Source organism: Acidobacteriota bacterium (assembly GCA_016196065.1).
GTDB lineage: Bacteria > Acidobacteriota > Terriglobia > Terriglobales > Acidobacteriaceae > Acidiflorens.
This window is the reverse complement of record JACPYL010000025.1, coordinates 518,909-634,251: the sequence shown is the minus strand read 5'-3', so window position 1 is coordinate 634,251 and position 115,343 is coordinate 518,909. Positions and strand designations below refer to the sequence as shown.

Sequence of the window (115,343 nt, the reverse complement as noted above, 5' to 3'; positions counted from 1 at the left end):
GATTGGCAAGCCTAACAGGTGTAGGCGAGGATTCCAATTGTGGTGGGCCGCTGCCAGCCATTCCCACATGACCAAGAACTGAGAATTGAGAATCGGGAACTGGGAACTCGCTACTCAGCCGCTGTGCCGGATGTGCATCACGTCGCCATCCTTCACGATGTAATCCTTGCCTTCGAGCCGCAACGTTCCCTTGGCGCGGGCGTTGGCTTCCGAACCCGCTTCCAGTAACTGATCCCAGCGGATGGTCTCGGCTCGGATGAAGTGTTTCTCCAGGTCGGAGTGAATTGCTCCGGCGGCGTTTTGCGCACGCGTGTTGATCGGGATCGTCCAGGCGCGGCACTCGTCTTCTCCGGCGGTGAAAAATGACATCAGGCCGAGCAGGTGATAGCTGGTCCGGATCAGGCGCGACAGGCCGCTTTCCGTCAGACCGTAGCTGCCAAGAAATTCTGCCGCGTCTTCATCGGACATCTCCGACAGTTCGGCCTCAACTTTGCCGCAGATTGCCGTGCCTCCGGCATTGGGCCTCGCTGCGACTTCACTCAACTTGAACTTAGCCACCGCCGCTTCCAGATCCGTGCCGAGATGGGTGCTCTCGCCGATATTGAGCACGTAAAGGATGGGCTTCTCGCTCAGGAACATGAATCCACGGATGCGCTTCTTGTCTTCGCCGGTCATCTCCATTTCGCGCAGCGGCTTTTCCGTCTCGAGATGGGCCTTGGCTTTGATCAGCAACTCGTTTTCCCGTTCGAGCTCGGGAGTCTTCATCTTCTTCAAATCTTTTTCCAGGCGTTCGAGCCGTTTTTCAATCTGACCCAGATCGCTCACCATCAGATCGAATTCAACATTCTTGATGTCACGCAGCGGGTCGATGCCGCCGACGTGAGGAATCGTGTCGTCCTCGAATGCCCGTAGCACATGGATGAGCGCATCGACGCTGCGCAGGTGTGTGATATAGGACGTCTCTTTCAAAGCGTCCTGCCCGACCGCGCCTACGTCCACATATTCCACGGCCGCGTGTGTCAGCTTCTTGGGGTTGTAGAGTGCGGCCAGTTTGTCGAGGCGCTCGTCGGGAACTTTAGCGACGCCGACATGCGCTTCGCGCGGGTTCGAGTAGGCTTGCTCGGAGAGGTTCGCCTTGGTAAGAATGCGAAACAAAGATGTTTTGCCTACCTGTGGCAGGCCGATAATGCCAGTTTTCATGAAATCAGGTCTCAGGTGTTAGGTCTTAGGTCTCAGGGTACATATCAGAATAAATCATTGCCGCGGCAAGCTGAGGTTGCAGTCACGAGGAAGGCCAATTCACTCAGGATTTTCTTTGGGACCTTCGCCGCAAGGAACACGAAGAGCCTACTGCAATTTCTTCGCGGTCAGGAACAACGCGCCCAAACCCAGGAGAAATATTCCTTCTTCGAATTTCTCTGACCAGATGTGCAGGCGGTTAAACTCCAAGCGCAGCGGGCTGTCCACCGGGAGGTTGTCGATCACCACGGCCTGCTCCCTCAGAGCAAGCATCTTGGGAGTGATCGCAAATTGCGAAATCATCGTGAGCAACAACATCGTTACGATCAGCACGTGACGTCCTGCGAGTAGCCTTGTATGCCCCTCGGTCATCCGGTTGTAGATCGCCGAAGCGATCAGAAAAACAATTCCGGAAATGATGCCCATCCAGTGCAACGCGCCGAGGGAACGGCCGACAATTTCACCGGCGAGATGCCGTGTAGGCAGAAGTCCTGGAGAAAATACCGTGGGCGCAACCACAAATGCGAAGAAAATAAGCCCGCCCAGCCATACGACGAGAGCCAGCATCATCAAAAAACGCAGGAAAACCATAGGTCCTGATTATAGGGCCACGCCCGAGACCGCTTATCCACAGGGCGAACCAGCGCGGTCACTTACACCACACAGCATTGGAATTTATTTTCGTTCATCCCCCAGACACGCAGGGAGGAAGAAAGCTCGAATGACAGGTTCGCTGGCTCCCGCAGATGTGAACTTTGTAAATTTGAAGCTCGCTGTCTTTTGTGTGGAGTGCGAACTCCTCAGCGAGAACAACACGCCTCGATGTCTGGCCTGTGGAAGCGCCGCGGTTCTCAGTCTCTCGCGCGTCCTGGGTGGATCGATGCGCGGCCAGCAAACCGCCCATCTGATCGCGGACGCTGAACTGGACCGGTTGGTGCGCTCTCTGCTGTACACCGTGCCGCAAGTCCCAGTCGAGGTTCCAATCGGCGATGAAGTGGAATCGCTGACCGTCGGACTCTCCAATCGGCACCATATGCGGCTTCGCATGCCCGGACCGGCGGCGGTGCATCGCTTTGCGGGAATCTCCGATCATCATCCGCGGATCGATCCCGGCGAACTCGATCTTGAGCCCGGCATCAGCGTCATCGCGGAAAAAGCCCAGGCCATGACCGGCGCTTCCGGCGCTGCGATCGCCTTGCGCCGAGGCAACGAAATCATCTGCCGCGCCCGCACCGGCCGCACCGCTCCGGATATCGGATGCCGCCTGCAAACTGATCGCGGACTGTCGGCTGAATGCGTGCGTACCGGCGAAGTAATGTTGTGCCCCGATACGGAATTTAACCCGAGAGTGGATCTCGCCACCTGCCGTCATCTCGGCGTGCGTTCCATCCTAGTTGCACCTCTTCGCCACTACCGGCGGACGCTCGGCGTATTCGAAGTGCTCTCATCGATGCCGAACGCGTTCGATCAGAACGACGTCGCAACCATGCAATTTCTTTCCGGGATGATGGTGGCGGCAATTTCGAGGCTGTCGAGTCTGCAGCCGGGTGCCGAGAAGATCGCCGTCGGGGAGTAAAGCGGATGCGTCGCACTAACCACTAACCACTGTTCTACTACACCGGCACCGGCACGCTCTCCACAATCTCGCGGATGACCTGCTCGGCCTGTTCTGACTTCTTCAGTGTCGAAGCATAGAGAGAACTGACCACCACGCGGTGGGCCAGGATCGCGACTGCGAGCGGCTTGAAGTCTTCTGGAGTGCAGTAATCGCGGCCGTCGAGGAAGGCCATCGCCTGGGCGGCGTGGTAGAACATCTGCGATCCGCGCGGCGATACGCCCAATGAAAGATGATCGGACTCGCGCGTCTTGCGCACGATCGCGAGCGCATACGTGATGAGCGCTTCGTCCACGTGTACTTGACGGACGGCCTGCTGAATCTCAAGCACGTCGGCTGCATTGAGCACGGGGCGCAATTGTTCGAGTTTTGATGTGCCCGCCTCGGAGCGCAGGATTTCGCGCTCGGTGTCGCCCTCGGGATATCCCATGCGCACCCGCATCAGAAAACGGTCGAGTTGCGATTCCGGCAGGGGATAAGTCCCGTGGTGCTCGATCGGATTCTGCGTCGCGATCACGAGAAACGGTTGGGGCAGGGGATACGAAAAAGCGTCCATCGTAACTTGCCCTTCGTTCATCGCTTCGAGCAGTGCAGACTGCGTCTTGGGCGTGGTGCGATTGATTTCATCGGCCAGCAGCACGTTGGCAAAAACTGGCCCGCGTTTGAATTCGAATTTCTGTTCGATCGCAGAGTAAATCGAAATCCCCAGCACGTCGGACGGCAACATATCGCTGGTGAACTGGACGCGCTGAAAAGTGCAATCAATGGCCCGTGCAAGCGACTGTCCGAGCGTGGTCTTGCCAACTCCCGGAGCCCCTTCAATGAGCAGATGACCCTTGGCGAAAATCGAGACCAGGGCCAGGCGGAGAACCTCGTCCTGCCCGCGAATCACGCTGCGCAAAGCACGTTCCAGATCCGCCGCGCGGCGGGATGTCGCTACCATTGTTTGGGGAGCCATTGAGGCTGATTTTACTATGAGGGTGAGGGAAGGCGCGGTTACCAATGTCATTAGAACCAGTTCTCGGTCCCCGGTTCTCGGTTCTCAGTAAAGGCCCTCTGCCGGCGGCTTCGACGAGACCCACCGTAGAGTGGTTTTCACTGAGAACCGAGAACCGAGAACTGGGAACTGGGAACTGAGAACTCTTACTGAGTAAATTCCGCTGGCCGCCCCGTCAGCCGCTCGATGCGCTTGGCGGTCGGAGGATGGGTCGAGAACAGGCTGCCAAAATTCACTCCACCCAGGAATGGGGCGATGATGAACAGGTGCGCGGTCGACGCGGTCGCTGTCAGCGGCATGCGGCGAGAGTAGGCGTCGATCTTGGCCAGGGCGCTCGCCAGAGCGTACGGATTGCCCGTCCAATGCGCACCAGTCTCGTCAGCGGAATACTCACGCGAGCGTGAGACGGCGAGCTGAATCAGGCTGGCAGCGAGCGGAGCCAGGAAGATCATCAATAGCCCGGCCAGGCCTCCACCTCCGCGGCGTTCGTTGCGATCCCCGCCGTAACCGCCAAAAATCATTCCCCACTGCGCGATGTGGGCAAGGTAGGTGATTGCGCCCGCGATGGTGGCGGCGACCGAACTGATCAGGATGTCACGATTCCGAACGTGCCCCAGTTCGTGTGCCAGGACGCCTTCCAGTTCGTCATCGCTGAGCAATCCGAGGATTCCTTGCGTGACCGCGACCGACGCATGATTCGGATTGCGTCCCGTGGCGAAAGCGTTCGGAGAATCGTTCGGGATCAAGTAGACCTTGGGCATCGGCAAGCCGACTTTTTGCGCCAGCCGTTCCACAATGTTGTAGACGCGTGGCAATTGCTCGCGCGAGATCGGCTGCGCCCGGTACATCGCCAGTGCAATCTTGTCGGAGAAGAAGTACGAAACAAAATTCATGACGGCGGCAAAGATCAGCGCCATCAGCATGCCGCGTTGGCCGCCAAAAGCACGGCCCGCAAACATCAGCAACAGCGTCATTGCGGTCAAAAGAAATGCGGTTTTAAAGGTGTTACCCATAGACGAAGCCTCTTGCTGTATTAGATGCGGGCGGGCTGCCTTTGGATTGAGCGGCGGTTCGGGGGATCATAGGGATTGCAGACGTGAGTGCTTACAGCGCTGGCGGCGCGTCACCTCTGCAATCCGACCTCAGAACTCTGCCCTGTTCTCTAGCTCTGCCGCTTCACGGCGCGGTCGAGCGTTTGATCCAGCGCCGCTTTAGCTTTCTCGTATTCGGCAGGTGTGACTTTCCCTTGCCGCCGCTCCAGTTCAAGCTGGAACATTTCTTCCTTGAGCGCTTCGAGGAGCATGGTGGACTTCGCGGCAGGAGCGGTGGTCGCGACGGAATGCGTGGGCGCCGATACTGGCGATGGCATGGTCGGATCCGGGACGTAGGCTGGAGTTGCCGTGCCTGCTCCCGGCTGCCGCTTCATCACCATCCATGCGCCGCCGGCCAGAGCCAGCGCGAAGCCGATCAGGATGGGCCAGCGATATTGTTGTAACGCGTCGGGCGCGTCGATTGGCACGCCAAGTCCGCCGCCGGGCCGATTGTCGCGTCCTCCGCCCTGGCTTTGGCTCTGTGCGGACCCGGAAGCGGTTTGCGCCGGCGACTCAGAGATCGTTCCCGTCCCGCTGACCGTGAATCCCAGGGACTGCCCAGGCTGCGTTTGCTGCGCCACCTGTACTACCGTGTCCCCCTGGCTGGGATCTTGCATGGATTGGAATTGAGCCGGGTTCGCGGCCGTGAATTGCATCGATTTCGGAATCACCACCACCAGGTGCTGCGCCGGATATTGCGGCTTGGGATCGACCTTGAGCGATCCCGAATAGGCCATCGTGTACTCGACCTGAAACTGTGTTTCTCCGGGGCGGATAGGGAAGGCGATCGCGTAGCGATTCTTCTCCGATTGCGGAGTGGCTTCGGCGGCAATGGGCTGTCCGTTGGGAGCTTTTGCTTGCACCGACTCGATCTTCGCGCCCTCCGGCAGGAAGAACTCAAAGTTGTGGTCGTTCATCTGCGTCTTCGCCGGAACCGACCCGTTATTGACCGCAAACAAACGCTTGCCATGGAGTTCGTTGCCTTCGGCTTCGAAACGCAGTACGTCCGCGGTCATGCTCAGGTCGGCGATTTTGCGCGCCACGTCATAGACCTGGACTTCGACCGTGTTCGTACCCGGAGGCGCCATCTGGTGGTAGGTGACGTCCTGGTGAATGGCGCGGATCAGGTGCGGTCCGCCGCTATCGGTCAGCTTGAAACTGAATTTCCCGGCGCTGTCGGCCTTAGTCTTGGCAGCCACTTCCATGCCGTTCGAGAGGTTGATCAGGATTACCTCGTCGCCGGACGCGGGCTTGCCGGTGGTGCCGTTGGTGACCGTGCCAGACCAAGATTGTGCGGCCGCGAGAGATGCGATTGTCAGGAGCGCGAGAGCTACGAGGGACTTTGCGAATTTCGTCAAGTCCATTCCTTTCGATTCGGTGCATCAATTCTGGATACTTCAAATCTAGATATGAGACGGCATCGCCGCCGAGGCTTGTTCCAACCGCGCGATCTCCGCCATGATCGCCGCTGCTTCTTCTTCGAGCGAAGCGCGCATCGATTGATAGTCGGCGTCAGGGATCTTGCCGGCCTTCAATTCAAAATTCAGGTCGCGCAGGTTTTCGTAGACCGCTTCTTTGCGTTCGCGAAGGTAGATGAGCCGCGTCTTTTCCGGCCCGGCATAGACTTCGCCCGGATAGAAAAATACGTAGTAGATCGCGGCAGCGGTGACGGCAGCGCAGACGTAGAGAATCATAGGTCGGTCTCCTGTCGAGCCCGGCGCTTGAAATCATCCAGCTCGCCGCCGTGCGGAATCACGATGCCATCGGCCAGCGCGGGTGAAGGCTTGTTCTTCCACGCGCGCACCACCATGACGACAAACGTAATGCCCAAAGCTAAAGCGACGAAGGGCATGATCCATGCAACCTGATTGAATCCGGTAGCGGTCGGAGCGGCAATCACCGTCGGACCGTAGTTCTGGACGAAGCCTTGCAGGATCAGATCGTTATTGTCGCCGCGGTCCAGCGCCGCCAGCAATTCGTTGCGCATCTTGTCCGACGACTGGCAGCCCACGTGGTTGCACTCGAGGAGTACCTGTCCGCATCCGCATGTGCACATCATGCTGTGGCCCAGTTTGTTGAACCGGGCATCGTCGCCGGCGCCCATAAAGAGAAAGATCGCCAGGGTTACAACGGCAAGTTGCGCGATTCGCCGAATGAGTGATGAAGGTTTCATCTCAGTCACCCGCTCCTACCGTCGCAGGCGATCGTACTGGAACGGGCGCGGCCACGCGCACAGTCGACGCATTCGGCACCAGCGCGAGGATTGTCCCAAACACCATCACGATCAATCCCGTCCAGATCCACGGCACCATCGGGTTGACGTGCGCTTTGATAATCGGTCGCCCCGTCGTTTCGTTGATGCCTTCATAGACGAGGTACAGGTCGGTCACCAGCAGGAAGTCTTCCTTGAAGCTGGGATAAATTCTGGGTAGGGTCTGCGGCTGTCCGCTGGATTTGTAGAAGCGGCGCTCGGGATACATGGTCGTGATCTGCTTGCCGCCGCGGAACACGTTGATGATTGCCCACTCATTCCCGTAGTTGGGATTGTCGTCCTGCGTATAGGACTGGCAGACCAGCGTGTAAGGACCGATTAAAATCTTGTCGTTGAATCCCATCTCCTTCTCGACTTCCTTGTTGAAGGGAGTGCCGAGAATTCCGATCACCACCAGTGCCACGCCGAAATGCACCACATATCCGCCGTAGCGGCGGGTGTTGCGATGCCAGAGAGTAGCCATCGCGGAAAATAAATTCATATCGCTCTTGCCAGCGATGACCCTTCCTCCGCGAATGAACTCAGAGATGACCGTGAAGATCACCAGCATCGAGAGCACGGCCGCCATGGTTGCGTAGAAGAAGGAAGGATCTTCCCAGGGGCGAACGCCGAAGATAATCATCGCGACGCCGACTGCCACCGATCCAATCGCGGGAAGGAGAAAATTTCGTTTGAGACTGTCGACCGATGTTTTGCGCCATGCCAGCAGAGGGCCGACCGCAGTCAGCAGCAACAGTAACAACGCCACCGGAACCGCGACGCGATTGAAAAATGGCGCTCCGACCGTGACTTTATGGCCTTGCACCCACTCCGACAGGATCGGGAAAAACGTTCCCCAAAGCACCGTGAAGCAGGCCACCAGCAACAGCAGATTGTTAAATAGAAAGCTTGATTCGCGCGAGACCAGCGATTCCAGTTTGTGCTCGCTCTTCAAATGCGACTTGTTCTTCACGAAAAAGAACATGCAGGTGGCGAGGGTCAGGGCCATGAAGACAATGAACCAGTCGCCGATCGAGGACTGCGCGAACGCATGCACCGAACTGATGACGCCCGAGCGCGTCAGGAAAGTGCCGAGCAACGACAGCAGGAATGTGCCGAAAATCAGCCACATGTTCCAGACTTTCAGCATGCCGCGTTTTTCCTGCATCATCACCGAATGCAGAAAGGCGGTGCCGGTCAGCCAGGGCATGAGAGAGGCATTTTCCACTGGATCCCATCCCCAGTAACCGCCCCAGCCAAGCACGGCGTAGGCCCAGTGCGCGCCGAGAAAAACTCCGATCGTCAGGAAGCACCACGTCACCATGGTCCAGCGGCGCGTGATCTGAATCCACTTTTCGCCGGGATACTTCATGATCAGCGCACCCAGCGCGAACGCGAAGGGAACCGTGAATCCGACGTATCCGAGATACAGCATGGGAGGATGGATCACCATCTCCGGATACTGCAGCAGGGGATTCAATCCAGTGCCGTCCTGCGGGAGAGTGCCTTCGATAATGCCGAATGGGTGCGCCGCGAAATTCAGAATCAGCAGGAAGAAGACTTGCACTGCCGCAATCACGACGGAGGCGTGCGCGAACAGACGCTGGTCGGTCTTGTAGCGCAGGCGCAGGACGAATCCATATCCGGCTAAGAGCAGCGACCAGAACAGCAACGACCCTTCTTGTCCAGACCAGAGCACGGCGAACTTGTAAGCGCCCGGGAGGTCGCGATTGCTGTGATGGAAAATGTAGGCGATCGAGAAGTCGTCGCGAAACGCGGCCGTGACCAGAACAGTCGCTGCCAGCAGGACGGCGCCAAATGCGGCAATCCCAGCCCTGCGGGCGGTTTCACCCAGGCGCATCGATCCGGCGTCGCGGCCAAACAAAGCTACAAGACCGGCGAGGAATGAATACGAACTAAGCCCCAGCGCCAACAGGAGCGCAAAGCTTCCAATCTGAGACATTAGAGGGAACCCACGGGTATTTTTTCAGATAAGCGACCGTAACGCAATTGGTCAGGAGCGCGGAAGTGCATCGCTGTAAAGGATTTTGGACGATTCATGAGAGGGTATTCCTCGGTTACCTTCCAAATCCTCTGTGGTTAGGAAGTCCACGCTTTAACCACAGAGGCCGCAGCGATTACAGAAGAAAACTCGGCGCCGGACTTACTTCGATGATTCGAGTGGAAACGCTTTCTCTCGCCAGTCGCGGATTCCGCCGTCCATCGAGAGGACGTTGGTGTAACCCATTTTCTGCAGGTTGTCAGCGGCCAGCGCCGAGCGGAAACCGCCGCCGCAATAGAGCACCAGCGGGGTCGCGAGATCCGGATACTTGCCTTCGATGTCGCGTTCGATGATCCCTCTACCCAGGTGGACCGCCCCAGGCAGATGATCCTTGTCATATTCGTGATCTTCCCGGACGTCAACCAGAACAAATTTGTCGTGGCGATCAAGGCGCGCTTTGATCTCGTCGACATTGGTCTCGCGCACGCGCTGCTTCGCGTCTTCGACAATCTTCAAGAACCGTGGGGGATGTTGATGTGCCATGAGTGCGGCCTCCCTCCGCATCTTAGCAGCGAGGGAGCCTGAGTGGCTGTACGCCCGGCAATGATTTCTTGTGAAGTCTTGAGGCAACGGAATCCGGGATAACCCAAATCGGAGACTCCCTATTGCCTCAACCCGGTGGGACTGTGATAAAGATTGTTACGTCCGCCATGGCCCTCATCCTTCGTGAGTCTCGCATTCATTCCTGTGGTTGCTACACGACCGCTGCTATCCGTAAAGGCACTCTCGTCGTCGAGTACATCGGCGAACGCTTGAGCAACGAGCAGGCTGACGATCTTTATGATGACGTGCCCATGACGTATCTTTTCGGCCTTGATAGCGGGAAACACGTGGTCGATGGCTACGGAGTCGCCGCGTTTATCAACCATTCCTGTCAGCCCAATTGCGAGACCGACATCATTGCGGGACACGTTTGGATCATCGCTCTGCGCGACATCAAATCCGGAGAAGAGCTGACCTACGACTACTGCCTGTTTGACGGCGAAGACGATGCTCCGTGCTATTGCCGCATGCCAAGATGCCGGGGCAGCATGTACTCCGCGGCGCATCTGCGCAAGATCGCGAAGAAGCGCGCCAAGGTAGCCGCGGCTGCGGCCGCTGTCGCGTTGTAGAGAGCAGGATAGCGGTGCTCCGATGCTCGGCGAAGCGAATTCTTCCGCTCCAGCCGAGTGCTACAATTTGCTCTTCTCATCCCGAGTGATTGCAGGCAAACTCCATGGAACGCACCGCAAACCGCCTGGAAACTATCGTCGCCAAGGCCCTTCATTTGGCTCCCTCGCAAGAGAGTCCATTGCTTGCGTGGCCGGTAGCTTGCGGCAGTGCGGTCGCCGAACGGACACGAGCCATCGCATTTTCGGATGGAATTCTCTACGTAGAAGTGTCCGACCGGGGATGGCGTCAAGAATTGTCGTCGCTCGCCCCGCGCTACCTTGCGGTCGTCAATCGCTATTCCGCTTCGCCTGTGCGACGGATTGAATTTGTGGTTAAGAGTTAGAGAATCCCATTGACCTGCAGATCCCTCGCTTCGCTCGGGATGACAGATCGATAAAATAGATACCATGACGACAGCATCAGAGACGTCACAATGAAAGTTACCGACAAAGACGTTGCCTACGTGGCTGATCTGGCCAACCTGGAACTCACGGCCGACGAACGTACGCGGATGCTCCACGATCTGAACTCCATCCTGGAATACATCGACCGTCTGAGTGAACTGAATACGGAGGAGATCGCGCCCATGGCGCAGGTTGCCAGCAGCGTTGGTCCGCACGATACCCACGCCGGCCACGAGCGTCCCAGCAGCCCGATGCGCGAGGACGTCCGGTACGGTCTGCGCGATTCACTCCCGCATGAAACCGCTTTGAAGAACGCTCCCGAGACCGACGGCACGTTCTTTGAAGTTCCTAAAGTGATCGAGAGGTAGGACAACATGGAATTGACTCGAAGAAAAGCCTGTCTGTCGCTGGCACTGCTAAGCCAGGTATCGGCGTGGGCATCGCAATTGCCATCCTTGAAGTCGAAAACCTATCGCTTCGAAGATTTGGCGGTGCAGAAAGAAAAGGAAGCTGCGTACCGGGATATCCTCGAAGGCCGTACTCATACGGGCGACTACCTGGAAGCCCATGAGACAGTTCTCGAACCGAACGCCATGCCGCATCCGCCGCATCGCCATGCGGGCGAAGAACTGTTCGTGATCAGCTCCGGCACTCTGGAAGTGACGATCGCGGGAAAGCCGGCCACACTTGGCCCCGGATCAGCGTTTTTCATCGCGTCCAACGAGGAACACAGTATCCGCAATATCGGTAGCGGACCGGCGCAGTACTTTGGCATCACGCTCGGAGAAAAGGCGTAGATGCCGACCGTCCTTACCATTGATGGTATCCGCAACTCAATTGCGGAACGCAGTACGACTGCGACCGCTTTGGCGGAGGAATTCTATACAAGGATCAAGCAGGAAGACCCCGAGATTGGCGCTTTCCTTACGCTTTCAAAAGAGCGCGCGCATGTCCGGGCCGCCAAGATCGACCGCATCGCCGAAGCAGGGAATCCGTTGCCGCCACTCGCCGGTGTTCCCGTCGCAATCAAAGATGTGATGGTCACCCGCGACGTGCGCACTACGGCTGGCTCAAAGATCCTGGAAAAATTCATCCCCCCTTATGACTGCACGGCAGTCGCTCGCATGGAAGCGGCGGGAGCGGTCGTGCTCGGCAAGCTCAACTGCGACGAGTTCGCCATGGGATCGTCCAACGAAAATTCGGCCTATCATCCCGTGCATAATCCGCGTGATAAAAGTCGCGTGCCCGGAGGATCGTCTGGAGGATCGGCCGCCGCCGTTGCCGCAAGCATGGCCGTGGTCACGCTCGGCTCCGACACCGGAGGCTCCATCCGGCAGCCCGCATCTTTTTGCGGAGTCGTCGGACTCAAGCCAACCTACGGGCGCGTTTCGCGTTACGGATTGATTGCATTCGCCTCTTCTCTCGACCATATCGGGCCCTTCGCGAATACCGTGAAAGAAGCGGCGCTGGTTTTGCGCACCATCGCGGGGCGCGATCCCATGGATTCGACGTCCGCTGACGTACCGGTGCCTGACTATGTGGCGGAACTGGAAAAGCCGGTCAAAGGCCTGAAAGTTGGAATTGCCAAGGAATATTTTGGCGACGGACTCGATCCCGAAGTTCGCGTTGCGGTCGAGACTGCGATTCAAAAGCTGGCGGACATGGAATGTGAGATTGTCCCCATCTCGTTGCCGCACACTGAATACGCGGTTCCCACGTATTACATTGTCGCGACCGCGGAGGCGTCCTCGAACCTGGCACGCTACGACGGTGTCCGCTATGGATTCCGAACACACAACGCTCGCACGCTCTCCGACATGTATCGACAGACGCGTGACGGCGGATTCGGGATGGAAGTGAAGCGCCGCATCATGCTGGGCACATACGTCCTCAGCGCGGGCTACTACGATGCCTATTACTTGAAGGCGCAGAAGGTCCGCACGTTAATAACTCACGATTTCGACGAGGCGTTCAAGAAGGTTGACGTGATTGCCGCGCCTACCTGTCCAACGCCGGCGTTTCGGTTGGGAGAAAAAGTGAATGATCCGCTGGCAATGTATCTCGCCGACATCTATACGGTGACGGCGAACCTTGCGGGGATTCCCGGGATTTCGGTGCCGTGCGGAGAGAGTGGCGAAAAGCTGCCCATCGGATTGCAATTGTTCGGGAAGCACTTTGACGAGGCGACGTTGTTGCGTGTTGCTCACGCGTACGAACAAGCCCGCGGCCTGTTATGAATGATCTGTAGCGAAGCGCCCGGCGAAACTAGAAATCATTTCCGCCTCCACCGCACGCCTTCTTTCGTGTTCTCGACGATGATGCCGGCCGCCGTCAGTTCCGCCCGAAGTGTGTCGGAGACTTTGAAGTTGCGGCTCTTGCGAGCGGCTTCCATTTCGGCGATCTTCTGATTGACCTGATCGTCTGAAAGTTGCGTGGAGCCGGCGATGGCGAGCAATTCGGGACTCGCCTCCTGCTCTCGACCCACGCTCTTCGCCCAATCCAGGATGGCTCTCATTTTTTGTTGGTCATCATCTTGCAGGACGCTGAACACGCCATCAAATTTCTCGAGTGCCCCGAGCAATAGCGGAACATCATTTTTACGAACCTCGCCCGCTTCGAGGGCAGCATTTGCCTTCCGAACCATGTCAAAAATTGCAGCCTGTGCCTGCGCAGTATTCAGATCATCGTCCAGCGCGCCTTTGATTCTTTCGACCGTTTCACTCGCGAGTTGCGCCATTGCTGCATTCGCGTCGTCTTGAAGAGGAGCGCTGGTCAGGCGAAATCGAAAATTGCGCAACTTCTCGACCGAACTGGCCGCCGATTTCAGTCCTTCGAACGTGAAGTTCAGCTGGTTGCGATAGGGAACTGACGTGAGCAGCCATCGAATCGAAGACGGCTTGTGTCCCTTGAGCACAAGATCGCGAATTGTGAAAAAGTTTCCCAGGCTCTTCGACATCTTCTCGCCTTCGACGAGCAAGAAGCGTGCATGAAACCAGAAACGCGCAAACGGCTGGCAGGTGAGCGCCTCGGACTGAGCAATTTCATTTTCGTGATGCGGAAAAATCAAGTCTTCGCCGCCAGCGTGCAGATCGAAACTCGGCCCGAGTTCGCCCATCGACATCACGGAACATTCAATGTGCCACCCCGGACGTCCCGGTCCGATCGCCGTATCCCACGAAGCCTCGCCGGGTTTCGGAGCTTTCCATAGCGCGAAGTCACGGGCGCTGTCTTTTTCGTATTCGTCGACATCCACGCGCGCGCCGTCTTCCATCCCGGCAAAATCTTTTTTCGACAACTTTCCGTACTCGGGAAACTTCGCGATCCGGAAATAGTAAGAGCCGTCTTCCGTGCGATAGGCAATACCTTTTTCGACGAGTTTCCCAATGAACTCCGCCATCTGAGGAATGTGCTCCGTCGCTCGCACCAGCACCGGTCGCTCGATATTCAGGACATTGGAGTCTTCCAGAAAAGCCTGCTCGTATTTCGCCGTGTACTGCTGCACGGTCACGCCATCGCGCGCTGCGTTGCGGATGATTTTGTCATCAACATCGGTAATGTTCATCACGTAGCGGACGTCATACCCGCTCTGCCGCAGAAAACGGTACAGCAGATCGACAGCGATGAATGTCCGGAAGTTTCCGATGTGACCGTAGTCGTAAACCGTCGGCCCGCACGCATACATGCGGACCCGGTTGGGCTGCAATGGCTGGAATTCTTCGACCTTTGCGGAGAGTGTGTTGTAGAGGTGCAGTCCCATGGATGATTTCGCAGTTAGGTTATGAATCCATCATTTTAGGGGTTGCGTGAAAATGGGGCAAACGAGAGTCTCGGAGCGCTTTACGTCTTTGGCTCTGAGTGGTGTCCATGTTCTCGTAAGCGATGCTGCACCAGGAACGCATAGTGCACGGCGGACAGAATGGTGAACAAGAAAGTAGCTTTCAAGAAAGTCTTGCGCGCAATGTCCACCCACACCACCGGCATCACCAGGAGCAGCAGAGTAAAGAAGATTGCGGCTACCTGGGCAAAAGTGTTGGCCTTCCCGAAAATACTGGGACGAAAATCCTTTAGGCCGGCAATCATAAAGAGCACGCCACTGATCAGCAGAATCGAGATATCCCGGCTGAACACCACGACCGTATATTTCCACGGCACCAGTGCCCGGTATTCGATGGAAAGCACCAAAAACATGGTGCTCATCAAGAGCTTGTCGGCGATCGGGTCGAGATATTGGCCGAGTTGTGTTTGCTGATGAAGCGTGCGTGCCAGCAATCCATCGAGTCCATCACTGAGTCCTGCCAGGACAAAGAGCACCAGTGCCCACACAAAGTGATGGCCCACAAGATTGATCACGATGAATGGAAGGAAGATCATCCGCAAGAGCGTCAGCTGATTGGGCGCAGTCAGGATCTGGCGGATATTCATTCCCGGCCTTCCCCGAGATATCCACCGGTCAAAAGTGGAGCAGGATCCTGACCCGTCTGCTGCGCAAAGCGCTGGCTGAGCGAAAGAATGTTGCTCTCGGGCAAGTCCAGTTCCATGCGCTCGATGCGGTGCATGGGAAAGAAGATTACGCCGGACGTGAACGAATCGCCGCTCTTGATCGTCGAGATCAGATCGTCAAAAGAAATCAAATCCACGCCGCGGACGCTCAGCCCCTCGCCCGAAAGGCTGAGGATGGCCCCCCAAAATTTCTCCCGGGGAGTGTGCAATGTCACGATGACAATTGCGCCGGGGTTAAAGGGGCTGGTGGAGCGAGTTTCGGTTGACTGGATCATGGGTGGTGTTGATTGTCGTATTTGTGGGCAGGGAATTGCAAACGGTGTCAGTGGTCCCCATCATTCCGTACCGCCTTCAAATCAATCCCAACCTGCTCTGCCTTCTTGTACAGATGTGACCGCTCCAGTCCCAGCGCGCGTGCCGTGTTTGAGATCTGATTGTGATTGCGCTTGAGTTCCGCGAGGATAGTCTGCTTCTCGAATGAACGGACGCGGTCGGCGAGCGGCCCCGTGCCGCCTACGGTTGAATCGGAACTGGCCGCGGAGGCCGGCAATGCCAATTCCACGGTTTCCGCGGTTACTTCGTCAGAAGGCGCGAGCAGCATCAGGCGTTCGACGGCATTGCGCAATTCGCGAACGTTACCGGGCCAGGGATAGTCCTCCAGCGCTGCGATTGCGTCAGGCGCGAATTTTATCGGCTTCCATCCATTCGCGGCGCTGACTTGCCGCGCGAAGTGATCGACCAGCGTCGGGATATCTTCGCGGCGTTCGCGCAAGGGAGGGAGACGCAACGGAAACACGAATACGCGATGAAAGAGGTCCTGTCGAAACTTTCCATCGCGAAGGAGCTTCTCCAGATCGTGATGGGTGGCGACGATAACGCGCACATCGACCGCGATCGGGCGGTCTCCACCGATGCGTTCGACTTCGCCTTCTTCGAGCACGCGCAAAAGCTTGGCTTGCATGGCAAGCGGCATGTCGCCAATTTCGTCCAGGAAAATCGTGCCGTGTTGTGCCTGCTCGAATTTGCCCAGATGCCGTGCGCCTGCTCCGGTGAAGGATCCCTTTTCGTGTCCAAACAATTCTGACTCGATCAGTTCGGCAGGCACGGCAGCGCAATTCAACGTGACAAATGGGCCGCCTGATCGCGGGCTTCGCTCGTGGAGCGTGCGCGCGACCAGTTCCTTGCCGGTGCCCGTTTCCCCGAGAATGCAGATTCGAGTTTCGCTGGCAGCAACTTTTTCCACCTGTGCCATCACGCGACGCATGGTGTCGCCCTGCCAAACGATTTCGTGCTTGCCGAGGCGGTGCTGCAGATCGCGATTCTCGCGTTCCAATCGTCCAAGCTTCAAGGCATTGTCGACCGTCAGCAGGAGCTTCTCGGTGGAGATTGGCTTTTCGAGAAAGTCGAGCGCGCCCAGTCGCGTGGCTCGTACGGCCATCTCGATGTGCGCCTGTCCCGACATCATCACGACCGGTGTAGGAATGGCGTTCGCCTTCAACTCTTCGAGCAGAGTGAGGCCATCTTTTCCGGGCATGACGACGTCGGAGAGAATCAAGTCGAAGGCCTGTGTCTTGGCGAGCTCCAGTGCGCGGACGGCGTTATCGCAAACGGTAGCCTCGTGGCCTTCGAGACGAAATGCACGCGACAGGGAAGCCAGCGTGTTGGCTTCGTCATCAACAATCAACAAATGCGCTTTGTGGGCCACCGTTGCAACCTCGAGGGCAGAAGCCCCATTTCAACGCCTTCCAACTTTGATTCTGTCATCCCGAGCGAAGCGAGGGATCTGCAGTCCGCCGAAAAATGCAGATCCCTCGCTTCGCTCGGGATGACAGTTCTAAAAATAACTCATCCGCCGATCGCGGCTACTTCTCAGCGCGCTTCGCGCGGTAACTCGATGCGAAACGTTGTCCCTTTTTCTTTCGTGCTCTCGACGGAAATCTTGCCGCCGTGATCGCTGACCACGGACTGCACGATCGCCAGTCCTAATCCGGTGCCATGCTGCTTCGTCGTGTAATACGGAGTGAATAGACGCGCGCACTCTTCCTGGGTTAGTCCGGATCCGGTGTCGGAGACCGACAGTTCCACGTCATTCCCGGATGCCTTGGTCGCGACGGTAATTTCTCCACCTTGCGGCAGCGCGTCAATTGCATTCAAGACAAGATTCGACAACGCGCGATGCAGTAATTCCTGGTCGGCGGCGATCATTGGCAAATTCGGGTCGAGTTCCGTTCGCACCGAAATCTGGCTCTTTTCTTGTAGCTGCGCCTGAAACACTCGCAATACCGCGCGTACAACATCGTTGAGTTGCGTCGGCTTCCGGTGGGGTTGCGGCATCCGCGCAAATTCGCTGAAGCGTCCAATGATGGTTTTCAAATGGTCCACTTCGGCGAGCAAGGTCGCAGTGCTTTCGCGAAACACTTCCTCAAATAGCTCGGGCGCCTTCTCCTTTGCCCGGATCAGGTTCTCGACGGTCACTTGCAACGGGAACAGCGGATTCTTCAATTCATGCGCGAGTCGCCGCGCCAGTTCGCGCCATGCGGCCACGCGTTCGGCCTGCACGGTGCGTTCTTTTTGCTGCAGAAGATCCTCGGTCATGTGATTGAATGCGGCGGCCAGCTCGCCGAGTTCATCGCTCGATTCCACTTCGACTTTGGCGTAGAGGTCACCGGCCGCCACCCGCCGTGCTGCTTCGGCGAGCGACACCACTGGGCGTGTAATTCGTGCTGCGAACCACAAACTGGCTAACACGGCGACCAGAATCCCGATGCCGCCTACCAGGAGCGCCGCCGAAACGACCTGTCGCTGCAACTCGATCAAGGGACGCCGTGAGCTGCCCACCAGCAGCACGCCCATGATCTGTTCGTTCGGCCCGTTAAGCGGGATTGCGTGGACACTCTCCGCATCGGCGGAATCGGCAGTCCAATGAATCACACTCTGCGATTCTTTCCCCGAGCGCCGTACTTCTTCAATCAGTGGTGCAAATTTGTCGGCTCCCGATGCGGAACCATTCAGGTCGAGCAGCGACTTCGCATTCCAGTTCACGTCCAGATTCTGATAGAGCAGGACGCGCGTGCCGGAGGGAATGTCGAGAGTCGAAAGGAACCCCTGGTCGAGCCGCTCTCCACCGATGACGTACACCGGTTGCTCCCCAATCCTCGCCGCGCGCACGGCGAAGAGGCCAAGAGTCGATCCACTCGCCAGTTCCTCGCGCTTCAGAAACGCGCCCGCCGAACCGATTGCCGACGGAATTGCCGGCTCGGGATATCCAAACTTTGCCTGCCATTGCGCGGACGAAAGAATCGCGCCCTGATGGTCCACGATTTCCAGGAAGTCCAGATGGTGCGTTTCGGCAAGACGGGGGGCCTCGCTGACATAGCCACTGGAATCGGATGTGCCTCGGTTGATATCCAGGGCGATTCTTTGCACGGCTTCGCTGGCCGCGGCCGCTTCGACCTGGCGGACTACTTCTTTCCCGCGCCGCTGAAACTCAGAGCGAAACTGCCCGGCGACCGTGTTCGCCCGATCATTGTTCGCCCGATCGAACGAACTGCGCATGGTGCTCCACACGGACGCGGAAATCACGACCACGCAGAGCAAGACGGTCATCGCAAAAATCAGCAGGAGTTTCTTGCGGAAACTCATCGCGAGTCCGCCTCCAGCCAGACGTCAGAGAGATTCCATTCGCCGGTGCGGCTGGGCTGCCAATTGTGGACGCGTGTGGCCGCGGCGCTTGTGACCGGCAAATGAATCAGCGGGATGACGGTATGCGCATCGAGCAGCGAGTGTTCGGCGGAATAGAGATCGTCCACGGAACTGCCGTGGATGAGCGGTTGTGGCAAGCCGAGCCCGCGGGCTGCCTCCCGCATGGCAGTCGCCGGATAGGAGCTGGGGATTACGATGCGAAGCAAATTAATGTCGGGTACGCCCGAGAGCGATACCTGCAACGTGATGCCAGCTTCGCGTGCGTTCAACGCAATCCGTTCGGCAATCAGCTGCGCTTGCGGATCGCGCGGATCATAACTGAGGCTGAGCGACGGTTGACGCGAATCTGCGAGGACCACGCGGGCGCGCTGTACGTTGGCCTGTGCCGGAAATGCCGCTCCGTAACCGGTCATCCAGTTGGGAAGGATGCTCGCAGCAGGTTCTCCGGCGCCTTTCAGCAGCACAGACTGGATTGGCTTGCGATCAATTGCGAGTGCAACTGCTTCCCGAAGGCGAGCGTCCTGCGCTCTTGAATTTGCTGGGAACACCAAGGCCAGCAATTCCACCGGCAGAGAAGTACGGATGCGCTGCGCGCCACTGTTCAGTGCCGGTGGTTGCGGCATCGCTTCGACTACATCCGCCCGGCCGAGTTCAAATGCGAGCGATTGTTCACGAAGGGATCGCCCCAGTTCGATCTGAATCACGTCCACAAACGGACGACCTGCCCAACTCTCCTCGTTGGCGGTCAATTTCAGGGATTTCCCGGGCTGAAATTCTGCGATGCGAAACGCCCCCGTGCCGATGGGAAGTCCATTCGGGCCGCGCTTCACAATCGCGCTGTCGGGCAGTGCCAGTGCAGCCAGCAGCGATGATGATGGCGACTCGCTGTCGATGGTCAACAAGTCGCCGGATGCGTGAACGCTCCAATCCTTGTGGCGTTCGCCGAGTATTTGCGCGACGTCTGCTGAGGACGCCGGTGTGCCATCATGAAATTTCACTCCATGTCGCAGCGTGAACTGCACACGCTTTCCGTTCAAGTCGACTTGCCAGGAGAGCGCTAACTTGGGTTGCGTGCGGCCAACAATATCAATGTTCACCAGGTTGTCGGCGATCATCGCGAGAATGCGGGCGGAGTCCCAGTAGTCCGCGGACGAGCCCGTAGTATTCAGTTCCAGAGTGCTGGGCGCGGCTTGCATCATGACGCGCAGGGTTCCGCCGTAGCGTGGGTGGGTCTCTCCCGCCGCCACGTTCAGCAGACTAGCTGCCGCAAGCAATAGAAATGCGATACGCCTCATACCAGCCTGTATCTTCCTTCTTCACAATTGCAATCGCGCCATTGCCGCTCGCTTCGGGCCACAACGCAACGACGGGGCCGTCGAACTCCAGGGGTGCGCTGGCCGCTACCGGATCACGATCCGGGATCTCGAAAGCGCGCAGGCTATCCTGCGAGGGGCTCCCACTTTCGGACACCAGTAACTGCGTGCCGGTTCCACAGTTGGAATGAACGGCCGCTAGATCGCTCCCCCACTTCGCACCGCGGATCACTTGATCGGTCATGCCGTCGAGCATGTGGGTTGATCCGTCGACGCCAGCCAGAATCCACAACGTGTATCCGGAGCGGGGCAAGGCCGCTGACGAATAGAACGATGGGCCGTTACTGACTTTGCCGATGGTCGGAGAAAATGCGCCAGTAAAGAAATTTCGTGCGGGCGCGAAAAATGCGCGTCCGCTGCCTTCGTCCGCTGTCAGCGGCCAGGGTTCGTCGCTCTCCGAGCAAGTAAGAGCGAGTGGTGCGGCCAGGCTTGACCGGCAAACGATTCCCGGCAGGTAAACATCGAAAAGATGATCACGGCGAAGGAGCAGGCGTCCCCGCAGGTCGCGTGGGAAGATGCGCGAGTGCGTGATTGCGAGCGAAGTCTCTGACTCCCAGCGCCCGCTCTGTTGGCGGAAAACGCTGACCTGGCTGGCGTCGAGCACAAGCAGGCGAGCGCCGCCAGACATCTCCAACACAGCGGCGTCAAGGATTGGCTGCTCCTGCGCGATCAGGAAACTCTTTCTCACCGCGAGCGGCATGGAAGCGACTTGTCCGGAAGACGACTGGGGCCGTGGCGCTGCCACCAGCACAACTTTGCGCTCGTCGGCTCCGATCAGGATCTCGGCTGTCCAGACAAACTCGCGAACGCTTTCGGAGAGGGTGACCTGCACCGAGCCAATTGCCTCCTCCGGCTTGGCGGCGCGAACGCCGGCGACGCGCAACTCCGCTTCGAGTGCGCTGCGAATTTCATGTACGGATTTGTCATCGAGTGACGAGCGATTCGTGATCTCGAGAGCAACCGACCCTGGTCCTGTCGCAGCTGCAATCTTGTGCGCGAGTTGGCGTGCGGAGTCCCCGAGCACCGATGCCGAGGCGAAAGAAGGGAATACAGCGATCGCGAAGATGAGGGCAAGAATCAGAAAAAGAAGATAGAGGAACGATGCCAGCCAACTCATCCGCGGACTGCCTGACCAGCGACCGTGCATGTGTGGAATGGGCTGATTATAGCGCGTGGGCTCGGAGGAATCGTTCATGAGGTGGTCTCGAGTCGTATTGCGTCCGTCGTCGTTCGCTATTCGCCGATAGTCTATGGGCCGGATGCGAACAGCGAACGACGAACGGCGGTCTACGCTACTGTTTCTCTTCCCCCGCGTCTTCAGCCTGGCTAACGTGATTGGCGGTGTTCATCCCTCGTAAAACGTCATTGGTGAAAAAGAATTTTCCGTCGGCAGGCACCATCATGATCTGCAATTTGTCCGACAGACGTTCGGCAACGATCTTGTTAATCAGCAATGGATTCTGTTTCAGAACGACGCCTTCGTTCTTCATGCGTTCTGCGTCTGCGATCGCGGTGATCCGGATCCGTTCGGCTTCGGCTTGCGCCAGCAATTTGCGCCGCTCCATTTCCGCTTTGCTGTCGATGATCTTGGCTTCTCCCGCCGCCTCGGCGCCCTTTACGGTCGTTTCCTTGCGCGCTTCCGCTTCCAGTTTCGATTGTTCGATTTGCTTCTGCTTCAGAGGCAGCAAGTACTGCATCGCATCCGCTTCGCCCTTGGCCTGTAATACGCGCACCGCGGCTTCGCCTTCCGCGCCTTTGACTTGTTGTGCCTTGGTCGCTTCGGCATCGGCTTCTGCAATCTTGACTTGTTTCTGATGGATTTCCGTCTCGACTCCCATGCGATCGTTTTCTTGTTCCTTCAGTAAGAGTGACTCCAGTCCCTGCGCATACTCCTGCGGCAGTTGAATGTCGCGCAGCATGACTTCCTTCACGACGATCCCGTCAGCGGCCAGGCGTTTGCGAATCAGTTCCGACGCGCGCTGGCGAACTTCCTCCCTCTTGCTCGAAAACACTTCTCGGACCGTGTACGCCGGTACGAGTTCCCGCCACGCCGTCGCCACCACCGCCGGGACAATCTCTTTTTCCAACGGTTGTGGCAGGTTCGCCTGAATGAAGTCCAGATGCTTCGGATCAACCTGGTACCTCACGGTGATGGCGAGGCCAAGCGTCAGTCCTTCTTTGGCTTGCACATGGAGACCTTCACTTTTCGGGGCACCTTTCACAGTCGAGTCTTCACTGATCCCGGTGGTGAACAATTGATCGCGCGTGTTGAACAACTCGATGTGCTCGGCGAGAGGCGCAACGAAGTGCACGCCTGGATAGAGCGTTCCCGCGAGCGTTCCTTGCGTCAGGCTCACGCGGACGCCCGCCATCCCGCTCGGCACAAAAACGATAGCCGCCGAAACCAGCAGCGGCGCCCAGGCCAGCATGGCAAGAGCGATCGAAGTGCGCCACCGGACGAACGGTGTGACCGCGACCGGCGCGTCAGCCAGCGGCGCAAGCCGTGATCTCCGGTATGCCAACAGCAGTGACAGATCGTAAGTGAGAATTCCAGCGGCGATCGCGAACATCGTGATCCCCGCGCCTACCAGCAAGTACTTCAGCAACAGCATGGTCGTGCTCCTCTCAATTTTTTTGCCCAGGGTTGGAAGGTTCCGGGCGGCGGGCAAACACCACGCGGAAGATGCGTCCGAAAATGAGTTCTTCGATCAGAAGGGCGGCGGCGAACGAGAACATCAGCCCACCGACAACGACGAGGAATTGAAGAAGAGTTTCCATGAGAGCCTCCTTGCTTGCGCACTAATAAAAGCAAGCGTGGAGCCAGAGCTATCTACTTGTAAATAAGACGGTTACCTGGACGATTGAAACGAAAATCGTGTGCCTGGGAACGCGTGCGTGTCAGCGTTGACACAGGGGCCGTTGGTGCTGAGAAAGACGACTAGTGGAGGGAAATTTCGTTGGATAGGAGCTGCAGGGGTGTCGGTTCCTTCCCTGCATTGCAGATCGATCGCGTATCGAAGGAATTGAACGGGCGGGTCGGCTTCAGTTTCTTAGAAGCAACGCAGGCCTTCAGGTGCAAACGAGCGCGGATCTGGTGAGGGCCCTTACCTAGCAGCCACTCACAGCCGACGCAGCGCGGGTGTATGGACTCATCGTCAGGCGGGGGATAGACCACATCCAGCCCGAGAGATTCTAACCGAAACCTACGGACCCGACTCTCACCGCGCGAAAAGCGTTGCGCAAATCCGATGACGCTACAGAGTTGATACGAGACGTGACCAGGCGAATAGGGGAACGCTCTCCAGGTACCATCCGCCTGCTGAAAATCGATGTCAGGGACGATTTCTCCGCATCCTCCCGGACCCCACATCACAAGCGTTTCTGGACCATCCTTCCTGAGGGTGACGGTGAGCGGCACACAAGCTGGCGGCGGGTGTGTAGCTAAACAATTCTTGAATTCACTTGAGTCTGGAGGTTCAGCTGAATCCTGGCTAAGCGACAGCGTCAGTCCATGAAAGTAACCCGGTGGTTGCGGCTGGGCAACTGCGGGGGCTCTGTCTTGCCCAATACACAGACACTCCAGAACCATCGGGATCACAAGAAGTGTCAACACGAAGTTTCGTTTGGCACGTGCCATAAGCAACGGTCTATTGAAACTGCTATTTCCCGATCTGTGCCACCGGCGGTGACGACGCATCGGAGGGCACAATGATATTTTCCACCGACAATCGCCATTCTAGGCAAGTCTCAACCAATAATTCTACGGAGGGGAGGACCACTACGGTGTGACGCGGAGCACCGCGTAATATGCCATGCCCCCGGCGAATCCGGCTGAATCGGCTGTTTCCCCGGCCGGGAGCGCGCTATTGTGTACCTATGAGTTTTGGCCGCCCCAGAAAACTCCTTACCGAAGCAGAACTCTACGAGTACGCCGTGGGAGCGCTTGGCCGTCGCGCGCGTTCCGTCGCGGAACTGAAGCGTCTGCTGAGGAATCGAGTCGAGGCTGATACCGAGATCGGCAAGACGCTGGTCGAACTCATTATTGTCCGCTTGAAGGATCGCGGATACCTGAACGACGCGAAGTATGCCGCGGCGTACTCGTCCTTTCGCCGCGACAATGAAAAGTTTGGGAGTCGCCGCGTGATCACGGACCTGAAAATCAAGGGCGTCCACCCGGAAGTGATCGAGAAGGCGGTGGCATCAGCGTACGAGGATGTCAGCGAAGAGAAACTCGCTCGCGACTTCCTGCGCCGCAAGCGTTTTCAGAAACCGAAGGATCAAAAGCAGACAGCTCGCATCTACCGGCAGATGATGCGCGCAGGGTTTGGAACGAAGACGATCTTCCTCATTCTCAAGAATTGGGAGGTGGACGACGAAACCCTAACCGCTCTGGAAACTGAAACGATCGAAGGCGAATAGGAGCAATGTCAAAAGCTTGCCCGCATCAACTTGCATCCGCTCTCCCTATCCTTCATACTCGACCGATCCCAAGTTCAATCTCTGGAGGAACCATGAAATATCAACTCGCATTGGCCGTGCTCGCTCTTGCCGCGTTTGCTTATGGGCAGGACGCCGGCAGTGACATGAAAAAAGCCGGCTCTGAAATGAAAGACGCAGCCAAAGACACTGGCCACGCGACCAAGACCGCCGCGAAGAAAACCGGTCATGCCACCAAGAAGGCAGCCGAGAAGACTGCCGACGCCACCACTGACGCAGCAAAAGATACCGGCCACGCGACCGCCAAAGCTGCTGACAAGACAGAAGACGCTACCGAAGGCGCCGCCAAGAAAACCGGCCACTTCGTGAAGAAGGGCGCCAAGAAAACTGCCCATGCCACCAAGAAAGCAGCCGAGAAGACCGCCGACGCGGTGAAGTAAGACTCGCTGTAGGGGCTGTGGTGCTTACGAATTACCAGGGGTTCGGCCGGCATGCTGCTGGCGGATGAGATCTTCGACATCGGCGATCTTGTCTCCGAGCAGATGCATTTTGTGGGCGAGTCCCTGGATTTCCGCTTCCGCGCGCCGGTTGACGTCGTAGTCCAACTCGCCGCGCAGCCTGTCTTTCTTATCCTGCCGGTTCTGGCTCATCATGATGACGGGGGCCTGGATCGCCGCCAGCATCGATAAAAACAAATTCAGCAAGATGAACGGATAGGGGTCCCACGCCCGCCCGCGCAGCCCGATGTTGATGGCGGTATAGGTCAGCAGCACCACGGCGAAGGTCGTGATGAAAGTCCACGATCCGCCGAAGCTGGCGACCTTATCGGCGACGCGCTCACCCAGGGTTTCCTCTTCTTCGATGATCTCGTTCAGATTGCGCATGGCGCGCACCCGCACCAGTTGCTGCGCGGCGTGAAACTGTTTTCCCAGCACGGACAGCATGTCCATGCCGGCCAAAGGCTTGCGCTGCAGCAGCACGGAGATGTCTTCGCGATCCACCTCGATACAGATGGACTCCTCCAGCGCGTTGGCATTGGTCTGGTGTGGCGTCTGATCGAGCATGGAAGCGAAGCCGAAAAATTCCCCATGCACCGGCTCGTCCACGACAACTTCTTGGTGATCTTCGTCGACCGTGGTGACGCGCACCATGCCGGAAACCAGCACATAGGCCTGCCCACCGGAGTCGCCAATTTTCCAGATACGCTGGCGGGGAGCGAATGTCCGGACTTCAACCTGTCCGGCGAGGACCGCGGTCTCATCGTCGTCGAGTAAGGCAAAGAGCGGAACTTGTCTAAGAATTTCCGGATTGCAAGGCATGGTATTACTCTCCCCAAGAAAGCTTTGCGGACCAACGGAAGATCATAACCACGGAGGTCACAGAGTTCACGGAGAAAAGATTTAGAGTAGAGGATTTCCTCCGTGATCCTCCGTGTCCTCCGTGGTAAAAGCCTTTGGCTGCTGACGTGAATCGCTCGGACTCTCCCTTCTACAATCTGACGCCAAGCCTCTGACCTCGCTCCCAATCATTTAGAATTTAAGTTTCATGCTCACAGGCTCGCAAATCCGCCGCCGCTTTCTGGACTTCTTCATTCAGAAGGGACATCGCGAAGTCCATTCCTCGTCGCTCGTCCCGCAGAATGATCCCACTCTGCTCTTTACCAACGCGGGGATGAACCAGTTCAAAGACGTTTTCCTCGGCCTGGAAAAGCGCGACTACAACCGCGCCACGACTTCCCAGAAATGTGTGCGCGCCGGCGGCAAGCATAACGATCTCGAAAATGTTGGCTTCACCAACCGCCATCACACGTTTTTCGAGATGCTCGGCAATTTTTCTTTCGGCGACTACTTCAAGAAAGACGCCATCGCCTACGCCTGGGAACTGCTGAGGTCGCCTGAGTGGTTCAATATTCCGAAAGACAAGCTCTACGTCACGATCTTCAAAGGCGAGAACGGCGTCGAGCGCGACTCCGAAGCCTACGATTTGTGGCTCGGCCAGCAAGTCCCGAAAGATCGAATTTACGAGTTCGGTTCCAAAGACAACTTCTGGCAGATGGGCGACACCGGCCCTTGCGGCCCATGCAGCGAGATTCATTACGACATGGGCGTGGTCGCGTCCGATCAGGGACACAAGGCTTGCGAGTTCGGCTGCGACTGCGGGCGCTATGTCGAGATCTGGAATCTGGTGTTCATGCAATTCGACCGCGATGCTTCCGGGAAGCTGACGCCGCTGCCGAAGCCGTCGATTGATACGGGGATGGGGTTGGAGCGGGTGGCGTCGGTGTTGCAGGGTGTGATTTCGAATTACGAGACGGACCTGTTTACTCCCCTGATTGCTCGGGCAACGGCACTGGTCGGTGGCACTGCACATGTGGAGCCGGGTCTTCGACCCGGCGAGACGGGGCAGAGCCCCGTTCCCACATCGGCCGGCACCGCTTCGGCAGCTTCACTCCGGGTAATTGCAGACCACGCCCGCGCCGCAACGTTCTTGATCTCGGACGGAGTCATTCCACTGAATGAAGGCCGTGGATATGTCCTGCGAAAGATTATTCGCCGCGCCATCACTCACGGACGCTTGCTCGGCCAGACGAAGCCGTTTCTGCACGAGATGGTCTTCGCAGTGCGCGATTTGATGCAGGATGCATTTCCGGAATTGAAGGAATCGGCGGAGCGGGTATCGAAGGCCGTGCTGGCGGAAGAAACACGGTTTGCGCACACGCTTGACCTGGGATTAAGGAAGTTGGAGGACGACTTGAAAGAGGCCTTCACTACTCTCAAGCAACATATGCAGGGTAGTGTGGGAAAGGATGCGGCTGGCAGCGCATCGCCGATTTACCCAGGAGATCTCGCGTTTAAGTTATACGACACATTTGGCATGCCATTGGATTTCATCCAGGATGCATGCCGCGATCAAGGTGTGGTTTTCGATCAAGCAGGCTTTGACCGTGCGATGGAAGAGCAGAAGACTCGCGCTCGCGCCTCCTGGAAAGGCGCCGCCAAGCAGACTGCGAATCCGTCGTATCAGCAACTCCCGAAGTCCACCTTCGAAGGCTACCGCCAGACGCGCTCCGAGAACTGCGAAGTCCTCGCCATCATCAGAGACGGCCAGGGCGCTCAAGAACTGAAAACTGGCGACCAGGGCGAGATCATCCTCGACCACACGCCCTTCTATGCAGATTCTGGTGGACAAGTTGGCGACCGTGGATGGCTCTACTCCGATGATCACAATACTGTCGTCGCCGAAGTGACGGGTTGCTACTCTCCGATTCAGGGAGTGCGCGCGCACCAAGTCACTGCCAAGCAGTCGATCCGCGTAGGCCAAAAAGTCGACGCCGTCGTCAACACCGACATCCGCGAAGCGACGATGCGCAACCACACTGCCACGCATCTCCTCCACGCGGGACTAAGAGAAGTCCTCGGCAAGCACGTGAAGCAGGCCGGATCGCTGGTCGCGCCCAATCATTTGCGCTTCGACTTCTCGCACTTCACCGGGGTCGAAGACGTAGAGTTGCAGGACATCGAGGACATCATCAACAAAGAAGTTCTGCGCAACCTCAAGGTCGAGACCATCACCGACGTACCCATCGACGATGCCGTCAACAAGTACCACGCCATGGCGCTGTTCGGAGAAAAGTATGGCGACAAAGTTCGCGTAGTGAAAATCGGAGACTTCTCCACCGAACTCTGCGGCGGCACGCACACACTTGCGACCGGTGAGATTGGACTGATCAAGATTCTGAAAGAAGGCAGCGTGTCGTCGGGCGTGCGCAGGATTGAAGCCGTCACCGGCGAAGGCTCGCTGAAGCATTTCCGCAAGGATCATGCGCTCGAACATATCGTCGCGTCGTTGAGCAACAAAGAACACGATTCACCCGCCGCAGCCTTGCGCGGCGAAATCGATCGCCGCGATGCCGAGATCAAGCGCCTGACGCGCGATCTCGACCAGGCACGGATGAAGTCGGCATCGTCTTCAGCGGCTTCTGCTACCGACAACGTGAAGGAAGTTCGCGGCGTCAAAGTGCTGGCCCATCGCGTCGACAATCTGGAAAGAGCGCAGTTGCGAACGCTGGTCGATCAACTTCGCGACAAACTCGGATCCGGAGTCGTCGTCGTCGGCTCGGCCAGCAACGGCAGTGTGTCGTTGATCGCCGGAGTCACCAAAGATCTGACCAGCCGAGTGCAGGCAGGAAAAGTTGTCGGCGCGATCGCGGAAAAAGTCGGCGGCAAAGGTGGCGGGCGTCCCGACCTGGCCGAAGCCGGTGGCAAGAATCCGGAAGCGCTGGACTCCGCTCTAGCCGAGGTATACAAAGTCGTAGAGGCTTTACTGAAATAGGGTCGTTGGTCGTTCGTCTTTCGTCGTTAGCAAAGCATCTTCATTGCCAAGTAAAAAGGGCGAACGACGAATGACCAACGACTAAAGACCACCGACCAACGACCAACGACATTCACTATGGACGACCGCATTCATTTCATCGAGCACAAGGGCAAGAAGATCCTGCTGTGCGACTTCTCGCATGCCACCGCCCATCAGATGCAGCTTCTGCTGGAGCATCTGCGCATAACAGTTGCCCAGCACGGTCACGAGACAGTCGTCACTCTAGCTGATCTCACCGATGCTGAAATCGACCGCACAGTCGCGACCAGAATCAAGGAAGTGTTGACCCTGGATCGCCCCTTCGTCAAAAAGACAGCTTGGGTCGGCACCGAAAAAATCCCCCACGCCCTCATGGAAGGCTTTCACACCTTCTCGCAACGCAACATCGCAACGTTCAAAACGCGCGAAGAAGCGATGGACTGGCTGGCGACGGCCTGACTGCTTTGCTTCATCATTGACGGAGGCGCAAGATGATCATTTTCCGCGTCCTGTTGCTGATGGGTCTGATTCGCCTCTTGATCGAAACTCATAAACCTTTGCTGTGTTCCGGAATCTACGCAGCCATCGCAACCGGCATGGCATTGATCAGCGGGGACGGAATCGGTGCGCTTGCGACGGGCGGGATCGCGTTCTTGCTTTCCAGTGCCTACTTCTGGCTGCTGGATCGTTTTGAGGAAAGCATTCTCTTCTGGGTCATCATGGTCATTGGATTAGTCATCGGCCTGGTATGAGCAACGTGAAGTCGGCTTGCTTCAGCTTCGCCAGCGCAAAGTCACCCGTCCGCTGAGAGGATGCTGAAATTCTCCGCCATTTCTCTTAACGTCGAGCATGGCCTGCTTCAACCCGAAGTACCACTTGGCAGGACGGTCCGCATCGTCGATCAGCATCAAGTGGGGATTGTGTTTCAGTCCCTCGGATTGCTCTTCCATCGTCTTGCGATCCTGCTCGACGAATTTTGCGAACACGAACTTCAGCAGTTCCGGCGCAAATGGCACCCAGCGAAAAATATTCCACGCCGCGACTACATCGATGCGGCAATGGTTGCGCGTGATCGGTGTCACGGTGGTCACGCTTGAGAACCAGTACTTGCCGACGCGAATAATTTCCGAACGCATGTTCGGCAGGACGAAGTCGATCGTCGTTGTGACCGAGTCGCCGTCCGCATACCACCGCAGAAGCTTGTAAGGAGCGCTGTTCGAGCTGGGCGTGTGCGCGCTCATGCGGAATCCGTAGGGAATCGGCTCAAAGTTCTTCTGTTTTTCGTGGATCGAACTCTGTGTGCGCCACCACCATGCCTGGTGGACAAACGGCCCGTGTGCCGGATCCATCAGTCCAATGATGCCGTGATCAACGGAGCAGGGAAGGTCTGCGGTGAGATAGGCAAGCTTGTAGTGCTCGCTGAATTTCGGAACTTCGGGCGCCGGTGCCGGGGCAGGTGCAGCCTTCGTGAATCCAGCGCCGGCAGGGCCGGTCTCGGGAATGAATACCCAAACGAAATCATCCCGCTCTTCGCACGGATAACTCCTCGCGTAAATGCGATCCACTTTCAGTTTCTGGTCCGCGACTAGTGAAGGGATCAACGTGCACTGGCCGCTGTGCGCGTCGAATCGCCAGCCGTGATAGGAGCACTCAATCTCTGTGCCCTCAAGGTGTCCGCAGGAAAGCGGCATGCCGCGGTGAGGACAGGCATCACGCAAGGCAAACGCGCGTCCCGAGCGATCGCGCCCCAACGCGAGCGGAATCTCAAGCAACATCGCTTTTGCTAGTTTGCCGCGGCTCAGTTGGTTCGAAGGCAGCGCGCGATACCAGAAGCCGAACAGCATGAGCGAGTCGGGCGTCTGTCGTTCGAGTGGGGAATCGTCCGGCATGCGATGTGAGGATATCGCACAGAGCGGAAAATCAAAACCTTTTCACCGCAGGCGCTGGTTTAGATTCGCGTAGGCCAGCTGGGCGGCGCCAGGGGCTTCAAGGTGTTCCAGGAACAGCCTCCGCAGCAAGGGAGCACTGATGGTTCCTTCCAGGTAAGCATCGTAGAGGTCGTTTCCCAGCAGGCATCCCAGTTGTTGCGTAACGTATTCCCGTTTGCGTCCGCTGAATGACAGGGCGCGTGACCAGTCGGGAGCGGCCGCACGATCGGGGCGTCCTGACTCGCGATGCCAGGCAACGAAATCGATAATTTCCACGGCATCCGAGTAAGGCAGGGAAGTCTGTTGCTCGAGATCTTCGCGAGTCAAATCATAGAGCGCCCGCAAGTCCGCGTCACGAAACGCCGGGCGTGCGGGATAGAGAATGCGCGATCCAAAACAAGCGAGAGCATTTTCCAGCGTTGCGGCAAAGAAGGCATCATGTGGCGCGCGCGGCTCGGGAACTTTTCCGTTGACGCGATCTGGCAGGCCGCGGCAGGCATGGTGCAGGAACCGTGCGGCATCTTCCGCACCGGTCATCATGTGGAACTTACGAATATAGAAGGCGTTGAGCGGCGCCAGGTATGCGCTGCCTCGATCGTGCACGCGCTGCAACATGGCCTTGCGCTCACTGGCCGAAAACCCTTTACGTGACAGAAGTCGTCGCAAAAGACTGTCCGAGTTGCGGGAATAGACTTCCGGCATCAAGTCGACCAGCAGGCGTGGCTGCGTTGTGTTGTGCGGCGAATATAGATTGATGCCGAGAAATCGCACCAGTCCGTCGATCAGGTTGTAAACGGTGGGTCCCAGATCAATCGCGCCTTGTTCATTTCGTCCCCAGCGATTGAGGTAAAGCCGGTAGTTCTCGTATTTTTCCAGCGGCGTCGCGTTGAAGACGCAGACCACGTCGTCGGCAACGCGCACCGCTTCCACGTGATCGGATGGCTCGCCCGCAGCCCGCCAGTAGAGCGCGTCCACGTTTTGCAGCGCCGTAATCACGCGTGCATTCGGAAGACGCTCCCTAACCTGCGCCGGCAGATGCCGCGGCGCCAGATGCGATTCCCCGAACAACACCAGCACAAGCGCATCGGGATGACGCGCGTGAATTTCAGCAATCTTGTCGGCGGCGTGACGGTCGCGCGCGTTGATCTTTCGCAGGTCTTCGCGTGGCATGCAGTCGAGTCCGTAAACGCCGATCGCATGGTCGCGGGCCGCGGAGAGCAATTCGTAAAACGGAACCCAGTCGTATCCCCAGTCGAAGTCGAAGCGGACGCGCTCGCGAAACTCCGCTTCCTCGATCTCGCCGCGCCACCATTCGTCGACAATGTGCTGGTCGCGGGAAAAAATCGTCTCCACTCCCAATACCAGTGGACGCCGGTTTACTTCCGGATCGCGCATCAACGAAGCGAGAAAGCGCTGCGAACTCGGTAATGCGTGATAGTCGGCAACCAGCGCAATCTCGGAGCCCGCGATCTCGTCGCGAACCTGCTCTGGCGTAAGGATCTCCTGGTAGGACTGGTAAGCGTCGCGGAAGTCGCGAAGATATTTGCGTCCGCCGGCATGATCGTAAGAGCGGATTTCGCGCTCCACCCCGACCAGCGCATGAAGCTGCGCCGCACTCCGCCGTGACCGCAATATCCCTTGCGTCGCCATATCAATTTTCTAGTAGAGATGCGGCTTGCCGCGTCTCCGTGTGCAGCGCCATCTCCGATTGCGGCGGAGACGGGGCAAGCCCCGTCTCTACTCCGCACTTTTTCCACTCGCGTCCTGCCTTGACTGAAAGCCCGGCCGGTCCCTATGCTCAACTTCGATGCAATCAGTGGCCTTCGCCACAGGGGGGAATCTTGTATCTTTCGCCGCCGGAAAACCTTACCGTTGCCACCACCGGCGCCAGTGGGGCGTTGTTCCTGAAGCACTTACTGCTGACTGTCGAACGCGATGACCGGGTCAAGACCGTTAATTTCATCGCTTCCGGCAGCGCCTTGCGCGTCATTGCCGAGGAACTTGGAATCGAAGGCCGTTCTGACCTGCTACGTCAGATCATCGGCACACCGTCGGAGAAGATTCACCATCAGTCCAATTCCGATATCGGCGCCAACGTCGCCAGCGGGTCGTATCCTTCGGACGCGATGGTCGTGATTCCTTGCAGCGTCGGTACTCTGGGCCGCATCGCCAACGGCATTGCTTTGCACCTGATCGAGCGCGCTGCCGATGTGTCCCTGAAAGAGCGCCGGCCGCTGGTGTTGTGCGTGCGCGAAACGCCGCTCAACAAGATCCACATCCGCAACATGTCCCTAGCAGCGGACGCAGGGGCGACGATCTTTCCGCTCATCCCGGCCTTCTATAACCGTCCGACTAGCGTCGAGACCATGGCGCACGAGTTCGCGAATCGCGTTCTAGCTCACATCGGACTCCCGCAGAAGGACGCGTTCCAGTGGAAAGGCTGAAGTGAGTTCTCAGTTCCCGGTTCTCAGTTCTCAGTGAAAGCGCATACCGCCAAGGTTTTCTGAGAACTGAGAACTGGGAACCGAGAACTGGTCTAAAGATCTATGACTTAGGGGGAAGCCGTCCCGCTCTTTGCAGGGTCTTATCAGTCTAGGGAGACGACAGCACCAAAGGTAGATGCCTGCTGTGCATGTACAGCGGATTCGATTTCGCTGTTCCTGACACCTAATCCCTGACACCTAACCCCTGTTTTTCTGTTGCCTTCCATGGAACCCCACCCTTGTGCCGTTGACTCGCAACGACGTTTTTTTGTAATCTGCGCTTACACCGGAAAGGAGGTGGTCGGATGCAAAGTTCAGATGCACATTGTTGTTCCAGACCAGGTGAGGTGGCTGAGACTTAGAGCGGTTGCTCTAATTCTATGGGGAGTTTCTGTAGACCCTTTGGTCGGGGAAAGCAGAGACCTCTCTCGCAAACAATCCGTGAGTATGGGCTGATCCACCCGGCGCAAGCTGCTCCGGGTACCGGAATGAGCGGGGGGCCACGAGAGTGACCGCCTCAGTCAATCCCAACCAGTCCACCGGACAGCCCGCAGGCTGCAAAGCTTGCGGGCTGTTCTTTTGAGAGCAGGTGTCAGGTGTTAGGTTCTTAGGTATCAGGAAGACCTTCGGACCGGTATCCTGAGACCTAAGAACCTGACACCTGACACCCGCTTTTTGAGTTAACATTACCGGCCAGGCGGTTGACTTCCTAAAACCTAACACCTGAGACCTGACACCTTGTTTCGAGACCTTCTCCTATGAGCGACAAGCATTTCCGGGCCCGCATCACGGCGCGAGCGGAGTTCGCGCACGACCTTTGGATGATCCGCATCGACCCAGGCGCAGCCTTTCCCTTTCAGCCCGGCCAATATGCCACGCTCGGCGTGGAAGGCTTCGACGTGGAAGGACGGCGCCTGGAGCGTCCGTACTCCATCGTGTCTTCCCCCCACGAGCGCGAAGTGGAGTTTTTCTTCGAACTCGTGCCCCATGGCGCGACCACGCCTCCGCTGCATTTGCTGCACCTCGGCGACGAAGTCATGATGCGCAAGGTTCCCAAGGGCCGTTTCACGATGGACACCTCGAATCCCGAACGCAACCATCACTTGTTGCTCTGTACCGTCACCGGCATCGCGCCTTTCGTGAGCTATGTGAGAACGCTCTTTAAAGACTGGAAAGACGGCAAGTTCAAAGGCGACCACAAATTATTCGTGGTCAATGGTGCCAGCCGCTCGTGGGAATTCGGGTACCGCAGCGAGTTGGCAAGCTTCGCGCAGGAAGTGCCTTGGCTGACGTACATCCCGACCGTGAGTCGTCCCTGGGAGGACGCCGACTGGAAAGGCGAAGTTGGACGTGTGGATGAACTGATCCGCAAATACACCGATCAATGGGGATGCACGGCGCAGAACAGCACGGCCTATCTGTGTGGGCACCCGGACATGGTTGAGAATGGCAAGGGAATCCTGAAACGCGCTGGCTTTCAAAAGGAACATCTCAAGGAAGAGATTTACTGGATTCCAGAAAAGGCCGCGACTTAATCACTTCACGTGGCTGGTTGTTTTTGGGTGGCGCAGCGGTTTACCGCTGCGATAACAGTCACTCCAGATGACGGGCTTCAGCCCGAGGTCCAGACTACTTAACGGGGATCGCAGCGGCGAACCGCTGCGCCGCCCAAAAGCAGGAACTGACTAGACGCTGTCACTCCTGCTCGGCCGGCGCGAAGAACACCAATACTTCCAATTCTTCCTGGATGTCGTAGAACTTGTGTTCCGCTTCCGCTTCCACGAAGATGACCGACCCTGCGCGCACCTCAGCATGCTCGACGCCAATCTGCATGCGCGCGCGTCCGCGAACCACGAAATACATTTCATCTTCGCGATGCGGTTTCTGAGGATCCCTACCGCCCTTGGGAAGCACGTACACCCCGGCGCTCATCGCCGGCACGCGCAGAAACTCCAGGTAGAGCTTTCCCTTTTCGGCACGCTCTGCGTTGAGTTCGTTGATGTGAAAGAAATGATTCATGGCTGGAGTCTTTCCAATGCCGGAGACGCGGCAAGCCGCGTCTCTACGGATTGGCTCTACTGAGAACCGGGAACTGAGAACTGTTTTCCTACGCCACTGCTCCGCGGAAAAATATATCCGTGAATTGACGGACGATCACATCTCCGGTGAGCGGGCCATCAGGCTTGTACCATTGGTAGATCCAGTTGACCATTCCCAGCAACGCGAAGGCGGCGGCGCGCGGCGTGACTTGCGAGGCTGAGCCGCGCTGCCGCTGCACGTCGGTAATCAAATTTTCGACGAAGTGGACGTAGTCTTTCTTGCGAGCGTTGATCTTGCGCCGAAACGGAGCCGGCAGCGGATGATTCTCGTGCAGCATCACCGTGATCTCGCGATCTTCTTCACTGATCACGACTTCAATATGCAAACGGATTAGCGTGCGCAGCCGCTCTTCCGCCCCTTCGACTCGCCGCGCCGTATTGATCACCCGTTCCTCGGTGATGTCCATGGCATGCGACATGATGTGGAACAGGATCTCGTCCTTGGACTGGAAGTGATGGTAAAGGCCGCCTTTAGAGAGCTTGAGCGCGGCCGCCACATCGTTCATCGACGTGGCATCGTACCCCTGCTGCTGAAATAATCGGGCGGCGGCGCGCAGAATTTCCTGACGGGGTTCGACGGTCGCTTCGCGGTGCATTCCTCAACATGGTATCGCGGAATGCGGAGCAGGCAAAGTCATCCAACTGGATGTTGCGGGCAGTGAAGCGTTGACCACGAAGGGCACCAAGGTTGCACGAAGGATCACGAAGGAAATCGCCAAGCCAGCCTTCGTGTAACCTTGGTGCCCTTCGTGGTTGGGCGTAGACCTTTACTCATTCGAAAAAACTGCAGCTCCGCTCTATCCCGCCATCGCGTACAAGAACTCGACGTAGGACCGTACCGCGCCATCCATCCCCTGCACCTTGGGATTGGACGACTCGATCAAGAAGTATTCATTTGGAGCATGGGCGCCGTTGCCATGGCCCAATCCGAAGCCGCCTGCCGGGAGGTTCAAGGGGGCGCCGGTGAAAACGTAGCCTGGCCATGATCCGGCGCTGCGCGGCATGACGATCGGATCGATTCCGGCGCGCCGATAGGTTTCCAGTTCTTTCTTGATGATCGGTGCGTCGGCCGACGTGCTGTTCGGATCGTATCCGCCTGTCATGTTGACTTCGATGTCGCCGAATCCCTGCTTCGCAAGATGGGCTTTCAACGAAGCCAGCGCTTCGAGGGCGGTCATGTCCGGCACCAGGCGCAGATCGATCTTCGCCACCGCTCGGTGCGGAAGAATCGTCTTGCCGCCCTGTCCGGTGTAACCGCCGACCAGCCCTTCGATGTTGATGGTGGGCCGCGACATCAGCATCTCAAGCGATTCGCGATAGCCGACGTCGCCGATCCAATGCTTCACTCCCATCTGCTTCATGTCGGTTTCTTCGTTCATGCGCTTGGCTGCAACTTCGATCATCGCTTTTTCGGCTGCGGAGAGCGGCCGCGCTTTGTCGGCGAATCCCGGAACCGCCGGCGTGTTGCCATCCGCCGACACCAGCGTATTGAGCGCCTTCACCAGGTGCCATGCAGGACTATCCACGCGAGCCTTTTCGCTGGAGTGTAGATCAGCCGCCGGCCCGCGTCCCCACTTCTCGCCGCTCGAGACCAGTTCCAGTTCCACGACGCCTTTTGCGCCCAGGTCCATGACGATGCTGCCATCGAGATCCTGCGCCGCGTCGGGGAGGAAGATTCCTTCTGATTTCTTGAGTGCTGCAATCACTTCCGGACGGCGTACGATTTGCGCAAAGTGCGGTGAACCGATTTCTTCTTCTCCCTCGGCAACCAGCACCAGGTTGACGGGCAGCTTTCGTCCCGCGCCGCGAATGGCATGCAAGGCCGCGAGGAATGTAGCTTCCGGCCCCTTCTGGTTGACCGCGCCGCGTCCGACAACAACTTTGCCCACCCCGGGCTTATCGACCAAGGCCGCATCCCACGGCGGTGACGACCATTCCGCGGGATTCACCTGCTTCACGTCATACATGAAATAAACGCCGAGCGTTTTGGGAGCGCCCGCGTCGAGCGTGGCAAAAATACCGGGTTGTCCGTCGGTAGGAACTTTGTTAACGGACTGGAATCCGGCATCGCGCAGCATCTGCATGGTCAGCTCGCAACCTTCGTTGACCTCGCGATTCTCCGCGGCAATCGATGGCTGGCGGATCCATGTCTGCAGGCGTTTCACGGATTCATCATGACGCTTCTCGACTTCCTTGAAGATCGGATCCAGGTCGGACGAGGCAGCAAAACTTAGTTGAGCGGAAGTCAACGCAGCGGCGGTAGCGGTTACACCCCATACAAAAGTTCGTCGGTCCATATTGCGTTCAGTCATGGCGAGGAGGGTATCGCGAAGAAAGACAGCTTGTCCACCGGGCGAGAAAAACGTAAAGTGCCCGAATGCGGCCCAACCGATCCGTGCCACCTTGTGTCGTAATTCCTGTGCTCATCTACCCCGATCCGTGCGCAGCGGCCGATTGGCTATCCAGGGCGTTTGGCTTCTCCATCCGCCTCCGCATCGCCAATCACCGCGTCCAGATGAAGGTGGGGAACGGTTGCGTCACTATCGCGGAAGGCAGCGCGATTCCCAACCACTCGCACGTGATTCAGGTTCGCATCGAAGATGCCAAGGGTCACCGCGAGCGCGCGCGACAGAACGGAGCGATCATACTGACCGAGCCCGTAGACCACTCCTATGGCGAGCGCCAATACAACGCGCAGGATTTTTATGGTCACCGCTGGGACTTTACGGAGACTGTCGCCGATGTCGCTCCCGAAGAATGGAGCGGGGGTGAATTTCATCTGGAGTGATTCGATTTCTCAGCTTCGAGTCTGAACCTGATAAAGCGTATAGGTCGCGATCTCTCCGGTGCTTTGGGAGACTCAGATCGGGGTTGACACCAAAGGCATCGAACACATAGCATTAAGCGATGCCGACCGACCGGTCGGTCTACCTTGTTCGCCCAGCACTTCTTTAAGGAGTCTTAACCGTGGCCACAGTTTTCTATCAGAACGACGCCAACCCTTCCGCCCTCAAAGGCAAAACCATTGCTGTCTTCGGCTACGGATCCCAGGGACATGCCCAGGCGCAGAACCTGCGCGACAGCGGATATGACGTCATCATCGGCCTCGATCCCGAGCGCGGTTCCGCCAAGCAGGCGCGTGCCGACGGCATGACCGTCCTCGCTCCCGCCGAGGCGGCTAAGCGCGCCGACTACATTCAGATTCTCACTCCCGACGAGACCCAGGCTGACTTCTACGAGTCCGCGATCAAGCCGCACCTCACCAAGGGAAAGATCCTCGGCTTCTCGCACGGCTTCAGTATTCATTTCAAGGCGATCGATCCTCCGAAAGACGTGGACGTCGTCATGATCGCGCCCAAGGGCCCCGGCCACCTCGTCCGCCGCGTCTATGCGCAGGGTGGAGGCGTGCCCGCGCTGCTAGCCATTCATCAGGACGCCAGCGGCCGCGCTCACGAATACGCGCTCTGCTACGGCCACGGCATCGGATCGACGCGCGCCGGCGTGCTGCAAACGACTTTCAAAGAAGAAACCGAAAGCGATCTGTTTGGCGAGCAATCGGTTCTCTGCGGCGGATTGACTTCGCTGATGCAAGCGGGCTTCGAGACGCTCGTAGAAGCCGGGTACGCTCCGGAGATCGCCTACTTCGAGTGCGTTCACGAAATGAAGCTCATTGTTGACCTGATTTACGAAGGCGGTTTCAGCCGCATGCGCTATTCGATCTCGAACACCGCCGAGTATGGCGATCTGACGCGCGGTGGAATCGTCGTCGACGATGCTGCGAAAATTCGAATGAAGGGAATCCTCGCCCGCATCCAGGACGGCACCTTCGCCGAAGAGTGGCTCGCCGAAAACAAAGCTGGCGGCAAGAAATTCGCCGCGCTCCGCGAGAAAGCAAAGCAGCACCCCATCGAAAAAGTGGGCGAGCAACTGCGCGCCATGATGTCATGGCTGCCCGCGGAAAAGAAGAAAGGTACGGAAGCGGAGAAAACTCCAGCGCCCGCGGCCGTCAACGCGTAAATCGATTCGGCACTTCACGTTTGCAACCGTGAAGTGCGCTACTTGCTACAATCTGGGACGGAATCGCGCTGCTGAATCCCTCCCATGGAAAGAGTCTCTGAGATAGACGGCCTGCGTGCCCTGGCGGCTCTTTCCGTCTTCGTGCATCACGTCTTCGGCTTTCCTGCCATTGTGAGAATTACCGGTGCAGGCTGGATCGGCGTAGACCTGTTTTTCGTGATCTCGGGCTATCTGATTACCACGATCCTGCTTGAAATGCGCGATGATCCCCACTACTTCAAGAATTTCTACATGCGGCGTACGCTGCGCATCTTTCCGCCCTACTACGCCTTTTTCTTGATTTGTATCTCTTGCGCGGCGTTGGCAGGCAGCTACCATTTTTCCTGGCGGCTGTGGGGAGCATTGGCATTTTATGGAACGAGTCTGGTCGCGACGCTACCTTGGTTCCCGGGAGCTTTTGCAAGGCTGCCTGATCCGGCGCGCGCCATCGAAGTCACTTGGTCGCTTTCCATCGAGGAGTTGTTTTATCTGCTGTGGGCGCCGGCTGTCCGTTTCATAAAGAGAGAGCATTTGGGTATTTTGCTATTCGCGATTATCCTGCTTGCCCCTGCCGTCAGATACTATGTGCATACCCCGGGTAACCGGACCGAATACTATTTTTTCCCCGCCAGAATGGACTCCCTTGCCTTCGGTGCTCTTTTCGCCGTGTACCGCGGCCGGTTCCGCATGCCTGCAAAGTTGGGATATTTATTTGGCATAGGGATGGTTTCATCTTCCCTGATGTTGCTTTTTGTCGCTGACCCACAACGCAACCCTTGGTTCTCCGTTTGCGGCTACACCGTGATCGCATTCACAATGACTCTGGCGCTTGCTTACGTGCTGGATCGCTCGGGCGGAAACACTTTTGTTTGCAGGATACTTCGGTCACGAGCACTGCTGAAGTTGGGAACCGTGAGCTATATGTTCTACCTGCTGCATTTGTTCGTGATTAAAGTTTTCCGGACCGTGTTTGCAGATATTCTAGTGAGTCACTGGGCGTTGAACCGGATTCTGCAGGTAACGGGAAGTTTCGCTGTGACCTATATTCTCGCCGCGCTTTCCTGGAGATATTTCGAGTCGCCCATCCTGCGCTTGAAATCGAAATTTGTTTCCGGGACAGCAAATCGAATCCAGCCTTTGCCGGTGACTGATCAACAGCGCGAGTCGCTCGAAACAGTCTGAAAGTTTTTTAAGAAGCAATTTCTAAATCTAGGACTAATCCATGGACCTCAAACATCGCAGTCGCAGTATCACCGATGGGCGCGACCAGGCTCCGGCTCGCGCCATGTATAAATCGATCGGCTTCACGGATGCCGACCTTGCAAAGCCGCTGATCGCCGTCGCCAACACTTGGATCGAGACCATGCCCTGCAACTTCCACCTGCGCCGTTTGTCGGCGAAGGTGAAGGAAGGCATTCGCGCGGCGGGAGGTACGCCGATGGAATTCAACACCATCGCCATCTCCGATGGCGAGACCATGGGCACGGAAGGCATGCGGGCCTCGCTCGTGAGTCGCGAAGTGATTGCCGACTCCATCGAACTGGTCTGCCGAGGACAGTTGTTCGACGCCGCCGTATGCGTGGTTGGTTGCGACAAGACGATACCAGCCGCGGCCATGGCACTGGCTCGCATGAATCTACCTGGCCTGGTTCTTTACGGCGGAACCATTGCTGCCGGGAAGTACAAGGGCAAAGACGTCACTATTCAGGATGTGTTCGAAGCGGTTGGTGCGAATGCGGCCGGCAAGATGAGTGATGCGGATCTGCTCGCCCTCGAAAATGTTGCCTGTCCCGGTGCGGGCGCATGCGGTGGTCAGTACACCGCCAACACCATGAGCACCGTCATGGAGTTGATCGGACTTTCTCCCATGGGCTTCAACGGCATTCCTGCGATGGATCCTCGGAAAGACGAAGTTTCGTTCCGCTGCGGTGAAGTGGTGATGAATTTATTGAAGCGAGGAATTCGGCCGAGCGACATCCTGACGCACGCAGCGTTTGAGAATGCGATTGCCGGCGTGGCGACGACCGGTGGCTCGACCAATGCTGTCCTTCACTTGCTCGCGATTTCCCGCGAGATCGGCCTTCCTCTCCAGATCGACGATTTCCAGCGCGTCAGTGAACGTACTCCGCTGCTGGCCGATCTGAAGCCGGCGGGAAAATATGTTGCTGCGGACGTGGATGCTGCGGGCGGCATTCCTGTCATCGCCAAGCGGTTGCTCGATGGCAAACATGCCGATGGCTCAACCATGACGGTAACGGGAAAGACATTTGCCGAAGAAGCGAACGCGGCGAAGGAAACTCCCGGCCAGGCGGTCATCGCTCCCTTGAGCAAGCCGTTGAAGGCGACCGGCGGCTTGGTCATTTTGAAAGGGAATCTCGCTCCGGGCGGCGGCGTGGTGAAGATGAGCGGCCACGAACGCGGATCGCATACGGGTCCAGCGCGCGTTTTTGAATCGGAAGAATCCGCCATGAAGGCAGTGACCAGCAAGCAGATCAAAGCGGGGGACGTTGTTGTCATCCGCTATGAAGGTCCGAAGGGCGGACCGGGCATGCGCGAAATGCTGAGTGTGACTGCGGCGATTGTCGGCGAAGGGCTCGGCGAAAGCGTCGCGCTCATCACCGATGGACGATTTAGCGGCGCCACGCGCGGACTGATGGTCGGACACGTTGCGCCAGAAGCGGCGCTGGGCGGCCCAATCGCGGCTATACGCGAAGGGGACCGCATCACCATTGATACCAAAGTCCGCAAGCTGGAACTGGAAATTTCCGACGCCGAAATTGCCCGGCGTATGGCGGAATGGAAAGCTCCTGAGCCGCGCTACAAAACCGGAGTATTCGCGAAGTACGCTGCGCTGGTTACGTCCGCCTCCGAAGGCGCGATTACGACCCCTGGACGCCACTGACACGGAATGTAGGTCGGGACAAGAGTGTCCGACCTACCCTCTCTCCGAGTTACACTCGTCTTCTACTGCATAAGGAGAAACCTATGTCCAAGGCAGTCGTCCGTTTTCTTGCCATCCTGGGAGCGTTGTGGCTGATCACAATGGTGATCATGATCGTGTTGGTTTTGGGGATGAAAGGTACTGTCCCCGAGAAAACCATTCTGGAAGCAAACTTCGAACAGGCCTTGCCCGAAGACGTTCCGGATAGTCCGACCGCCAAGTTGATGAACGGAGAGCGAACGACCCTGCGGGATGTCGTAGACGCGATCGATCGCGCGTCGACGGACGATCGTGTTGTCGGCATGGTCGCGAAAATCGGTGCTCCTCCACTCGGCATGGCGAAGGTGCAGGAGATTCGCGAAGCCGTCGGGCGCTTCCGTGCGCACAAGAAATTTGCCATTGCCTATGCCGAAACCTTCGGTGAGTTCGGTCCCGGCAACGGCGCGTACTACCTGGCTACTTCGTTCGATCAGATCTATCTGCAACCTTCTGGCGACATCGGATTGACCGGCATCATCATGGAGTCTCCGTTCGTCAAAGGGACGCTGGGCAAGTTGGGCATCACTTTCCATGGCGATCATCGCTACGAGTACAAGAACGCGCTCAATTTCTACACCCAGACCAAGTTCACGCCGGAGCATAAGGAGGCGATGACGGCGATCATGAATTCCTGGTTCAACCAGATGAAAGACGGCATCTGCCAGGCTCGCCAGATCGCGCCCGAGAAATTCCAGTCCATCGTGGATGCAGGACCCTATCTGGGAAAAGAAGCCGTATCGGCGAAGCTGGTGGATGGTGTTGCGTATCGCGACGAAGTTTACAGCCAGGCCCGCAGCAAAGCAGGCGCGCGCGCGCAGTTCCTTTATCTCGGGAAATATCTCGACCGCGCCGGACGCCCGCATGATAAAGGCAAGAAGATCGCGCTCGTTTTCGGCGTCGGTGGTGTGACCCGTGGCCGGAGCGATTACGATCCCGTGCAAGGCAGCCAGAATATGGGATCCGACACGGTTGCGGGCGCAATCCGTGCGGCGGTTGCTGACAATGATGTGAAAGCGATTCTGTTCCGCGTCGATAGTCCCGGCGGTTCGTACGTCGCTTCCGACACCATCTGGCGCGAAGTCGTCAACGCGCGCAAAGCCGGTAAGCCCGTAATTGTTTCGATGGGGGACCTCGCCGGATCCGGCGGATATTTCGTTGCCATGGCCGCGGACAAAATCGTCGCGCAGCCGGGAACGATCACTGCGTCGATCGGCGTGCTCGGCGGCAAGATGCTGACGTCCGGCTTGTGGGACAAAGTTGGCCTCAGCTGGGATGAGGTTCATCAGGGCAACAATGCCACCATGTTCACCGGTACGCAGGATTACACGCCTGCCGAATGGGCGCGGTTCGAAGCCTGGCTCGACCGTGTCTACGTGGACTTTACCGGCAAGGTTGCAGACGGGCGAAGGCTGTCCAAAGAAAGAGTTCTAGAGATTGCAAAGGGACGAATCTGGTCCGGGCAGGATGCCAAGAATCTAGGACTGGTGGATGAACTTGGCGGTTTCGATACGGCTCTCACCCTTGCCAAGAAAGCGGCCGGCATTGCCGAAGGCGACGACGTAAAAATCGTCGAGTACCCGAAGCCGAAGACATTCCTGCAGAGCTTGCTACAGCGGGGAGGTGCCGACAATAGCGACAAGGAAGCCGTCGGGCAGACCCTCGCGCGCATTCTGGAAACAGTCCAACCCGTCGCCCGCCAGCTCGATGCCGCGGGGATCACTCGCAAGAAAGAACAAGAGGATGTTCTAAGAATGCCCGATGTCGAGGCGGGAAAGTAGGAAGTCTCGGTTCTCAGCAAGGAAGGAAGTGCTGAGCAAAGCCGCATTCCGAATGAACTAGGATCTGAGGTAATAGACGGGAAACTGAAAACCGGAAACTGAGAACTGAGAACCGGGAACCGGTCTTAAACTCCCAGCTTCTTCACTTCCTCGTTGTAGTACTTGCGGTAGAGGATGCTCCACTCTTCGGAGCCCTCGATAATCGTGCGGCGCTGGCTTTCAATCTTGAAGCGCGCAGATTGATCGATGCGGGCTTCCTGCATTAGAAGATCGTCGAGAATCTTGCGTACTTCGAGTCGGACGGTATTGCGGTCCTCGATGAACTCTACTTCGTCCATGTCAGCGACAGCGTCGGTGACTACATGAGCGAGTTTATTGACTTTGTCGCGGCTCAATCGCACGGCAGAACCCCTCGATAACAGTTCTCAGTTCCCGGTTCTCAGTAAAACCGTTGCATCCGGCCACTGAGAATCGGGACCGCTACAGGATAGCTTTGTATTTCTTGGTCAGTTCCGTCTTCACCTTGCGGAACATTTCCTGATAGTTCGCGCCGGCCTTCTGCATTTCGTCAGAGTAGGCCTCGAGAATCACGCGTACTTCATCGTTGATACGGTCCTCGAGCGCCAGTTCATCAAGCAGGGCAGCATGCACCTTTTCGTTCAGGGCAGGCAGGGCCTTGGTCTCGATGAGACCGCTGGCAACCAGTTTCTTGGCGACTTCGCGGGCCAGATAGCCCACATATTCCTTGGAGAAGAGCATGTCAGAGTGTGAAGGAAAAGTTTAGCACAGGAGAGCGAGGGCGGAGGTTCGAGGTCGGATTGCAGAGGTGAAAGGATGTACTAATTCGCGCCGCGGACAGCGCGAGACTTTACTTCTGCAATCTGACTTCTAACCTCTGACTTGCCTTTGTGCAACCTGACACCTGTCCGTTCCCTGCCGTACAATGACGCTATCGATGTCTCCGCATCCTGACGACTTAACCGGCGTAAAAGACGACATGACGGCCTTCATCGAGGGTCTGGGCATGCGCCGTTTCTTTGGCTATGTCGAGGCGGAGGAAATTCCCTGCGTCGTATGGGACTCCGGTCCGAATCCCGATGGTTGGAAAGATTTCGCCGAGTTGGCGAAGGCTGCCGGCGCGGCTTTCCTCACCATGCATGCCTGGGTGCTCGAGCGTGACGAGCTTGACCGTTTGTCGAAGCGTCTCGGCGACGGCGAGTACAGCAACGAGGAAGATCTGGAAGAAGCACGCTGGCTGAAAACCTATGTCGGCAAGACCGGGTTTCTCCAGTTGGGATGGGCGTACCAGGGGTGCATGTTTGTCTACGAAGCCGGCACAGAATGGTACGAACACTACCAGCGATTGCGGGAACTCTCCGACGACGTCGGTGGCTTCATGATTGACGAACCAGATCAGGACGACGAACGATAGCTTCGGTTTTACTCTCTCTCATCGACTTATGCGGATTCGATCGTCTGAATTTCTTTGGCGATTTCGGCCGTCATTTCGTCCCTGGTGAGCATGTGCTTGCGGATACTCTCCGGAAAATCAATCAGGATCTGCTCAAAACTGCGAATGGAACAATGCTGCACGGCCGCGAAGCCGAGTGCATCCGCTAGAAGGCAACTAAGCCGGATTACTTCCGCCGGGTCGTCCTTACGGGACAGTGGTTCGTGGTGAGCGCAAGTAGTGTCGAGGAAAGTCTCGGGGAGCTTCCACGACTGGATCAGCATGCGCCCGGCCGAGCAATGATCGAGTCCGAAGACTTCCTGTTCGCGCTCCAGCGCGTTCCAGTTCGGATCACCCGCCGCTCGCTCGACCATCGCTGAATATTCCTCTGGCCGCAGCGACGCCAGTGCAACTCGGCCAATGTCGTGCAGGATGCCAGCCGTGTAAGCGAAGTCACTGTCAATCAGGTTCCATCGCGCAATCCGTTCCGCGACCATTGCGCTGGCCACGCAGTGACGCCAGCAGGATCGTAGCGCGGGCGTAAAGGACTTATCCATATAGGACCGCAGCCCGACCGTGATGACTACTCTGCGCAGGCGACGGAAGCCAAGCAACATCGAGGCCTGCAGAATGCTTGTCACTTCCTTGGAAAATGCGATCAACGGCGAATTGGCGATTCGCAGGATTTCACCTGTAAACACCGGATCGGCGCGCACCAGATCGCATAGTTCGCTGAGCGACGTATCCGTCCCCGACAAGACATTCATCGCCCGGAGTGCAACCGTTGGAAAGGGAGGAAGCTTTTCTAAAGCCAACAATATTTCCGGCGGTTTGGCGGATTGCGCACGGCTGGCAGCAAGGGTTCCCATATACATGACACGCAAATCTGACGAACTAGCCGAGAAGACCGCTGCTCGGTTCGATCAAATACTGCTAAAGATCGATTAAAGACAGCTCCGCTTGGTAGTTTTCCAACTTCATATCCTATCGACACTCAGCATTTCGACTGCGCATGACCGAAGTACGCGTCCTACTGTGCGGGACCGTTCTACAAAGACAACGCCATGCCGGTTTGTGAGATAACTAGGATTCGCTCCCAAACTCTATGCGTTGGATTTCGCAGCCGGTCGATTCGGTAAAGGCAAGAACTCTCGGTGCTGCGCTCGCCCAAAGCGGCCTGAAGATCGCGCCGGCAGCGCTTCCTGTCTTGTCGGAGCTGCTTGTCCGGCGAGGGCTGGACGATCCCGAAGTCGCGCAGCGCTTTCTGGTGCCCGAACTCACCCATCTGCATGACCCGCTCCAGATGAGCGGGATGAAGGTGGCACTCGATCGTCTGGAAGCTGCGGTCGAGCGCAAGGAGAAAGTACTGATTTACGGCGACTACGATGTCGACGGCACCACCGCAATCGTGATCCTCAAGACCGCGATCGAGCTTTGCGGGGGCACCGCCGATTTTCATGTCCCACACCGCATTCGCGAAGGCTACGGAATGCGCGATGAAGTGATCGAACGGGCCGCCGCCGATGGCGTTCGCCTCATCATCAGCGTAGACACCGGCATTCGCGCCTTTGCCGCCGCTGAAACTGCCCGCCGAACAGGCGTCGACCTGATCGTGACCGATCATCACCTGCCGGGAACCGATGGCGTTCCGCATGCGCTCGCCGTAGTCAATCCGAATCAGGACGGGTGCGCCTATCCCTGCAAATATCTTTGCGGCGCGGGCGTCGCTTTCAAACTTGCGCAAGGACTGATGCAGCGCCGCCTGGATGCAAAGGATCAGGCGCGCCTGTTGATGTCATTTATGAAGGTGGTGGCCATCGCGACCATTGCCGATGCCGTCCCGCTCCTCGGCGAAAATCGCGTCTTCGCCAGCCTGGGACTTCGTGGTTTGCGCACGCCGGTCAATGTGGGTCTGAAGGCTCTGCTTGAAGTCGCGAAACTCGGTGACGGGCGAAATCTCACTTCGACCGAAGTTGCGTTCCGGATCGCCCCTCGCATCAACGCCGCTGGACGGATGGATGCTGCTCGCGACGTGGTCGAACTGTTCAGCGTGAAAGATATGGAACGCGCCCGCGAGATCGCCGGGCGGCTGGATCAGCTCAATGCCGAACGTCAGGACGAAGAGCGCCGCATCTTGGAAAGCATTGAGCACCTGCTCGAAGAAGAACCTGCGCTGCGCGAAGCGTATTGCATGGTCATTGAAGGTGACGGCTGGCATCGGGGCGTGATCGGCATCACGGCCACCCGCATCGTTGAAAAGTACGGCCGGCCGACTCTGATCTTGTCGCGCGACGGAGACGAGTCGCATGGGTCGGGGCGGTCGATTCCTGCCTTCCACATGCTGGATGCGCTCGAGTCTTGCCATGAACTGTTTTCTCGTTATGGCGGACATGCGCATGCGGTTGGTTTCGGGTTACCTGTTGCAAACGTCGCGAAACTTTCCGCTCATCTCGACGCCTACGCCCGAGCCCGTCTCACGCTCGCGGACTTCGAACCGCAACTCGACTATGATGCCAGCCTTCCACTCGAGAATGTGACTCCAGAATTACATCATGCGCTGCAGTTACTGGAACCGTTTGGCATGAACAATTCCGAGCCAGTGTTTATCGCTCGGAGTGTGCGGCTCGTAGCGCCTCCGCAAGCGGTGAAAGAAAAGCATGTTCGTCTGCGCGTTGCTCCCGCAGCACCGGGGAATGCTCACTCCGGCCAGAATGAAGGCGGAGACTCCCGGCCGCTTGAGCCGCGCTGTCATCCTGACTCGGCGGCAATTCCTAAACGAAATGGACAGGCTCCGGTGGTTGTCGAATCTGTTCCCGAGACAGCGTCGTCATGGCGCCGCAACATTACCTTCAAGGCGATGGGGTGGGGTTTGAAAAAATCCTGTGATCAGCTTCAATTGCTGGCCGGGGACAACCTCGATATCGCATACACGCTGGGGATGAACGATCATCCTGAGTTCGGTGGCCTGGAGTTGACGTTGCAGGATGTGGTCCGTGCCAAGCTGGACCGCTAGGTCGATCTCAACAAAAATTGATCTTTACAGAGGCAGTTCAGGTCTTTATAGTGCCCGTCCATGAGCGGAAATTTTTATTGCACGCAATGTGGCGCGGCCAACACCGAAGGCGCCCAGTTTTGTACGAATTGTGGTGCCGCGACGCAAGCAGCGCGCCCGGCCATGACGGCGCCCGCCGCGGCCCCGACACCGATGGCAGCAAATCCTTATCAGCCCTTGCAGGCCGCGCCCTTTGCGGGTATTGTGCCCGCGGGCGGTGTTCGCTATGGAGGTTTTTGGATCCGCTTTGTTGCCGCGATCATCGATGCCGTGATTGTCCAGGCCGTAGTGATGCCAATCAGCTTCGTCATCGGCGGCATCACCGGTGCCGCAGGAGCGATCGGTGGAGGGTCGAACGTCGGATTAGCAATCCTCGGCGGGCTCTTCGGCGCTGTCATCGGCATCGCCGGTACGTGGCTGTATGAGGGACTGATGACGAGTTCTGCCCGCCAGGCCACGCTTGGCAAAATGATCTTCGGGATGAGAGTCACCGATCTAAACGGCAACCGGATTTCATTCGGCCGCGCCACGGGCCGCTATTTCGCGAAATGGCTCTCAGCCTTCACGCTGCTCATCGGCTACATTGTTGCCGGCTTCACGGAGCGCAAGCAGGCACTCCATGACATGATCGCCGGAACGCTGGTGCGGATCGGCTAGCGGGCAAAGCACCGGCATGCGAATGTTCGCCGTAGAGACGAGGCTTGTCTCGTCTCCTTAACCACGTTGGTCCCCGCAGATTTGTCTTGCTTCTATCAGTGGCTCGCTGCGCCCGTTACGAATGCGTCCCAAGCCGGTTTTACTGCGTCGTCGTCAGCGCGCAAACCCAGAGAACAGAGGTATCCGATAAAAGCGGGATCATTGGGAATTCCGTAGTACTGCCCCAATGCGATGCAGGTTGCCGGATCGAAATCGTGTTCGATGAAATAGTTGAAGAACGGGATCCGAGTTCCACCCGCCCGCCACGATGTGAAAGCAGCAGTCACGAATTGAGCCTCGAGGTCAGGAGAACTCCCTGTGACTGCATCCGACGGATAACCCACTTCCTGCAGGATTAGCGGCTTTCCGCCGGTCCAGGACAGCATGAGAGGGAAGTCCGTGGTGGGGGCGTTTGGGGCGTCGACCTGAAAATCGCCGTGCAGAGGATAGTAGGTGAAGATGACCACGTCGCTCTTTGTATTCAATGCCTGCACGTTGGCCAGGTTGCCGGATTTCGCACCGATGAAAGTCGATGTCACCCCGACTAGCGTCTCGGGCCTTTTCCCATGGATGTAGGCCACCGCGTCTTCGAAGAAAGTGCGGTAGGTTGACCATTGATTGGTCGCAGCCAGGTAACCATCCACTTCATTTCCAATAGAAACATATTTTGCGTTGGAACCGAGCATCGGAAGCACGCGATCCAGAAGCGCATGAAAACGCGTCGCCATCTGCGGGGAATCGAATGCAACGTTGTTCAGGTCCGAAGGTACTTCGCGCTTCACGGTATTAATAACCTGAATGCCCAGATAGATCTGGAGATTCCTGGCATTGAAATAGGTCAGAGCACCCTGAAGTTGCGATAGATCGATATTGTTCGGCATCGGCTCCAGCGTGCTCCAGGTGTAGGTGAGCGCGACTCCTTTCACGCCAGCGCCGATTGCAAGATTCACCGCCTCATCAACGTCCTGCTGCGTCGGCGGTGGAATAGAGCGCGGGTTCATTGAAAGTGAGAGGATCTGGCTGGGAGGCGGAGGTGGCGGTGGTGGAGCAGTCACTCCGGAATTGCCTCCGCAGCTTACGGACGACAAAATAACGGACGCGGCCAGCACCCACAAAAAAGCCATGCCGAAAAAAACAGCCGTGGTACGGCGACCAAATCGCACTGACTCGTGAGGTTTCATCCGATTCGCACATGAACTGTGCGGTCTCAATTCTCCCTGATCTGAGGACCATGCACAATGCCGGATCGGAGTCAGCCGCCCATCGCAAGCCACTTTCGTCTCAAGCACGGCAGTGGTGCATGGAGTCCCACAACCTGCGCCTGTCCTTCCGCTACACTAGTGACGCATGCCTCTCCCTGTTTCCCGGCTGCGTCGTTGGTTTGCGGCGGGTGCGATTCTGGTGATCGCAGTCGTCGCGGGGATGTACGGGTACGCGCGCTGGCGGGTGCGGAATGCCTTGCATGACATTCCCAAGAAAATCGGCGTCGAAATCTCGCAGACCGCGGATGGATTCTCCATCTCCAAGTCCTCCGAGGGGAGGACTCTCTTCACGGTCAGTGCCTCGAAGGCTGTTCAATTCAAGAAGGGCGGCCACGCCGAACTGCACGACGTCAAGATCGTTGTGTTTGGTAAGGATTCCAGCCGGTTCGACCGCATCACGGGAGCTGACTTCGAATTTGATCCTGCATCCGGCGATGTCACTGCGAAAGGTTCCGTCGCAATCGATCTCGAGGCCAACCCCGAGGGGCTGAATGCCGCCGATCAAGCCATTCCCCGTGAGACCAGGAATCCCATTCACATCGAAGCCAGCGGGTTGATCTTCAATCGCAACACTGGCAATGCTTCGGTTAGCGGACGAGTAATCTTTCAGACGCCGCAGGCGTCGGGTTCGGCCGTCGGTATTCAATACGTCGCGAATACCGGCACGCTGAATCTGTTGGCTGACATCTCGGTCGACATTGCCAGTCCGCAACAAGCGCACCTGACCGCCACGCATGCCGAGATCACCAAGCAGCCGCGGCAACTGGTGTTGACTCGTCCGAAGATGTCGCGCCAGGAACAGCAACTTTCCGCGGATCGCGCCACGTTCTTCCTGCAACCGGACAACACCGTCGACCGCGTGCTCGCCCAGGGCAACGTTCAGTCGGAACTGCACGGCTCCTCCGAAGCCGGCGACGCTCACTCGCAAGCTGACCGGGCGGACCTGCTGCTGACCGGACCGCGCAATCTGTTGCGGACGGCAACTCTTAGCGGGAATGTCCAAATGGTGATGCAAGGATCCCAGCCTGGCGAAGTTTCCGCAGGAACCGTGACGATGCACTTTGCCGGACAACAGCTTCTCCAGACGGTGCACGCCGAGGGCGGCGTCCGGCTCGCGCAGCAGAAAAGTTCGAATGGCGATGCAGTTCTTACGGCTTCTTCAAAGGCGACGGCATCGAAGAGTGGTGCGTTCGACTCACAGGATATCGAACTCACCGCGCCAACCATGGACTTCACCCTCAAGAACGGCCGCCAACTGAAACTAGCGGAAACCAGTGGACCGCCGCAGATCGTGATTGCACAGCCCGGCGCTCATCAGCGGACCGTGGTCACGGCGCAGAAATTCACGGTCGCGTTCACGGAGAAGAGCCGGCTGGCGAGCCTGCACGGCGCGCCTGACGCCAGAATCGTTTCCAGTATCACCGGTCAGCCAGACCGCGTGTCCTCCAGTAATTCGCTCGATGTTGCCTTTCGCCCCACCGGTGGCATCAATTCCATTACGCAGGAGGGCAGCGTCGCCTATGTCGATGGCACCCGCAAGGCCTGGGGACAGCGCGCCACCTATACGACATCGGATCAGCTACTCGTGCTCAGCGGATCTCCCCGCGTTGCCGACAGTGGGATGGCGACAACGGCGCAGGTCATCCGTCTGGACCGGACAACCGGAGACGCCATCGCTGAGGGTGACGTGAAGAGTACCTACTCGGAACTGAAAGCGCAGCCCGACGGAGCGCTGCTGGCATCGGCCGACCCAATCCACGTCACCAGTCGGACGCTGACGGTTCGCCGTTCACCGGCGATCGCTACCTACGCCGGCAGTGCCCGTCTTTGGCAGAACGCGAACGTCGTGCAGTCTCCCAGCATCCAGTTTGATCGAGAGCATCGCTCGCTGGTCGCTCAGGGATCTGCTACCCAGCTGGTTTCGACCGTACTGGTGCAGATCGACAAGAGCGGGAGAGCAACTCCGGTCGCCGTAACCTCACCGCGTCTGTCTTACAACGATGCGGAACGAAAAATTGTGCTCGAGGGAGGCGTTACCGCCAAAGGATCCGCCGTTACGATGACGGCGAAACAAATGAACGTCCTTTTGCGGTCGAGAGCGCAGTCGTCTTCTGGAACTGAGGGTCCCGCCGCGGGACAGGTCGACCGAATCGTTGCGAACGGCAACATTTTGATCACGCAGCCATCGCGGTCGGCCACCGGAGAGCGGTTGGAGTACATTGCCGCGGACGACAAGTTCATTTTGACCGGTGGTCCCCCTAGCATTTTTGATGCCGAACATGGCAAGATTACCGGCGATTCGTTGACTTTCTTCAGGGGCGATGGTAGGGTGCTGGTTGAAGGTAGAGAAACGTCCCCGACAACAACCAGGACGCGAGTGGCACGATAAATGCATACGTTGGCCACCGACGAAATCGGCAAAAGTTACCGTGGCCGGCGGGTGGTGAATGGTGTCAGCATTCAGGTTCAGCAAGGTGAAGTGGTTGGCCTTCTGGGTCCGAATGGCGCCGGAAAAACTACCTCCTTCTACTCCATTGTTGGCCTGATTCCTCCCGACACAGGTAGGGTGCTGTACGACGACGAAGATATCACTAGCGTTCCCATGTACTTACGGGCGCGCCAGTACGGCATCAGCTATCTCCCGCAAGAAGCTTCGGTGTTTCGCAAGCTGACGGTTGAGGAGAACATTCTCGCCGTCCTGGAAGCCCAGCCTATTTCCTGGCATGAGCGCCGGGAGAAGGCGGAACAGCTGATTGACCAGCTTGGGCTGGAGCATATTCGTCAAAACCGCGGTTATGCGTTGTCGGGCGGAGAGCGCCGCCGGGTTGAGATTGCCCGGTCGCTATGCATCAACCCGAAATTCATCCTGCTGGATGAGCCGTTTTCGGGCATCGACCCGATCGCAGTGCTGGACCTGCAGAAGATCATTTCGGATCTGCGAGCCAGTGGAATCGGGATCTTGATCACCGACCATAACGTGCGCGAGACGCTGTCGGTGACGGATCGGGCTTACATCATCACCGAAGGCCGGATCTCATTTTCCGGCTCGCCGGAGCAGTTGGGAAGCAACCCGGAAGTGCGCCGGGTGTATCTGGGAGAAAGCTTTTCTTTGGTATGAGGCATTACCAAGGCGTTTCCGGATTGGCCTTTCGTGTCACTCGGATCGACCTTGGTGCATGAGAAGTTAGAAGAGAGGCTGCGAGCGGCGAGCTACGGGCTCCGAGCGAACCATTGAGGAATTGCTCGAAGCTCGTAGCCCGAAGCTCGCAGCGTATACAAAAACATGGTCGTCCTCCAACATCGTTTGAACGTGAAACTGTCGCAGCGGCAGATCCTGACTCCGGGTCTGGTGCAGATGGTTTCCGTGCTTGCGCTCAATAAACTTGAGCTCAAGGACATGATCAATGCCGAGATGGTCGAGAACCCTGTTCTCGAAGAGTTGGAAGACGCCATCCCGTTGCTTGATGATGTCGGACGCCAGGAAGAAGAACGCGACCGCCTGGCTGCTCAGGCCACCGCCGACGAGAAACCCGTCGCCGACGAGAAAAAAGACCCTTTTGAAGAAATCGATTTTGGCTCTTTCTTTCAGGACTACCTCGATCCCGGTTATCGCAGCCGCGGCGAGATGGAAGAAATCGAGAAGCCATCGTTCGAAAATTTCCTTTCCAAGCCCGGCAACCTGTCCGACCACCTGCTCTGGCAACTGGGAGCAATTTCGGTCAGCACTCCCGTACATGATGCCGCTGAAGTCATCATCGGCAATCTGAGCGAAGACGGCTACCTGATCGCCAGCGACGAAGAAATGCTGGGGATCGCGCCGCCCGCCGCTCCGGAAGTGGATGCGCAGACCCAGGCCAAGATTGTCGGAGAAGCTCAGGCAATCGGGATCGATGCCGACGTGCCCACGGAACTGGAATCTGGCGACGAAGGCCTGGACTACGGAGACCATCCCGATTTTCCGGACGTTACGCCATCAGTTCCACCCTCTGATTACAGTAGCGCCGTGGTCGAAGCCGTGAGTATCCCGGTTTCTAGCGGCGTGGCTGCGCAGGCGCAGATGGCACCGGAGCCGCAGATGTCCGCTCCTGCACCCGCTTCGTTGCAAATGCCTGCACCGGTCCCCGCAAGTTTCACGCGAGAGGATCTGCATCAGGCGCTGGAAATTGTGCGCCAGTTCGATCCACCGGGAATTGCGTGCCGTGATTTACGCGAGTGTCTGTTGTGCCAGTTGCAATACCACCTGGCGCAGTTACAGGCGCATCGCAACATGAACGGACACGCCGCCACTGAAGAAGTCTTGAAAGATGCGATGGCGGTGGTCGATCAGCATCTGCGCGCCGTCACGTTAAAGCAATTCAAGGAGATCGGTCGTGCGATTGGACGGCCCGTCGAAGCGGTGACGGCCGCCCTCGACTATGTCCGGACACTCGATCCTCGCCCCGGCCTGCAATACAACAAAGTTCCCGCGCGCCTGATCGAGCCGGATGTCGCCTTCATCAAGCATGGTGACGAGTGGCTGGTCATCATGAACGACGAAGACATGCCCACGTTGCGGCTGAACCCGGCCTACAAGCGTTTGCTGACCCGCGACGGCAATGATCGAGACACGCGCAACTACGTCAAAGAGCGTTACAAGTCGGCCATCCAGCTCATCAAGAACATCGAGCAGCGCAAGCAGACGATCATGAAAGTCTGCTACTCGATTGTCGCGCGCCAGCAGGATTTCCTGGAACTCGGGATTGATCAACTCAAGCCGATGATGATCAAGGAAGTGGCCGAGGAAATCGGCGTCCACCCTTCAACCGTCAGCCGCGCCGTAGCCAGCAAGTACGCGCATACGCCGCAGGGCGTTTTTGAACTACGCTACTTCTTCTCGGAAAGCGTGCAAGGCCCCGAAGGCGGCAACACCTCGCTGCTGATCTTGAAGCGGCGCGTGAAGAAATTGATCGAAGAAGAGGATCCGAGCCGTCCGTTGACCGATGAGCAGATTACTCGCATCCTGCAATCCCAAGGAATCCAGGTTACCCGCCGTACGGTGGCAAAATACCGGGAAGATATGAAGATTCCGAGTACGCACCAACGAAGAGTGAAAAAATGAAGCTGCGAGCCGCGAGCTACGGGCTTCGAGCATACAAAAACCTGGTTGCTCGAAGCTCGCGACTCGAAGCCCGCAGCCGTTCTTTATAGTTTTTACTTTTGTGGAGGCTGCTCCATGAACGTCGAATATACTGGCCGTCATTACGAAATCACTCCTATCATCCGCAAAGATGTTGAAACCGGACTCAGCAAGATTCGCAAAATTCTAGGCGATCGATTCGAAACCAAAGTGGTTCTCGCGGTGGAGAAGCGTCGCCACAAAGCCGAAATCACCATCAGCCTCCGCAACGGCCCGATTGTCGGCCTGGCGCAGACGACTGACATGCCTTCCGCCGTCGGCGAAGCGCTCGACCATCTTCACAAGCAAGCGTTGAAGTACAAAACGAAGTGGCTGAGCAAGAAACGCAAGGCCGGCAAGAAATTCAATGGCGAAGCCGAGCAGGACAGCGTCGAGGCTTCTGTCGGACTCACCGAGAGCGCTGCTGTTTCGGTGACGGTCCATAAATTCCCCGCCGTTGCAAAGACCACGGAAGTCCACCTTGTGCATTCGAAGGATTCCGTGGCGCTCCGCCCGATGACCCTCGAAGAAGCCATCAAAGAGGCGCATTTCCGCGATCGCGACGTATTTGTATTCCGCGATCCGAAGGGCAAATTGATGGTCCTGCACCGCACGCGGGAAGGGAAGATGGAGTTGATCGAAGCGCCGTAAGGCAGCACTCAGCACCCGGATTAGAAGAGCAATTTCTATGGAGGGAGGTCGGGTTGTTCACTCTGCAATCTGACCTCTCCCCTTTGACCCCGTTCTCACATCCCTCGCATTGCCTGTTCGGCCCACTGTAGAGCTCGCCACCATTCGTTGTTCGCTTCCTCGTCGGAAAGATGCAGCTGTTTAGCGAGAACGATCGCTTCACTCCACTCTGCCGATTCCAGGGCCAGCATGAGCTGGTAAATGGGTCGCAGCACACTTGGCTGTCCGAGCAGAGTCGCCTTGATCTCCTTGTCGACGGGAATCTGTGCCAGCACGACATCCATGTGGACTTCCAGGATCGCGTCCATCACCGAAAGAAGGCCCATCAGAAAGAGGTCACTCCCTGATTTCACTCGCGCGGCAAGCGACTCGCAGAATCGCGCTCTTGCCAGGGCGGTGAGGACCAGTTCGTTGCAGGAACGCTCGGCTGCGGCGATGGTTACGACCAGTCGAATCCAGCGCCGCAGTTCACGTTCGCCAAGAATCGCCATTGCGTGCCGGATCGACTTGATTTCCAGGGAGAATCCGAAAAGCGGCGAGTTGAGATAGCGCAGCAGTCGATAGCAGATGGCCGTTTCTTGTTTGATTCGTGTCTCCAGTTCGTTCAAGTCCAGTTCGACGCGGCAGACCATTTCCAGCAAGCGCATGTAGTGCAGCTTGTTGGCTGGTACTTCGCGCACCATCTTGACTTCGGGACGTCGAAAGAAATAACCCTGGAAGAGTTCGAATCCCATATCGCGCGCTTGTCGGAATTCGTGCGGTGTTTCCAGTTTTTCCGCCAGCATCCGGCACTTGGCCCCGAAACGGCGCATCAGTCCGGCTCGTTCCTCAACCCGCGTTGCCCGGACGTCGATCTTGAGGATGTCGGCAAATTCGCAGAGCGGCTCGCGAGGGTCGTGGGGAGCGAAGTCATCCAATGCGATCAGGTATCCGGCAGCCTTCAGACGCTTGCACGCTGCAATCACGCGATCCCCGGGCTCCACGGTCTCGAGGACTTCAACCACGGTTTGATCCGGAGGCAGCAGCGTGATCAGGTCTTTCAGCAAGGCGTCGCGGGTCAGATTCACGAACGCCAGGCGTCCGTCGCAGAGCGTGTTCAGGCCGAACAGCAACGTACTGTCCAGCGTACTGCGCGACGCGAATTCCGGCTCCGCTGAAAAACAGTTTGCCTGCCCATCTCGAAACAGGAGTTCGTACCCATAGACTTTTTGCGTCCGGTCAAAGATGGGCTGGCGTGCGACAAAGCGCTGCCCAACCAGAGGGAGTGACGTGGGCGCATGGCTGCCAGCGGCTACTGGTTTCACTCTTTTCCCATCGGCGGAAAGCACTCTGGACTTCAGCCGCCGAATGCCCGTACCCAAAGCTGCTTGAGTACCAACTTGAATCGAGCCCGCATCGACAAGAGTTGCTTTCCGGGCACGGGGTCGCATATCATCCGCGACTCGTACTTCCAATCCATGGCTGAACTGGTTCGTACTCTACGGTTGCGTGACTTGGCCCTGCTGATTGTCGGAGCGGTCATTGGCTCGGGGATTTTTCTGGTGCCGGCGCAGGTGTTGCGACAGGTTCACGGATCCACGGGACTGGCGACACTGGTATGGCTCGGCGGCGGCGTCCTCGCACTGCTCGGTGCGCTGACCTATGGAGAACTCGCCGCGATGAAGCCCTCCGCCGGCGGGGTCTACATCTATGTTCGCGACGGTTTCGGCCGCCTGCCCGCATTCCTTTATGGCTGGAGCCTGTTTCTCGCGATCTCGAGTGGAACGGTATCCGCACTCGGGGTGGCGTTTGCCACTTATCTGGGAGCAGTCATTCCGCTAAATCCCTTCGCATCGAAACTGGTTGCACTGGCCTCCATCGTCGCAGTGACCATCGTCAATGTACTGGGCACTCGCAAAAGCTCTGACATGCAAAATTGGACGACGCTGATCAAAGCCGTCCTGTTGCTGGGCATCACTGCCGTGCTTTTCAGTCTCGGACAACACAAGTCTGACGTGATCTCAACTCTGTGGCCACGCGAAGCAGGAGGAGCGGCCGCAGGATTTGGCCTGGCGATGATCACCGCGTTGTGGGCATACGAAGGATGGCAGTTCGTGACCTACAGTGCGGGCGAAGCTATCAACCCTCGGCGCGATTTTCCGCGAGCCCTTTTCTGGGCGACGCTATCTCTGACCGTTCTGTACGTCGTAGCAAACTCCGGATACCTTGTCGCACTCGGCCCGGACGCGGCTACCAGGTCCGATGTGATCGCCGCCGATGCCATGAAAGTGACCCTCGGTCCGTGGGCGGCCAAGCTGGTGGCGCTTACGATCTTGATTTCTGTCTTTAGTGGAATGAACAGCGTCGTACTAACCGCCCCGAGAGTGTTTTACGCCATGGCCCGCGACGGCGTCTTCTTCAAGAAACTCGCCGAAGTGCATCCTAGGTTTCGCACACCCGCGACCGCCATCATCGCCCTCGGTGTCTGGTCGGCAGCGTTAGCCATGATGGGAAGTTTTCAGAAACTGATCGGCTATACGATGTTCGTGGCATGGATTTTTTACGGACTAGGCGGAGCCAGCGTGTTCCCACTCCGCCGCCGTGAACCGGATGCCGAACGGCCGTTTCGCGTACCGGGATACCCCTGGACGCCGCTGGTCTTCGTGGGGTCGGCGTTTGCGTTAGTGGTAAACGTCATAGTCGCCACGCCCTGGGATGCATCCAAGGGGCTGGCAATCGTCGCGTTGGGCCTGCCCGTGTACTGGCTCCTGTTTCGGCGCAACGCAGGAACCGAGACCGCAGAGACGCCGCCTCCACAGTGACTCGGGAGAAGGCGCGCTTCATCGGTTCCGATTAAAATAGCCGACGACAGGTGGCGAGCTGGGCTGCGCGTTGCTGCCCGTAATCCATCATCGAAAGGAATCTCACCATGCGTTGGACACCCGGTGGTCGCAGCGAAGACCTCGAAGACCGTCGTGATGACAGTGGCGGTGGAGGTGGCGGCGGCGGCTTTAACTTAGGCGGCATGCACATCGGGATTGGCGGTTTCCTGGTCCTGCTGGTGTTGAGCCTGGTGTTCAAACGCGATTTCCTCTCGCTGGTGGGGGGCGGGGGCGTCGGTGCGCCGATTCAAAACAGCCAACCCGACACAGCGCGGGACCAGCGCGAAGAGCCGGAGGTGCAATTCGTTTCCTTCGTACTCGACGACGCCCAGAAGACGTGGACACAGATTCTCAGCAGCGAGGGTGTTTCGTACAGGCATGCGAAGCTCGTGCTGTTTCGTGACGGCATCGATTCCGCATGTGGAATGGCACAGTCCGCCACCGGCCCGTTCTATTGTCCTCAGGATGAAAAGGTTTACATCGATCTGGGTTTCTATGATGAGTTGAAGCAGCGCTTTGGAGCGCCTGGCGAGTTTGCGCAAGCCTACGTGCTCGCGCACGAAATCGGTCATCACATTCAGAAATTGATTGGCGTCGAGGAGAAAGTGCGCGCGGCGCAAGGACGCGACCCGCGTTCCGCGAATCAACTTTCTGTTCGCCTGGAATTGCAGGCAGATTGTTTCGCGGGCGTCTGGGGATACTCCACCAGCCAGCGCAACCTGCTGGCCGAGGGAGAGGTGCAGCAAGGATTGAACGCCGCGGCAGCGGTCGGCGACGATCGTTTGCAACGCATGTCGACCGGCCGGGTGAATCCCGAATCGTTTACCCACGGCTCCTCGCAACAGCGCATGGACTGGTTTCAAAAAGGATTTACCACCGGAGATTTGAAGGCCTGCAACACCTTTGCCCAGTGAGGAGCCAAGGGTCGGGGCATTACCAACGGTTGGTGGTTGTGCAAAACTTAGGGGCAATACCCCCTTGCGCAGGGGATGCTTTCATGAGTAACATCATGGAGTTCCCTGCGGTCGCGCTCCTAGCGTGGCCCTTCGCGCACAACTCCAAGGCGCCAAGACGGTTTGAACATCGTTCTCGAAGCAACCCAGTGTTTTGCGAGGTGCTGTGCTGGTAGTGCAGGCATAGCAGCCTATGCGAACAGCGTGCCTTTACAAGTGGGGAAGTAGAAACAACCAAGCCGGGCAACCAGGCTGGATGATTAACGACAAACAAGAGAAAAACATGAATGCTGGACCGCGAAATCCCTCCGGAGGCGGAGGGAAGAACAAACGGCGCCGGGGACGGCGTCCGCCTAAAAGAGGTCCCGGAGGCCCGATGGGCCGTGACCGCCAACAACAACAGGGCATCTACACCGCCCCCATGGATCACAACTATCGCACCAACATGGGCAGCGACAATGGCAGTCGCGGAGGAGGGCGCCGTGCCGGCTTTGGCCCTTCCTACACCCCGATGGATCCCGAGCCTCTTCCCGCCCAGCACGAAGACGCGGCATCCCGCATCTTCGCGTTTGTTGAGGACCTGTTCTTCCTCGCCAAGATTCAGGAGACCGGCCGCAAAATGAACGTGAAGGTCGAATTCGTGAAAAACGAAAAAGACCTCACCGAACGGCTCAGCAATAACGGCGACGGCAAGCCTTCCCTGATCATTTTCGATCTGAACAACGCCAACGCGAAGCCACTGACCTTGATCCCCAAGCTGAAAAGCAAGCTCAAGAAGGGCACGTCGATCATCGGATTCCTTTCCCACGTGCAGGGCGATCTGAAGCAGAAGGCCCACGAAGTGGGCTGCGACATGGTCCTGCCGCGTTCCGCGTTCTCGCAAAATCTTCCCCAGCTGTTGCGACGGCACGGCGCGATAGAAACGGAATCGGCGTAGTAACAGTTCTCGGTTCTCAGTTCTCAATCAACGCTGGTTTTTAGTGAAGTGCGGATTTCACTGAGAACTGAGAACTGAGAACGGGTTTCCTCCTGATACAATTTCGCCGTGTTCCCACGAATAATTCTGCTCCTGGTCATTCTGTCTGTTGCTGCCTTGGTCTGCGCGCAGCAGCCGCCGGTCAAAGTCAACGTGATCAACGTGTGCACTCCCTCTGCGGACGAACAAAAGGAACTGTCTTCGGCTCTCGCAAAGGTTCCGGCCAAACTCACGTTCGGCACGGACTACGAAGTCGCTCGCGGACACTCCACCCTCGATCAGAGCACCGCGATTCCAGGCATGCAGCCGTTGCCGCCGGGAACGACGTCCAGTGCCGACTGGGTCCGCATTCGGCGCGAATTTCCGGAGTCCACATTCTTCCTGAACGCCCAGTATTCCTTCAGCGTGGATTCGAAGAACATGATCGAGACCCTGGCTCTGCGGGTGCGCGATCCGAAAGATTTGATGCAGGTCTCCATCGAAGACAGTGCTTCCAACGTTGCCTCGCCGGCCGCCATGCTGTCGTCCAACACGCCCGTCTCTCGCATCAAGCTGGAGCGCTTTGGCAAGCCGTCGGTCGTGCTGGCGCGTTGTTCAGGCGCCGAAGGGCCTGCCACCGATCAGACGGTGTATGAACCGATTTTCAAGGCAGCCACCGCGCTCATGAGCCGCTACCGCGTCACGCTGGGCGTGAGCAGGATGGTGCCGCAGGAACTGGCCCGGTTAGGTTGGGGCACCGCCAGCAGGACGAGCAAAAAGACACCCCCGGCCGCGCGGAAAAGTCCTTAATTCTCAACGCACTGTTGTGCCGTTTGCAACCGAATCGCTTTTGCGGAATCTATCAGACTAACCATTATGGATATTCGTAACGTCGTCATCATCGGTTCGGGCTGTGCAGGCCACACGGCCGCTCTCTACGCCGCGCGTGCCAACCTCAAGCCGCTCGTGCTCGAAGGCCATCACCCGGGCGGGCAGCTTTCACTCACCACTCTGGTGGAAAATTTCCCTGGCTTTCCCGACGGCATCCAGGGACCGGAACTGATCGAGAACATGCGCAAGCAGGCCTCCCGCTTCGGTGCCGAATATCACATGGGACACGTCGTCAAAGCGGATCTGAGCAAGCATCCTTTCGAGTTGAGTCTCGGCAAGGAAACGATTCAGACGCGTACGCTGATTATCGCCAGCGGCGCCTCCGCACGCTGGCTGGGATTACCCAACGAGCAGGCCCTGATCGGGCACGGTGTCTCTTCCTGCGCCACCTGCGACGGATTCTTCTTCAATGGGAAGGAAATCGCTGTCATCGGCGGCGGAGACTCCGCCATGGAAGAAGCGACCTTCCTGACTCGTTTTGCCAGCAAGGTCACGCTCATTCATCGTCGCGAAGAATTTCGCGCATCCAAAATCATGCTGGACCGCGCGAAAGCGAATCCGAAGATCGCATTCATGACGGATACGGTTGTGGATGACGTCCTCGATGTCGGCAAGCACGAGGTAACTGCGCTTCGTTTGCGCAACCTCAAGACCGGGGAGAGTTGGGATTTCCCGACCAGCGCCATGTTCCTCGGCATCGGCCACGTTCCCAACGCCAAGATTTTCGAAGGTCAACTGGATGCCGATGCGGACGGTTATCTGATCACCACCAAGAACGTATTCACCAAAGTGCCCGGCGTCTTCGCCTGCGGCGACGTGCAGGACCGCCGCTATCGCCAGGCCATTACCGCCGCCGGCAGCGGCTGCATGGCAGCCCTCGAAGTCGAGAAGTATCTGGAGGAAGCAGGGCACTGAAGCCGGCCACATCTTCGGCAGATTCCTGTTTTTGAATCGTTCAACCGCGCGTCTGCGCCTAGTAGGAGATCGTGATGGCGACTGCATGTACTCACCTCGGCGAAATTCACAAAGTGAAACCCAGCGGCAAGGGCTGCAAAGAGTGTCTGGAGATGGGCGACACCTGGGTGCATCTGCGACTCTGCCTGTCGTGCGGACATGTCGGCTGTTGCGATTCGTCCAAGAACAAGCACGCCACCGCGCATTATCGACATGAGAAGCACCCGATTGTGAAGTCGTTTGAGCCGGGTGAAGACTGGCGATGGTGCTATGCCGATGAAGTTTTTCTGGATTGACGCCGCATTCCACTACTTCAACACTCGCCGCCGCTCGGCGGGAGTGAGCGTTTCGCAGGCCGTCCGTAGCACGAGCCGCGGAGCGCGGCTGCGAATCGTCATCAGGTAAGGTACAGTCCGCGTAGGATCGGCCTTGGCCATCTCGCGGAGAAGCCATCCCAATCCCTTCTGCACCATGTCGTCTTGATCCTGCAACAACTGCTCCGAGAGACGCACGATTTCGGCAAAAAACTTCTTTTGTTCCGGACGCAAGATCAACGCCACGCATGCCGCACGACGGCGCCAGCGGTTCTTTGATTTCGCCCAGCGAAAAACTTCCCGGCAACGCGCAGGTTTGGCATAGACCATGGGAGCGAGCAGATAGTGGGCCAGCGCATCGTGATCCGCCCAACTACTTACGCGGTCCAGCCACGAAGTAAAAAGCTTGAATTCTTCTTCTCCGAAAAGATGCGTCTGCTTCTCGAGTAGAAAAACCGCAAAAACTTTTTCTTCCAGATAGCTCCCGGAGAAGAGCTTGTCCGCGACACGTACGACGAATTCCAGGCCTCGTTCTCGAACCATAGCGCGCCGGAAGCGAACCGCGACTTTGCGGAGTTCGGCGGTATACCACCCGCGCGATTTCACTTCTTCTTTGAAAAACCACTGCACTTCTTCGGAGTGGGGAGCGGATCCGCCATCCTTCAATACTCTGCGGATGTGCGCAGCAATGTACTCGGGAGCGAGTTTGCGCTTGGCCATGATCGCACCGAAAGACGGGCCCAGCCCGTCAGGGCCGCTCATCATAAACCAATGCGAACGCGAAATGCTGTGATGTGAATTACTACGTTGCCGATACGGCGGGTGCGGCGGTCTTAACAATTTTGTCGTAAATCCATAGCGCTGCTGCCGTGACCAGGCCTACCGCCGTCACGCTCCACCAGATCATCTGCGGCTGATGTGCGACTTCTCCAAAGCGATGGACGACCGTTCCGCCAAACCACCCGCCGATGATCGATCCAATGCCGATGGGAAGGAAGGCGAATCCCATGTAGGTGCCCTGCTGTCCGGGCGGGGCAAGGCGGGAAATATATTCGTAGTAACGCGGCGCTTGAATGATTTCGCCGAGGGCCAACACGAAGAGTACGAGCACCGCGCCCCATACCGTTGGCCGCACCGCGAGAATCAGCCATGAAACCGATGTGATCACCGTGCCCAGGATCACCGCTGGAAACGCCGAGATCTTGCGCGTCAGGTAATTCAGCAGGAGTGTCAGGCAAATTACCGTGAGTCCATCGGTGACCAGCACCAGTTCAACCGGCGCCTTCGGATCGACGTAGTTCTGGATGTACCCCGGCAAACTGATGTACTGCTGCCAGAAGACAACCCAATAACCGGTGAAGAGCAGAAGGAACCAGAGGAACTTGCTGGCGCCCGCGAGCACGATCCCAAGCAGGGCGAGCCATACCCACCACGGAATTGCATAAGGCAGGAAGAACATCGAAACCCGTAGCAGTAGCAGGACTCCAAGTGCAGGGAGAACGAGCCAGGCATTCCCGACCACAACACAGAAATTCCGCGCCACGGTGACGATCGAAGGTGGAGGGGCGTCGCTGGCTTTGCGCGGTTCCCGGAAGAAAAGGATCACGACAAAAAACATGGCGAAAACACTGACCGCCGCCACGCGGTACACATTCTCAACTCCGAGATGCTGGTGCGCCCAGTTGGCATACAGCGGTCCGAGTGCGCCGCCGATGTTCACCATGGTGTAGTAGATGGAATAACCGATGGAGCGGACATTCTCCTTGGAGGCGCGTGCTGTGGTGCCGACCACGCACGGTTTGACCAGCGCGACGCCCAATGCCGGCAACACGAGAATGACTCCGACGAAGAGGCCCAGCGGGACAGCGTTGCGGATCGGCGCCAGCCATGGCGCAGCGATCGAGCCGATCAGAAAATACGCGACCGCCAACAACAGGTAAGCGAGCGAGAGCGCGCGGCGGAAACCGAGGCGGTCTGCCGCGGCTCCTCCGAACATGGCCATGAACCAGACCATGCCACCAAACAAGCCAGTCAGTGTCCCGGTTTGCTCGGTAGAGAAATTCAGTTTCCCCTGCAGGTACAACGCCAGTGACGCGAACGCGCCGTAGTAGGAAAGCCGTTCGAAGATCTCTGTGATATTCGCGATCCAGAAGGGACGCTCGAAGCCAGTCCGAATTTCCTCTAACCGTTCCGCAAAAGTCACGATGGGCTCCTGGGTGTTATGTGGCGCGGGCGCCCCCGCCCGCGTTTAAACGCCGATACACTCCCGCACTTGTTGCGCGGTCAGCCCCACCACCCGGATCACTTTATTCCGGCTGGTCTGGCCGGCAGCAATAGTAACGGACGAACGCGGTACCTTCAAAAGTTTTGCAAAGAAATCGATGCAGGCGTCATTGGCTTTGCCGTCGACGGGAGGAGCGGTAAGGGACACTTTGAGGGCCTCGCCGACTTGGCCCGTGATGGCGTTCTTCTTCGCGCGAGGATGAACTTTGACCGCGAACGTGACTCCATCGTGAGTGCTCGTGAACGCTGCCATCGAAAGACACTTCGGTTAAGCTTCTTCTCTGGTCCCGAAGATCGCCGTACCCACCCGCACGCAGGTTGATCCCTCTTCAATCGCAACCTCGAAATCGTGAGACATCCCCATGGACAGCGTATTCATTTCTACTGCCGGCAATCTGCGCGCAGCGATCTGGTCTCGAATCGCTCGCAATTGACGAAAGAACGGCCGAGCTGATTCCGGATCATCCGCATACGGAGGAACCGTCATCAACCCGCGAACGCGTAAGTACTGCCATCGCGGCGCTGCGAGTAATATCTGCTCGAACTCTGGCGAGGCAGGAGCGAGGCCAGTTTTCGCTTCCTCGCCGCCGACATTGACCTCAATCAGAATCGGCAGCGTCTTGCCCGCATTTTCCGCGAATGTGTTGAGCCGTTCGGCGAGTTTGATGGAGTCAACTGAATCTACTGCGCCAAAGAGTTCCACTGCCTTGGCCGCTTTGTTGCTCTGCAGATGTCCAATCAGGTGCCACTCCGCGTCCGTCAAATCGCGCAAAGCACCGACCTTGTCGGAAAATTCCTGTACGCGATTCTCACCGAACACCCGCAGCCCAGCCGCATAGGCCTCGCGGATTCGTTCTACAGGGAAGGTCTTGCTGACGCCCATCAACGTGATTTCGTCCGGATTGCGATTGGCCCGACGAGCCGCAGCGTCAATTCGTTCACGCACGAGTGCCACGTTTGCAGCGATGGACATTGGCACAATTAGATCACAGGGAAAAGCAGCGAAATACTTGTTGGAAACTGTCATCCCGAGCGAAGCGAGGGATCTGCAGTCGCCCACCCAATGCAGATCCCTCGCTTCGCTCGGGATGACAGTTCTGAAAGTAGTAAACGATTACATCATTCCGCTCGGCGGGGCGGGTTCGTTCGGATCGCCGGCGCTCGAAAGCGGAATCCTAATCATTAGCCCGGCGAGGCCAACCATGACGACGACGCCCGCCAGGTACGATGGTTGACTGAAGATCTGAGGTCGAGCCCACTCCGGGGCAAATTGCAGGCCGGCCCAAACCAATCCCAGAATTGCTTCGCCTGCAATTAAGCCGGAGGCGGTCAGCACACCTGCATTTTCTGCGCGTATTTTCTGCGCCGCATTGTGGCCCCGTCGTTCTCCCAGCCAGTCGCCGATGGCGCGAAACACTCCGCCGAGGAAGATGGCAAACGTTGTTTCAAAGGGGAGATACATTCCGACTGCAACCAGCATCGGACTCTTGACCTGCATCATGATCATGGCAAGTCCGAAGAAGATTCCGACCACCACCAGCGCCCACGGCATATCGCCGCCGACAATGCCTTGCGCAAGCGTGGCCATCAGGCCGGACTGCACCGCCGGTAACTGGCGGTCGCCAAAGCCGATTCCACCGGCCTGGATGTTGGCCGCGTTCAGAAGGTATAGCGGCCAGTACATTACCAGGCTGGCGACGACGACCGCGATCAATTCCGCGATTTGAATCTTGCGAGGGGTACCGCCAAGGATGTATCCAACCTTGAAATCCTGCAGCAACTCGCCTGCGACCGCCGAGGAAACGCAAACCACCGCAGCAACGCCGAGGACTACGGCTACGCCCTCTACTCCCGAGACTCCCAAGGAGACCATCAGGAGCGCGGCAATCAGCAAAGTAGAGAGTGTCAGTCCCGAGATCGGATTGTTCGACGATCCGATAAACCCAACCAGGTTTCCGGACACAGTAGCGAAGAAAAAGCCAACCACGATCATGACTCCGGCCGCCAAAACGGCCGGGCCGCGCAAATGCGAAATGTTGATATACAGAAGGCACATCAGCACGAACATGAGTGCAATCAATCCGAGGACGACCTTGGAACTCATGTACTGCTCGGTCCGCGACAACTTGGCTCGGTCGGCCGACGTCTGCTTCAAATCGGCAAACGCCTTGCCCAGTCCGGCGGTCAGGCTCTTCCGCATCTTGAAAAGCGTGTAGGCGGCTCCGACCAGCATTCCTCCGACGGCAATCGGCCGCACGATGAATCGCCACACGGCCAGCACCATTCCGGCCCAGTTCTCTGGAGTATCGGCTGGCAAATATCCTCGCAGTTGTGGCCCAAGGAAATAGACAAGCACGGGAACCATCAGGCCCCACGCCAGCACGCCACCCGCAAACTGGATCGAAGCCAGTCGCAGTCCGATGATGTATCCCACGCCCAAATATGCAGGGCTTACGCTCGCCGCGGGGAACATCGTGGTTGCGCCCGTGGCTACCAGGTTGGTACTACCTGCCGGTCCAAGTCGAAGTTGGGAGTGTCCCAGATTGCCAATCGGGAAATGAAAATCTTTGTCGGAGGCGAACAGGCCAAATTTGCCCAGCATGTAAACAACGCCGCCCACGCCAATGTTCCAGAAAAGATATTTCGCCGCTTCGGCGCCACGTTGTCCTGCTTTGTGAATTTCGGCCGCCGCCACCGATTCCGGGAAGGGAAGCTCCGGATCTTCGACCATCGTGCGGCGTACCAGTGAAATGAACAAGACGCCGAGAACGCTGCCCACCATGATCAGTGCGGTTGACTTCCAGTAGGCATCCTGCGGGCGAAATGACGGCCACGCCTTCGCGATCAGAAACGCAGGGATCGTGAAAATGGCTCCCGCCGCAATTCCCTCACCGATCGATCCCGCTGTTCGAGCAATGTTCTCTTCCAGCAGCGACCCTTTCCAGGCTCGCAACACTGCCATGGCGATCACGGCGGCTGGATACGTGGCGGCGATCGTGATGCCTGCCCGCAATCCCAGGTAGGCGTTTGCCGCTCCCAGAACCACGGTCAGGATCAAGCCGAGAAACACGGCGCGGAAGGTTAATTCCTTCATCTCCATGGTCTCGGGAACGTAGGGTCGGTGCTTGCGAGATGCTTGGGAGGCGGTATCCGGAGGAGTGCTCATTCATGTCCTCTATGCGGTAGCAGAGTTTAATTTCCGATTCACATTAACAGAACGGCGCACCTTAGCACGCCAAAAGGCCGCTTTACAAGTGCAGAGAACACCTTGAAACAGGATTATCAGCGACCTCCACCGCGACTCTGTGCGTTTCTCAGGGTTACAATGAAATACCCTGGCCGGGAGGTGATCGCCCTGTCTTTCATCGGATCCCCCTACTTACGCTTCCTGAGCGAATTCCGCTGCCCCGGTTGCGGAGGTCAGAAAGCCTATCGTTCGAGGTACCGGCGCTTCCTCGAACAATTCTTTCTTGTTCCTCTGATGCTGAAACCTGTGCGCTGCGAACGTTGTTTCCATCGCACCTATGTTTTTCGGAGAGTTCCAGCTTTGGAATCGCGTGCTGCCTCAGGTCGGGTGGACAGTCGTTCCTCCAGTGACTCTAGTGCTGGAAGCCGCGTTGCATAACGCTATGAGCCGCGTCTATACTGGGCACAGTTAGCCTGGCGAGAGCCCCCAAACTCCTCGCCCGGAAGCAGGAGGCCGTCTTCAGCAGTACTGGCTTTCGAATACCGGCTGGCCGGGGTCATGCAGCAGGTTCTCGCCATTGGGCAGAGCATGCTGCAGCGAGTCTATTTTTTACGTTTTTTCCCGCCGATTGCCGTATCTGCAACGCTCCCCTGGTTCGCATTGCAAGGCTTCCCGTTTGTGAAACTTGTCTGGAATCCCTCCGTCCGCTGGCCGGATGTTTGTGCGGTGTTTGTGGTGAAGCACTGCTCTCGCCCGCGTTCCTGGATCGAAGCGAACCGCTCTGTGGATTGTGCCAGCAATTGCATCCGCCGTTTGAGAAAGCAGCGGCCTACGGGAGCTATGACGGTGGGCTGCGTGACCTAATCCACTTGCTGAAGTTTCAGCAGGTTCGTCCGGCCGCGGCGGTGCTGGGACGGATGCTGGCCGAGACGATTACCGGCCTCGACCCCATTTTTCCAGCAGGGCAGATTCTGGTGGTGCCGGTTCCACTCCACGCGAGCAAGCACAGCCAACGTGGATTCAATCAGTCGGAGCTGATCGCCCGCGCAGCATTGAAACAGCTGCGCCGTCCTGAGCGTTTCCAGATTTCTGCTCGTGCGCTCGTGCGGCGCCGGGAAACCGCATCCCAGATCGGCCTGACAAGGCATCAAAGAAGAGAGAATTTGCGTGGCGCCTTTGGAGTCGTCGATCCCGAGCGAATCATGACACGCAATGTCTTATTAGTGGACGATGTGTACACGACCGGGACTACCGTTTCGGAATGTGCCCGGGTCTTGCGCAGGGCAGGAGCCAGTCGTGTCTATGTCGCGACCGTCGCACGCACGCTGAAGATCCATGAAATATTTGCAGTACCGGAAACGGAAGAAGGAACTGCTGTCAGCATGGCTGCTGCGGCGAATGGCTAGCAGTTGTGAAGCGTCATGTCTCTACGAAGCTATAACTCGGCGATGGGAGGGGGCCGCGGGCTTATCCCTGGAGCTCTGCTTGCTTCGGGAATGCATCAGCCCGACGATGGCCACGCCCTGCATCAACCGGTGCTGGTGTTGAACGCTTCCTACGAGCCCATCAACGTTTGTGCCGCCAGACGCGCCATTGTCCTGGTGTTGAAGGGCGTTGCCATGACCGAGGAAGAGAACGGGCACTTCCTGCATGCCGCGCGCCTGGCCGTGCGACTGCCGTCCGTGATTCGCCTGCTGGAGTATCGTCGGATTCCGCACCAGTCACGGGCGTTGTCGCGGAAGAACATTCTGTTGCGCGATCGCAATACCTGCCAGTATTGCAGCACGGCGCTGCCCTCCGGGGAACTCACCCTTGACCACGTGATTCCGCGTTCGCGCGGAGGCCTTTCTACCTGGGAAAACCTGGTCGCTTGCTGCCACCCCTGCAATCGCCGCAAGGGGAATCAGCTTCCGCACGAAGCCAACATGCGGCCCACGCGCGAGCCTCGTTCTTTCAATCTCCACACCAGTCGCCACATCATGCGGCTCATGGGCCACTCCGACGACAAGTGGCGGAAGTATTTGTTCTACTAGGCACGGTCGGCCCTAGAGCGCCATTATCCCGCCTGCATTACAATAGAAAAGAAAGAACACTTAGGAGCGCAATGAAGAATCTCTACGTTGGAAATCTGCCGCACAGCACGACCGAATCTGACTTGCGCACAGTGTTCGAGGCGCACGGTGCCGTCGACAAGATCAGCATCGTGACCGACCGTGAAACCGGCCGTTCGCGGGGCTTCGCTTTTGTGGAAATGACGAACGCCGGGGAAGCCGATAAGGCGATCGCCGCGCTCGACGGTAAGGAACTCGGAGGCCGTGCCTTGAAGATCAACGAGGCGAAGCCGAAGACGGATCGGCCCAAGGGTGGCGGCGGTGGTGGTGGCCGGCATTTCGGTGGTGGCGGAGGCCGCGACGATTATCAAGGCCATGCGCGTCAGCCTCGCGAGCCGCGCTGGTAGCTTCAAAGGATTCGCCCGCAGCCCTCTCCCGGCACTGCCAGGGCAAGATCGACACTACAGAAATGGGGATTGTAAATGCCAAGAGGACGATCGACGTTTACAAAGCGTCAAAAAGAACAAGCGCGCCAGCAAAAAGCTCGCGACAAAGCCGAGCGTAAAACTCAAATCAAGCAAGACAGACCCGAAGGCACCGTGGTCGACGAGCTGCAAGAAGCTCGTGAAATGCGAGAAGCCGCGGAAGCACAGGCGGCGCTTTTCCGCATCGGCGCCGAAGACGAGGATTTTTCTTCACCCGAAGTCAGCGAGACGAAATAGCAGCAACTGAGAGCCATCGAAAAAAGCCGGGGCATAATGCCCCGGCTTTTCTTTTCCCTTATTTCTGGATGGAAAGGCTTCTAGACGAACACTTCGCCCGGCAACGCGGACAGCGTGCGGGAAGCCAAAGTGTTCTGCACGACGCGCTTGGGGAGATCTTTTCCAGCGGCATCTTTTTGCTTACGTTCGATGCGCAATCCCAATGTGCGTTCGATCTGACGCAGTTCCAATACTTCGACGCCGGTGACCAGCGAAGAAGCTCGGCCTTCTGATCCTGCGCGTCCAGTACGGCCCACGCGGTGGATGAAATCCTCTGCCATCTTCGGCAAATCGTAGTTCACCACATGAGCGACGTCGTCCACGTGCAGACCACGCGATGCAATGTCAGTTGCAACCAGGATCTGATAGCGCCCTTCCTGAAATCCGCTGAGCGCTCCATTTCGTTGAGATTGCGTGCGGTCGCCGTGAATCAGGGCGCACGAGAATCCATCGCGCTCCAATTCCTTGGCGAGGCGCTGTGCGCCGCGCTTGGTACGCGTGAAGACCAGGGTCTGTCCCTTTTCCGCATAGAGTAGCTGGCGGAGCAGGTCGAGTTTTTCTCCCGGCCGCACTTCAAAAGCCTGCAACTGTACGCTCTCTGCCGGTTTCAACACCGACCCGAGTGCGACTCGCACAGGGCTCCTCATGTAGTCATTGACCAGCGAGGCGACCGATGCTTCCAGCGTGGCTGAGAAACAAAGGGTCTGCCGCCGGATGGGGAGCACGGTCACGATGCGCCGGATCGCAGGCAGGAAGCCCATGTCCAGCATGCGGTCGGCTTCGTCCAGCACCAGCAACTTCACGTTGCGGAGATCGACGAGTTTGCGATTGATAAAGTCCTGCAGGCGTCCGGGAGTCGCGATGACTAGAGGAGATCCAGCGCGTAGCGCCTGGATCTGTGCCTTCTCGGATACGCCGCCAATCACGAGCGACGCTTTTGGCATCGCCTTGCTACGCAACTGTTCGTACTGCTCGTACACCTGCATGGCGAGTTCGCGGGTCGGCAACAGCACCAGCGACAGTGCCTGGCGAGTTGGTTCACGATCCAGCATCTCGATAATCGGAATCAGGAACGCCAGCGTCTTGCCGGTTCCCGTCTGGGCCGTGCCGATGACGTCTTTGCCTTCCAGTGCCGGCGGAATCGCCTTTTCCTGGATAGGGGTTAAGGTTACAAATTGACCTGCCGCCAGCTTCTGCTGCAATGCAGCCGAAAGGGGCAGTTCTGTAAATGCACTCATTCTTTTGTTTCTTTCTTTGAGGGGCCCGTTGTCACACACTCAGACACACGTCCAGCGTTTTCGCGCCGCTCACACTTTTAGATTTACGCTAGATTAACGGCGGGCAGGAAATGCGGAGATGAATCTGGTTCCACCAGGAACCACCGCGTGACGAGCAAACCGTGGAAATCGCGTCATCAGTAGTATAGCAGACTCGGCGATTCGCACTGGTTACCTTGGTCACATCCTGTTGGCTCGGATGGTGCGAGTCCATCGGGGAGCGCCGCTCCATTCAGCCGTTAGAAAGTGTCGTATGATGGGGTATGGACCTCGTCGACGTCTCTCAGCGGTTGGTTGGCCTACGCCAGGAAATCCGGGATCTGCAGGACATGAGCTCCCAGTATCAAGATCGTGAATCCCACAGCCATACCGACAACTCCGCCCAGGAGCAGCGCCGATTACGACTCGTCCAGATCAAAGACGAACTCGCCGACATGAAGCGCCGCCAAGCCAGACATTGGAAGGGCTAGAGTCTACTGCGGTTTCTGCTGTGGTTTGTCCTGTGGCGTATCCGGCTGTTTTGCGGGATCCGCTTTCTTCACTTCTTCACCCTGATAGGTGATCGTCACCTTCGCTCCAAATCTCTGGTAGTTCATGTACTTGACGATCTCGCGGATCTTCACGTCGTTGGTCGAAAATTTCAGGGTGTCTTCGGCCCGCGTATAGGTGGGAAACCAGTATTTGCCGTCAATCTGTTCACGCCAGGTCGTGAACTTGGGAAACAGGTTTTCCTGTCCCTTCTTTTTCTTGATGTCAGGCACGGTCTTGCCGTAGGTCTTTACGATCTGATAATCCTCTGCGTCGACCCAGATGCGTCCCTGAAAATAGCGTTTCTTGCCCACAATCTCTTTCGGCGCAATATCGAACACGTAGGTATTCAGTTCGTCCTGTTTCTGCTGGCCGACGTACAGGATGTCGTATTCCCCGATTTCGTCGGATGTGAGCACGAACGGAAGCCTGTTTTCGATGTCTTCAAAGTCTTCTGTCGTCATCTGAACACGCTGCAGCGTGGGCTGCGGCGACAGGACAACCGTTCTCACCTTGTGCCCCTTGTCGTCGAAGCTCACGTCGAACACCTGCCGGTACTCGCCGTCGGGTGTGTCGCCCTCGAGCGTCTGGACCTTCACGTCCTGCCGGAACGTGTACTGGTCGCGCGCGGTCTGGAATTCTTTTTCCTTGGCGGCAAAGCGCTTGATGACTTCGTCAGTCGTAATCCCTTTTGGATCGGACTTGTCGAGCGTGCCTTCCTGCGCGCGCAGGGGGGATACTGCGACCAGGGCCAGAGCGAATCCCAATGCCAGACGAACATAACGGAAGGAAGCTGTCATATGTAGTAGTGTAGCGAAAACAGAACTTTGAGGAGTCAACAGCAGCCTCCACCTCCAAGGGCCGCCGTGCAAACAGCCCCAAGGAGGAGGTGGAAGACTGCAGTTCTGCCTGAAAAGTTAGATGCGCGACTTGCCCAAACGGTAGCTGGATTTACGCTTCTTTAAGCGGGACGGCAAAACCACACTCTATCCAGCTACTTAGCGTTCAAATTCAGTTTCGCCGTGCTTTCCGCGAGCGCTGGCGCATCCGTCTCCGACCGATTGCAGAGCACGACTACCGTCAAGCGATCATCGGGGTAGCGCTGAATCGCCGTCCGGAACCCGACCGTCTCGCCATAGTGCGTATAGCGGCGATGTCCCTCGTACGGGTCCAGAAACCACCCGAAGCCGTACAGTGGAGCAGCCCCGCCGTTGGTCATGGGCAACGGGCCACCACTCGCGGTCTTTGGGGGAGCCAGCGCGGGTGCCATTTCTTTTTCCGTCAGCAGGGTGTGCCGGGTCAGCGCGCGATCCCACTTTTCGAGGTCGTTGAGCGAGGTGTAGATACCGCCGTCCCCAAGCGTGGCCGACGTCGAACTCTGGTCCGTCTCACGCCATTTGCCGTCCGTTCGCGTGTGGCCGTATGCCCGATTTGTTACTTCGTTGATGTCTCTCTCATAGGCCACAGTGTGGCTCATGTCGAGCGGATCGAAAATTCGAGAGCGAAGAAAATCGCCAAAGCTCATTCCCGACTTCTTCTCCACCACGATCCCCAGCAAGACGTACCCGGAGTTGCTGTAGTCCCAATGCGTGCCCGGAGGAAATTTGGTGGCGGTTTGACTTTTCAACAGGTCGTATACACCTGCGTCTTTCATCTGCAGAGTGTTGCCCTCGGCGCCATCAAAAAGCTTTCCCATCAGGTCTTCGTAATCTTTGAGCCCCGAAGTGTGGTTCAGCATTTCCCGAATCGTGATCGACTTGCCATAGGCAGGGAAGTCGGGAAACACATCCGTGAGATGGTCCTCGTATTTCAATTTGCCATCGTGAACGAGCAACATGATGGCCATCGCAGTGAACTGCTTGGTCAATGACGCCAACCTGAAATTAGTCTCCGAGCCAATCGCATGCATGGTTCGAAGATCAGTGACGCCGTAACCCTTGCGGAATACCGGCTTCCCATCCTTGATCACCAGCACCGCGCAGCCGGGCTCACGTTGGTGGGAAAACTGCGAGAAAAGCGCATCGATTTTTTCAGGATAGACTTGAGCAGATGTGGTCACGGAAATCCCGATGACGATAGCAATTACAATCCGACGCAAGGTGCAGAGCGATCTGTGGCCGACGTAACGAGTCATTCGTTCTGGTAGAACACTCGGACCCAGCTATGCTTTGACCAGTTGTCCGCTGACCTCAGGTAGCCCTGCGGCGTGCCATGCGTCATAGCCGCCGACTACATTGAGGACATTGTGATGCCCGGCGCGCTCCAGCAGACTGCACGCAATCATGCTCCGGTAGCCCCCCTTGCAGTGAACCGCGAGCGGTTGGCTGTCCTGCACCTCGGGTAGCCCGTGCGGAAAATCGTCGAGAGCGAGATTTGCCGCCTGCTCGATGTGGCCTGCTTGCCACTCGTTGGCGCGGCGAACATCCAGCACTTGAACTTCTTTCGCGCGCAACTTCTTATCCAAATCCTCGGCCGAGATCTGCGCTGTCACGGCCAGCGGAAGGCCAGCCTTCTGCCATGCGGAAATCTCTCCTGACAGATAGCCGTGTACATCTTCAATGCCGACACGGGACATCCGCAGGGCGGCTTCCTCAATCTGGGCATCGGTTTCCGCAACCAGCACTGGTTTCGATCCAAGGCCGAGAATCGTGCCCGCCCAGGTAGCGAACTGACCGGACAGAGCGATGTTGATGGAGCCAGCGATGTGCCCGGCGGCGAACTGTTCAGGCGGGCGCACATCGACGATGTTCGCCTTGTCGATCAGCAGAGTCTGCAATTCCGCCGGGGTAAATTCCGGGAGGGGCGGGCGGTTTGTGAGCGCCTCCGCTCCCGAGCGATTGATCTCGGCATCTTGGAGGAAGTATCCGGGACGAACCGGAAGATTCGAGGTGAGTTGCTGAACAAATTCCTCGCGGCTTCCAATCTGCAGCGCGTAGTTCGTCAGGCGCTCGGTGCCAATCGTGGAGGAACGTTCCGCGCGCATGCTGCGTCCGCACAGCGACCCGGCCCCGTGAGCGGGGTATACCAGGGTTGCATCCGGCAGTCGCAGCACTTTCTGATGCAGGCTGTCATAGAGCAATCCCGCAAGTTCTTGGGGCGAGTGTTGCGGCGATAAATCGGGACGGCCAACATCTCCGATGAAGAGCGTGTCACCGGTCAGAACTCCCCACGGTTCAGCAGAATTCTCTGTGTCCGTAACGACCAGGCAAATACTCTCGGAGGTGTGGCCGGGTGTTTCCAGAGTGCGAATCCGGATTGCTCCCATCTTTACTTCGGAACCATCGCGAAGAGGAGTGTGCGGGAACCCAGCATTGGCCTGCACTCCGATGTAGATTTTTGCGCCGGTTCGCGCCGCCAGTTCTTTGTGGCCGGATACGAAATCGGCGTGCAGATGGGTTTCGAAAATGTGGCGGATCTTGAGTCCTTGCTCCTCCGCGGCTTCCAGATAAATATCGACATCGCGCTGCGGATCGATCACCGCCGCCTCGCCTTGCGACCCGATCATGTACGAAGCATGGGCCAGGCAAGTGAGATAGAACTGTTCGAAATACATAGCCATCCTCCCGGGGCACCGGCTGATTGCGAGCCTATTTCAGCGACTTCGGTTCCGACTTGTTCCTGGGCGAGTGTGTGTTGAGCACCGAGAGCAGTTCCTTCGCTGAAGCGGGAACACCGACTTTACCGAGCCTCACAATCTCACGGGCGCTGGCTTTCTTGCCATATAGCTTTTCGTTCGCACGGTTGTCAGGACGCAGCGTGGAACCTTCCAGCGAAACGCCCGCGAACAAACCGCGCGAACGGGAATAGGAGAGAATTTCCGCCCGCATCACGACATCGGTTGCACCAGTGGCTGCTCGGCCCTTCGGTCCAGCTGCTGCTGCTGCGTCTGCTCCCAGCTTCACTTTGCTCCCCATCAGGCTGGACGCGCCCCGTGGATTCATGACCAGCAAAACAAAATCAGTCGCCTGCCCTCCCAGCTGAAATCCGATGTTGCCGCCTTCGAGCGCATACAGTGCGGGTGCGCTCCACGAGCCCGTGAAGTGCTGTCCCGTGCGGCAGGTCATTACTCCGCGGCCGTAGCTGCCGCCGATTCCGATGGCAAGTTTTTTTACAGACGGCAAAACGATGACGCACTCGGCACGGTCGAGCAGATCTTTGGGAATGTTGTCGGGGATATCGACAATCTCTTTCATTACCTGTCCGGACTCTTCGACCCTGTCCGTTTCCTTTTCGCTGTCGGCAGCCAGCGGCAAAACCACAACAAAAATCGAGAGAAGAGCAGTCAGCACTTTTTTCATGGAATCTCCCAAACCAGGAAAAATATCCTGGGAATATATGGAACCTTACGCCACGTTCGGGTGCTGCGCACCGGTCTTCGAGGGCCCACCTCTGTGGAAAAACCTCGCAGGGGATTTTACCGTGAATTGGCGGTTCCCAACTCATTGAATGGGCTATGTTTAAAGTCCACACCGGGCGCGTACTCCTTTTGTAACTTGGACTCGCGCCCCTATACAGCCTAGAGTCGGTCCAACGCTGTTTTGAGGGTCTTCGGCCCCTGGCGTGCATCGAACGATATGAAGCGTGTCCCACACGCTTCAGGAAGCAGGGCAGTACCCAGAATGAAGAAGTTCGAACAGTTCGGGCTGGTCATTACCGCGGCGCTGATCACTTGCGCGTCCGCCATGGGGCAAAGTAGCGTTCCTGCGGTTCCCGCACTTGCGGCTGCGTCCACTTATACCGCTTATACCGCAGCGATGACCACCGACGGCGGAGTCGATGGCGCCGACGAACCAATCCTGACCATTAAGAAGCGTGTGGATGAAGTCAACGTCCTGTTTATCGCGACCGACCGCCACGGCAAATTCGTACGCAATTTGAACCAGGCTGATTTTGCGATTCTCGATGATCACAAGCCGGTGCAGTCCATCTCGAACTTTCGGCGTGAGACTGATCTTCCCCTGCGCATGGGGCTCCTGGTAGATATGAGCGCGTCCGTTCACGGACGATTTGATTTTGAGAAAGAAGCCGCTACCGGTTTTCTGAGACACGTCCTTCGCAAAGGCTACGATCAGGCGTTCGTCGTAGGGTTCAACAAGAACAGCCACATGACTCAGGATTTCACCGACGATGTGGCCCTGCTATCCACCGGTGTTCAAGAACTCCGGGGCAGCGGCGGGACTGCTCTTTATGACGCCATCTACAAAGCCTGCCAGGAAAAGCTGCACGAGCGTGCGGACCATCCGATTCGCAAGGCGATCATCGTCGTCAGCGATGGCGAGGACAATCAGAGTGAAGTGACGCGAGCCCAGGCGATCGAAATGGCGCAGCGCTCTGAAGTATTGATTTACGCGATTTCTACCGACGACAGCGGCTTGATCCTGCGGGGAGACAAAGTGCTGGAAGACATCGCGTCAGCGACCGGCGGACGCGCCTTCTTCCCGTTCAAGATGAAGGACATCACCCACTCCTTTGCAGCGATCGAAGACGAACTCCGCAGCCAGTACGCAGTCTCCTACAAGCCGTCCGATTTCGACGCGGATGGCCGCTACCGCTCGATTGAAATTACTGCAGTCAACAAGAAAGACCTGCAAGTCCGCGCCCGTCGCGGATACTACGCTCCACGCCAGTAATCCGGTTCGCAATCGCGCTCTTGTCAATCTACAAAAGGCCGAACACGCTCAGCAGTTTCTGCGCTGGGACGTAGACCTTGCCGTTGGCAACGGTCGGCACCACGAACTTTACGGAAGTCCCGGGATTGTCTCGCGTCTGATTTTGGCTCGAGTTATAGAGTTCCGTACTCAGGTTCGTGGCATCGTACGCATGCAGCACTTCCGGAGCGTGATCGGTCTGCAGGGCCCACACGATTCCGTTCGTTGTGCCATTCGCTGAGATCGAAGGCGTTGTCCCCGGATAGTTGAAGAACGTGCCCGTATTGGAAGTCGGCGTTGTCGAAAGCAATCCGGCTACCGGATCGAAACTGAACGCTTTCAAGTTATCGCCCACTCCGCCAAAATAGACATTGTTGTTCCAGAATGCCGGCATACCCCACATTCCACCCACCGCGCCCGGTAGATTCTGGATGATCTGGCTATCGTCGTTGGGATTGAATTTTCCCATGCGATTGCGGTTGGTCACGTAGACCGTTCCCTCTTTTCCGACCTGCACAAGCAAAGGTTTCTTCTTCGGGCGATCCGGGATCAGGAGCACGCCTCCGGAACCGAGGTCGGTGTCAGTGTCTTGCAGGAATTTCTGATCATGCGGAGTGAAATAGTCTTTGGCGATCAGCTTACCCGCCTTGTTAAACCCAAGCTTGACGATGGTGTCGCCGTAGTTGCTGCCGCCAAAATTCTTGTCAAAGTCTCCATTGCCGCTGGAAAGGTAGAGCAAGTCGCGTGAATCTGCTGCAATCCCGGCGCCCGCCTGCCAGAATCCGCCTAGTCCGCCCGTCGGAGTGGAGTTCCAGACGCTTTTTTGCTGGAGCGTTTGCGCGTCATAGGCCATCACCCATCCATGGTAAGGGCCGATGTCGCAATGCGACGCCCACGCAATGTACACGACGCCGTTCTGTACCAGGAGTGCGGCGCGTTGCGCTTCGCGGTGCGGTTCAAACGCAACACCTTTTAATGTCGCCTGCACCGCAACGGGCCCGCCGAATTTCTCCGCGCCAGTGGTGATGTCGATCGCGTGCACTTTGTGGACGAACTGTCCGTTGTCCTTGGTCTTCGTCACGAGGTACAAGGTTTGCGTGGAGAGATCGATTGCGGGAGTGCCGGTAATCCCGATTTCAGGGACCAAGTCATTGCAGCCGACATCACCGCTGGTGACGACGCCAATTCCTGCCCCCGGGTTGAGAAAGCTCACCTGCCACAAAGGGGACGCATTGCCGCCTGTCTTGTTGTCGGCATCGAATGCGTACAGGGTGTCGTGCTCGGTGGCGACATAAACCACATTGTGAGTGCCCTTGCCCGGGATATTCACGTTCGGCACGACCAACGGCTGCGCGTAGACGTAACCATCCACTGTTTGCGAGAACAGTTTTCCGAACTTCGCAGTTGTCACGTTCGCGGGCGTGAGTATGGTCTCGCCCGTGTTCTGGCCAGTGCGATAGTTGTCGTTATGCTGAGTTAGTACAGCCACCTGCGCAAAGGCACAGCACGACAGGCAAAGAGCAACGAGCAGGGAGAAAGCAGTCGATCGCAAAGTCATCAGGATTCCTTCGTCTACGGCCTGAATTGGGAGAGTCCAAGACGGGTGGAGGGAACTCTCAAATATGGCATCGAGTGTCGTTGATGCTCCCGCCGGATGTCAAGAAAAACGGCGCGGAGAGCCATGTTTCTGGGAAATAGGAAGTGCGCAACTTCTTGCGGCTGCCGCGGGAAATTCTTGAAACGATGTCGTTCGCGCGCCCTTGGTCCGACTGTGCGAAAAATGCCTGGCTTCGAACGTCCGCCGAAGTACCAGCATCAAGGCCTCCATTGCGTCCGCCCGGCCCATATGCTACCGTCCCCTTGAATCCGCATCGAGGTGAAATTTCCATGGTCTGGATCGTTCTCGGCGTCCTAGTTCTCTTCGGCTTTTTTCTCATCGGGATGTACAACAGTCTGGTCCAGTTGCGCGTGCGCTCGGACTCCGCCTGGTCTGACATTGATGTGCAACTGAAGCGGCGCCATGACCTGATTCCCAATCTGGTCGAAACCGTAAAGGGATATGCAACGCACGAAAAAGGGACCTTCGAAAACATCGCGAAATACCGCTCCATGGCGATGCAGGCCACCGGGCCAGCCGACAAAGCGGCGGCGGAGAATCAGCTTACCGGCGCTCTGAAGAGCCTTTTCGCGGTGGCGGAAAACTATCCGCAGTTGCAGGCGGCACAGGAATTCACGCAACTCCAGAACTCGCTCAGCGAGATCGAAGACGCGATTCAGAATTCGCGGCGCTACTACAACGCGGTCGTGCGCGACCTGAACACGAAAATCCAGTCCTTCCCCACCAATATTCTGGCGGGAATGTTTGGATTCCAGCAGAAACAATTCTTCGAAACAGCGGCCGCGGACCGGGAGCCAGTCGCGGTGAAATTCTAAAATGTCACAAAGAAGACACAGCTCTAGGACTTTCTTTGCGTCCGCCGTGTCCTCTGTGGTGAAGATTTTGTGCGTGCTGATGCTCGGCAGTGTCCCGAGTATCAGTGCAGCACAGTCCCGCAACTGGCGCATCGCCGATTTCAAAGACACGATCTCGATCAGCGCGGATGGCAGCGCCCTGATCAGCGAAAAAATCACTCTGGTCTTTGTGGGCCAGTGGCACGGCATCCATCGCACCATTCCCGTCGAATACCCCGGTCCGCACGGAACGAACTACACGCTTTTTCTCGACGTCAAAAGTGTGACCAGCGAAGATGGCTCCAAGCTGAAATATGACTCGAGTAAATCGGGCGACTTCCGCGACTTAAAGATCTTTATTCCCGGCGCGGAAGACGCGACCCGAGTGGTCAACATCGACTACCTCGTCCGCAACGGCATCCGCGCGTTTGATGATCACGATGAGTTTTACTGGAACGTAACCGGCAACGATTGGCCGGTTCCGATTGACCACGCGTCCGCATTTGTTACGTTTCCGGATGGCGCCGCGAACGGGCTACGGGCGCAAGCCTTTACAGGGTTGTACGGATCCGCGGAGCGGGGTGCGACCTCTGAAGTAAGAGGCGCCGACGCGACTTTTGAAACAAACAACCCTCTCTCCATGCGGGAGGGAATGACCATCGATATCTTCATTCCGAAAGGAATTCTCAAAGAAACCAGCGCCTTGACGAAGTTTTTCTGGTTTCTCGGAAGCAACCCGATCGTCTTCTTACCGTTTCTCACTTTCGCCGTGATGTTTGGGCTGTGGCACACGGTGGGGAAAGATCCAGATCCGGGCGTCTCCGTCGCTCCACTCTACGAGCCGCCGAAAGGATTCACGCCTGCTGAAGTAGGAACGCTGATTGACGACTCCACCGATCCACGCGACATTACATCGACGATCGTGGATCTTGCCGTGCGCGGATATATCAAGATCGAGGAGAAAGTCGATACCTTCCTGGTTTTCAAGAAGAAGGACTATCTGTTTCACCTCTTGAAGCCGCGCGAACAGTGGGGCAGCGATGTGTGTCCGCACGAGCGCGTGATGCTGGAGAATGTTTTCGCCGGCGGCAGCGAGACGCGACTCTCGGAATTGAAGAACCGTTTCTACACCGCCATTCCGATCATCCAGCAGGACATCATGGCGGCGCTGAAGACCAAGGGCATGTACATGCTCGATCCAGGTTCCGCTAACGGATACAGTATCGTCGCCGTGGTCGTGATCGGTCTTCTCATCGCCGGCCTGCAATATCTGGGATGGATGAATCTCTTCAATTCCGTCCCGCTCTTGATTGGAGTTGGACTGATTTCAGCTGGGGTATGGTGGTTGTTTGCGCGCGAGATGACTGCGAAGACGGTGCTAGGAGCGCGCACGGTAGTCGCGGTTCTCGGCTTCCAGGAATTCATGAATCGCGTCGACGCCGATCGCATTAAACGCTTGCCTCCTGACACGTTCGAAAAATATCTGGCGTACGCGATGGCCCTGGGAGTCGAACAGCACTGGGCGCAAGCCTTTGCCGGAATCATCAAGGACCCGCCCAACTGGTACGTTGGATCGACGCCCTATTCCGGATTCAATCCAATCTTCTTCTCGAGTTCCATGCACAGCATGGCGTCCGATATGCACCAGGTCTTCGTGTCTGCTCCGCGATCGAGTTCTTCAGGTTCAGGATTCAGCGGTGGCGGGGGTGGGGGATTCTCCGGCGGCGGCTTCGGCGGCGGTGGCGGCAGCGCATTCTAGCGTCTCACCGAAACTAGTATCTATTTCTTCGTGGGCACTTCCGGTGCCATATCCTGCGGAAAGCTTTTCAATCCAACTTCACGTGAATGCGAAGTAGTCTTTTTGGCTTCATCCGTCAGGTTCTCGGTGAGCGTGCCCTTGAGGACGTAGTAGGCTTCGTCGCCAGCGTTCTTCCCGTCGCCTCGCTCCACGGTTCCGCGAAACTCGAACCAGACTCCGTGCACTGGTTTCGTGGAGAAGGTGAGCTTTTGTCCATCGAGTTTGCCCTGCTTGAAGAAGTGGTCGAGAATCGCACCGCGATCGGTGTCGCTGTCGCCAATCCGCGATACGAAGCCCGTGACATTGCCCTCGTCTTCGACCGTGATTTGCACAAACTCTCCGTCCCGCAGGAAGTAGTACATGCCGGAATATTCCGCTCCTGGCTGGACCGGAGCCGGCTTGCTATTCTGCGCGGCACTCGTGAGAATGGCAAAGATAACAAAACAAATCAGTTGTGATGAATGACGAAGCATCTTGTCACCAAACTCCTGCTCACTAAGATGCCGATTCGCTGTCCAACCTAGTCGATTGGGGCAGGTCGCGTCGGCTATAATCTTGCTACAGAATAGCCGTCCGGAGCGATTGCGGAAAGCCGCTTCGGATCCCGCCTTTCGGGACTGCCACCCGAAGGAGTTCGCTGAGTAGCGGATTTTGGAACGGGCCTGGGACCTCGAAAGGAATTCCTTGAACCTACTGCTGGAACTGGAACCTCGTCGGCGCGCATTTTGGAGCAGCGTGGCAGCCGCTCTCCGGCCCGTGCGTCCCGTTCGTGAAAGCGAACTCGGCTTGTGGCGCGACGTATTTGTACGCCAAGGCATGCCCTGGGGACGCTTCGTACAGTCGGTGATCCTGCATTCCGGCGCGCTCGCATTGATTTGGATCGTCAGTTTGTCCTGGCTCCGTCAGCAACAAATTGTGGCTACGCCCGAATTTGATCACTCGGAAGTCATCACCTACACGCCGGAAGAATATCTGCCGCCGCTCGACACCGGCGTTACTGATCCGGCCCCGCCCGCAAAGGGCGATCCCGTATTCGCAAAGCAGCCGATCTTATCGGTGCCGAAGGAAGCCGACAATCGCAGGCAGACCATCGTCGCGCCGCCGGATGTGCGGCTCAATCACGATGTGCCTTTGCCGAACATGATTGCCATGTCAACGCCCGCGCCGGTTGTTCCGATCGATGCGACCAAGGCTCCACTCCGGCGGTTGGCAACTCCAGACACCCAGATCGTCGCTCCTGCTCCACAACTCGATAGCGCGCAAAATCGCGTGGTTCGTAGTGCTTTGACCACTTCGATTATCGATCCGCCGCCCGAGGTGAAGACAACCAGAACGCGGGGCATGTCCGGCCCCGACACTTCGGTTGTCGAGCCTCCGCCGGACGTAGCGCGATCGACCATGGGACGCGTGGGTGCTGTGAACATCGGGCCAAGCCAGGTCGTTGCACCGGCTCCGCAGCTGAATATCCCCGCGCAACATACTGTTTCTGGACGCGGCACCGGCGGCTTGCCCGGTGGCGGCATCCAAGCCGTCGCGCCCCCACCGAGCATGGGTGGCGGCGGAGCAGCGGGATCTTCGGGTCGATTGATCGCGTTGGGGATTCATCCTGTCGCGCCATCCGGGCCAGTTGCTACGCCGGGCGGAAATCGCCGGGGAGCATTTGCGGCCAATCCTTCCGGCAAGGCGGGTGCAGCGGGAACTCCCGGTTCGGCGAATGGGTCGAGCACAGGAGCATCCGGCAACGGAACGAATGGCAGCACGGCGGGTCTGCGTGGACGCGAAAATGGGTCCTTGCCCAGCGGGTTACATGTGGGAGCAGCCGATTCAGCTTCCGGCGTGGCGTCGAACGGGAATGCCCGCGAGATGGCGAGCGCCACTCCGCCTCGTGTTGGCGGCAAGGCTGCACCTGTATCGGAAGATAAAGCCACTGATGTTGACCGGCAGGTATTCGGCGCGAAGCGATTTTATTCCATGACCTCGAATACGCCGAACCTCAATTCCTCGACCGGCAGTTGGGTGATTCGTTTCGCGGAACTCAAGGCCAACCAGCGCCCCGGAGAACTGAGCGCGCCCGATGCGATCCAGAAATCCGATCCGGGATATCCGATCGAACTGATGCGTGCAAACGTGCAGGGCACCGTCACGCTCTACGCGATCATCCATTCGGACGGCACGGTTGGAGAAATTCGCGTTCTTACCAGCCCCGACGACCGGCTCGACGCGCTTGCCAAAAGCGCGTTGGCTCGTTGGAAGTTTCGCCCCGCCACCAAGGACGGACAGCCTGTCGCGCTCGAAGCCGTGGTGGTGATCCCATTTCGAGCGAAGCGTACGAATTTCTGAAGGTCAGAGTGAGAAGGCGAATGCGCTACGAGCTTCGAGCCGCGAGCTTGGAGCAAATCTGTTCGCTACCGGCCCGCGCAGGAGTTTCACCTCTGCAATCTGACCTCTTACCTCTGACCTGAACTCAGTTCCAGCGTGCTTTCGATGCTCGCCGAATGCTGGGCAGAATGGCTTCCAGGTAAGAGATCACCGCTTCCAAACGTTTCGGTTCCGACAACGTGGTCAGCAGATTCTGTTTAAAGTCGAGATCCAGCGGGAGTGATCCCGCGAGCAGGAAGGAAAGGTGCTCGCCATTGTCCTTCGGGGCGGTGCTGTCGGATCCCGCAAGCTTTGCAATTTCCGAATGCAGGCGCATGGCCTGCTGCACGAGTTGCGAAGAGGGCGTCCCCGGCTCGTCTTCGATCACGGTAAACTCCGCCTCGAGGAACGTCCGTTCTTCATGGACCTGCAACACTTCGAAACGCTCGACTCCGCGCGTCAGGATATCCATGCGGCCATCGTCATAGCGATTGGTCACTTCAACGATTTCCGCCGTGCAACCGATCTCAGCGACACCGTCGGAAGAAGCTCGCACCACTCCGAAGGGCTTCTTCTCGTCCAGACACTCCGCAATCATTTCCTTGTAGCGCGGTTCGAAGACGTGCAAAGGCAGAGGAGCGCCCGGCAACAGCACAAGATCCAGCGGAAATAGAGGCAGCAACAAACTCACGGAGGCTCCTGCGGTGATTTTACGCCAGTGGTTGACTGGGCTGTGCTCCGCGGGATACAAGGGTCAACCATGGAGATGCAAGGAAAAGTTGTCGTCGTAACCGGCGCTTCGATGGGAATTGGGGAAGCGATCGCCAAGGTGTTTGCGGAACAGGGAGCGAGTGTCGTATTGCTGGCGCGCGACGCCAGTCGCGCCGAAGCGGCTCGCAGCCGGATCGGAAACCTCGACCGGACCATCGCACTGGCCTGCGACGTGCGGCATCGGGAAGAAATCGATCGCGCGCTTGGCCTGACGTTACATCACTTCCAACGTATCGATGTCTGGATCAACAACGCCGGCGTCGGCATGCGCGATACCGTCGCAGACATGGACATGGCAGCGTGCCGCGAACTCTTCGATACGAATTTCTTCGGTACCATCGCGAGCATGCAGGCCGTGGTTCCAGCGATGCGAGCGAGCGGTGGTGGAGCCATCATCAACATTTCCAGCGTCGCGGGCCACATCCCATTGGCGTCGAGCGCGATCTATTCGGCCAGCAAATTCGCCATGAATGCAATTGGCAAGGCCGCGCGGTTAGAACTGCAGCGCGACAACATCCACGTGCTGACCGTGTGCCCAGGATATGTCGCGACCGGTTTCAGCCAGAACATGATTGCGCGCCGGCAAGGCAATACGCGTCCCCAGGGTGTAACCGGGATCTCGTCAGAACGAGTGGCACGCGCGGTCTACAACGGATATCGCAAGCAGAAACGTGAAGTCATCGTCCCCTGGACCATGCATCCGGCGGTGAAGCTCTATCAAATATTTCCCGGCGTAGTCGAGTGGGGAATGATGAAGATGCTGAAACGGGCACAATCTGAAAAATCAGACTGAACATGTCGCGGGAGTGGTTGGCCCTCCATCAGACAAGCTTCCAGTCCAACTCACGGCCGCAGCGAAGAAACATCCCAAAACAGCAAGGGCGCGTTGCGCCGGCTGGTCGGCCGGCGAACGCGCCTCTTGTCCTTCCACTCAAGGAAATTAAATGCTTGCCCCCGCCGATGCGGTCCTGGCCATCGGAGAAGCGACTGCTTCCAGCGCCCGGGCGAAGTACGCCCGATACGACCGGTAGATCGCAACCATGACCGGCAATGCCAGTAAGGCTGCTATCCAACCGATATGCTGACTCGCTGAGCTCAGCATCGACGTCACGCCCGCGCTGACCACGTAGTATGGGAATGACATCTGCGCGATGTTGGCCCAGATCCGGCGCACCGCTCCACCATCGGTTAAGGCTACGATGACGGAAACGGGCAACGTCTGGCCCAGGAAGAAGGTGGCGGTGGTGGCGGCCATCAGCAGCGGTGCTGATACCCACCTCATTCCATTCAGCGCTTGCAGATGGAACAGTAACCCGGCGGCGCCGCTCGAGAACGTCATCAGGCTGACGTTAAAGAGCACGCGAACCGGTTTCACCCTGGTGCCATCCTTCGGCAGAGTTTGCATGATTGCGCATGCGCAAGCGATCAGGATCGACTCGGTCGCGCTGAGTGCGATCACCGACAGCAGTAAGAAGGGCAGGTTCACCGACATATTCCCAGTGACACCTGGGATCGTCATCTTCAGCCGCGAGGTACCTACTGCGGCGAGCAGTAGAGTCATCGCCAGCAACGGATGCCAACCCTGTCCCTGGATCATTGCGTTGCCACTTATCGCGGCTGCCGCAAGAGCCATAAATCCGATGAATATCTTCGCAAGTCGTGTGTAAGTCATTTTTCTCTCCTTTCCTTCCGGTTGCACACGACTCGTTACTCTTCACCCTCAATATCGATCGAGCTTGCGTCGACGGCGTCCACGGCAGAACTGCCCCAGACTACGCTGGTGGCGCTGTCAACCGAGCTGCCCCAAACCACGCTGAAGCCGCTCATGATGTTGCTGCCCCACACCACCGACGTGCCCCAGACCACAGAGCTGCCGCTGACGTTGGTGCCCCAAACCACTGAGTTGCCCCAGACCACAGAACTGCCCCACACCACCGACGTACCCCAAACTACGGAGTTGCCGTTGACGATGGATACGGTTCCGGTCGTCGGGTTATAGACCGCGCTCGGAGAAAGTGCCGATGCCGTGGCTGCGGGCGCCATGTCCGTGCTCGCCAGGGCGGCCGCAACGTCCATGTATCCGGCTCCCACGGTGAACACGTCATAGTAAGAAGTGAAAGTCTCACCCGTAGTGAGATCCAGCGAGATAGAAGAAGTCGGGAAAGTCTTGTACGCGGTCTTCATCAGGCGCGCCTTGACTTGATCCGGCTTCATATTCGGGTTCTGCTGCAGCAGAAGCGCAACGGCACCGGCAACAGCGGGCGTCGCCATGCTGGTTCCGCTCAGCACAAAGTAGGGACGTGAGTTACCCCACGAGGCACCGCTCGAATTCTTCTTGTTCTGCGGATACTTGGCTTCGAGCGTGCTGCCATGGTCAATGGTTGAGACGATCGAGTTGCCCGGTGCGACGAGATCCGGCTTTACCACGTGGTCAAACGTGGTCGGCCCTTTCGAGCTGTAGCTGGCGATGGTATCGTCCAGGCGCGAACCAGTATTCATGGTTTTCATCGCGCCCACCGTCAGTACCAGCGGATCGTTGCCCGGAGCCGTCACGGTTCCGTAGCCATTGCTGCCGTTGAGACTGAGGCGGCCGTAGTTGCCGGACGCCACCACGACCACGATTCCTGCGCGCCACGCCGATTCCACGGCCTGGCACAGAGGATCATTGACATAGCTAGTCGAGATACCGCGTCCGAGTGACAGGTTGATCACGCGGATGTTGTAGGTGGTCTTCAATTGGATCGCGCGTTGAATGGCCGCGATCACCATGCTGTCCGATCCAGATCCATTGCCGTCGAGCACGCGAAGATCGATGATATTAACGTTCGGCGCCATTCCGTCGAACCGTCCGCCGGATTGCGCACCATTCGATCCGACGATGCCCGCCACGTGTGTGCCGTGGCCATAGAGGTCCCACTTGGCACCGTTACCATTGGTGTTCACGGTTCCGGTGAAGTCCTGGTGATAGACCACCCGCGACACCGTGCCGGTGGAGTCCATCAGGTCCTGGTGATTGTCGTTGACACCGCTATCGATGACAGCAACGCCGATCCCGGAGCCATCCAGGCTCAGGTTGCGTGCGCTGCTAACCCCAACGGCCGCGTCGGTGAGATCATCCATTGCCTTCAACGGACGATCCGGAGAGATGAAGGCCACGTCGCTGTCGTTGGCCAGAGCGCGAATCGCGGCCGGCGACATCGTGAACACGCCTGCTTTCACGAACGACAGAGTCCGGTTCAGCTTTGCACCCCGTCCCTGTGCCCGCGAGAACTGCGCTGTAGTCGGAGCATTCTTGTATTGGACGATGACGCGCATCGCTCCGCCCTTGCCCAGCATCGCGGAAAGGTCGGCCGACATCTTGGCATGGAAGTTAGGACCACCGTCGCCATCCAGCACCGGGCGGGCGGCCTGCGCGAACGCCAGATTCGCGATCAACAGGAAGGACATCAGCAACAAGGAACGCCCGCCGCCCCACGCGGCGCCGTGACGCTCGTTTCGCTTGTTTGACTTCTTCTTTCGTTGTGCAGTCATGTTTCCTTTCGTCCTTTGCGGCGAACAAAGCCCGCTACAACTCAGCCCTACTAGTGCACGGGCGTCGCCAACTAGCCAGCTCTAAGTTGTTGATTATGCAGATAGATGGATGGTGGGTGCCAAGGCCAATCAGGCCACTTTGTCCCCTCGCAAGGGCGTTGCGCCATTTTGTCCCATGGCTCATGGGCGCGCCGGTTACCAGAGTTACCTCAAACGGAGTTACCAGGTTAGCGCGGTAAGCAGGGAGATGTGGATCGCGCAATCGAGACTCCGGCAGCAGCGGCGTAGGCCTTTGCCAGTGAGTCTTCGATTCGTGCCGGAACGCGGGGCAATGACGCCATCAGGCGGCGCGTGTAGGCGTGGGACGGTTCCGTGAATATCTGTGCGGTTGGTCCGCACTCCACGATCTGGCCTTCGTTTAGGATCGCAATCCTCTGGCAGATCCCAGCCACCGACGGCAGGTCGTGCGAAATGTACAAAATCGACATGCCAATCTCGCGATTCAATTGGACGAACAATTCCAATATTTCCGACTGAGTGATCACGTCGAGAGCGCTGGTTGCTTCATCCGCCACCAGAAGGGCCGGGCGGTGCATCACGGCCATGGCGATCAGCACCCGCTGTGCCTGGCCCACACTCAGTTGTGCCGAATACTTGCGCAGGAAGTCGGGGTCGGCGGGCAAACTGACGCTCGTCATCGCCGACTTGATCGCCGAATCGCAATCTGTGCCGGCAACAGCATGAGCGCGCCACGCTTCCCTGAGCTGCGTTCGAATCCGAAGCGCCGGGTTGAGCGAGGACAGCGGACTCTGCAATACCAGGCTGAGGGATCGTCCACGCATTCCACGCAGGTCCCGTTCCCGCATCGCCAGCAGATCCGTACCTTGAAACACGATGCTGCCTTCCACCGTCGCCCGCTTGCGGCTCAGCAGACCAAGAATAGCCATGGCCAACGTGCTTTTGCCCGAGCCGCTCTGTCCGACCAGACCCAGGATTTCGCCGGGAGCAATGTCCAACGCAACATTGTTCAGCACCGGCGCCTTCCCAGGGTAACGGACCGTAACCCGCGCGGAGAGCAGAGTTTGGGGTGTTTCGATCATCGACTCGCCTGAGCATTCGAACGTAGGGTGAGGCGTTCGGCGTTCCAGTAAGTCTGCGGACTCAGAATAACCGGCGTCGCACCCTCCACCGAGGTGGACACCGCAGAGAGCGCATCCTTGTTGACGAGATAGAGGAATGGCGCCTGTTCGACCACGATTTCCTGCACACGATCGAATGCCGCCTTGCGTTTCTTCGGATCCATTCCGGAAGCCTGCGCGCGCATCAGACGGTCAATCTCCGCTTCCCACGCGGTCTCGGGAGATTTCTGCTGCGGATTCCAGGCGTGATCCTCCGCCGAGCTCAGCCAGATGTTCATCTGCCCATTCGGATCGAGGTCCACATTCTGAAATCCCAACACGGCGGCCTCGTAGTTGAACTTCTGCGCGATACGTTCCAGGAGCGACGGAAAATCCAGCGTGACTACGTTCACCTTGATGCCGATCTTGCCGAGATCCTCCTGAATCATGACGGCCATGCGCTCGCGGGATTTGTTGCCCGCATTGGTCACGATAGAAAACTCAACGGCGTTTCCGCCTTTGTCGCGCAAAGAGCCGTTCTGACGAGTGAATCCATCCGCCTGCAACCGCTGGAGAGCCGCATCGGGAGCGTACGATTGCGCCCTAAGCTTGCTGTTGAACCAGAACTTGTTCGCTGGAGAAACCGGACCCACTCCGGGTTGCGCGTGTCCATTGAACACGACACGGCTCAGGTCCGCGCGATTGATGGCTTCTGAGACGGCCCGCCGAAAATTCGTCGAGCGAAACCAGTTCCGCTTGTACTCCGGAATTGGAGCGTTCGCGACCTGATTGAACCACAGGAATTCGGAATCAAGCGATGCACCTGCGTCATGCACCGCCGAGGGAGAACTCGCCGCCAGCCGGTCATAGTATTCCGTGTCGATGGAGTTGATGAGGTCAAGCTCCCCGCGCCGGAAACGGAGCGCCTCGACGTCGCGATTGGGCTGAATGTCCAGCCGGATCGAATCCAGATAGGGCAACGGCCGGCCCTGTGCGTCCTTTTTCCAGTAGTTCGGGTTGCGTTTCAGGAGCACGCTGGATCCCGGTTTGTATTCCGAGACCATGAATGGCCCCAGCACCGCCGCTTCCTTTTTCGGAGAAAGCGACGACATGATGCCTACCTGATCGAAGAGCGCTGCGATGCCAATCACGGGAGCTGAGAACGTAACCGAGATATGGTTCGGACCAAGGATCCTGGTCGCGACCGTGCCGTTGCCCGAACGGAAAGCGTCTCCGGTCGAAGAGTGCAATGCTGGATCCATCAACCGGCTGACCGTGTAAGCAACATCCACCGCGGAGAACGCAGTACCGTCGGAAAACCGGACACCGGAACGCAGCTTGAACGTAATCTCCCGGCCATCTTTCGAAGCCTTCCAGGACTCTGCCAGTCCCGGCTCCAGAGCCTGCGTCTGGCGGTTGACGCGTACTAATACCCCACCGGTCAAGTAGCGGATCGCGAGCGACGCGTCGTCGTCAACCTTGGCTGGATCGAATGTTTTCGGCTCGGCTCGCAGACAGAAGCGCAGTTCATTGGCATTCTGGGCGGAAGCGATGGCAGCCAGGAGAGACAGGGTAATAAGAATCCTTAAAAAAATGCGGCGGCAGATCATACGGCCACCTCCTCTTTCGACAAAAGCATTTGGAACGATGTCATGACGACGATCAGCAGCAGCAAAGGCACCAGTCGCCACGGTTCCTCGCGGAAGGAGACAAGTCCTTCCAATTCGCGCAACAAACTTCCCCACGAAGGCAACGGCTCCGCTACGCCGAGGCCGAGAATCCCCAGGTTGGCCTCACTCAAGATGAAAACTGGGATAGAAATCCAGAACTGCGCGTACAAAACGGGTTTGAGGTTGGGAAGCACATGAACGAAGAAAAGCCGCGATCCATGCAAGCCCGACGCACGGGCCTGCACGACAAAATCGGAACTCCGCAGCGATTGCGCGCTGGTACAAAGCACGCGTGCCGATGCGGCCCATCCCAGCAGCCCAAGGATGAGAAACGTAATCATCACGGAAAATACCGGCGAAACATTCAGAGGCAGAATGGCGCGGACCGTAATCAGCAGGAAAAGCCAGGGCAGAGACAGGAACAAATCTGTCAGCCCCGTCGCCAGCCGTAGCCAGGCGCCACCTAGATATCCCGCCAGACCACCCACCAATGCTGCCAACAGAGTTGAAATCAAGGCCGCGGCCGGTGCTAAGAGAAGTGAAATGCGAGTGCCGTAGAGCACTCGCGCAAAGCGGTCGCGGCCGATTTCGTCCGTGCCTAACAGATGCTGTCGCGAAGGTGGAGAACCGGGCGCTTCCCGAAACTGTTTGGCGTATCCCGCAGACGCAAGCCATGGCGCAGCCAGCGACGCCGCGCACACGATCAGCATCACGGCACACGCCAGCGTGCGGGCAGCGTTCATGCCTCCCGAGACCTCACCATGTAAACAATTACATCCGCGCTGGAATTTGCCAGCAAGGTAACCAGCGTAACGAGCGCCGTCAGATTGACCAGCAATGGCAGATCGCGTGCCAAAGCTGCCTGCCAGGCGAGTTGTCCGATGCCCGGGAGACCGCACAGCGACTCGACGGGAATACTTGCTCCCAGAGCAATGCTTACCGTGATGCCAGCGAGCGCGATCATCTGCGGGCCCGCCACGGGCAGCACATGCCAGAACAAGATGCGCAGTTCCCCTAAGCCTCTAGCCCGTGCCGCCGTGATGTGGGGCATGCCATATGCTTTCGCCAGCAGGTTTCGGGTGTAGCGATAAATTTTGGGAAACACGATGAAGGCGATCGCCAGGTATCCCGGTGCATTGAAGATTACGGACAGTAGCGCCAGCACCGCGGCGGGGATACACAGGAATGCCCCGCTGACCGTGGTCCCGAGAATTTCGTAGGCTGCGAATCGCGTTAGAGATACCGCGAAGGCCAAGGCCGTCGCCAGAAGCCATCCCATCAACAATCCAATCCCCGCTACCTTCAACGTGACCGGCCAGCGATCGCGGAGCAGCGTCCGCACCGGCTGTCCCAGGGCGTGCGAGACGCCCAAGTCGCCATGCAACGCTCCCTGCAAATACGAGGTGTAGTAGCGCAGCACGTTGTGCTCGCCGGATCGAGATTCCTGCAGGGCGCGCACGCTTTCTGCGCTGAGATGAGGATCAAACTGATGTTCGTCGGTATCGAAGCCTGGGGCGAAGCGAACCAGCGTCGCGGAGATCAGTCCTCCGAGCAGGACGATCCCTGCGATGGACAAAAGGTGACGGCCGATTCTCCACAGCAGCATGGCAGGTTCCTAGTTCACCGTTGCGCTGCGAGCATTGGAATCCGGTGGCTGGGTTTCGCGCTCCAGTTCTTCGTGGTGAATCTGCTTGACGGAATACATGCGACGGTCGGCCGCTCCCAGCAACTGTTCCAGGTCGAAGCCGTCTTCTGGGCAAAATGAAGTACCGACGCTCAGGCCAATCATGTTCCGGCCTGCGATTTTCTTTCCGGCAGAGACTGCGAGTTGGTTCAGGCGATGCGCTTTTTCTTCCGCTGCTGCTGGTTTCATGCCGGGTGCGACAATGACGAATTCGTCGCCGCCCATGCGGGCTACGTAGTCGTAGCCACGGCACAAATCCTGCAACTGCCCGGCAAAGTCGCGCAACAGGTTGTCGCCTTCGAGATGGCCGTAAAGATCGTTGATCTGCTTGAAGTTGTCCAAGTCGCAGACCATGACCGCGAGCGCTGTGCCGGTGCGGCGGCATCGCGCCAACTCACGCGCCAGATGCACGAACAGGGAACGCGCGTTCGGCAATCCCGTCAGGTAATCGGTGGTCGCGGAGTTTTCCGCCTGCGCATACTTCAGCGCATTTTCCACGGACAGTGCAATTTTCGGAGTCACGCCCAAAAGGATTCGCAAATGGTCGGGCGTGAACGCGTCCTGATCCGCGCGGTACATCGCCAGCACGCCGACGACTCCATTCATTCCTTCCAGCGGTACCGCCAGTGCCGATCGCAAGGTCGTGTATTTTCCGTGTTCCTGCACGTATCCAGTTTCCATTTGCGGATTGCCATTCAGGATCGGCTTGCGTTGCTCAGCCACCCATCCGCATAGGCCTTCGCCCACGCGAAGGTTCAGGGAAGAAAGAATTCGGAAGTTATCGCCGCTGACCAGTTCCGGCACCAGCACGCCGCTCTTGTTCAGGAATACGACCATCGAATCGTAGGGAATAAGGCGTCGCAGCCGCATCGACAGCACAGAAAGTGTTTCTCCCAGGCTCAGCGAGTTGCCCAGATCCTGGCTGAGTTCGAACATGGTCTGCGCTTCCTGACGGGCCGCCGCAATCGAAGCCAGAAAATTGCTGTCGCCTCCGATCCCACCAGAGGTCTCTTCAAATCCGGTTGCCGGCGCAGATTGGTTGCCTGTCTGAATCTTGCACGACGCGCCGCGGGCGGTATTTTGCGGCAGTGCCTGCACCATCTTTTCGAGGTCGACGTAATGCCGCTTCAGAACCTCGATCACCTTTGGGTCGAACGACGTCCCAGAACGCGCGGAGATTCTTTCCATGGCATGGGCCAGCGGCAGGGCGTTGCGCTGTTGGCCATCGGATACCAGCGCGTCGAGCGAGTCGACTGCCGCCAGAATACGCGCGCCCATCGGAATTTGTTCGCCTTTCAATCCGTCGGGATACCCGCTGCCATCCCACTTTTCGTGGTGTGCACGGACAATCGGCGCCACCGGATATGGGAACGCCACCCGTTCCAGAATGTCTGCGCCCACAATTGGGTGGATCTTTACTTTCTCGAATTCTTCCGGCGTCAGCTTTCCCGGCTTGTTAATGATGTGCTCGGGAACAGCCAGCTTTCCGATATCGTGCAGCAACGCCGCCGCCCGTAGCGCCTCAATCTCCGGCTCCGGCAGACCCAGTTCTTGCGCAATCGACACCGTAAATAAGCGCAGGCGCTGCAAATGTTCTTGTGCGGTGTGATCCTTGGCCTCAATGGCGAGCGCGAGCGCTTCGATGGTGCGTAAGTGCAGGGATGCGACATCTTCCACTTGCTGCTTCTGGACTTGAACCAGGTTTTTCTCTGCTTCGAGCTTGCCGAGATACAACCGGTAGGAGCGATAGACCCAGTAGATCGGCAGCAGGACGAGCAGCGCCGTCTGCCATCCCGCGTAGCGGTTGACGAATCCCACTGTAAATACGACTGCGGCCCCCACCAGGTAGTAGGGAAACGACCAGAAATGACAGTCCGACCAGACTTTTCGCGCCGACTTGCCCTCTGTCAGCGAGATGATTATTGCCACCGGTAGGGTATTGGCGAGGAAGAATACCAGCGCCGTGATCGCCAGCAGCACGGGCGTTCTCTCTCCGACGAATCCGGCAAGTTGATGGTAGGTGAAGAAGGAAAGCGCAATCGCATTCGCCATCATGAAGACGTTGAACACGACCTTGGTCGCAACAATTTTTTGCCGCGCTTGCCAAAAAGACTGGACGAGCGCAGCCGTGCAGCCGATGAGAAGCGTTTCCGGCAGGCTAAGTTCGAGTACTCCCAACAAGATGAAGAGGAAATTGACGGACATCGTGCCGTCGAGGCCAGGGATTTGAATTTTCAGACTGGACGCCAGCACCGCGATGATCAGGTAGCAAACGAAACGCTCCAGCTCAGTGTTCTGCCAATGCGCGAGCGCATAGGCAAACACCGACGCCCCGGCCGCCGCCGTCATTCCGATGAACAATGTCGCCCGCTTAGACATGCTTTCGGATACCGAACACCGCTCAGACATGAGCTACCGCGCTGTCATCGGCATGAGCCGGCGACCGCGGCGCCCCAGTCCACTCCGGCAGATTTCCCCCGCGCTTTAAGCGGGTAAATGGCTGCCATCGTTGCAGAAAGTTTAGAGCAGTGGAGGAGGCTTACCTATTTACCAAAGTAACCGCCGGCCGCGCAGTTTTCGCAGCGGTAAAGAACGGTGGGACAATTTTGCAGAGGAGGAACTTAATCCCCAAGTCACGTTACTTCGGTGTTCCAGCCGGAGGCTAAGGCATACGAGAAACGGAGGACAATATGTCAGCATCGACTGCAAGGAACGCCGCGGGAGTTCTCCGTCGCGACCCTGAAGTCAGCGGAATTGGTCCGGCCCGAAGCTGTCGGCGAGTCCGGCGCAGGCCAGGACCACAAGTTTTGCTATGGTTCAACCAGTCGAGAAGACCCCACATCCCGTCGCCGAGGAACGACGCGGACGTGCGCCTTCTGCGGCGTGTAACCGCCCTCTTTCAGCCGACATCTTCGATCAACTGCAGGACGCGTTTCTTACTACTGACCTGCAAGGCAACATTACTGCGTGCAACAAAGGCGTAAGCCTGTATGGCTATGCTCCCGAGGAACTTCTCGGCAAGAACATCGCAGGTCTTTATCGGCCCGAAGAGCAAGTGTTCTTAGCCCGTCAGGTAATTCCCACCGTACTTGAGAAGGGCAGGTTCGAGGGCGAACTGCGTTCTCGTGCTAAGTCCGGCGAAGATGTTTTTGCGCATCTCTCGATCACGCTGCTGCGGGATTCGGATTCCATCCCCCTTGGCATGGCGGTTCTGGCGATCGACATTACCGACAAAAAGTTGCTGGAACGCGCTTTTGAATCAGGCCCGGCAAGGTCAGCTCCAGCGGCTGCCATCCCGTCTGAGATCATCCGCAGGGAAATCGATGGAACCCAGTTCCTCATGGCCAGTCCCCTGATGCACAAATTCATGGGCATGGTGGATCGGGTTGCGGGACACACGGAAACCGTGCTCGTGGTCGGCGAAACCGGAACCGGCAAGGAATTGGTCGCGCGGACCATCCATGAATCTTCGCATCGCCGCAACCGGCCCCTGATTGATATCAACTGTGCCGCCCTTCCCGAGCACCTCGTTGAAAGCGAACTCTTCGGCTATGAAAAGGGCGCCTTCAGCGGCGCCGACGCCTCCAAGGCGGGCCTGTTCGAGCTCGCCGACAAAGGCACAATATTCCTCGACGAAATCGGAGAACTGCAGACTCAGATCCAGGTCAAGCTTTTGCGTGTTCTCGACGGGGCGCCCTATTACCGGTTGGGCGGCCATCGCAAGATTACAGTCGACGTGCGGGTGGTCGCGGCCACCAACCAGGATCTCGAACTTGCGGTGAAAGAGGGAAAGTTCCGCAAGGATCTCTATCACCGCTTGAGCCAGTTTCAGTTGCGCGTTCCACCTCTTCGCGAGCGCCCCGAAGACATCGTTGCGCTCGCCCAGCATTTTCTCCAACTGAAGGTGCCGGGGAAGACCTTCACCGAGGAAGCTCTGGCCGCGCTGGTGTCCTGCGACTGGCCGGGCAACATTCGCGAACTAAGGAATCTAGTCGCACAGTTGGCGATGGCGGGCACGGGCAAGCAGATCGGTCTCGCCGAGGTGCAAGAAGAGTTGTCCGGGGAAAGACCTGCCGCAGTTTCTGCGGGCCAGGCAATGCCCCTCGGCAATCTGGAAAACATGGAAGAGCAGATGATCATCAGCGCTCTTGAGCGCACCGGTGGACATCGTGCCCAGGCCGCCGAACAACTGGGGATATCGCGCCGTACCTTGAGCCGCAAACTGCGCGAATACGATATCGACGTGGCGGCCGGAGATCGGCCGGCCACTCTGGGAAAGATCAGTCTTGAACAGCAGAAGTTCTTCCGCGCCAAAGTGAACTTGTCCGTTACGCTTCAAAATTTGCATGGCAAGGAGTGCCAGGCACAGGCCGTGAACCTGAGTACCGGCGGCATGGGCCTGGATAGTATTCCTGACCCGGTTGCGTTCACCGGATTGCTCGGAGTCAGCTTTGTTTTGCCGGACAGCGAAACCGTAATCCAGGCGAAAGGCCGTCTGGTTTGGGCCGACGTAGGAGGGAAAGCCGGTCTGCGCTTTGTCGTGATTGAGCCGACGCTTTTTGAACACCTGCAGCACTGGACGAACCGCAAAATGAAAGACGAAGGCTGGGAATTTACGTCGTAAGGCCGAGTAACTCGCTTTTCTGTTCGCAGGCGATAGGCGCAGCCACGAGATACGCAAAGAATGGCTTGCGAAGATAACAAACAATACGTTGATAAAAAGGCCCTGTAAGAATGCCGACTGAATCAAATCTGCGACCGGGCGTGAATCGAATCGTTCCGCGGTATCCCTTTGAAGCGCGCTTCAAGATTGAGATTGAACGTCCGCAAGGACCGCTCGCGGCCGAAGGCTGGGCTCGCGACATCAGCGAGAGTGGCATCGGTGCCTTCGTCGCATTGCCGCTCGAAATGGGTGAGACCGCCACCCTCCGCATCCCGTTAGAGAAGGGCGTCGAACTAGTTGTCCCCGCCCAAATCACCAGGATTCTCGGCACCCAATATGGTTTTCAATTTCTGGCACTGAGTGCGCGGCAGCGAGACCAGATTCTGCATGCAGTCGTGGGCAAGAAAGCGGTCGCGTACCAGACCGCCGTTGTCTAAGGCGCGAGGAGTGGTTCGCAATAAACCGGTCTATGGCCGGAACTTCCGAAGGTTGCAAACCCCGCAAGGCTGAATTAACCTACTGATTCCTTCCGTTTATTCACCTCAGCCGGGATGGCGGAACTGGCAGACGCAGCGGACTCAAAATCCGCCGACCTTCGGGTCTTGGGGGTTCGACTCCCCCTCCCGGCACCACAATCAATCCCTCCGGTTTTCGCGCCGCTGGTCATTCCACCTTGATCTCAAACATCGAGCGTGATCCATGTTGGCGCGTGGTCGCTCGCGTTCTCCTGCCCGCGCGCCCATCGGTCAACACCGCCGTCCACGAGCCGGTCTGACAAATTCGGCGAGAGCAGAAAGTGATCGAGTCGCATGCCTTTGTCCTTCTGCCACCGTTCAAATTTGTAATCCCAGAATGTCCAGAGCGGCCCGTCCGGATGTAGCTTCCGCATAGCGTCGGTCCAGCCTTGGGCCAGCAAACGCGCAAAAGCCTGTCGGCTCTCGGGTTGGATCAGAGCGTTGTTATCCAACGACCGGGTCGGATAAATATCCTGCGGAGTCGGCACGACGTTGTAGTCACCGGCCAGCACCACGGGTGCGCCGCTCGCGATGAGTTCGGCGGCGTGAGCAATCAGGCGCTCAAACCAGGCCAACTTGTAATTGAATTTCGGGCCAGGCTGCGGATTCCCATTGGGAAGGTAGAGGGAAGTGATCAGGACTCCCTGAACCGCCGCTTCAATGTAGCGAGCTTGATGATCCTCATCTGGACGATCTTTAGCTTGACGATCAGAATTTGCCGGCAAACTTGTGCGAGTGACTACGGGAACGCAGTTTCGCGCGAGAATGGCCACGCCGTTCCAGGAGCGCTCCCCTTGCCAGACCGCTTCGTACCCGAGAGTCCGAAGGGCATTCACGGGAAAGGCTTCCTGCTCTGCCTTGAGCTCTTGGAGACTCACCACGTCCGGTTCAGCTTTCGCTAACCAAGCCAGGAGGTTGTCGAGCCGCTTATTGATGTTGTTAATGTTGAAGGTGGCGACTTTCAGCGGGTCCCTTTCTGTCCCTAGGGGGCGCACCCTTTCTGGGGGAGTATAAACCGAAAAAATGTGGCTGCCTCCACCCTTCGTTTTTGGAAGGGTGGGCTCGATGGTGGACTAATAATGTACTGTATTGAAACATCTAGTCCAATTGTGAGATAAGTAATTGTTCTGATTACGGTTCTTCGTGGACTATATGACGGATATAGACTCAGATTTCGTCCACTTGGCTCGGTTGGCTCTGGAAGGCAAGTCCGCCGATGTCGCTACCCTTGTGCGTCGCACCCTTCGAGGTCTCATGCGTCGGAGACCCGACCTCAGTGATTCTGCGAAGCGAGTTTTGGCCTTTGCCGATTCCAATATAGTCCGTGGGTTCCAGGAACAGACGATCCCCGTCGACGTCGACAGCCGTCAAGAACTACTTCGACGGGACGAGGAAACAACGCTTCCGGTTGAACCGATCTGGCCTTCGCAAGTGGGGATCGAACTCGCTGGCGTTATCCGTGAGCGCGAACGATCCGAGCAGCTCGCGGCCGCTGGACTTCTTCCGACGCGATCGATGTTATTCACCGGACCGCCGGGGGTCGGGAAAACTCTTGCTGCGCGCTGGCTGTCCAGGGAACTACGGCTTCCGCTTTTGACGCTGAATCTCTCAGCAGTGATGAGCAGCTTTCTCGGGCGTACGGGAAATAACATTCGCGTCGTGCTGGACTACGCCGCGAAATCTCCAGCCCTCCTGCTACTCGATGAATTTGACGCCGTCGCAAAGCGTCGCGACGACAGCGCAGAAATCGGAGAGCTAAAACGGCTCGTGACGGTTCTCGTGCAGGCGATCGACGAGTGGCCTTCCAACAGTCTGCTCGTCGCTGCAACGAATCATCCCGAACTCTTGGATCCCGCCGTGTGGCGTCGTTTCGATCAAACGATCGAGTTTCCCCTTCCTACGCAGCCAGAGATAGCAAAGAACATCGAGGCTCTGATTGGCTCCGGCCAGAGTGACCTTCAGAGCGCCGTCGACGTTCTTTCGCAATTGCTCGTCGGCGCTTCGTTCTCCGACGTGTCGCAACACATCACACGCGCGCGAAGAGACTCCCTCATGAGCGAAACCCCACTGGGAGATGAGCTGATGCAATTGGCGGGGAGAATCGCACAAAACGCCCCGCTACCCATGAAAGTCGGCATCGCCGCGGAGCTCCAGCGACAAGGCTACTCTCAGAGAAAAGTTTCGGAGGTTACGGGCCTTTCACGCGACACGATTCGTAAACACACAGTGGAAGGAGGCGCTGCTTAGATGCCTCGACAAAATAATTTTCTTTTGGGTCATGGAGAGCGACTCACTCAACGAGTGGATGTGCCGTCCGGCGGTGGCGAAAAGAATCCGCCCTACAATTTCGAAGCCGCTCGCGCCCGCATCGCGACTCGCATGGCCGCGGTTGCTAGTGCTCTTCGACAACTTCCAGACGATGCTTCCCCAGGTGGACAAGTCGTCGCCGTCATGACGATGCATCCGCGCTACGTCTCAAAGAGCGACTTTCCGACAGATCTGCTGAACACTCTCGGGCTTAGAGCTGTCGGCAGTCGGACCAGGACCGTGCGGCCGGAAGCTTGGGGTGTTCAAAAACATCCTGAAGCGGCCGTGACCGAAGACATTTTCGTCACCGGATCTAGGGACAGGATCGCAGGTTGGGCTAGAGATGTTTCGACGTGGGCTCCAACGCATCGAGGAGCGCAGCATTTGTCGCACGTTGAAGATGTTGCCGAGTTTTCCGCGAGAGAAAAACTTCGGATGGTCCCTACTGATCGGACCGAGGGCGTTTTGGAAGTAGTTTTGCACAATGCGGGCGACCAAGCAGTCGTTGATGCCTTCATCGAATACGCTCGAAGACATGGAGCCCAGCCCATCGCTGATCGCCGTCGAAACGTGAAGGGCCTAACCTTCGTTCCTGTTCGCACAGAGTTCGCATTGGCTGAGCAGTTGGCACGCTTCTCGTTCGTCCGTGTTGCGCGTCCAATCCCGACTCTGCGCCCCCTGCGGCCGGGAATCACCCGAACGGTCCGCAACAACGCAGTTACGTTGCCGACGGATGGCCCGCATGACACTTCGTTTCGAGCCCTCGTCTTCGATGGCGGATTGCCGAACGTTGCGGTCACAGCTCTTTCGCCGTGGGTGACGTACATCGAGCCTGCGGGCATCGGTCCTGCTGTACCTGAACTTCAGGATCACGGCTTGGCTGTGACCGCGGCTCTACTCTTCGGACCGATCAATGGAACTCTCCGACGGCCGATTGCGCCGGTCGATCACGTTCGCGTGCTCGACGACGCGACCGGGACCGGAGCGGACCTCGAATACCTGGATGTTCTCGATCGGATCACGACGTTTCTCGACACGAATCCCGGTCGTTATCAGCATGTCAATTTGAGTATCGGTCCGAACATTCCGATTACCGACGACGAAGTGACGGCGTGGACAGCCTCGCTCGATCAGCGGTTCGCGGGAGGAAACTCGGTCGTCACAGTTGCGGCCGGGAATGATGGCGATCGCGATGCCGCGAGCGGGCTGAACCGAGTGCAACCGCCCGCCGATGCGGTCAACGTGCTCGGCGTCGGGGCCTCTGATGGCAATGGAACAACGGGTTGGCGACGTGCTGGGTACAGTTGCGTCGGTCCGGGCAGCAGTCCCGGCATCGTTAAGCCGGACGGGATTGCGTTCGGGGGATCTGATCGCGAACCATTCATCGTGCTTGCTGCGCGGCCGGGTCTCGTGACTGAGGGGATTCAGGGAACAAGCTTCGCATCTCCCTTTACGCTCGGATCGAGCATCGGCGTCCGGGCACAGCTCGGTACTGAGTTGTCTCCTCTCACGATTCGCGCGCTGATGGTGCATCGAGCTGATCCAGCCGAGCATGGAAGACCTGAGATCGGTTGGGGACGATTTGAATCTGACGCCGTGCGGCTCATCACTTGCGAGGATGACGAAGCACTCGTTGTCTACCAAGGAATCCTCCCGGTAGGAGAACACCTGCGAGCGCGAGTTCCTGTGCCGCGCGAACCTTTGCTCGGTAATGTTCAACTCTCAGCGAGTTTGGTGATCGCTCCGGAAGTGGATCCAGAGTATCCGGGGGCCTACACGCGCAGCGGACTCGAAGTCGCGTTCCGACCTGATTCGACAAAGTTCACTGAGTACGAAGACGGTCGCCGCTCTGCTCATCCGCAATCGAAGTCGTTTTTCTCGTCGTCCAACATGTATGGTGCCGCCGAGTTCGTGATGCGCGACGACGGTCATAAGTGGGAACCATGCTTGCGGCACACGAAGACGCTTAGAGCTACGAGCCTCAACAATCCCTGTTTTGATATTTACTACCATCACAGGGAGGCGGGAATGGCCGCCGATGCGCCCCAACCGATCCCGTACGCCTTCATCATCAGCCTTCGCGCGCCGAGGATCCCTGATCTCTATAACCGTGTCGTGAGAGCCTACGCAAATGTGCTCGTTCCACTCCGACCGCGACTCCGGATTCAGGTTCAGAGTTAAGCAAGAGGGACACGATCGAGATGCAAGACCTACGAATAGATCCCTGGCGCCTCGTGTCCAAGCTTCTGCACGTACTCAACGTACGAGCCGGGATATACCGTGGGATTGCGGTCCGTACCGCTCTCGCCGCCCAGTTCCAGCACACGTGAGCCGAGTCCGCGAAGGAACATGCGGTCATGCGATACGAAGATCATGGTGCCTTCGAAATCTTTGAGGGCGTCCACCAGCATTTCTTTGGTTGCGAGATCCAAGTGATTGGTCGGTTCGTCGAGCACCAGGAAGTTCGGCGGGTTGTAGAGCATGCGTGCGATTGCCAGGCGCGACTTTTCTCCGCCGGAGAGGGCGCGGATCTTCTTATCTGTGTCTTCGCCGGAGAACTGGAATGCTCCCGCCAGGTTCCGCAGCGAGCCGATACTGTCCTGGGGGAAATCTTGTTGTAGTTGTTCGGCGACGGTGAGATCGGAACTGAGCACGTCGAGCGATTGTTGCGCGAAGTAGCCCATATACAGGCTGGCGCCGAGCTTTACACTTCCAGCATCTGGGGTAGTAGCGCCGGCAATCATCTTGAGCAGTGTGGTTTTGCCCGCGCCGTTTCTTCCCATGACGGCCCAGCGTTCGCCGCGGCGGATGGTGAGATTGAATCCTTCATAAATCACGCGCGGCCCGTAGCTCTTATGCAGATTCTCAAGGACGGCCACCTGTTCGCCGGATCGCGGTGGAACGCGAAAATCAAATTTCACGACCTGCCGTTTCTTGGGCAGTTCGATCTTCTCGATCTTGTCCAGGGCCTTGATCCGGCTCTGCACCTGGGCGGCTTTGGCGGCGTGCGTCCGGAAGCGATCAATGAAGCGCTGCTCCTTGGCTAGCATGGACTGCTGCCGGGCGAACGCCGCCTGCTGATTGCTCTCTCGGATCGCCCGCTCGCGCTCGTAGAAATCGTAGTTGCCGGAGTAGGTGATGATCTCGCCGCCATCAATGTCGGCAATCTTTGAGACCAGGCGATTCATGAACTCGCGGTCGTGCGAAGTCATCAGCAGCGCGCCGGGGAATGACTTGAGAAACTGTTCCAGCCAGATGATGGATTCAATGTCGAGATGGTTCGTCGGTTCGTCCATCAGCAATACGTCCGGCATTCCGAGCAGGACGCGCGCCAGCGCAACGCGCATCTTCCATCCGCCGGAGAGGGCGCCCACGTCGCCGTCAATCTGATCGTCTTTGAATCCCAGACCGTGGAGCACTTCACGCGCTTGCGATTCGAGCGCGTAACCGCCCAGGTGCTCGTACTCCTCCTGCACGTGACCGAAGCGATCAAGGATGCGGTCCATTTCATCCGCCTTGTCAGGGTCGGACATTTCCCGCTGCAAAGCTTCGAGTTCGTGGTGCAGATCGCCGACGCGTCCGCTGCCTGCGATCGCTTCATCCAGGACCGAACGACCCTGCATTTCCTCGACGTCCTGGCGAAAGTAGCCGATCGTCAACTTCTTGGGGACAGAGACATTGCCGTCGTCGGGACTCTCCTCGCCGACCACCATCCGGAAGAGCGTTGTCTTGCCCGCCCCATTGGGGCCGACCAGTCCGACTTTTTCGCCGGGATTCAACTGAAACGAAGCGTCCACGAAGAGCAACTGCTTGCCATACTGCTTATTGATGTTTGAGAAAGAGATCATTTTGGAGGAGCGACTCGCGGCACGGGGCCTCTTCCAGTGTAGCGTGACCTGAAAATTGTCGGCGAATGCTGGCGTTGGATTATTGGTAAGTTGATATAGACTTTGGATTGTTTTTCTGGCTCAACACAGGAGATCCCGCATGAGAAAAATTGTTCAAAGGAGTCAGATCACGAGACGCGGGTTCTTGGAAGTTAGTTCAGCGGCCTTGGCGACCGCAGGACTTCTCGGAGATGCCAACGCAGCAAATGCGACGCCCGTAGCCGGGAATGCTGTGGACGCGGCTAAACCTGACTCGGCGCCAATCACAGGCAAAATTGCGCTGGAAGAACACTTTGTGCTTCCCGAAACCGCCGACACAAGTTACGCGATAAGAGATCTTCCAACGCCCGAACTTCGGCAGAAGGTCCTCGACGTGGGCAGCGGACGCATCGCAGAGATGGACCGCGGTGGTGTCGAAATCGCTATCCTCTCGCACGTTGCGGCTGGGATTCAGGCGATTCCCAACGTTTCGCAGGCTATCGATCTAGCACGGCGAATCAATGACTATTTGGCCGATCACATCGCAAAGTATCCCAAACGACTGAAAGGCTTTGCGGCTTTGCCATTGCAGGATCCTCAGGCGGCCGCTCGTGAATTGACACGTTGCGTGCATGAACTGGGATTCTGCGGGGCGTTGGTCAACGGATTCTCACAGATCGGCGAAGCCGATTCGGCCGTTCCTTATGATTTGCCGCAATACCGTGCGTTCTGGGCAACGGTCCAGGAGCTCGATGTGCCGTTCTATCTACATCCTCGTCCTCCCCTGAGCACCCGCCAGCAGGCCTACGAAGGGTACCCGTGGCTCGCCGGTTCGCCGTGGGGCTTTGCGGTCGAAACTTCGATTCACGCTCTTCGCCTGATGGCCAGCGGGCTGTTCGATGAGTATCCCAAACTCAGAATTATTCTTGGCCACCTTGGCGAAGGACTGACGTTCGGCATCTGGCGCGTGGACCATCGCATATCTAGGGGTAGCGGTACTCCGAAAGCGAAGCTGCCGATGAGCCACTATCTGCGTGAGAATTTCTACATCACTACCAGCGGCAATTTCCGCACGCAGGCGCTGACCAATGTGATTCTCGAAGTTGGAGCAGACCGCGTGCTGTACTCGGTGGACTACCCTTTTGAGGACATGGTCGAGGCGAAGGACTGGTTCGACCAGGCCAGCATCAGCGAGCCAGACCGCATGAAAATTGCCCACGGTAATGCCCAGAAATTGTTCCACCTCTAGAACGAAGCGAACGTCACCGGAAATGCCGACGTCACCACATTCTCGTCTGTCACCACATTCTTGAACGGCCCTGCATTTCCTCGACGTCCTGGCGAAAGTAGCCGATCGTCAACTTCCTGGGGACAGAGACCGCGCCCTCGTCGGGAGTTTCCTCGCCGACCATCATCCGGAAGAGCGTTGTCTTGCCCGCCCCATTGAGGAGATGCGGACAGCAACAGTTAAATAGTCCCTGGGCTTATTACCGAGGCTTCGTGTTTCTGCAATTGTCCGTTTCACCACGGAGGGCACGGAGACACCGAGGAAGGAACATGGCAACACTTGCGCCATACCCTGTTTGTGTTTCCGAATTGGCACTAATCCCGAATGTTTTCGACGTGTTTCTCTATGTTCATGTATCAGCCGCATACAATCCAGGGTTTGCTCTCAGCTCCCGGCACGTCCGGCCATTCCAAACCAATCGCTGAAACTCTGGAAGGCTTTGTTGGCGGCAAGCGGTGTCAGAATCGCGTGCATCAGGAGATAGTAGGCGAGCAGGGCCGGTATCGGCCAACGCACGCGGCCCGAACGCCATTCCACGAGGACGATGGCGGCGCAGGCGACTTCCAGAAAAATCAGCGACGCATAGAGAGCTACGTTGAAGTCGGGCACGAGCGAGGGCAACACGATCTGGAACAGTCTCTCGAGGGCCGCTTCCAGAGGAATGAACGCGCTGGCGACCAGAGCGGTGACGTGCAACCGGATGTCGCGCCGGCGTGCCGCCGAGATGGCAACGGCGACTAATACACAGAAGAAGACGATCCCGGTCAGGTCGAGGACGACGAACTTCACACTCACCAGTTCGAAACTGGTCATGTTCTTGTAGGCCATCATTCGGACCACATAGACCCCGGTCGCCGCCACGATGGCAGCAAGCAGGACAGAGGAATAGCCCACGAGGCGATGCAGGCTGCGCCGTCCGCTCCGTATCAGAGCGTACTGGAGCAAGGGGAGGACCATCCAGGCGGTCGCGGACCACGCGTGCAGGTGATGCGGCAGCGGCGCCTCCGGCAGTCTCGCGAAAAAGCTGGGCCAGAAACCCGCCACCGTCAGAGTCAGGGCAGTCGCAAAGACGGGCCAAGGATGCCGTATCGCCTGATGAAACTGGGTCGTTGACATGGCGGGGCCACTATACCACCGAGCGGCGGCCCGAGCAGAAACTTGCCGGCCAGCGCTGGCAAATTGGGGATCAGTGAACAGAAATCGGGACTGCAAAATCCACACTTGACATCGCCAGATAATCCACTACCATGCGGTTGTGGATAAATTAGGTACAACGTTTGCGGCTTTGTCTGATCCAACCCGGCGGGCAATGATCCAACGACTCTCCCATGGGCCTGCCTCGGTGCATGGATTGACGGAACCGTTTGCACTCTCGCAGCAGATGATTTCAAAACATATTGCCTACCTGGTGCGGGCGCGGATTGTGATCAAGACGAAGCGTGGACGAGAGAGTGTGTGCACGCTTAGGCCAGCGGCGATCAAGACGGTCAGCGACTGGGCGATTAGCTATCGCCGATTCTGGGAAGAGAGCTTCGACAAGCTGGAAGTGGTCGTGAAGGAAATGAAAAGAACGGAGGTCCAGAGATGACGAAAAGCACGATGAACGAACCAGAGCGGATGGTGATCACAAGAGTTTTTGATGCCCCACGCGAGTTGGTTTGGAAGGCGTGGACAGACCCGCAGTACGTGATGCAGTGGTGGGGGCCGAAGGGCTTTACTGCGCCCGTTTGCCAGATGGATTTTCGCGTTGGGGGAAAATCTCTCCTCTGCATGAAGATGCCGGATGGGCAGGAGTGCTGGAATCTGGTTGAATACCACGAGATTGTTCTGCACGAGAAGATCGTTTCCTCCATGTACTTTTCGGACTCAAAGGGAAACAAGGTTGACGCCGCCCAATTAGGAATAGAACATGAGGCCATCGACGGTGCGTACGACGTGACCATCTTTGAGGATCTCGGAAACGGCCAGACGAAACTCACCTTCATTGGAAATGAACCCATGGAGAGCGCGAAAGAGAGCGGTCAAATGGAGGGATGGAACCAGATACTCGATAAAATTGCCGCAGTCGTTACCAAGCTAGCGCAGGCGAAGTAAGAAGTTGGAGTTTTGATGATTGTCATGCGCGAGATCTGAACGTAACGCAACGCTGGTCCGTGCCGGAAAACCAAAGGGTGGGCGGGGCGCGTGGTCCGGCTTTCAAACTGCAGAAGCCACCACAGAGTTGTGCCGGCAGCATCGCCGCCCACCCCTTCGACAAGCTCAGGGCAGGCTCTTGCAAAAAACGCAAGGATGGCCCCCTTGCGTGGGAATTTGCTATACAAAGCAGAAACCGTCCCGTCTGCCCTCCCCAAACTTCTCGTCACGACTTGGAGTTGACACTTGGGCGCTCTAGGGATAATATCCAAGTATGACAACCAAGCCGGAGACCCCCGCCGTACATTTCGCCGATCTTAAAGCGCTTGAAACAATCATCAAGACCCTCGAGCCTCTCTCTGAAAGCGAACGTGAAAGAGTGCTCCGGTGGACCGGCGAGAAGCTAGGCATCCAGCCGGCCCTCCTCGGGCGGACAAAGATAGGGCCGAAAAAGCCAGCGATTGACGCGGCATTTGAAAATCACCCTGACGGTTTCCAGAGCGTTGGTGAGTTCTTGGCTGCTGCATCCCCCCAAACTGATGCGGACCGCGTTCTCTGCGTCGCCATATATCTCCAAGATTTCAGCGATTCCCCTGATGCCACGCTTTCGGGTAAGCAGATCAATGACGTTCTAAAGGACCTCGGACACGGCGTCAAAAACATTACTGACTCAATCAATACGCTCAAGTCGCGAAAGCCACAACACATGATTCAGACCAAAAAAGCAGGCAAGTCAAAGCAGGCATGGAAGGAATATCGAGTAACACGAGCAGGACTGGAATACGGTTATCGTCTTATTAGCGAAGGGACGGACAGGAATGAGGAATGAAAACAATGACAAAGACGAGACGTACCTTAAGTGTCGAACGAATGGAGATGATTGAACGTCTCGTAAGCCCCGCTTCTGGCAATTTGCATCCGCTGTTACGGCGGAATTCTTGAGTTATGGAGTCGAGCATGGCTGATGCCAAAATTGAAATCAAAATGGGTGGGTTCGCGTTCACGGGAGAAGGCACCGAGAAATGGCTGTCGGGGGAACTAGAGAAAGTATTGGCGAAACTCTCTGAACTGGCAGACGTCACACAATTGGAAACAACTGCGGCCGAAAACAGCGAAGGTGGAATCACAAAAAAGAAAAATGGCAAGTTGGGCACTCTTGCTGCCTTCTTGAAAGAAAAAAATACAACCAGCAATCAGGTCAAAAAGTTCCTCGCGACTTCAGTTTACCTGCACGATACGACTGGAAAAAACAGGCTCACTACTACCGAAGTTAAGAACACTTTGAAGAACGCGAATCAACCGAAATTGAACAATCCATCGGATTGCCTTAACAGCAATGTAACGAAGGGGCACTGCGAGAAGGACGGCGATAAAGGATTTTTCGTGACTGATCCAGGTCGGGCGTCTCTCGGCATGTGACATGATTGCCGCCTCCTCAGCACTATCCGCAATTCCGCCCGGGCTACGCGATCCGCTGCTCAAAGAATACGGCACCATTGTGCAAAACTTTCTTGAGCAGCGTTGGCTTCCTTCCGAATTGCACGGGGGGCGATTCAGCGAGACTGTATACACAATTCTCGACGGCCATGCGAAGAAAGGCTATGCCCCTGCTCCTGCAAAGCCATCTGACTTCGTGGGCGCTTGTCGCTCACTAGAGAAGAACAAACTGTCGCACGTCCCTCACAGCTTTCAGATTTTAATCCCTCGTATGCTTCCTGTGCTCTACGACGTGCGGAATAACCGCAACGTGGGGCATGTCGGAGGCGATGTTGATCCAAACCACATGGATGCGGTCGTTGTGCTCTCGATGTCAAACTGGATTATGGGCGAACTCGTCCGTGTGTTTCACAACCTTACGACGACACATGCTCAACAATTAGTGGACGCGCTAGTTGAGGTGAGGCTTCCCGCGGTGTGGACGGGGGATGACGGAATTAAGCGCGTCCTTGAGACAACTCTAAAACTACACGAAAAGATTCTGCTTCTTGCCGCCGTGTCAATGCCGGATGTTACTTCAGCGCAGTTGGTCGAGTGGATCGAATATGGCGATAAGAAATACGTAATGCGAACAATCCGCGGCCTGCATAAGAAGCGGCTGATCGAATTCACGGAACAAACCGACAGAATTCGCATCCTTCCTCCCGGCACGAAAGCGGTCCAGGAAGTCATCCGTGAGAAGAATCTGTCTGGCATTGTTTAGAAGGTCTGATAAGGGACAGGCGGAACTGACCCCATTTCTTTTGTCCGCCTGGTGCCCCAGGTTCCGCGTAGCCGAAGGCGAGCTAACCTGGGATTGCCGAATCATTCAAGATATTCGGATGGTCTAAGGAGTTGCCCCGCCCAGGTTAGCGCCCCAAAACCAGAGAAGTGAAAACCGCAGACGTTATATGACGCGGCGCGAACCTGGGGCACCAGGCAAAAAACACAAGGATGGGGCACCCTCCGTGGCAATCGTGCAATGCAGAGATGGGCCACCCGCCTTTCACAATAAATTAGGAAGTCAAATTTTTGGCGTGCCCCGCAGCTCGCGGTTTCGAGATGTGGGACCGTCATTACTGCACGAAGTCCACGTAACCGTGCCGCTGCAGGAATTTAAAATAACCCACCCAGTCAAAATTATTTTGCGGGCCCAGTTCCATCTCCGTGTTTTGGATGACCTCGGCTAGATTGCGTTTGCCATCGCACCAGTAAAGTGCTGCCATGGTTGGCGACCAGAAGCCGCTGTCAGGAAATCCTTCCCGCTGACTCTCTGGAATCTCATCCAGTGGGAGAGCGCCCATTCGCTTGCGGCGAACGATGATCTTTTCGGCTTCGGGACCGAAGTTGGGGGGCATCGGCTGTATCGTTGCCAAATGAAGTTGCGTTGCACGGTCTTTCACGGCGCCTTCGATCCGCACTTTCTGCGCGCCGGCAAAGAAGGCTAGTGCAGCCAGTTCCTGCGGGAGATTGACGGCTTGTTTGACCGCCTTGGTTTCGCGCGCCAGGTTGTAGTCAACGCGAGCCTTCTCCCAATAGAGAAGATGTCCCAGGCTGTCGGCGTCTCTTGCCGCAGCCACCAGGTCCAGGCTGTTTGCCGTCCCCGAATTGATCTGATCGTATCCGCGCTCCACTGCTAACTCAGCCATCCAGTGCATCTGCTCCGGTCCCGCCGATGCCAGAAAATATGCGTAAGCCGCGTTCATGACGGCGAGGTCGCGCAGGGATTTGGGGTCGACCTGCGCGGGGGTATCGAAGCTGGTGTGGTGGGCAGGGATTCCGTGGCCGCTATTCACCGAGGTCGTGGGAATGCCGATCATCGACTCGCCGAGGTCATCGTCGGTTCCGCCGTAGTATGCGCCCCGGTTGTACTCACTCCATAAATGAGGACGGCGCACCATGGGGAAATATTCCGCGGCAAGGCGCACAGTGAATGCATCCACAAAAGAACTGGCCGATTGCGGATTCATGGACCAGATGAATTGCGTTCCTGCCATGTACTGCCATCCGGCGGGTGTGTCGATGCACATCGCGGCGATGGTTCGCTTGGTTCGATCCTTGTGGGCATCGAGATACGCGAGCGTGCCATAGCGCTCGCCCATGGCCAACATGCGGATGGTCCGCTTTGGCCTGGGTAATTTGCCTTCCTTAATCAGCCGGTTGAGGGTGGTTATGGCTTCAAGAATGGATGCGACGCCTGCGGAGTTATCGTTGGCGCCCTCTTCATATAAATGTCCGAGTGAGAGCACTTCCTCTGCGTCCGCGCCGTCGGTGCCTTGAATGACGCCGCTTACATACGGATACGTCCCGCTGTAGTAACGTGTGTCAACGTTGGCGCGGAGCTTCACTTGTCCTTTTTTTAGCAACTCAGTAAGGTATTGCTCCTGTCGCGGTGTAATGGAGAGGCACACCGTAGGCGTGTCGTTTTTATTGAAGGCCCAGCCGTTATCGCCGAAATCGTTCTCCCAGTCGCGCTCGTCCAACAGCGTGCGGTTCACCCCGCTCTCGCGAACCATACCCAGCGCACCGGCCTGCTTCAAATCGGTCTTGGACATGCGGTGGCCAAGCACCCACTTGCCTTTCAGATCCGCATTGCGAATGTCCTTGGGACGCAGCACGAGCTCACCCTCGACGCCTCCGGGTGGAGTGGGACCGCTCCACTGGCACAGCGAGGTAGGAATTTTCTGATAGTCGGCAAGAACGCGCATGTCCTCTGGAACCTGAGGCGACACGATTTCCAACGTGGCAGAATGCGCGTCCCACGCCATCGGCTGCGTCCAAAAACCGTTCTGCGTCACACCGTCGGCGGGCCCCTGGCCTATCTGGACGTCGTCCAGTCCTGCCTGCCGCATCATCTCCGCGACATTCTTTGCGGTCTGCTGAAATCTGGCGAAGTCAAAATAGCGGTCGGTTGCCCACATTGCCTCCATGTTCGTAAAGGCTTCCGTCGAGTTGACGCTGGCCAGCAGAAGCTTCAGCAGGTCAGTGACAGGACTCGGGCCTGAGGGTCCCGGGTCGTGTCCTGAGATCGCGTGCTCGGCGGTGGCTAGGGCGGCTGGAGTGGGCGAGGGATAAGAAGTTGGAGGCGCGGGGGAATCGGCGGCGGTCTGTCCCCAAACCAGGCTGACACTTAGCAGCAGGAGCAGAGCTAGTCGTTTTGATGGGTGGATTTTCATGAGCCCGTATTATCGGGATCATGCCGCCTTCAACGCAACTCAGCTTTGAATTCCATTCAAAATCAGGATCGATGCTAAGGGGGCCGCCCCGATCCCTAAATCGAGAACTTCGCATCCCCTTCTATCACCTTCTGCTCAAGCTCCGGACGTTCGTGCTTGTGCCAGAGCTTTGCAGCGTGTCGAACCCGATAGAGAATCGGTCCGCCATCCGGCTGGTCCGCGCGAACGATGGGACGCGAAATGCAGGGAAATGCAGGGACAGACGGGACGTTCCCCCGTTTTTTCGACCGTCACAGGTTTGTCTGGTTTCCGGGTAAACTGGGGAACGTCTCGTCTGTCCCCGAGTTATCATTTCTTCCCTCTTACCGCGCTAATTGAAGCGCATGCACCGGCGCCATGTTTGTGACCGGTGGTGCCGTGCCGGCCGGTTTGAGCATGGTCCAGAGAATTCGATTAAATAACGCATCATCAATGCGATCAGGGGCACTAAAATCCAGACCTTCTGACATCCTCGCAGCTGCGCCCTGCGCCGGGTTCACCTCATTCAAATCCACTTTCGGGACAACGGGGCTGTAGGTTGTGAGGTCTGGCGTCACGGCAAACGTGTCTGCCAGAGAGCGGCTGAAGTAGTCGAATTTGGACATACGTCCCAGCCCTAAAATGTCTTCGAGAGCCGCGATCACGTCCGTTGTGTTGGCGAATCTGTGCACCGTGCCCGGACGGTTATAAGCCGAGATGGCGAGAAAAGGTGAGCGGTGTGAGTCCACGTGGTCAGGACCGGCCTGCGAATCGTCCTCCACTACAAACACCACCGTGTCCCGCCAAAATGGAGTCTGCGAGAGCGCTTCCACGATTCGTCCCAGTGCAAGATCATTGTCGGCCATGCAGGCCCGAGGCGACGAATGGCCCGCGGAGCCGCCAAGCGTGTGATCTCTCGGCAAATACATGAGGGACAGCGCCGGCATGTCGCCTTTACGAACAAAGTCGTGCAGCTCTTCGATCCAGGCGTCGGCCCGTTTTTGATCGGGAATCTCCAGGTTGGTTTCAGGATAACTGGAGCTTACGTCAGC

General features: G+C 57.6%; 106 protein-coding genes and 1 tRNA gene (1 of these 107 cut by a window edge). 51 read left to right on the top strand and 56 right to left on the bottom strand.

The genetic code is table 11. The features are described 5' to 3' along the window. Positions 1–114: 114 nt before the first annotated feature. On the bottom strand, positions 115–1,200 hold the full coding sequence (gene ychF, locus HY010_20595; protein MBI3478140.1) for a redox-regulated ATPase YchF: 1,086 nt from the start codon (positions 1,198–1,200) through the stop codon (positions 115–117). A gap of 147 nt (positions 1,201–1,347) precedes the next feature. Then, entirely contained in the window at positions 1,348–1,830 is a 483-nt protein-coding gene (locus tag HY010_20590) for a DUF4149 domain-containing protein (protein MBI3478139.1), read from the bottom strand. 130 nt (positions 1,831–1,960) lie between these two features. Between HY010_20590 and HY010_20585 the strand changes: the two genes are divergently transcribed. Further along, entirely contained in the window at positions 1,961–2,815 is an 855-nt protein-coding gene (locus tag HY010_20585) for a GAF domain-containing protein (protein MBI3478138.1), read from the top strand. Positions 2,816–2,852: 37 nt separating this feature from the next. Here the strand turns inward: HY010_20585 and HY010_20580 are convergent, their stop codons facing one another. The 7 genes from HY010_20580 to HY010_20550 form a co-directional block, all read right to left on the bottom strand. Then, positions 2,853–3,812, bottom strand: a complete 960-nt coding sequence (locus tag HY010_20580; protein MBI3478137.1) for a MoxR family ATPase — start codon at positions 3,810–3,812, stop codon at positions 2,853–2,855. Positions 3,813–3,997: 185 nt separating this feature from the next. Then, entirely contained in the window at positions 3,998–4,864 is an 867-nt protein-coding gene (gene htpX, locus HY010_20575) for a zinc metalloprotease HtpX (protein MBI3478136.1), read from the bottom strand. Between the two features lie 149 nt (positions 4,865–5,013). Beyond that, complete coding sequence (locus HY010_20570) at positions 5,014–6,300, bottom strand: hypothetical protein (GenBank protein ID MBI3478135.1); 1,287 nt, start codon at positions 6,298–6,300, stop codon at positions 5,014–5,016. A 45-nt stretch (positions 6,301–6,345) separates the two neighbouring features. Further along, entirely contained in the window at positions 6,346–6,636 is a 291-nt protein-coding gene (locus tag HY010_20565) for a hypothetical protein (GenBank protein MBI3478134.1), read from the bottom strand. Next, the gene (locus HY010_20560; protein ID MBI3478133.1) at positions 6,633–7,115 is read right to left on the bottom strand and encodes a cytochrome c-type biogenesis protein CcmH; all 483 of its coding nucleotides are present in this window, start codon (positions 7,113–7,115) and stop codon (positions 6,633–6,635) included. The genes HY010_20565 and HY010_20560 overlap by 4 nt, the downstream gene beginning before the upstream one ends. 1 nt (position 7,116) lies before the next feature. Further along, positions 7,117–9,156 carry a heme lyase CcmF/NrfE family subunit gene (locus HY010_20555; GenBank protein MBI3478132.1) on the bottom strand — a complete coding sequence of 680 codons (2,040 nt, stop codon included), beginning with the start codon at positions 9,154–9,156 and terminating at the stop codon, positions 7,117–7,119. A 201-nt stretch (positions 9,157–9,357) separates the two neighbouring features. Beyond that, a complete protein-coding gene (locus HY010_20550; protein MBI3478131.1) occupies positions 9,358–9,738 on the bottom strand; it encodes a sulfurtransferase in 381 nt (126 codons plus the stop codon). A gap of 167 nt (positions 9,739–9,905) precedes the next feature. Here HY010_20550 and HY010_20545 point away from each other — a divergent pair, with 167 nt between their 5' ends. The 5 genes from HY010_20545 to gatA all read left to right on the top strand — a co-directional run bounded on the left by HY010_20545 (position 9,906) and on the right by gatA (position 13,048). Beyond that, on the top strand, positions 9,906–10,367 hold the full coding sequence (locus tag HY010_20545) for an SET domain-containing protein-lysine N-methyltransferase (protein ID MBI3478130.1): 462 nt from the start codon (positions 9,906–9,908) through the stop codon (positions 10,365–10,367). 104 nt (positions 10,368–10,471) lie between these two features. After that, positions 10,472–10,750 carry a DUF721 domain-containing protein gene (locus tag HY010_20540; protein ID MBI3478129.1) on the top strand — a complete coding sequence of 93 codons (279 nt, stop codon included), beginning with the start codon at positions 10,472–10,474 and terminating at the stop codon, positions 10,748–10,750. Between the two features lie 90 nt (positions 10,751–10,840). After that, on the top strand, positions 10,841–11,179 hold the full coding sequence (gene gatC / locus HY010_20535) for an Asp-tRNA(Asn)/Glu-tRNA(Gln) amidotransferase subunit GatC (GenBank protein ID MBI3478128.1): 339 nt from the start codon (positions 10,841–10,843) through the stop codon (positions 11,177–11,179). Between the two features lie 6 nt (positions 11,180–11,185). Continuing rightward, positions 11,186–11,608: a cupin domain-containing protein gene (locus tag HY010_20530; protein MBI3478127.1), complete on the top strand. Its 423-nt coding sequence runs from the start codon at positions 11,186–11,188 to the stop codon at positions 11,606–11,608. After that, complete coding sequence (gatA, locus tag HY010_20525) at positions 11,609–13,048, top strand: Asp-tRNA(Asn)/Glu-tRNA(Gln) amidotransferase subunit GatA (protein ID MBI3478126.1); 1,440 nt, start codon at positions 11,609–11,611, stop codon at positions 13,046–13,048. 35 nt (positions 13,049–13,083) lie between these two features. Here gatA and HY010_20520 read toward each other — a convergent pair whose 3' ends face one another. From HY010_20520 to HY010_20480, 9 genes are all read right to left on the bottom strand, one after another. Beyond that, positions 13,084–14,568, bottom strand: coding sequence for a cysteine--tRNA ligase (locus HY010_20520; protein ID MBI3478125.1), 1,485 nt, complete (start codon positions 14,566–14,568; stop codon positions 13,084–13,086). 80 nt (positions 14,569–14,648) lie between these two features. Continuing rightward, positions 14,649–15,233, bottom strand: coding sequence for a CDP-alcohol phosphatidyltransferase family protein (locus HY010_20515; GenBank protein MBI3478124.1), 585 nt, complete (start codon positions 15,231–15,233; stop codon positions 14,649–14,651). After that, on the bottom strand, positions 15,230–15,586 hold the full coding sequence (locus HY010_20510; protein MBI3478123.1) for a hypothetical protein: 357 nt from the start codon (positions 15,584–15,586) through the stop codon (positions 15,230–15,232). Before HY010_20510 ends, HY010_20515 begins: the two co-directional genes overlap by 4 nt. Positions 15,587–15,633: 47 nt before the next feature. Further along, positions 15,634–17,016, bottom strand: a complete 1,383-nt coding sequence (locus HY010_20505) for a sigma-54-dependent Fis family transcriptional regulator (protein ID MBI3478122.1) — start codon at positions 17,014–17,016, stop codon at positions 15,634–15,636. Positions 17,017–17,180: 164 nt separating this feature from the next. Beyond that, complete coding sequence (locus HY010_20500; GenBank protein MBI3478121.1) at positions 17,181–18,953, bottom strand: HAMP domain-containing protein; 1,773 nt, start codon at positions 18,951–18,953, stop codon at positions 17,181–17,183. Then, a complete protein-coding gene (locus tag HY010_20495; protein ID MBI3478120.1) occupies positions 18,950–20,308 on the bottom strand; it encodes a hypothetical protein in 1,359 nt (452 codons plus the stop codon). The genes HY010_20500 and HY010_20495 overlap by 4 nt, the downstream gene beginning before the upstream one ends. After that, positions 20,271–21,581 (bottom strand): hypothetical protein, encoded by a 1,311-nt coding sequence (locus HY010_20490; protein MBI3478119.1) that lies wholly within the window; start codon positions 21,579–21,581, stop codon positions 20,271–20,273. The genes HY010_20495 and HY010_20490 overlap by 38 nt, the downstream gene beginning before the upstream one ends. Positions 21,582–21,678: 97 nt before the next feature. Continuing rightward, positions 21,679–22,998 carry a hypothetical protein gene (locus HY010_20485; GenBank protein ID MBI3478118.1) on the bottom strand — a complete coding sequence of 440 codons (1,320 nt, stop codon included), beginning with the start codon at positions 22,996–22,998 and terminating at the stop codon, positions 21,679–21,681. 13 nt (positions 22,999–23,011) lie between these two features. Then, positions 23,012–23,164, bottom strand: a complete 153-nt coding sequence (locus HY010_20480; GenBank protein MBI3478117.1) for a hypothetical protein — start codon at positions 23,162–23,164, stop codon at positions 23,012–23,014. A 1,098-nt stretch (positions 23,165–24,262) separates the two neighbouring features. On the opposite strand from HY010_20480, the gene HY010_20475 reads away from it, so the two are divergent. Further along, positions 24,263–24,805, top strand: a complete 543-nt coding sequence (locus HY010_20475) for a regulatory protein RecX (protein MBI3478116.1) — start codon at positions 24,263–24,265, stop codon at positions 24,803–24,805. 92 nt (positions 24,806–24,897) lie between these two features. Continuing rightward, positions 24,898–25,263 (top strand): hypothetical protein, encoded by a 366-nt coding sequence (locus tag HY010_20470; protein ID MBI3478115.1) that lies wholly within the window; start codon positions 24,898–24,900, stop codon positions 25,261–25,263. 24 nt (positions 25,264–25,287) lie between these two features. On the opposite strand, the gene HY010_20465 is transcribed toward HY010_20470, so the two are convergent. Further along, on the bottom strand, positions 25,288–26,142 hold the full coding sequence (locus tag HY010_20465) for a DUF1003 domain-containing protein (GenBank protein ID MBI3478114.1): 855 nt from the start codon (positions 26,140–26,142) through the stop codon (positions 25,288–25,290). A 226-nt stretch (positions 26,143–26,368) separates the two neighbouring features. On the opposite strand from HY010_20465, the gene alaS reads away from it, so the two are divergent. The 3 genes from alaS (at position 26,369) to HY010_20450 (ending at position 29,928) form a co-directional block, all read left to right on the top strand. Then, the gene (gene alaS, locus HY010_20460; protein MBI3478113.1) at positions 26,369–29,155 is read left to right on the top strand and encodes an alanine--tRNA ligase; all 2,787 of its coding nucleotides are present in this window, start codon (positions 26,369–26,371) and stop codon (positions 29,153–29,155) included. A 117-nt stretch (positions 29,156–29,272) separates the two neighbouring features. Then, the gene (locus HY010_20455) at positions 29,273–29,635 is read left to right on the top strand and encodes an STAS/SEC14 domain-containing protein (GenBank protein MBI3478112.1); all 363 of its coding nucleotides are present in this window, start codon (positions 29,273–29,275) and stop codon (positions 29,633–29,635) included. A gap of 32 nt (positions 29,636–29,667) precedes the next feature. Continuing rightward, a complete protein-coding gene (locus HY010_20450; GenBank protein MBI3478111.1) occupies positions 29,668–29,928 on the top strand; it encodes a hypothetical protein in 261 nt (86 codons plus the stop codon). 21 nt (positions 29,929–29,949) lie between these two features. Here HY010_20450 and HY010_20445 read toward each other — a convergent pair whose 3' ends face one another. Next, the gene (locus HY010_20445; GenBank protein ID MBI3478110.1) at positions 29,950–31,065 is read right to left on the bottom strand and encodes an aromatic ring-hydroxylating dioxygenase subunit alpha; all 1,116 of its coding nucleotides are present in this window, start codon (positions 31,063–31,065) and stop codon (positions 29,950–29,952) included. A gap of 42 nt (positions 31,066–31,107) precedes the next feature. Continuing rightward, the gene (locus tag HY010_20440; GenBank protein ID MBI3478109.1) at positions 31,108–32,754 is read right to left on the bottom strand and encodes a ChaN family lipoprotein; all 1,647 of its coding nucleotides are present in this window, start codon (positions 32,752–32,754) and stop codon (positions 31,108–31,110) included. Between the two features lie 191 nt (positions 32,755–32,945). Between HY010_20440 and HY010_20435 the strand changes: the two genes are divergently transcribed. Together HY010_20435 and HY010_20430 are read left to right on the top strand one after the other, a co-directional pair. Next, positions 32,946–33,548, top strand: coding sequence for a UbiX family flavin prenyltransferase (locus tag HY010_20435; protein ID MBI3478108.1), 603 nt, complete (start codon positions 32,946–32,948; stop codon positions 33,546–33,548). Positions 33,549–34,345: 797 nt separating this feature from the next. Further along, the gene (locus tag HY010_20430) at positions 34,346–35,122 is read left to right on the top strand and encodes a ferredoxin--NADP reductase (GenBank protein ID MBI3478107.1); all 777 of its coding nucleotides are present in this window, start codon (positions 34,346–34,348) and stop codon (positions 35,120–35,122) included. Positions 35,123–35,282: 160 nt separating this feature from the next. On the opposite strand, the gene HY010_20425 is transcribed toward HY010_20430, so the two are convergent. The 4 genes from HY010_20425 to HY010_20410 form a co-directional block, all read right to left on the bottom strand. Continuing rightward, entirely contained in the window at positions 35,283–35,606 is a 324-nt protein-coding gene (locus HY010_20425; GenBank protein ID MBI3478106.1) for a cupin domain-containing protein, read from the bottom strand. An 88-nt stretch (positions 35,607–35,694) separates the two neighbouring features. Then, on the bottom strand, positions 35,695–36,282 hold the full coding sequence (locus HY010_20420) for a TetR/AcrR family transcriptional regulator (protein ID MBI3478105.1): 588 nt from the start codon (positions 36,280–36,282) through the stop codon (positions 35,695–35,697). 201 nt (positions 36,283–36,483) lie between these two features. Further along, the gene (locus HY010_20415; GenBank protein ID MBI3478104.1) at positions 36,484–37,998 is read right to left on the bottom strand and encodes a M20/M25/M40 family metallo-hydrolase; all 1,515 of its coding nucleotides are present in this window, start codon (positions 37,996–37,998) and stop codon (positions 36,484–36,486) included. 146 nt (positions 37,999–38,144) lie between these two features. After that, on the bottom strand, positions 38,145–38,465 hold the full coding sequence (locus HY010_20410; GenBank protein ID MBI3478103.1) for a hypothetical protein: 321 nt from the start codon (positions 38,463–38,465) through the stop codon (positions 38,145–38,147). Between the two features lie 188 nt (positions 38,466–38,653). On the opposite strand from HY010_20410, the gene ilvC reads away from it, so the two are divergent. The 4 genes from ilvC to sppA all read left to right on the top strand — a co-directional run bounded on the left by ilvC (position 38,654) and on the right by sppA (position 44,500). Continuing rightward, positions 38,654–39,703 carry a ketol-acid reductoisomerase gene (gene ilvC, locus HY010_20405; protein MBI3478102.1) on the top strand — a complete coding sequence of 350 codons (1,050 nt, stop codon included), beginning with the start codon at positions 38,654–38,656 and terminating at the stop codon, positions 39,701–39,703. A gap of 84 nt (positions 39,704–39,787) precedes the next feature. Then, positions 39,788–40,924 (top strand): acyltransferase, encoded by a 1,137-nt coding sequence (locus HY010_20400; GenBank protein MBI3478101.1) that lies wholly within the window; start codon positions 39,788–39,790, stop codon positions 40,922–40,924. Between the two features lie 40 nt (positions 40,925–40,964). Continuing rightward, the gene (gene ilvD, locus HY010_20395) at positions 40,965–42,644 is read left to right on the top strand and encodes a dihydroxy-acid dehydratase (GenBank protein ID MBI3478100.1); all 1,680 of its coding nucleotides are present in this window, start codon (positions 40,965–40,967) and stop codon (positions 42,642–42,644) included. 83 nt (positions 42,645–42,727) lie between these two features. Further along, positions 42,728–44,500, top strand: a complete 1,773-nt coding sequence (gene sppA / locus HY010_20390) for a signal peptide peptidase SppA (GenBank protein ID MBI3478099.1) — start codon at positions 42,728–42,730, stop codon at positions 44,498–44,500. Between the two features lie 125 nt (positions 44,501–44,625). On the opposite strand, the gene HY010_20385 is transcribed toward sppA, so the two are convergent. Together HY010_20385 and HY010_20380 are read right to left on the bottom strand one after the other, a co-directional pair. Next, positions 44,626–44,901, bottom strand: a complete 276-nt coding sequence (locus HY010_20385) for a DUF507 family protein (GenBank protein ID MBI3478098.1) — start codon at positions 44,899–44,901, stop codon at positions 44,626–44,628. Positions 44,902–44,980: 79 nt separating this feature from the next. Beyond that, the gene (locus HY010_20380) at positions 44,981–45,259 is read right to left on the bottom strand and encodes a DUF507 family protein (protein MBI3478097.1); all 279 of its coding nucleotides are present in this window, start codon (positions 45,257–45,259) and stop codon (positions 44,981–44,983) included. Positions 45,260–45,455: 196 nt separating this feature from the next. Between HY010_20380 and HY010_20375 the strand changes: the two genes are divergently transcribed. Continuing rightward, a complete protein-coding gene (locus tag HY010_20375) occupies positions 45,456–45,932 on the top strand; it encodes a hypothetical protein (GenBank protein ID MBI3478096.1) in 477 nt (158 codons plus the stop codon). 26 nt (positions 45,933–45,958) lie between these two features. Here HY010_20375 and HY010_20370 read toward each other — a convergent pair whose 3' ends face one another. Continuing rightward, a complete protein-coding gene (locus tag HY010_20370; protein ID MBI3478095.1) occupies positions 45,959–46,825 on the bottom strand; it encodes an HDOD domain-containing protein in 867 nt (288 codons plus the stop codon). Between the two features lie 230 nt (positions 46,826–47,055). Here HY010_20370 and recJ point away from each other — a divergent pair, with 230 nt between their 5' ends. Together recJ and HY010_20360 are read left to right on the top strand one after the other, a co-directional pair. Then, positions 47,056–48,963 carry a single-stranded-DNA-specific exonuclease RecJ gene (recJ, locus tag HY010_20365; protein ID MBI3478094.1) on the top strand — a complete coding sequence of 636 codons (1,908 nt, stop codon included), beginning with the start codon at positions 47,056–47,058 and terminating at the stop codon, positions 48,961–48,963. Positions 48,964–49,023: 60 nt separating this feature from the next. After that, positions 49,024–49,659, top strand: coding sequence for an RDD family protein (locus HY010_20360; GenBank protein MBI3478093.1), 636 nt, complete (start codon positions 49,024–49,026; stop codon positions 49,657–49,659). Positions 49,660–49,754: 95 nt separating this feature from the next. Here the strand turns inward: HY010_20360 and HY010_20355 are convergent, their stop codons facing one another. Then, positions 49,755–50,753 carry a hypothetical protein gene (locus HY010_20355; GenBank protein MBI3478092.1) on the bottom strand — a complete coding sequence of 333 codons (999 nt, stop codon included), beginning with the start codon at positions 50,751–50,753 and terminating at the stop codon, positions 49,755–49,757. Between the two features lie 292 nt (positions 50,754–51,045). Here HY010_20355 and HY010_20350 point away from each other — a divergent pair, with 292 nt between their 5' ends. The 4 genes from HY010_20350 to raiA all read left to right on the top strand — a co-directional run bounded on the left by HY010_20350 (position 51,046) and on the right by raiA (position 56,766). Beyond that, positions 51,046–53,349, top strand: a complete 2,304-nt coding sequence (locus tag HY010_20350) for a hypothetical protein (GenBank protein MBI3478091.1) — start codon at positions 51,046–51,048, stop codon at positions 53,347–53,349. Continuing rightward, entirely contained in the window at positions 53,350–54,078 is a 729-nt protein-coding gene (gene lptB / locus HY010_20345) for an LPS export ABC transporter ATP-binding protein (GenBank protein ID MBI3478090.1), read from the top strand. A gap of 165 nt (positions 54,079–54,243) precedes the next feature. Continuing rightward, positions 54,244–56,058 carry an RNA polymerase factor sigma-54 gene (gene rpoN, locus HY010_20340; protein ID MBI3478089.1) on the top strand — a complete coding sequence of 605 codons (1,815 nt, stop codon included), beginning with the start codon at positions 54,244–54,246 and terminating at the stop codon, positions 56,056–56,058. Positions 56,059–56,172: 114 nt separating this feature from the next. Beyond that, positions 56,173–56,766 (top strand): ribosome-associated translation inhibitor RaiA, encoded by a 594-nt coding sequence (gene raiA / locus HY010_20335; GenBank protein MBI3478088.1) that lies wholly within the window; start codon positions 56,173–56,175, stop codon positions 56,764–56,766. Between the two features lie 95 nt (positions 56,767–56,861). On the opposite strand, the gene HY010_20330 is transcribed toward raiA, so the two are convergent. Next, on the bottom strand, positions 56,862–58,109 hold the full coding sequence (locus HY010_20330; protein MBI3478087.1) for an HDOD domain-containing protein: 1,248 nt from the start codon (positions 58,107–58,109) through the stop codon (positions 56,862–56,864). Between the two features lie 153 nt (positions 58,110–58,262). Here HY010_20330 and HY010_20325 point away from each other — a divergent pair, with 153 nt between their 5' ends. From HY010_20325 to HY010_20300, 6 genes are all read left to right on the top strand, one after another. Next, positions 58,263–59,606, top strand: coding sequence for an amino acid permease (locus HY010_20325; protein ID MBI3478086.1), 1,344 nt, complete (start codon positions 58,263–58,265; stop codon positions 59,604–59,606). A gap of 107 nt (positions 59,607–59,713) precedes the next feature. Beyond that, complete coding sequence (locus tag HY010_20320; protein MBI3478085.1) at positions 59,714–60,580, top strand: neutral zinc metallopeptidase; 867 nt, start codon at positions 59,714–59,716, stop codon at positions 60,578–60,580. A gap of 550 nt (positions 60,581–61,130) precedes the next feature. After that, positions 61,131–61,556, top strand: coding sequence for a response regulator (locus HY010_20315; GenBank protein MBI3478084.1), 426 nt, complete (start codon positions 61,131–61,133; stop codon positions 61,554–61,556). 108 nt (positions 61,557–61,664) lie between these two features. After that, entirely contained in the window at positions 61,665–62,384 is a 720-nt protein-coding gene (locus HY010_20310) for a hypothetical protein (GenBank protein MBI3478083.1), read from the top strand. Between the two features lie 66 nt (positions 62,385–62,450). Then, positions 62,451–63,380, top strand: coding sequence for a thioredoxin-disulfide reductase (gene trxB / locus HY010_20305; GenBank protein MBI3478082.1), 930 nt, complete (start codon positions 62,451–62,453; stop codon positions 63,378–63,380). 74 nt (positions 63,381–63,454) lie between these two features. Further along, positions 63,455–63,715: a UBP-type zinc finger domain-containing protein gene (locus tag HY010_20300; GenBank protein ID MBI3478081.1), complete on the top strand. Its 261-nt coding sequence runs from the start codon at positions 63,455–63,457 to the stop codon at positions 63,713–63,715. Between the two features lie 12 nt (positions 63,716–63,727). On the opposite strand, the gene HY010_20295 is transcribed toward HY010_20300, so the two are convergent. The 5 genes from HY010_20295 to HY010_20275 form a co-directional block, all read right to left on the bottom strand. After that, entirely contained in the window at positions 63,728–64,453 is a 726-nt protein-coding gene (locus tag HY010_20295) for a DNA alkylation repair protein (protein ID MBI3478080.1), read from the bottom strand. An 82-nt stretch (positions 64,454–64,535) separates the two neighbouring features. Beyond that, positions 64,536–65,936, bottom strand: coding sequence for an MFS transporter (locus HY010_20290; protein ID MBI3478079.1), 1,401 nt, complete (start codon positions 65,934–65,936; stop codon positions 64,536–64,538). 45 nt (positions 65,937–65,981) lie between these two features. Continuing rightward, on the bottom strand, positions 65,982–66,269 hold the full coding sequence (locus tag HY010_20285; protein MBI3478078.1) for a YggU family protein: 288 nt from the start codon (positions 66,267–66,269) through the stop codon (positions 65,982–65,984). A 15-nt stretch (positions 66,270–66,284) separates the two neighbouring features. Beyond that, the gene (locus HY010_20280; GenBank protein ID MBI3478077.1) at positions 66,285–66,989 is read right to left on the bottom strand and encodes a YggS family pyridoxal phosphate-dependent enzyme; all 705 of its coding nucleotides are present in this window, start codon (positions 66,987–66,989) and stop codon (positions 66,285–66,287) included. 141 nt (positions 66,990–67,130) lie between these two features. Further along, positions 67,131–69,110: an oligopeptide transporter, OPT family gene (locus HY010_20275; GenBank protein MBI3478076.1), complete on the bottom strand. Its 1,980-nt coding sequence runs from the start codon at positions 69,108–69,110 to the stop codon at positions 67,131–67,133. Between the two features lie 893 nt (positions 69,111–70,003). On the opposite strand from HY010_20275, the gene HY010_20270 reads away from it, so the two are divergent. The 4 genes from HY010_20270 (at position 70,004) to HY010_20255 (ending at position 71,976) form a co-directional block, all read left to right on the top strand. After that, the gene (locus HY010_20270) at positions 70,004–70,609 is read left to right on the top strand and encodes a ComF family protein (GenBank protein ID MBI3478075.1); all 606 of its coding nucleotides are present in this window, start codon (positions 70,004–70,006) and stop codon (positions 70,607–70,609) included. 42 nt (positions 70,610–70,651) lie between these two features. Next, positions 70,652–71,236, top strand: coding sequence for an HNH endonuclease (locus HY010_20265; GenBank protein ID MBI3478074.1), 585 nt, complete (start codon positions 70,652–70,654; stop codon positions 71,234–71,236). Positions 71,237–71,307: 71 nt separating this feature from the next. Next, positions 71,308–71,661: an RNA-binding protein gene (locus tag HY010_20260; protein MBI3478073.1), complete on the top strand. Its 354-nt coding sequence runs from the start codon at positions 71,308–71,310 to the stop codon at positions 71,659–71,661. A gap of 75 nt (positions 71,662–71,736) precedes the next feature. Then, the gene (locus HY010_20255; protein MBI3478072.1) at positions 71,737–71,976 is read left to right on the top strand and encodes a hypothetical protein; all 240 of its coding nucleotides are present in this window, start codon (positions 71,737–71,739) and stop codon (positions 71,974–71,976) included. An 80-nt stretch (positions 71,977–72,056) separates the two neighbouring features. Here HY010_20255 and HY010_20250 read toward each other — a convergent pair whose 3' ends face one another. After that, positions 72,057–73,253 carry a DEAD/DEAH box helicase gene (locus tag HY010_20250; GenBank protein ID MBI3478071.1) on the bottom strand — a complete coding sequence of 399 codons (1,197 nt, stop codon included), beginning with the start codon at positions 73,251–73,253 and terminating at the stop codon, positions 72,057–72,059. 302 nt (positions 73,254–73,555) lie between these two features. Between HY010_20250 and HY010_20245 the strand changes: the two genes are divergently transcribed. After that, on the top strand, positions 73,556–73,762 hold the full coding sequence (locus HY010_20245) for a hypothetical protein (protein ID MBI3478070.1): 207 nt from the start codon (positions 73,556–73,558) through the stop codon (positions 73,760–73,762). 3 nt (positions 73,763–73,765) lie between these two features. On the opposite strand, the gene HY010_20240 is transcribed toward HY010_20245, so the two are convergent. The 4 genes from HY010_20240 to HY010_20225 all read right to left on the bottom strand — a co-directional run bounded on the left by HY010_20240 (position 73,766) and on the right by HY010_20225 (position 78,118). Continuing rightward, positions 73,766–74,620 carry a hypothetical protein gene (locus HY010_20240; GenBank protein MBI3478069.1) on the bottom strand — a complete coding sequence of 285 codons (855 nt, stop codon included), beginning with the start codon at positions 74,618–74,620 and terminating at the stop codon, positions 73,766–73,768. Between the two features lie 194 nt (positions 74,621–74,814). Beyond that, the gene (locus HY010_20235; protein MBI3478068.1) at positions 74,815–75,879 is read right to left on the bottom strand and encodes a beta-lactamase family protein; all 1,065 of its coding nucleotides are present in this window, start codon (positions 75,877–75,879) and stop codon (positions 74,815–74,817) included. Positions 75,880–75,981: 102 nt separating this feature from the next. After that, positions 75,982–77,373 carry an MBL fold metallo-hydrolase gene (locus HY010_20230; protein MBI3478067.1) on the bottom strand — a complete coding sequence of 464 codons (1,392 nt, stop codon included), beginning with the start codon at positions 77,371–77,373 and terminating at the stop codon, positions 75,982–75,984. Positions 77,374–77,407: 34 nt separating this feature from the next. After that, positions 77,408–78,118, bottom strand: coding sequence for a lipid-binding SYLF domain-containing protein (locus HY010_20225; GenBank protein MBI3478066.1), 711 nt, complete (start codon positions 78,116–78,118; stop codon positions 77,408–77,410). A 276-nt stretch (positions 78,119–78,394) separates the two neighbouring features. On the opposite strand from HY010_20225, the gene HY010_20220 reads away from it, so the two are divergent. Next, on the top strand, positions 78,395–79,450 hold the full coding sequence (locus tag HY010_20220) for a VWA domain-containing protein (protein ID MBI3478065.1): 1,056 nt from the start codon (positions 78,395–78,397) through the stop codon (positions 79,448–79,450). A gap of 28 nt (positions 79,451–79,478) precedes the next feature. Here HY010_20220 and HY010_20215 read toward each other — a convergent pair whose 3' ends face one another. Continuing rightward, on the bottom strand, positions 79,479–81,026 hold the full coding sequence (locus HY010_20215; protein MBI3478064.1) for a PQQ-binding-like beta-propeller repeat protein: 1,548 nt from the start codon (positions 81,024–81,026) through the stop codon (positions 79,479–79,481). A 329-nt stretch (positions 81,027–81,355) separates the two neighbouring features. Between HY010_20215 and HY010_20210 the strand changes: the two genes are divergently transcribed. Beyond that, positions 81,356–81,901, top strand: coding sequence for a LemA family protein (locus tag HY010_20210; protein ID MBI3478063.1), 546 nt, complete (start codon positions 81,356–81,358; stop codon positions 81,899–81,901). 46 nt (positions 81,902–81,947) lie between these two features. Beyond that, the gene (locus HY010_20205; protein ID MBI3478062.1) at positions 81,948–83,678 is read left to right on the top strand and encodes a DUF2207 domain-containing protein; all 1,731 of its coding nucleotides are present in this window, start codon (positions 81,948–81,950) and stop codon (positions 83,676–83,678) included. 20 nt (positions 83,679–83,698) lie between these two features. Here HY010_20205 and HY010_20200 read toward each other — a convergent pair whose 3' ends face one another. Beyond that, on the bottom strand, positions 83,699–84,190 hold the full coding sequence (locus HY010_20200) for a hypothetical protein (protein MBI3478061.1): 492 nt from the start codon (positions 84,188–84,190) through the stop codon (positions 83,699–83,701). Between the two features lie 262 nt (positions 84,191–84,452). Here HY010_20200 and HY010_20195 point away from each other — a divergent pair, with 262 nt between their 5' ends. After that, positions 84,453–86,057, top strand: a complete 1,605-nt coding sequence (locus HY010_20195) for a TonB family protein (GenBank protein ID MBI3478060.1) — start codon at positions 84,453–84,455, stop codon at positions 86,055–86,057. Positions 86,058–86,181: 124 nt separating this feature from the next. On the opposite strand, the gene HY010_20190 is transcribed toward HY010_20195, so the two are convergent. Then, a complete protein-coding gene (locus tag HY010_20190; protein ID MBI3478059.1) occupies positions 86,182–86,766 on the bottom strand; it encodes an LON peptidase substrate-binding domain-containing protein in 585 nt (194 codons plus the stop codon). Between the two features lie 69 nt (positions 86,767–86,835). On the opposite strand from HY010_20190, the gene HY010_20185 reads away from it, so the two are divergent. Next, positions 86,836–87,639 carry an SDR family NAD(P)-dependent oxidoreductase gene (locus HY010_20185; GenBank protein MBI3478058.1) on the top strand — a complete coding sequence of 268 codons (804 nt, stop codon included), beginning with the start codon at positions 86,836–86,838 and terminating at the stop codon, positions 87,637–87,639. Positions 87,640–87,786: 147 nt separating this feature from the next. On the opposite strand, the gene HY010_20180 is transcribed toward HY010_20185, so the two are convergent. The 7 genes from HY010_20180 to HY010_20150 form a co-directional block, all read right to left on the bottom strand. Continuing rightward, a complete protein-coding gene (locus tag HY010_20180) occupies positions 87,787–88,518 on the bottom strand; it encodes a hypothetical protein (protein MBI3478057.1) in 732 nt (243 codons plus the stop codon). A gap of 35 nt (positions 88,519–88,553) precedes the next feature. Then, a complete protein-coding gene (locus tag HY010_20175) occupies positions 88,554–90,377 on the bottom strand; it encodes a S8 family peptidase (protein ID MBI3478056.1) in 1,824 nt (607 codons plus the stop codon). 227 nt (positions 90,378–90,604) lie between these two features. Continuing rightward, positions 90,605–91,477 (bottom strand): ABC transporter ATP-binding protein, encoded by an 873-nt coding sequence (locus HY010_20170; GenBank protein MBI3478055.1) that lies wholly within the window; start codon positions 91,475–91,477, stop codon positions 90,605–90,607. Beyond that, complete coding sequence (locus HY010_20165; protein ID MBI3478054.1) at positions 91,474–93,105, bottom strand: ABC transporter substrate-binding protein; 1,632 nt, start codon at positions 93,103–93,105, stop codon at positions 91,474–91,476. Before HY010_20165 ends, HY010_20170 begins: the two co-directional genes overlap by 4 nt. Next, entirely contained in the window at positions 93,102–93,908 is an 807-nt protein-coding gene (locus tag HY010_20160; protein MBI3478053.1) for an ABC transporter permease, read from the bottom strand. Before HY010_20160 ends, HY010_20165 begins: the two co-directional genes overlap by 4 nt. After that, positions 93,905–94,771, bottom strand: a complete 867-nt coding sequence (locus HY010_20155; GenBank protein ID MBI3478052.1) for an ABC transporter permease — start codon at positions 94,769–94,771, stop codon at positions 93,905–93,907. Before HY010_20155 ends, HY010_20160 begins: the two co-directional genes overlap by 4 nt. 9 nt (positions 94,772–94,780) lie before the next feature. After that, the gene (locus HY010_20150) at positions 94,781–97,228 is read right to left on the bottom strand and encodes a diguanylate cyclase (protein MBI3478051.1); all 2,448 of its coding nucleotides are present in this window, start codon (positions 97,226–97,228) and stop codon (positions 94,781–94,783) included. 433 nt (positions 97,229–97,661) lie between these two features. On the opposite strand from HY010_20150, the gene HY010_20145 reads away from it, so the two are divergent. The 3 genes from HY010_20145 (at position 97,662) to HY010_20135 (ending at position 100,144) form a co-directional block, all read left to right on the top strand. Further along, positions 97,662–99,473 (top strand): sigma 54-interacting transcriptional regulator, encoded by a 1,812-nt coding sequence (locus HY010_20145; protein ID MBI3478050.1) that lies wholly within the window; start codon positions 97,662–97,664, stop codon positions 99,471–99,473. A 110-nt stretch (positions 99,474–99,583) separates the two neighbouring features. After that, positions 99,584–99,949, top strand: a complete 366-nt coding sequence (locus HY010_20140) for a PilZ domain-containing protein (GenBank protein ID MBI3478049.1) — start codon at positions 99,584–99,586, stop codon at positions 99,947–99,949. A 108-nt stretch (positions 99,950–100,057) separates the two neighbouring features. Next, a tRNA-Leu gene (locus HY010_20135) sits at positions 100,058–100,144 on the top strand. A gap of 47 nt (positions 100,145–100,191) precedes the next feature. Here the strand turns inward: HY010_20135 and xth are convergent. Further along, on the bottom strand, positions 100,192–100,992 hold the full coding sequence (gene xth / locus HY010_20130) for an exodeoxyribonuclease III (GenBank protein MBI3478048.1): 801 nt from the start codon (positions 100,990–100,992) through the stop codon (positions 100,192–100,194). A gap of 187 nt (positions 100,993–101,179) precedes the next feature. Between xth and HY010_20125 the strand changes: the two genes are divergently transcribed. Then, entirely contained in the window at positions 101,180–102,274 is a 1,095-nt protein-coding gene (locus HY010_20125; GenBank protein MBI3478047.1) for an ATP-binding protein, read from the top strand. Further along, on the top strand, positions 102,275–104,515 hold the full coding sequence (locus tag HY010_20120; protein MBI3478046.1) for a S8 family peptidase: 2,241 nt from the start codon (positions 102,275–102,277) through the stop codon (positions 104,513–104,515). Positions 104,516–104,544: 29 nt separating this feature from the next. Here the strand turns inward: HY010_20120 and HY010_20115 are convergent, their stop codons facing one another. Continuing rightward, positions 104,545–106,182, bottom strand: coding sequence for an ABC-F family ATP-binding cassette domain-containing protein (locus tag HY010_20115; GenBank protein ID MBI3478045.1), 1,638 nt, complete (start codon positions 106,180–106,182; stop codon positions 104,545–104,547). Between the two features lie 301 nt (positions 106,183–106,483). On the opposite strand from HY010_20115, the gene HY010_20110 reads away from it, so the two are divergent. Beyond that, positions 106,484–107,449: an amidohydrolase gene (locus HY010_20110; protein ID MBI3478044.1), complete on the top strand. Its 966-nt coding sequence runs from the start codon at positions 106,484–106,486 to the stop codon at positions 107,447–107,449. A gap of 49 nt (positions 107,450–107,498) precedes the next feature. Here HY010_20110 and HY010_20105 read toward each other — a convergent pair whose 3' ends face one another. Together HY010_20105 and HY010_20100 are read right to left on the bottom strand one after the other, a co-directional pair. Continuing rightward, a complete protein-coding gene (locus HY010_20105) occupies positions 107,499–107,615 on the bottom strand; it encodes a hypothetical protein (GenBank protein MBI3478043.1) in 117 nt (38 codons plus the stop codon). Between the two features lie 257 nt (positions 107,616–107,872). After that, positions 107,873–108,604: a hypothetical protein gene (locus tag HY010_20100; GenBank protein ID MBI3478042.1), complete on the bottom strand. Its 732-nt coding sequence runs from the start codon at positions 108,602–108,604 to the stop codon at positions 107,873–107,875. A 118-nt stretch (positions 108,605–108,722) separates the two neighbouring features. Here HY010_20100 and HY010_20095 point away from each other — a divergent pair, with 118 nt between their 5' ends. The 5 genes from HY010_20095 to HY010_20075 all read left to right on the top strand — a co-directional run bounded on the left by HY010_20095 (position 108,723) and on the right by HY010_20075 (position 111,821). After that, positions 108,723–109,076, top strand: coding sequence for a winged helix-turn-helix transcriptional regulator (locus HY010_20095; protein ID MBI3478041.1), 354 nt, complete (start codon positions 108,723–108,725; stop codon positions 109,074–109,076). Continuing rightward, entirely contained in the window at positions 109,073–109,582 is a 510-nt protein-coding gene (locus HY010_20090) for an SRPBCC domain-containing protein (protein ID MBI3478040.1), read from the top strand. The genes HY010_20095 and HY010_20090 overlap by 4 nt, the downstream gene beginning before the upstream one ends. A gap of 313 nt (positions 109,583–109,895) precedes the next feature. Next, entirely contained in the window at positions 109,896–110,450 is a 555-nt protein-coding gene (locus tag HY010_20085) for a hypothetical protein (GenBank protein ID MBI3478039.1), read from the top strand. Between the two features lie 128 nt (positions 110,451–110,578). Continuing rightward, entirely contained in the window at positions 110,579–111,040 is a 462-nt protein-coding gene (locus HY010_20080) for a hypothetical protein (GenBank protein ID MBI3478038.1), read from the top strand. Position 111,041: 1 nt separating this feature from the next. Next, positions 111,042–111,821 carry a hypothetical protein gene (locus HY010_20075; GenBank protein ID MBI3478037.1) on the top strand — a complete coding sequence of 260 codons (780 nt, stop codon included), beginning with the start codon at positions 111,042–111,044 and terminating at the stop codon, positions 111,819–111,821. A gap of 352 nt (positions 111,822–112,173) precedes the next feature. Here HY010_20075 and HY010_20070 read toward each other — a convergent pair whose 3' ends face one another. Beyond that, positions 112,174–114,273 (bottom strand): M28 family peptidase, encoded by a 2,100-nt coding sequence (locus HY010_20070; GenBank protein ID MBI3478036.1) that lies wholly within the window; start codon positions 114,271–114,273, stop codon positions 112,174–112,176. A gap of 362 nt (positions 114,274–114,635) precedes the next feature. Then, positions 114,636–115,343, bottom strand: partial view of a bifunctional YncE family protein/alkaline phosphatase family protein gene (locus tag HY010_20065; GenBank protein ID MBI3478035.1) — the final stretch only. 1,698 nt of this gene lie beyond the right edge of the window; 708 of the gene's 2,406 nt are visible here — the last part of the coding sequence; its start codon lies beyond the right edge, outside the window; it ends in the stop codon at positions 114,636–114,638.

Bases quoted from the DNA above. Each gene is read 5' to 3' on its own strand.
- HY010_20215 (MBI3478064.1), bottom strand. From the start codon at position 81,026: ATGACTTTGCGATCGACTGCTTTCTCCCTGCTCGTTGCTCTTTGCCTG.
- HY010_20470 (MBI3478115.1), top strand. From the start codon at position 24,898: ATGAAATATCAACTCGCATTGGCCGTGCTCGCTCTTGCCGCGTTTGCT.
- HY010_20540 (MBI3478129.1), top strand. From the start codon at position 10,472: ATGGAACGCACCGCAAACCGCCTGGAAACTATCGTCGCCAAGGCCCTT.
- HY010_20475 (MBI3478116.1), top strand. From the start codon at position 24,263: ATGAGTTTTGGCCGCCCCAGAAAACTCCTTACCGAAGCAGAACTCTAC.
- HY010_20360 (MBI3478093.1), top strand. From the start codon at position 49,024: ATGAGCGGAAATTTTTATTGCACGCAATGTGGCGCGGCCAACACCGAA.
- gatA (MBI3478126.1), top strand. From the start codon at position 11,609: ATGCCGACCGTCCTTACCATTGATGGTATCCGCAACTCAATTGCGGAA.
- HY010_20075 (MBI3478037.1), top strand. From the start codon at position 111,042: ATGATTGCCGCCTCCTCAGCACTATCCGCAATTCCGCCCGGGCTACGC.
- HY010_20180 (MBI3478057.1), bottom strand. From the start codon at position 88,518: ATGACTTACACACGACTTGCGAAGATATTCATCGGATTTATGGCTCTT.
- recJ (MBI3478094.1), top strand. From the start codon at position 47,056: ATGCGTTGGATTTCGCAGCCGGTCGATTCGGTAAAGGCAAGAACTCTC.
- HY010_20145 (MBI3478050.1), top strand. From the start codon at position 97,662: ATGGTTCAACCAGTCGAGAAGACCCCACATCCCGTCGCCGAGGAACGA.
- HY010_20175 (MBI3478056.1), bottom strand. From the start codon at position 90,377: ATGACTGCACAACGAAAGAAGAAGTCAAACAAGCGAAACGAGCGTCAC.
- HY010_20255 (MBI3478072.1), top strand. From the start codon at position 71,737: ATGCCAAGAGGACGATCGACGTTTACAAAGCGTCAAAAAGAACAAGCG.
- HY010_20585 (MBI3478138.1), top strand. From the start codon at position 1,961: ATGACAGGTTCGCTGGCTCCCGCAGATGTGAACTTTGTAAATTTGAAG.
- HY010_20250 (MBI3478071.1), bottom strand. From the start codon at position 73,253: ATGAGTGCATTTACAGAACTGCCCCTTTCGGCTGCATTGCAGCAGAAG.
- HY010_20165 (MBI3478054.1), bottom strand. From the start codon at position 93,105: ATGATCTGCCGCCGCATTTTTTTAAGGATTCTTATTACCCTGTCTCTC.
- sppA (MBI3478099.1), top strand. From the start codon at position 42,728: ATGTCCAAGGCAGTCGTCCGTTTTCTTGCCATCCTGGGAGCGTTGTGG.
- HY010_20425 (MBI3478106.1), bottom strand. From the start codon at position 35,606: ATGAATCATTTCTTTCACATCAACGAACTCAACGCAGAGCGTGCCGAA.
- HY010_20070 (MBI3478036.1), bottom strand. From the start codon at position 114,273: ATGAAAATCCACCCATCAAAACGACTAGCTCTGCTCCTGCTGCTAAGT.
- HY010_20155 (MBI3478052.1), bottom strand. From the start codon at position 94,771: ATGCTGCTGTGGAGAATCGGCCGTCACCTTTTGTCCATCGCAGGGATC.
- HY010_20115 (MBI3478045.1), bottom strand. From the start codon at position 106,182: ATGATCTCTTTCTCAAACATCAATAAGCAGTATGGCAAGCAGTTGCTC.
- HY010_20265 (MBI3478074.1), top strand. From the start codon at position 70,652: ATGGGAGGGGGCCGCGGGCTTATCCCTGGAGCTCTGCTTGCTTCGGGA.
- HY010_20420 (MBI3478105.1), bottom strand. From the start codon at position 36,282: ATGCACCGCGAAGCGACCGTCGAACCCCGTCAGGAAATTCTGCGCGCC.
- HY010_20140 (MBI3478049.1), top strand. From the start codon at position 99,584: ATGCCGACTGAATCAAATCTGCGACCGGGCGTGAATCGAATCGTTCCG.
- HY010_20415 (MBI3478104.1), bottom strand. From the start codon at position 37,998: ATGACTGAACGCAATATGGACCGACGAACTTTTGTATGGGGTGTAACC.
- HY010_20530 (MBI3478127.1), top strand. From the start codon at position 11,186: ATGGAATTGACTCGAAGAAAAGCCTGTCTGTCGCTGGCACTGCTAAGC.
- HY010_20080 (MBI3478038.1), top strand. From the start codon at position 110,579: ATGGCTGATGCCAAAATTGAAATCAAAATGGGTGGGTTCGCGTTCACG.
- HY010_20105 (MBI3478043.1), bottom strand. From the start codon at position 107,615: ATGATGGTCGGCGAGGAAACTCCCGACGAGGGCGCGGTCTCTGTCCCC.
- htpX (MBI3478136.1), bottom strand. From the start codon at position 4,864: ATGGGTAACACCTTTAAAACCGCATTTCTTTTGACCGCAATGACGCTG.
- HY010_20090 (MBI3478040.1), top strand. From the start codon at position 109,073: ATGACGAAAAGCACGATGAACGAACCAGAGCGGATGGTGATCACAAGA.
- HY010_20430 (MBI3478107.1), top strand. From the start codon at position 34,346: ATGAGCGACAAGCATTTCCGGGCCCGCATCACGGCGCGAGCGGAGTTC.
- HY010_20440 (MBI3478109.1), bottom strand. From the start codon at position 32,754: ATGGCGACGCAAGGGATATTGCGGTCACGGCGGAGTGCGGCGCAGCTT.
- HY010_20580 (MBI3478137.1), bottom strand. From the start codon at position 3,812: ATGGCTCCCCAAACAATGGTAGCGACATCCCGCCGCGCGGCGGATCTG.
- alaS (MBI3478113.1), top strand. From the start codon at position 26,369: ATGCTCACAGGCTCGCAAATCCGCCGCCGCTTTCTGGACTTCTTCATT.
- HY010_20465 (MBI3478114.1), bottom strand. From the start codon at position 26,142: ATGCCTTGCAATCCGGAAATTCTTAGACAAGTTCCGCTCTTTGCCTTA.
- rpoN (MBI3478089.1), top strand. From the start codon at position 54,244: ATGGTCGTCCTCCAACATCGTTTGAACGTGAAACTGTCGCAGCGGCAG.
- HY010_20315 (MBI3478084.1), top strand. From the start codon at position 61,131: ATGGATCCCGAGCCTCTTCCCGCCCAGCACGAAGACGCGGCATCCCGC.
- HY010_20555 (MBI3478132.1), bottom strand. From the start codon at position 9,156: ATGTCTCAGATTGGAAGCTTTGCGCTCCTGTTGGCGCTGGGGCTTAGT.
- raiA (MBI3478088.1), top strand. From the start codon at position 56,173: ATGAACGTCGAATATACTGGCCGTCATTACGAAATCACTCCTATCATC.
- HY010_20500 (MBI3478121.1), bottom strand. From the start codon at position 18,953: ATGAGTTTCCGCAAGAAACTCCTGCTGATTTTTGCGATGACCGTCTTG.
- HY010_20510 (MBI3478123.1), bottom strand. From the start codon at position 15,586: ATGATCCAGTCAACCGAAACTCGCTCCACCAGCCCCTTTAACCCCGGC.
- HY010_20565 (MBI3478134.1), bottom strand. From the start codon at position 6,636: ATGATTCTCTACGTCTGCGCTGCCGTCACCGCTGCCGCGATCTACTAC.
- HY010_20490 (MBI3478119.1), bottom strand. From the start codon at position 21,581: ATGAACGATTCCTCCGAGCCCACGCGCTATAATCAGCCCATTCCACAC.
- HY010_20230 (MBI3478067.1), bottom strand. From the start codon at position 77,373: ATGTATTTCGAACAGTTCTATCTCACTTGCCTGGCCCATGCTTCGTAC.
- HY010_20325 (MBI3478086.1), top strand. From the start codon at position 58,263: ATGGCTGAACTGGTTCGTACTCTACGGTTGCGTGACTTGGCCCTGCTG.
- HY010_20545 (MBI3478130.1), top strand. From the start codon at position 9,906: ATGGCCCTCATCCTTCGTGAGTCTCGCATTCATTCCTGTGGTTGCTAC.
- HY010_20550 (MBI3478131.1), bottom strand. From the start codon at position 9,738: ATGGCACATCAACATCCCCCACGGTTCTTGAAGATTGTCGAAGACGCG.
- HY010_20515 (MBI3478124.1), bottom strand. From the start codon at position 15,233: ATGAATATCCGCCAGATCCTGACTGCGCCCAATCAGCTGACGCTCTTG.
- HY010_20380 (MBI3478097.1), bottom strand. From the start codon at position 45,259: ATGCTCTTCTCCAAGGAATATGTGGGCTATCTGGCCCGCGAAGTCGCC.
- HY010_20185 (MBI3478058.1), top strand. From the start codon at position 86,836: ATGGAGATGCAAGGAAAAGTTGTCGTCGTAACCGGCGCTTCGATGGGA.
- HY010_20445 (MBI3478110.1), bottom strand. From the start codon at position 31,065: ATGCCGGACGATTCCCCACTCGAACGACAGACGCCCGACTCGCTCATG.
- HY010_20210 (MBI3478063.1), top strand. From the start codon at position 81,356: ATGGTCTGGATCGTTCTCGGCGTCCTAGTTCTCTTCGGCTTTTTTCTC.
- HY010_20150 (MBI3478051.1), bottom strand. From the start codon at position 97,228: ATGTCTAAGCGGGCGACATTGTTCATCGGAATGACGGCGGCGGCCGGG.
- HY010_20200 (MBI3478061.1), bottom strand. From the start codon at position 84,190: ATGCTTCGTCATTCATCACAACTGATTTGTTTTGTTATCTTTGCCATT.
- HY010_20480 (MBI3478117.1), bottom strand. From the start codon at position 23,164: ATGGAAACTCTTCTTCAATTCCTCGTCGTTGTCGGTGGGCTGATGTTC.
- HY010_20400 (MBI3478101.1), top strand. From the start codon at position 39,788: ATGGAAAGAGTCTCTGAGATAGACGGCCTGCGTGCCCTGGCGGCTCTT.
- HY010_20160 (MBI3478053.1), bottom strand. From the start codon at position 93,908: ATGAACGCTGCCCGCACGCTGGCGTGTGCCGTGATGCTGATCGTGTGC.
- HY010_20285 (MBI3478078.1), bottom strand. From the start codon at position 66,269: ATGGCAGCGTTCACGAGCACTCACGATGGAGTCACGTTCGCGGTCAAA.
- ychF (MBI3478140.1), bottom strand. From the start codon at position 1,200: ATGAAAACTGGCATTATCGGCCTGCCACAGGTAGGCAAAACATCTTTG.
- HY010_20295 (MBI3478080.1), bottom strand. From the start codon at position 64,453: ATGGCCAAGCGCAAACTCGCTCCCGAGTACATTGCTGCGCACATCCGC.
- gatC (MBI3478128.1), top strand. From the start codon at position 10,841: ATGAAAGTTACCGACAAAGACGTTGCCTACGTGGCTGATCTGGCCAAC.
- HY010_20170 (MBI3478055.1), bottom strand. From the start codon at position 91,477: ATGATCGAAACACCCCAAACTCTGCTCTCCGCGCGGGTTACGGTCCGT.
- HY010_20485 (MBI3478118.1), bottom strand. From the start codon at position 22,998: ATGCTGTTGCTGAAGTACTTGCTGGTAGGCGCGGGGATCACGATGTTC.
- HY010_20320 (MBI3478085.1), top strand. From the start codon at position 59,714: ATGCGTTGGACACCCGGTGGTCGCAGCGAAGACCTCGAAGACCGTCGT.
- HY010_20125 (MBI3478047.1), top strand. From the start codon at position 101,180: ATGACGGATATAGACTCAGATTTCGTCCACTTGGCTCGGTTGGCTCTG.
- HY010_20375 (MBI3478096.1), top strand. From the start codon at position 45,456: ATGTCTCCGCATCCTGACGACTTAACCGGCGTAAAAGACGACATGACG.
- HY010_20455 (MBI3478112.1), top strand. From the start codon at position 29,273: ATGGACGACCGCATTCATTTCATCGAGCACAAGGGCAAGAAGATCCTG.
- HY010_20225 (MBI3478066.1), bottom strand. From the start codon at position 78,118: ATGAAAAAAGTGCTGACTGCTCTTCTCTCGATTTTTGTTGTGGTTTTG.
- HY010_20370 (MBI3478095.1), bottom strand. From the start codon at position 46,825: ATGTATATGGGAACCCTTGCTGCCAGCCGTGCGCAATCCGCCAAACCG.
- HY010_20120 (MBI3478046.1), top strand. From the start codon at position 102,275: ATGCCTCGACAAAATAATTTTCTTTTGGGTCATGGAGAGCGACTCACT.
- HY010_20245 (MBI3478070.1), top strand. From the start codon at position 73,556: ATGGACCTCGTCGACGTCTCTCAGCGGTTGGTTGGCCTACGCCAGGAA.
- HY010_20450 (MBI3478111.1), top strand. From the start codon at position 29,668: ATGATCATTTTCCGCGTCCTGTTGCTGATGGGTCTGATTCGCCTCTTG.
- HY010_20350 (MBI3478091.1), top strand. From the start codon at position 51,046: ATGCCTCTCCCTGTTTCCCGGCTGCGTCGTTGGTTTGCGGCGGGTGCG.
- HY010_20300 (MBI3478081.1), top strand. From the start codon at position 63,455: ATGGCGACTGCATGTACTCACCTCGGCGAAATTCACAAAGTGAAACCC.
- HY010_20275 (MBI3478076.1), bottom strand. From the start codon at position 69,110: ATGAAGGAATTAACCTTCCGCGCCGTGTTTCTCGGCTTGATCCTGACC.
- trxB (MBI3478082.1), top strand. From the start codon at position 62,451: ATGGATATTCGTAACGTCGTCATCATCGGTTCGGGCTGTGCAGGCCAC.
- lptB (MBI3478090.1), top strand. From the start codon at position 53,350: ATGCATACGTTGGCCACCGACGAAATCGGCAAAAGTTACCGTGGCCGG.
- HY010_20560 (MBI3478133.1), bottom strand. From the start codon at position 7,115: ATGAAACCTTCATCACTCATTCGGCGAATCGCGCAACTTGCCGTTGTA.
- HY010_20495 (MBI3478120.1), bottom strand. From the start codon at position 20,308: ATGAGGCGTATCGCATTTCTATTGCTTGCGGCAGCTAGTCTGCTGAAC.
- HY010_20085 (MBI3478039.1), top strand. From the start codon at position 109,896: ATGACAACCAAGCCGGAGACCCCCGCCGTACATTTCGCCGATCTTAAA.
- HY010_20520 (MBI3478125.1), bottom strand. From the start codon at position 14,568: ATGGGACTGCACCTCTACAACACACTCTCCGCAAAGGTCGAAGAATTC.
- HY010_20280 (MBI3478077.1), bottom strand. From the start codon at position 66,989: ATGTCCATCGCTGCAAACGTGGCACTCGTGCGTGAACGAATTGACGCT.
- HY010_20260 (MBI3478073.1), top strand. From the start codon at position 71,308: ATGAAGAATCTCTACGTTGGAAATCTGCCGCACAGCACGACCGAATCT.
- HY010_20220 (MBI3478065.1), top strand. From the start codon at position 78,395: ATGAAGCGTGTCCCACACGCTTCAGGAAGCAGGGCAGTACCCAGAATG.
- ilvD (MBI3478100.1), top strand. From the start codon at position 40,965: ATGGACCTCAAACATCGCAGTCGCAGTATCACCGATGGGCGCGACCAG.
- HY010_20100 (MBI3478042.1), bottom strand. From the start codon at position 108,604: ATGTCAACGACCCAGTTTCATCAGGCGATACGGCATCCTTGGCCCGTC.
- HY010_20590 (MBI3478139.1), bottom strand. From the start codon at position 1,830: ATGGTTTTCCTGCGTTTTTTGATGATGCTGGCTCTCGTCGTATGGCTG.
- HY010_20410 (MBI3478103.1), bottom strand. From the start codon at position 38,465: ATGAAATTCACCCCCGCTCCATTCTTCGGGAGCGACATCGGCGACAGT.
- HY010_20240 (MBI3478069.1), bottom strand. From the start codon at position 74,620: ATGACAGCTTCCTTCCGTTATGTTCGTCTGGCATTGGGATTCGCTCTG.